Origin of the sequence: Thiothrix lacustris DSM 21227 (genome assembly GCF_000621325.1) — a bacterium.
Taxonomy (GTDB): domain Bacteria; phylum Pseudomonadota; class Gammaproteobacteria; order Thiotrichales; family Thiotrichaceae; genus Thiothrix; species Thiothrix lacustris.
Window position 1 is genome coordinate 1 of record NZ_JHYQ01000003.1, and the last position, 115,343, is coordinate 115,343.

Below are 115,343 nucleotides of genomic sequence, written 5' to 3' on the forward strand. Positions count from 1 at the left end.
CACTTGCTTTTGGCGTTCCAAATCGTCTTTTTGGTCGTGGCTGGATACGCGGGCGTAGGCAAGCGTCTTACGGCTATCTTCTGTGGCACGGAATAGCTCCGGCTTGAGTTTCAACATATCGTAACGGCGGTGGTTACCGGAGGTGTGTTCTGGGATTAACCGACCTTCCGCTTCCCAGCGGCGCAGGGTGGGAACTGACACACCAAGGAGTTTTGAGGCTTCACTGATCGGGACTAATCTATTCATATTGATTAGTATAGAGTAGATTTAATTAGATTTTAATCGAACTGTTCAAACCCGCGCATGATGATCGTCTGGATGTTCAAGCCTTGGCACAAGCCGCCGTGCTTGCCAGTGATGCCCGCTTGTTAGAGCAAGACGGCGAGTGGCTAGCACGGGGTGATACTTTGGAGGCTGCGCTGTTGGTGATGGCGCATAAATGCGGTGTCGACCCAGCGCAAATTCGGGAAAAATTCGTGCGTCAGGCGAGCATCCCGTTCAACCGTACCTACCGTTACATGGCGACCCTCAGCAATGCAGCGGATCATCGTCAATATTTGAGTGTCAAAGGTGCACCGGAATCGTTACTGCCGCGCTGTTCCCACGTTCTGACTGATCAGGGGCTGGAGCCTATCGAAATAGCCGTCTGGGAAGAAAAGGTACGCAAGTTGGCAGAGCGGGGAATGCAGACCCTAGTTATTGCCAGTAAACCCGTTAATCAACTCATGACCAGCTTGGCACATGAAGATGTCAGTTACGGCCTGACCTTACTGGGTATTGTCGGTATCAGCGACCCGCCGCGAGAAGAAGCCGCTGAAGCGGTGAAACTGTGTCAACAAGCCGGTATCCGCGTAAAAATGATCACTGGCGATCATGCCCAGACAGCCTGCGCTCTGGCAAAACGGGTGGGCATTGGCGACGGTGAAACTGTGCTGACCGGTGCCGAACTGGACGAGATGGATGAAGCAACACTGGTTGAACAACTCAGGGAAGTCGAGGTATTCGCCCGTACCAGCCCAGAGCAAAAACTGCGACTGGTGAAAATTTTGCAAACACAGGGCGAACGGGTAGCGATGGTTGGCGGCGGTCTCAATGACGCGCCCGCGCTAAAACAGGCCGATGTCGGCGTGGCAATGGGTATTCGTGGGACAGAAGCCGCTCGCCAGTCAGCAGAAATTGTGCTGATACAAGATCATTTCCCTAGTCTGGTGGATGCTATCCGTGAAGGTCGCTTGCTCTACCAGAATTTCTACAAGATCGTGCAGTTTATGCTCCCCAGTAATGGCTCGCAGGCTGTCGCGGTCATGGTTGCAGTGCTATTTGGACTGGCCTTGCCGTTTACACCGGCACAAGTGCTGTGGGTCAATCTGGTGACAGCGGGCATCCTCGGTCTGACTTTGGCATTTGAGAAAGCCGAACCGGATACAACCCTGCGCGGCTTTGCGTTCAAACCCGTGCAATCCTTATTCAGTGGTTTTTTGCTGTGGCGACTGTTATTGGTTTCCGCAGTATTACTGGTCAGCGTGTTGTCAATTTTCATGTGGGAGCTACATCGGGGTGAAACACTGGAAGCCGCTCATACCGCAGCCATTAATACCTTGGTGATCGCGCAGATTTTCTACCTGTTAAGTGTGCGCCACTCAGTCGCACCCAGTTGGCGGCTTGCCAACCTCTTCGACAATCGCTGGGTATGGATGGCGATTGGTGGCGTTTTGCTACTACAAGTCCTGTTTACCTACTGGACGCCGTTTAATACCTTGTTCGGCACTAGTGCGATTGATTTTTATGCTTGGAGCTGGATTTTGCTGGTCGGCTCCCTAGTTTTCATCATTGTGGAGTTTGAAAAAGCCATGCAACGTAATACCAAAGGCTGGGCACAGTCCGTTTTGAAACGGGCAGTCGACTATTTTAATCCGAGAGTTTGGAAAGAGAAAGGCTTACGCTGGACGCTACAATTCTTCGCCGTACTCTTCCTGCTAGGGCAACTGACGTTGCTGTTTCTCTGGAGCCGCGAACCGGATACCTTTAATGTGGAAGCAACAGCGCGGGAAATGGTTCAAGCACAAGCGGGGGAAACGCTACGTCCCGGTGTTGTGACAACGGCGACGCTGGCGCGTATTTCCCAAACACTGCTGGACAAGCCCGGTGGCTATACCAGCAATGATATGTTTTTGCCGGGTATGGTTATTGAGGATATGCTGGTCGTGCCCGATATTCCCAACTGGGAGATGGGGGTGTTGACTCAGGTGAGGGATACGACGCTAGCGATGCGTGATGACCTCAGTCGCTCGCAGTCCCAATCTTCTGCCGACCCCGATCTGATCACGGCGCAAATTCGGTTTAACACGGATAGTCAGTTGTGGTTGTTCCCGCCTGCTGAAACACAGTACCGAGAGGGTGTGGAGTCTCTCGAAAATTACTTACAGCGCTTGCAAAATGGTCAGGCTCAGTTCTACGCCCGCGCTGACAGCCTCAATAACTGGCTCAACAAAGTACAACGGCAAATGGGGTCACTATCCATTGCGCTGAGTGCCAGTGTCGGCGTCCGCCAAATCAGTCAGGAAGGTGCTAAAACGAGTATTCAAGATGGCTCTATTCAGGCTACAGGCGTTGAGTTGGGATCGGAAGTGATAACGGCAGAAGATGATCCATCCGTTGTTATTATCAAAACTCCGCGCCTGAAAGTGGATGATGTATTCTATCAGGCACGGGGTCAGACTTGGGCGCTCCTGCATATGCTCAAAGCTATCGAAGTCGACTTCGAGGATATCTTGCGCCAGAAAAATGCCTTGCTCAGTTTGAGGCAAATTATCAATAAACTGGAAGACACGCAGAAAGATGTCTGGAGCCCGATCATTCTCAATGGCAGCGGTTACAGTTTTGTCGCCAACCATTCCTTGGTATTAGCGTCACAAATTTCGCGTGCCAACGCTGCCTTGATCGATTTGGGTACTCTGATGCGTGAGGGATGATGACTGACTAGCTAGTATCAGCCACTCATTTGCTGGCTGTCAGGTGTAAGTTGTCCTTATGTGCTTTATCCGCCTCTTCATCGACTGCCACTGCGTGTAAGTGGCAGCCAAAATGCTTGGCACGTTCGATGACTTGCACCGCCCAATGGTGATGGGTTGCGGGTTCGCACATTGCGCCTTCAAACTGGAAAACTGCTGGCATGGTGTCATCCAGAATCCGCAGGGCTGCTTCGTAATCATGGCTGTTTACTTTCAGCGCTTGATGGATGACCGTAATCTGGCTGGGGTGGATCACGGTTTTACCGACTAGCCCGTGTAGCAAATCCCGCTGAAATTCTGCCTGTAAGACGGTGTGATCCTGAAAATATTCAAACACGGGCGCGGTGAGGTGAAAACCTGCCGGAACAAAGTGCGTCACCAACATCGCGACCACATACCCCAACGGGCCATCGTATAAGGTGTGGGCATGGTGAGTACGCAAGCGCAAACAAGACAGCAAGTCATTACCCCCAATGCGTAAGGCCAATATCCGCGATTTAATACCCTCATCCTGCAAGCGTGCGCACAATTCGCGTACTGCCAGTGCATCCAACATTTGGGCAGTTTCCAGCGTTGGCATAAACAGCATGTGTGGCGGGGAGGCTTGCACTACTGCATACCAAGCGGCAAACGAGTGGTTATCAAACTTGGGTAAGACGAAGCCGTCAATGGCTTCAATTCCGGTCATGGCTAACAATTCCAACGCCATCATGGGGTGGCGTGGGCGGATGAAAACCAATGGGCTTGCACCGCGATCTTGTTGACGCAGGGTGTGCAAACACTGTTGCAGGTTTGCCAGTCCTGCTGCCACTTCATCCTCACGTACCGCATCTTCTAGGCAGACCACCATCGAGCGTAAATCAGGAATTTTCTGATGCAAAATAACGTCGAGCAAGTCCGGGCGGGTGGCGGGCATGTACAAGGTTGCGCCTAACTGATACGGGGAAATACGTGTGGTCATGAGGTCTTCTTGATGATGGTAATGGCACGGTAGGGTGCAAGCGTCTCGCCGACCGCTTGCAGGGGAATTTCTCGCGATTCGGCGAGGTGGCGTAACAGGCGGATATTTGGGTCATCCAGCCGCTGCACCAGAATGTGTTCCGGTACGCGGCGCATGACCGCGCGGGTGGCTTCCGCAATGCCCGGTTTGAGGCGGTTAAGGTTGGTAATAGCATAGGTATTGCGCAATTGCGCAATCGTGGCTTGTGACTGGATAAGCAGTGGGTGACGCATCGCATCTGCCCAATCTGCTGCGATAACGCCTTGTTGATGGCGACGACAAGCATCCACTGTCTCGACAAACCATTGGCTCACATCGTGTTCTGCCAAGTGCGTATAATTCACACAAGCATGCCAGCCGCCATCCTCACGTAAGATAGAACGAGATACCAAGCCAGATACAGTAGAACCTAAAATCCCAAAGGGAATTAACCAGTCCTCTCCTGAGGCTGCCAACCACGCTCTGCCAGTCGGGTCTGCTAAAACCACCAAGGGAATTTCACTATCAGGGTAACGATTGCCAAGTGAGCGTTGCAATTCACCATGAATAGCGCCTTTGCCGACCCAGCCATCGACCCAAACGATGTCAGCGAAGGCATGACGTTGTTCGATCCAAGCCACGGCGGCTTGATCGATACCTTTGTCCCGCACAATGCTGATGCCGTAATGCTCGCTTTCTACACCCAATTCGCGCAATGCACGTACCAGCAATACGCTTAGTGGTACGCCAGCCCTCACGAAACTGGCCAACACAATGGGGCGGTTGGGGCGGCGTTGCCGCAGAGCCAGTGCCAAGCTTTGTACTTCACGAGCAAGGCGCTCCAATCCCTCCGCTAGCGCTTGTTGAAATAAGGTTTGGTGCGCGTCTGACGGCGGTGATTCTAGCGTCAACATTTCCGAATAATGGCGTTGTCCACTTTGAATCAAACGTTCTTTTTCCTCCACTGGCGTGGTTTCCATCACGATTTGCCGTAGCAGAAAGGTGACATCACGAGCGGAGTACGAGCCATGAAAGCTGTGGGGAGTGTTCATGGCATGGATCTACAAATTTGTGTCTTCGGTGGGAATGCCGCAAAGTCACATAAGCGCATGAATCCCAAATCGGACACACTATCACCCATGCCAAAGACAGGCACACGCCCATGTTCAGCGAGGTGCCGCCGTAGCATTTCTGCGGCTGCTGCTTGTTTATTGACGAAATCAGGCAGCAGCGCCAAGTTGTTGCCATTCATGTGGATGTAGAAGCCTTGCAAGTTAAGGGTCTCAGATAAAATATTTCGCAGTTTCTGGAGGTCTTCCACATTGGCAGTATTGCTTTTGATGACCAGATACGCTGAGGTTTCTTCTACCGACTCCAGCCAGCCGCGTAAAGATAACCCCATGTTTTCACCTATTTGTAGTGCGGTTGTTAGCATATCTGGCAGGCGACTTTGGTACGGAGCCAGTTGCGGTTGCATGTGTGCATGCCACTCCTCATCCAAGTGACCATCAGGGGTTAAGATGGCAGCGCCATGTACACACACCGCACCCTGTTGAAAGGGCAGATGCACCCGCTTGAACGAGGCAATTCCCCGTGCTGTTACAGGAATCACGGTCATACACGCCAGCGCCCAATGGATGAAATCGTGTTGCCATGGCTGCATAAAGCTAATCGTTTCACCGTTTGCGCCATCCGCAGCGGGTATTTTGTTGACATCCGTGGGCATTTTTCGCGCCGTTTGGAAGAGGGTATCGTCAAGATCAGTGAGCAATAAGGGTTTCATGGGTAGAACTCCAGACAGATGGGGTTCAAAGCACTGATCAACGCTTTATCCAACAAATGTGCGGGCGGTTCGCTGCACAGCAGGATGCGGTCGTAATCGCCGGGAATGACGTTGTAGAGAAAGTTGGGGATACCTTGCCCGTAATTGTCGTGGAAGCAATAGCGCTGTTGGATGCTGTGCCCCAAGGCAATCGGCGAACGCGTGGTGGCGCTGAAATGCACGTTCGCACCGTGCTGTTCGAGGTATTCCGCTAGTAAATAGGGCGGCCAGACGAATTCACCCGTGCCGAGGACGAGGATGCGTTCACCCGGTGTGACAGTGAGATGTTGAGCCAGTGGGGTTACGGGGTGTTGGCTCACACCTAAGCGCCCCCAGTCATCGGCAGGCTTGGCGTGCCATTCCCCCGTTCCCAGTACATCGACTTGTGGCATGTCCGGCGGGGGCGCGTCGTTGGCTTGCCAGTCCCAATGCCCGGCGAGCAGCGAAACGGCGCGGGCGCGTTCGCCTAGACGTTCGGCGGCAGCACCACCCGACCAGTCGGTGAGGGTGGCGGCAATAATGTGTTCAAACTGATCCAGCCCCGCTTGTTGCAAGGCTTCCAGCAGGTTGGAAAAGGTTTTGCCGGTGGAGGCTTCGTCATCGACCAATACCAATGTCCGGGCGGTGCGTAGCAGTTCAATATCAGCCGGGTGTTGCGGCCAATGCAACACTTGTTGGGTGGCGTGGCTGTGTTCTTCGCGGAATTCGACCAAGACTGGCACATCCAGCGGGTGGCGAGTCGTGCACAGATACAGCGTGTCGTCACGGCTGCGGCTGAGCGCTTGCTGGACACCTGCGCCCAGCGCAATGGCGGTTTCTGCCATGCCAATCACGACCATTGGCTCCGGTAAATCGGCGGGGATTTGAGCGGCAAGCGTATCGGTGGCCTTGCGCATGACGGCAGGCGAGACGGGAATGTGCCTGCCCAATACTTTGGATACAAACAGGAAGGCGCGTTTAGGGTTGCGACGTTGCGCAAAGCCGAAGAGTTCGTCGGGCGAGTGTGTGCCAGACTCGATGGTGAGGTTGAGCGTACCCTGTTCAAGGTTAACGGTTAAGGTCATGCAGGGAGTATTCCTTGTTGTTTAGCGAGTGTTATCCAGCCGGGGTATTCGCTCATCATGAGGTCGTACAGGGTTTCATCACTGTGTTCATTGGGTGATGCGACGGAGAAATAGTTGGCATTGTCCAGCAGTCGCCCCGATAGCTCGTCCAGCTTTTCCAGAAATGGAAAATCCGAATCAGCGAAAGCCAGCAGCAGCTTAGAGAGGGATTTTCGTCCTTTGCCTATGCCCATGAATTGCCAGAAAATAGGCTCATAGCTTGACCAGCGTAGCTGTTTTTCGGTCAAGCCCTTGTCGGAAGTCCCGCCGTCGGTGACAAACATAACGTAGACCGGCATCGCTGCCTGTAATGGCGTCGTGCGTTCGCCACCGGCAGTATCGGGGAAGTAGTGTTGGCGGATAGCTTGCATGGCACGCCCGTAACGGGTATCGCCTTCCAACGGGTGTTGTTGGATGGTCTGAGCAATGTAGCTTGCGTAATTGCCAATGCCCATCGGGGCGGGTTGATGGACATCCTTGCCAAACAGGAATACGTCGATTTCGCCATCGTCGTCGAAGCGGCAACCCAGAGCCAAAATCCGTTCTGAAAATGCTTGAATCAAGCCATCCCGGTACAAGCGGCTCATGGAACCAGAAATATCCAGACACAAGCACACTTTGGCACGATGGCTTTCCAGCCCAACCTTTGCCAAGGAAATGGCTGATTTCTTGGCGAGGCTGAGTAATTGCGGTGCTTCTTTTTCCAGCCGCTTTTCCAAGGAAATGCGCGAGGGGTTGGCAACCGGCGGTGGGGGTGTGACCGGGGCAGAGGGTTCGGCGACACTGGCACCAAAATGTTTGACCAAGGCATCCAACCCACCATTAAAGCCTTGTGCGGTGGCACTGAGTCGCCAAATGCCTGCTTTGCGGTACAGTTCCACCAGCATCACCGCACGTTCTTGCTGAAAGTCGCTGCCGGTAAAGCTGAATTGTGCCACGGTTTTGCCCTGCACCTGCACACTGAGTGCGCCACTGTGAAGAGCGCTCAGTGTCGCTTGAGCATCAATCGTTACCGTCAGTACCAATCGTTCAAGCGTGTCAGGCAGTGTCTTGAGGTTAAACTCGAAGGTTGCTGTATTGGCGGTGCTATTTTGCAGTGTTACGCTGCCGCACGGGGTACTGGGTTGATTGAAAAAGGTCATGTAGCGATCATCAGAGAGTAATCCAGCGCTATCTAAACCAAAACAGGCAAAGTCTAAGGTTAGATTTGCACTACTACAGGTACTTTGTAGTAAAAAAGGGCTGTTATTAGGGATGATCTCATCTAGTTTCAGGCGTTGCCCTTTTTTTATGTGCATATATTACCTCTTTATTTAACCCGCGCATTCTACTCGCCAGATGGCATTTTGCGTTTGTTGCACCATTTGTGCGGCTGATAGTGTTTGGGTGTTGGTTTGTTGAAGGTATTGAATATTAGCGGCTTCCATCAAGGCAATGGCTAATACATGACGGATGGCAAAATTCATGTTCTGCGCATGGGTGAAGGTGGAAGATACGACCCCCAATACTGCGCCGGTTTCATCCAGTAACGGGCTACCGCTCGAACCGGGTTGGATGGGCGCGGTAAATTGCAATAAACGAATGTCGTTATGCGCCCCAAACAAGCCGGAAATCACCCCTTGAGTGACTTGAATGCCATTCCCCATCAAACCTGCCAGCGGATAACCTAACGTGGTAATCGCTTGCGCCAAACCAATATTACTGCTCCGAAACGGGAGGGGTTGCAGTTGAGCGGGCGTTGTGACCCGTAACAAGGCGAGGTCGTTGGTGCTGTCGCTGATAATGGGTTCAGCATCCAGCTTGCCTTGCAGGGAATTCAAACGAATGTGGTTAGCACCATCTACCACGTGTGCATTGCTCATGAAAACATTGGGGGCAACCAGAAAAGCGGTGCCTGTCCAGTTACCGGGGCGTTGTTCGGTATTGCCGGGGGTTGCGAATGGTGAGCGATCATCTATGTCCATACCCATTCTACGCCCAAGCGCTGCCAATCCATACGCGGAGGTTTCTGCTAGAGCGCGGACTTTCCATTGCCCTCCTCGCAAGTAGAATTCAGCAACCATTAGCGCTGAGGCCGGGATTTCCTGCAAAGCAATGTGATGGTTGAATACCTCATCCATCTGTAGGGCAACGTGCTTGCCAACATCGATGGGGCCGCGTGCGCCGTAACGGTATAGCACTAAGTAGAGGTGGGTAATCGTGGCATCGGAGAGCTGGGCTACATCCAGCGTCAACGCGTAGCGGGTGCCTGCTTCATTTAGGGTTGCGCTTGCCCATGTTGGAGCCTTGGCATGAGCCAAATAAGGTTGGCTAACTAATTGTTTCGCTTCATTGACGGGCAAAATAGCTAACCCTAAATCGTGGCGAATGTCCTGCGGGAAAGTGATCGTCGTTGCCCAGCGTGTGCCAGTCAGCGGCAGGTTTGCGCCTACGGGTAAATTCATCATAATTATTGTTACCGAGCTGTATTGTTATGGTCAGCATGATAGCAAGAATGGTGTTAAAAATGCCTGAAATTTTTACCGTAGATCGGGCATACTAGCGCTTGTCATCATTATTAAAATTTTTAGACAGGGCATACCATGCGTATTTGGTTTAACAAGACATTTTCCAGCATCAGTTCCGTGTTTCACAACCTGCGCCAAGCGCGTATCGCAGGTGGAGTGACTGTTATTTATACCCATACTAACCCGGCTGCTTCGGCATTTCTGGCAGCGGATGAAGCAATGGTTGAGCCCGCTGGTTTGGTAGGGGCAGCGTATCTGGATTGGTGTTTGGGCTTTTGCCAGCAACACCGGATTGATTACTTCTGGCCTGCCAAAGAGTCTGTGTTGATTGTGCAGCATCAAGCTGATTTTGCGCGGGTGGGGACGCAGCTCATTGCGGTTGCGACGCCGGAAACGCTGGCGCTGTTAAACCACAAAGGTGATTTTTACCGCACGTTGCCGCCTGAGGTGGCTCAGGCAATGGCTTGTATTGCGGTCACTGATACAGCAGGCTTTGATCGGGCGGTGGCAGAACTGTCGCAACATTATGCGGCACTGTGTGTTAAACCAGCGGTCTCGGTATTTGGCTTAGGGTTCCGCATTCTGGATACGCAACGCGACAGTATTACGCACTTGCTAAAAGGCGTGGAATACGAAATTCCACTGACCGAATTGCGGGCAGGTATGGAACACACGTCAACGTTTCCTGAGCTACTGGTGATGGAGCATTTGTCTGGCGCAGAATGGAGCGTGGATTGTGCTGGGCGTAACGGTGAGCTGTTATGCGGCATCCAGCGTAAAAAACATCCGTTGGCAGGCTACGGGCAGGAAATCGATAATAATGCCGCTATTCAGGGCATGGTGGAGCGTTTAACCGCACATTATGGCTTGAATGGTTTGTTCAATATCCAGTTCAAAGCGCGGGCAGATGGTGAGCCGAGTTTGCTGGAAATCAATCCGCGTCCCGCTGGTGGCTTCGGGATGGCGTGTTTGGCGGGGGTGAATCTGGCGGAGGTTTTCCTGCAAAGTCTGGTGGGTGAGACGGTAGTAATACCCCCTATTCGCTATGGCTTGCGGGTTGGTGAAGTCAGTACGCCAGTAGTGTTGCCCTCATTGGTCTGAAATAACCTGACAATTCTAGGTGAGTGTTGCTTGCATTTAGGCGACTCTCTAAGATGTTGGTAGTCAATAATACAAATAGGATACATATTCATGGCTGTTAGTTTAAGCAAAGGACAACGCATTTCTTTAGAAAAAAGCAATGGCGCTGGCTTGAGTAAAGTTCGCATGGGTTTGGGCTGGGATCCGGTACAAGCACCTAAGAAAAGTGGTTTCTTCGGTAGCATGTTTGGCGGCGGTGGTGGTGCTGAAGACATTGACCTTGATGCTTCTTGCTTGCTGCTGGATGCACAAAAAAACCTGCTGGATGTGGTGTGGTTCCGCCAATTGCAAAGCCGCGATGGTTCGATCAAGCATTCCGGCGACAACCTGACGGGCGAAGGTTCTGGCGATGATGAAGTCATTTTCGTTGACCTGAGCAGCTTGCCGGGCAATGTTGCACATTTGGCCTTTACGGTGTGTTCTTTCCGTGGGCAAACCTTTAATGAAGTTGAAGGCGCGTTTTGCCGCTTGGTCGACGACACCAATAATAGCGAAATGGCGAAATTCAACCTGTCCGAAAAAGGTGTCCACACGGGTGTAGTCATGGCGATTATCAGCCGTGACGGCGCAGGTTGGCAGATGAAAGCAGTCGGTACACCCACGGCTGGTGCTGTTGCGAACGATATGATGCCAGCGATTTTGGCTGCTATCTAGGAGTACTGCAATGTCAGTGACACAATTGGTTGCTGGGGCAAATTGCCCAGTACCGTCTGAAAAACTTCAGGTTGAGGTCACGTTGTCGCCTGCACAAATCAGCGGGGCGGAGGTGGATATTTCCGCCTTTGCCTTGACTGGCAGTGGCAAAGTGCGTGGCGATGATGACATGGTATTTTATGGTCAGCCGCGCCCCGGTAATGGCAGCGTGGCGTTTCTGGCGAATAGTGCCGGGCGTGCTGAGTTCAGCGTCGACATCCCGAAACTGCTGGCCAGCACCGAAAAAATTGCATTTACCGCGACAATTCACGAAAACCGCAAGACTTTTGGCGCGTTCACCAGCTTGCAAGTCACGGTGAAAAATGCAGCGGGACAGGCGGTACTTGTTGCCACTTTGCCAGCTACTGGCATGGTGGAGTCGGCGCTGATTTTGGGTGAATTGTATTTACGCCAAGGGCAGTGGAAATTCCGTGCCGTAGGGCAAGGCTTCGCTGGTGGCTTGAAACCATTGGCCGAGCATTTTGGGGTGGATATTAGTGATGCGCCAGCTCCAGCCGCCGCGCCGCCACCACCCGCACCCAGCCCCGCGAAGAAGCCCATTTCCCTGAGCAAAGTCACGCTGGATAAGGGAAAGCCGCGCGTTAGTCTGGAAAAGAAATCCGAAGGCTTCGGCGAAATTCGCATCAACCTGAACTGGAATCGTGAGACAGCCCCCGCCGCCAAAAGTGGTGGTTTGTTGGGTGGCTTGTTCGGTGGTGGCAACAAAGGCATGGATCTGGATGTTGGCTGTTTATACGAACAGCGCGACGGTACAATCAGCGCGATTCAAGCCTTGGGCAACCGTTTTGGCTCATTCCGCAGCGACCCGTTTATCGAGCTGAAAGGCGATGACCGCACCGGCGCGATCAGTGAGGGCGAATGGCTGCATATCAATGGGCAGCAATGGCAAACCTTCAAGCGTGTGCTGGTGTATGCCTTTATCTACGAAGGTGCACCAAACTGGGCGAAAACCGATGGTGTCGTGACCATTTACGTGCCGAACGAACCCCCGTTGGAAATTCGCATGACCGAAGGCGGCAATTCGCTCGGCATGTGCGCCGTGGTCTTGCTGGAAAACATCAATGGTACGTTACAGGTGAACCGCGAAGTACGTTACTTCAAGGGGCATCAGGAAATGGATCAAGCCTATCGCTGGGGATTAAACTGGCGAGCAGGTTCAAAATAAGTGATGAAATCAAAGGAGAAGAGACGTGGCTTTAAGTTTACAAAAAGGTGGTAACCTTTCATTAAGCAAAACTGACCCCAGTTTAACTAAAATCCTGATTGGTTTAGGCTGGGATGAACGCAGCACAGATGGGGCAGGTTTTGACCTTGATGCCAGTGCCTTTCTGCTGACTGCCAGCGGTAAAGTGCGTGGTGATGCAGATTTTATTTTCTACAACCAATTGAAATCGACCGATGGTTCCGTGGAACACACGGGCGATAACCGCACCGGGCAAGGCGATGGCGACGATGAGTCGATGAAAGTGGACTTGAGCAAAGTGCCTGCCGAGGTTACGAAAGTTGCCTTCACGGTGACGATTCATGATGCAGAAGCGCGTCGCCAAAACTTTGGGCAAGTCGCCAATGCGTTCATTCGTGTGGTGAATGATGCGACGGGCACTGAAGTCGTGCGTTACGATTTGGCAGAAGATTATTCTACCGAAACCGCGATGGTGTTCGGTGAATTATACCGCAATAACGAGGAATGGAAATTCCGTGCCGTGGGGCAAGGTTATGCGGGTGGTTTAAAAGCAATGTGTGACCAGTTTGGTATTCAAATTGGTTAATGTGATGACTCAATGACGAAAAGAATGGAGTTTTATAATGGCTGTTAGTTTACAAAAAGGCGGCAACGTCTCTTTATCGAAAGAAGCACCTGGTTTGGCTGCTATTACTGTTGGCTTGGGTTGGGATACCCGTGCTACCGATGGTACTGATTTTGACTTGGATGCATCCGTTTTCATGCTGGGCGAAGATGGCAAAGTGTTGTCAGATGATTCTTTCATCTTTTACAACAACAAGAAATCTTCTTGCGGTAATGTCGAACATCTAGGTGACAACAAGACCGGTGCTGGCGATGGCGATGATGAGCAAGTCAGCGTGAATCTGGCGGGTTTGGCTGAAACCGCCAAGAAACTGGTGTTCTCGGTCACGATTCATGACGCAGAAGCGCGTAAGCAAAACTTTGGTCAAGTCAGCAACGCTTACATCCGTTTGGTGAATAGCGCTGATGGCAAAGAAATTGCCCGGTACGACCTGTCTGAAGATGCCAGCGTCGAAACAGCGATGTTGTTTGGTGAGATTTATCGCCATAACGCCGAGTGGAAATTCAAGGCGGTTGGTCAAGGCTTTGCCGGTGGTTTAGGGCCAATGGCTGCATCCATGGGCGTCAATCTTGGTTAAAGCATTGTAAACAATGCGCTTGGTTTACCACAGGCATCTTATTCAGGATGCCTGTTTTGTTTGTTCATCAGGTAAAGTTAGAAGTTCTATGTTCCAAGATTTTAAATATTCGTTTTTAGTGACTTTCCTCTGTGTGGGGGTGGCTATTTGGTGGGGGGCAACCACCTCGATGGGCATCGCCACTGCCATTTTTTTGGTGTTGGTATTGGGTATCATGGAAGTCAGCTTGTCGTTTGACAATGCTGTCGTGAATGCCTCTGTCCTCAAAGAAATGGATGAGTACTGGCAGAAGATGTTTCTGACGGTCGGTATTCTGATTGCCGTTTTTGGGATGCGTTTAGTGTTCCCGATTGTGATCGTTGCCATTGCGACCGGGTTGGGTACATTCGATGTCATGCAGATGGCCTTGAATAATCCTCAAGAATACTCACGGCATTTGATGGAAAGCCACGCGGGGATTGCGGCGTTCGGCGGCATGTTCCTATTATTGGTCTTCCTGAGCTTCATGTTTGATAATGAAAAGGAAGTGCATTGGCTTGAAGTGATTGAGCATAAAATGAGTGAGTTGGGTAAGTTGGATGTGATCAGTATTTTGATTGCGCTGGCTACCTTGTTTGCTTTGCAAGCCTTGTTGCCGATAGATGATGCTACGCGCTTGACTATATTGATCGCGGGTTTGGGTGGGGTTGTCCTGTATATTGCGGTCAGCAGTCTGGATGTCTTTTTTGAAGATAAGGAAGAAGGCGACGCCGCCGTAAAAGTGGTGACTCGTAATGGTCTGGCCGGTTTCCTGTATCTGGAAGTGTTGGATGCATCCTTCTCGTTTGATGGGGTGATTGGCGCCTTTGCCATTACCAAAGACGTGGTGATTATCATGTTGGGTCTGGCGATTGGTGCGATGTTTGTGCGTTCCCTGACCGTACATTTAGTGCATAAAGGCACGCTGGATGAATACATTTATCTGGAGCATGGCGCACATTATGGTATCGGTGCGTTGGCTGTCATTATGCTATTCAGTATTCATTACCACATACCTGAAGTGATTACCGGATTAATTGGTGTAACGTTTATTGTGTTGTCGATTGTGTCATCACTGCGTTACAAAAAGAAACAGTTGGCTGAAGCCTAAGTGGAATAAGGAGATTATACATGTCATTTTTTGATACATTGAAAGAGAAAGCTGGGGAAGCCCGCGCTAAATTGACAACAGAAATCGGTAAATTCAAGAACCGTGAGTTCATGGAAGCCTGTGTGGCCGGTTGTGGTTTGGTGGCGGCTGCCGATGGCAATATTGATTCGTCTGAAAAGCAGAAGATGATGAAGTTCATCCAGCAATCAGAAGAATTGAAAGTCTTTGACACCAAAGATGTGATTGCTGTTTTTAACAAAGTCACCGAAAACTTTGAGTTTGATAACGAAATCGGTAAAGCAGAAGCCCTGAAAATGATCGGTAAACTGCGTAGCAAGCCAGATGCTGCCCGTTTAATGGTTCGGGTTTGCATGGCCATCGGCAGTGCTGACGGTGACTTTGATGACAAAGAAAAGCAAATGGTGCGCGAAATGTGCCGTGACTTGAACATCCCGACGGACGATTTCGGCTTGTAATTAGAGCTTTGTCTGTAGCCAATCCTGCGCGTGTTTGGTGATTGCCAACACCGCAGGGTGGCTTATACGCCGTTCCACTGAAATGGCAAAAAACTGTTCCACTACATCGCTCGCTTGCCCGATGCAATGCATATTGGGTTCTTGGGTGAAGGTCGTTTCCTGCACGGAAGGCGCAACAAATATCCCCGAGCCTGCCAGACCGAATGCGCGCATTAGGGCACTATCATCAAACTCACCAATGATTTTCGGTGTCAGCTTTTGCTGATGAAACCACTGTTCCAATTCATTACGTACTGAAGTCCCTTCGCTGGGGATTAGCAGCGGCGCGTCATTCAGGCAGAGTGGAAATTCACCTTGTAGCTGCTCCTTGACCGAGGTATGCGCAAAAAAGCTGATGCAACTAGAACCCAGCCGATGGGAAAAGCCCTTGATGGGCATATTATTGGGCATTGGGCGGTCAGCAATCACTAATTCAATGCGATGCATCGCAAGTTCCCCTAGCAGGTCTGATAAAGGCCCTTCGGTACACACAATATGGATTTGTGGTGTCAGTTTCATCGCAGGTTCAAGAAGTTTGTAAGCAATGGTTTTGGGCACAACATCCACGACCCCGACCCTAAACAGTCGCGCCCGCTGCGAAGGGTGACTGCGTAAGGCTTGTTCCATGCTGCTACCCAATTGGAAAATCTCATCCGCATAACGACGGGCAACTTGTCCAGCTTCGGTCAGCTCCAGATTCCTGCCTTGTTTACGCAACAATTTTACACCCAGTGATTCTTCCAGCAGTTGCAATTGTCCGCTGATGGTTTGCGGGGTCAGGTTGAGGCTATCACAGGCACGGGCAATGCTCCCCAGCGTGGCAACTTCGCGAAAATAGTACAAGTGTTTGTAATTCAACATGGTTTAGTTATCCCGAATCTTGTGTAACTCTTGTTCGCACAGGATTTTTAACATGGCCAGCGCGTCATTCAGCAGCAGAGTACGCACGCGCTGAAGTTCCTGGTGCAGGTAGGCACGTCCTTGGGCAAGTTCATTATCCCAGTACTCCTGATGGCGATTATCCCACCATGTTGTCATGTTTTCAGGGCGATAAGCCAGTTTGTCTATTTTGAGAAGGTCGTAAATATTCACCCAGTTGTTTTCGACCAGTAGCATCAGGGTTGGGTTGAAGGTGTAATGCCCTTGGCGCAGGCGGTAAAACAGTTTGCGGTTATAGCGGTCAAGTCGGGACATTTCGTTTTTGGACAAAATACTCGACAGGTAAGCACGTTGTTTACGCTGCGGAGCCAGTACATTGTTGGGGAAGTGTTCTACTGCGTCGATGATAGCTTGGGTAGTGAACGCGCCTTTTTTGACCAAAGTGGTGGGTATTACCCGGTAAAACAACGCAATCAGTAGGTTGAGCAGGAAAAATTCCATGCTGCTTTTGTCGAGCTTCAGCAAGCGCCCGTCAATCTGGATGCTGAGGCTGTCTGGTTCCAGTTGTTGGTAAATGCTGCCCAAGTGTTGCCGGGCGTATTTTTCATCCTTGCTGGCTTGTTGTAAGGCAATCTGGAAGGCGGTGAAGCCATTATTGTCGACTAGGGCAGTATTGGCGTCACGTTCGGTGAGTTCCTGCACTAGCGCAGAGTTGCCAAGCCAAGCGGCGACCATGAGTGGGGTCTGGTTGAAAGGGTTGCGAAAATCCACCCCGAATTTGTTGAGCTGGTTGCGCAGGGCGACCGGGTTTTTGGCCTGATAGGGCAGGTAGTATTTCTGCTGAAGTTGTTTGATGCCATTGTCCGGGTGGCGGGCGGGTTTGAATTCGGCTAACAGCAAGTCGTGCAGGAACTGACGGTCTTCGTAGACTAGCGCGATTTCAAACAGGGCAAGGCGGGCTTTTTTGTCGTTAGATTGGATGGCTTGATGGTGCAACGCATCGAGGGTTGCGCCGCTGTAAACCTCCCAATCCGGTACTTGTTGTTGGAGGATTTCGCGGCGGATGCGTTCGGCCTGTTCCTGTTTGCCCTGTAGTTCGAGCTTGTGGGCTTCACGTTGCCAGTCGGCGTGGCTGGAACCCTGATTGTCGAGGTTCAGGGTATCGAGCGCATTGTCCAGCCCCAGTAAATCGAGCAGGCGTTGCTTGGCGTCGGCTTCGATCCAGTACAGGTTGCGGACGGCGCGGGTGAGGGCAACGTACAAGGCGTTTATGTAAAACTTGTAGGTTTCCAACGACTTGTCGGTTTTGTCTTTGGCGCGGGCGTAACTCAGGCCTTGCTGTAAATCGGCGTGGCTGACACCTTTGCTGATCTCGTGGAAGCGTTTGGCTTCGCTGCTGAGGAAGTTGTAGAGGATGATATTGTCGTATTCCAGCCCCTTGGCTTCCTGAATCGAAAATACCAGTGGGGTGTTGAAATGTTGCTGGGCTTCGGCCTTTTGTTCGGCGTGCATCACCACTACGGCGAAGCGGGTGGAGGTGCGGGTTTTGGCGTCGAGTTCGCGGCGAATAGTGTCGCGGTCTTGCAGGAATACCACGTCGCCTTGCACATGCCCGTTGCTGTGTACCAGATAGTTGCTTTCGCGGTCGATGGCGCCAAAGCGGGCATTTTTCAGCAACAGAATGCGGTTTGCCAGCGCGGTGACTTGCGGCGAATTGCGGTAATTGGTGCTGAGGATACGGATCAGGTCAGTGTCACCCTGTAATTCCCCGTGGGTGTAGAACAAGCTTTTGAGCTTGCTCCACGAAAAGAAGTTGGGGTGAACAATCTGGTTGGAATCGCCACACAGCAGGAAACCCGTCGGGTCTCGCAGCGCTTTGAGGATCAGGAAAAGCTGGATATTGGTCAGGTCTTGCACTTCATCCACCACCACGAAGTCGTAGCGGGGTTCGACCCTTTTTAGGTAACGGTGGCTGAGGAGGTTGCTGTCGTAACGGTTGGTTTCCTGCAAAAACGTCAGGTAACGGCTGAAAATGTCGTAGACGGCGGCGCGTTCGTCTTCCAGAAAAATGGATTGCTTGATGCCGAGGTTGAGGTATTCCTCGCGGCTGAGGTATGCCGTTTCTACGGAAGGGCCGGTGAGGACACCTTTGAATTCCTCAAACAGTTTGTGCGCATCCTTGATGGCGGGGCGCGGCAAGCGGCTGAACCAGTCGGCAAATTCACGGAAGTTGATGGGCTTGCCTACGGGAATCTGGATGCTTTCCAGAAATTCCTGAAATGATAGGAAATCAACGTGTTGCTGCGGGTTGTCGTAGCCGTGGGCGTAATACAGGTCGCGGGAATTTTTCACCAGATAAGACGATAAGGTGACGTAGAGCACGTCGCCGGGGCAGGCTTTGAGCTTTTCCAGTGTTAGAGCGGTTTTACCGCTGCCTGCTGAACCAATAATCACCATCGGTGGTCGTAGATTAAATACGGCTTGCTGGGTCTCATCGAACGAGATGATTTTATCCAACAGGTTGAAACGCCCGTGCTGCGGGTTGATGTAAGCCAGTGAGGGTGAGTCTTCGGGGAGGTATTCCAGCGGCGGGATTTTGTCTTCGTCTACCACCACGCCGTGATTCAGGAAGCGCGAGCCTTGGTAATCGTGGCTTTTCAGGTATTCCAGCACCAGCGCGTAACGTTCCCCCTGATAGTGGTAAAACGCCAGCAGTAGGCGGTCGCTGCGGTTGAGGCGGGCGCGGTAGAGGTTGTCGCCAATCTTTTTGACATCTGCCGATTTGAGGTCATCGGCTTCCATGAACGAGCGCCACTTGGCGAAGCCGGTGATGGCAGCGGGATTGAGTTCGTTGTAGAGCAAGATTTGCATAGGCTAATGTTACGTATGGGGTCAGATGTTGGCTAATGCAGCTAAAAATTCAGGGCTGTTCTATAGTAGTTCACCATGATTTAACGCATTTGACAGCGTGAGGGAAATGATATGTCTAAAATTTCAACGTTCTGGTTGGCCTGTTTGGCTGTTCTATTGGCATCAAATGGCATGGCAGCGAGTTCTGCAGCACGGAGCAATTTATTGGGGGCGGCTGACCCCAAAGCCAGTGGTGAATATGCATTTTCACAATGCCGTGCCTTGCAGGGCAAGCCTTTTGACAGTAACACCCAGAAGAAAAAAGCCCTGATCGTCGGTGATAGCTATGGTTGCGATTTCCTCAATAGTGTTTTGGAAAACGGTTATCTGAAAGACTACCAAATCCGGGTACGTTTTATCCCCTATAGCTGCCAGACGGTGTTAGGTGAAGGATCAGAGCACTTTATTGACGCTAAAGATCGTGCCTTTTGCGCCAAACCGGAGCGGGCGGATAGCCTGGAACGTGCCAAGGCGCAGATACAGGAAGCCGATCTGGTGATTTTTTCTGCCCGTTGGAAACCTGAGATTGCCGAGGAATTGCCCGACACGCTGGCGAATTTGGGGTTGAAACCGCAACAGAAAGTTGTGGTGGTAGGCAATAAGTTTTTCGGCAAAATTTCGGTGCGTGAATACCTGCGGATGTCGGATGCCGAGTTGAAGGCATTGCAGAATGAGGTGGATATTGCCGAAGCCAAAACCATCAATGCGACACTGGCGAAAAATCTGGGCAACAAGGCGGCGTTTGTCGACCCTCATGCGTTGTTGTGCGGTAATGATGCCCTTTGCCCTTTGTTTACCGATGACTTGAATCTGATTTCGTATGACGGCAGGCATTTGACCAAGGATGGGGCGCGTTATGTGGGTAAGGTGTTGTTCGAGCATTCGGCATTAGGGCAAATGTGATGCTGAATCCACATTTCCTGCATGACCTTTGCACGTGATTCGGGCAAAATCGCGGCTTCATTTATGGAAACCATCCTGAACTATGAGCCGTTTATTGCGTTCCAGTGCTGTTATCAGCGCCATGACCATGATTTCCCGCGTGCTGGGCTTGCTGCGCGACATGATTGTTGCCCGCTATTTTCCGGTGGATGGCGCAACTGATGCGTTTTACGTCGCGTTCAGGATACCCAACCTGTTGCGCCGTTTGTTTGCTGAAGGGGCTTTTTCGCTGGCTTTTGTGCCGGTGTTATCGGAATACAAGACCAAGCAAGATCAGGCGACGCTTAAAGACTTGGTTGACCATGTGGCGGGGTATCTGGCGCTGATCTTGCTGGTGATTACGGTCATCGGGGTGGTGGCTGCACCCGTGGTGATGTGGGTGTTTGCGCCGGGGTTTGGCGATAAGCCGAATGCTCGGCCGGATCTGGCGGTGGAGATGTTGCGGATTACCTTCCCCTACATCTTGTTTATTTCGTTGACGGCGTTTGTCAGCGGTATCCTCAATACCTTCCACAAGTTTGCGATTCCCGCGTTGACGCCTGCTTTGTTGAATGTGGTGATGATTGCGGCGGTAGTGTGGGGTGCTCCTTATTTTAAAGAGCCAGTTCTGGCGTTGGCGTGGGGGGTGTTTTTTGCGGGGATTGCGCAATTGGTGTTTCAGTTGCCGACACTGACTCGTCTGGGTTTGTTACCGCGTTTCCGTATCCGCCGCAAACATGAGGGTGTCAGCCGTATTATGAAGCTGATGCTGCCGACCTTGTTTGGCTCGTCGATTGCGCAGTTGAATTTGCTGATTAATACCTTGCTGGCCTCGTTTTTGGCGGTGGGCAGTATTTCGTGGTTGTATTATTCTGACCGTTTTGTGGAGCTGCCCTTGGCGATTGTCGGGGTGGCATTGGGGACGGTGATCTTGCCTAAATTGTCGAGTGACCATGCCAAGGCCGATGCTGCGCAATTCCGGCATACAATGGATTGGGCGTTGCGGATGGGTTTGCTGATTTCATTGCCAGCCACGCTGGGGTTAGTCTTGCTGGCAAAACCGATTCTGGCGACGGTGATGATGCACGGTGCATTCGAGTGGAAAGATGTACAAATGTCATCCCTGAGTCTGATGACTTACGCAGTGGGATTGAGTGGTTTCATTTTAGTGAAAGTGCTGGCTCCTGGTTTTTATTCGCGTCAGGATACTAAAACGCCGGTCAAAATCGGTATCATCTCGATCTTGGCAAATATGGCCTTGAATGTGGTGATTGTGCTGCCGTGGTATTTTTCGGGTACGCCGGGGGCGCACGCGGGTTTGGCCTTGGCGACGGCATTGGCGGGGTATGTGAATGCCGGGTTGCTGTTCTATAACCTGCATAAGCAACAGATTTTTGACCCGGAGAAGGGTTGGGGCGTATTTTTAAGCAAAATCGGCCTGGCTTGTGTGGTCATGGGCGGGTTGGTTGGGTTGGTATCACCGAACGATCTGTGGTGGCAAACCTCGGCAGTATCACTGAAGGTGAGCTGGCTGACGGGTTTGATGGTATTGGCACTGGGCAGTTATTTCGCAACCCTGCGTTTGTTGGGAATGCCGTTCAGGCAAATGCTGGGGCGCTGAAACTTTTTTCTCTGTTACACTCGTGCGAGTGTCAGAATACTTAAAATACAGGACTTTATAATGAAAAAATTAGCGACGTTGTTATCTGTCCCAGTGGTTTTACTGGTGGCATGGGGCGGCTCCAGTTGGTATGTCGGGCAGCAAACCGAAGCCTCTTTGAAGCAGTTTATTGAACAGCAAAATGAGGCATCAGCACAAAGCGGTATCAAGCAAGAGCTGGTCAGCTACGAAAAAACGGCATTTGGTGCGAAGGCAGTGACCAAGTTGATCGCTGGCGGTGAATTTGGCGAGATTCAGTTCATCAATGACATCAGTAATGGACCGTTATTATTGGGTGGTAGTAGTGCTGTGCAATTGGGTAGCGCTCGTATCGATACTCAGTTGGATATGGCAGCACTGGATGAGGCAAAACGTCAGTGGCTGACCACCGCGTTTGAAGGCAAGGCACCGCTAGAAGGGCATACGGTTATCGGGTTTGGTGGTGGGGTCAGCTATGATTTCAGCACCAATCCATTGAAGTTGGACGAGGACGGCACGACGGCTGTGGTGGAGAGTGTCACGCTTTCCGGTACTTCTGCTGCTGATATGACTGGTGATATCAGCTTGCGGGCGGGCAAAATTGAGGTCAAAGAAGCGACAACGCAATTTACCATGCCTTCCCTGCAACTGGATGGTGATATTACCGGTATGATTGGTGGGCAAGCCCTAGGCAAGTTTGATATGAAAGCGCCGGGTGTGTCGATTCTTGCTGAAGGTACAACGGTTCCCATGAGTTTCGACTTGGCTTTACAAAGTGATAGTAGTATTGCTGATAATGCCGTGTCCGGCAAAGTAGCGATACAGGCTGCCAATATTCAGGGTGTGAACGATGCCGTGAGTAAAGTGGATTACACGATGGACATCCACGATATGGATGTGGCAGGTCTTGAGGAAATCGGCAAGCTTCAGGCCGAGTTACAAAGCGCCCAAAACCAGATGGTCTGGAGTGCCGATGCCACCGAAACCCCAGAAGGCCAGCAAAAACAACAGGAATTGATGACTAAGCTGACGGAAACCGGCGGTAAAATAGTCGATACCCTGTTTGGAAAAGTGCTAAAAACGGATAAAAGCCGTGTACATACCACGCTGTTGGCAGAAAGCCCCAAGGGTAAGCTCAACGCCGACATCGACCTAACATACGTTGGCAAAGAAGCGCCTGATATGATGGCTTTGGCGAGTTATAACGCGAATGACTGGGCAAAAATGTTAAAAGGTAAAATCATGTTGGATGCTGATAAAGGCTTATTGCCTGCTGGCACTGAGATGATGCTGACACCTTTGGCCGAACAAGGTTTGATCAAATTGGAGGGTGAGAAAATCAAAAGTAACATCGACTTGGCGGGTGACAATGTTACCCTCAATGGCAAGCAAATGTCTTTCGATGAACTGTTGAAAATGCTAGTACCACCGGGTATAGATGACGCAATGACAGACGGATCTGAAGATATGGGTATTCCTGAAGACTTAATGAAGAAAATTGAGGTTGAGGGCATTACCCCGGAAATCATTCAATTACTGGAAGAAAGTGATGATGTTCCTAAGGAAACGGTCGAGCTTATGAAACAGTTGCAACAAATGCAGCAGCAAATGGATGACGGCAAGACGCCCGCAACCGAGCCAGCAGCAGCCCCCGCCCCAGAGGGCACCAAGGAGTAAATGACAATGGCTGATTCCCCTTATATTTTTGATGCTACCCCGCAGAACTTCCAGCAAATCATGGAAAGTTCTTATCAAGTGCCGATTCTGGTGGATTTCTGGGCTGACTGGTGTCAGCCGTGTAAAACGCTGATGCCGATTCTGGCAAAGCTGGCGAATGAGTATCAGGGTGCTTTCATTCTGGTCAAAGTCAACAGTGACCAGCAACAGCAACTCGCGGCACAATTTGGCGTGCGTAATTTGCCGACCGTCAAAGTCATCAAGGATGGCAAGATTGTCGATGAATTCACGGGGGTTCAGCCGGAGTCCGAAATTCGTAAGCTGATCGACCGCCACCGGTCACGCAAGACCGAGCCGTACCGTCAGCAAGCGCTGGAAATGTACAACAACGGTGATTTGCCAGGGGCGACCCAGCTGATGGAACAGGTCGTGCAACACGAGCCTGACTTCTACGAAGCTGTGATTGAGCTGGCGGGAATGTTGATTCAGCAAGAGCGGGCGGAAGAGGCCGAAGTCATGCTGCAAGGTATTCCCCCAGATGCCATCGACAATCAGGTTATCAGTCAGTTATTGGCTGAGGTGAAACGTGCCAAGTTGCAGGCGCAAGTGGTGGGTGTGGATACCTCGGCACTGGAACAGCGTCTGGCAGAAAACCCTGACGACCTTGCCACCATGCTGGAGTTAGCCAATATCCGCGTGGGAATGGATGAAATTGAAGCCGGTCTGGAGCTGTATTTCGCGGTTCACAAAAAAGACAGCAATTTTCAAGATGGCGCAGGCAAGAAGGGCTTGTTCAGTACGTTTGAGCTGATCGGTTCTGGCAATCCTCTGGTGAAAAAATACCGCAACAAACTATTTGCCTTGTTGTATTGATATTTAGCGCGGTATTCGCAGCATTTCTCTTGTGCTGCCCTTGAAATCCTCAAACTAAACCTTACTTTCCACGGCGAAATGATTTTTATCGCCGTGGAGTAGTAACAATGAATGATCCAAAAGACAACCTGCAAGACGCAGCGACAAACGATATAGAAGACGCTGTGGTTGATGTGATGGATGTTGAGCCATTAAACACCGAAGAATTACAAGCTGAGCTGGATAAAGCCAAGGCTGAAGCTGCTAATAATTATGAACAATTACTGCGTTCCCAAGCAGAGCTAGCTAATCAGCGTCGCCGTGCTGAGAAACAGGTTGAGGACGCTCATAAATTTGCTGCCCAGAAATTTCTCGAATCCATTATTCCTGTCATCGACAGTCTGGAAATGGGTGTTCAAGCTGAAGGCGACATCGCACAAATCCGTGAAGGAATGCAACTTACCCTCAAACAATTTGAGACGGTGATGGAAAAGTTCAATATCGCATCGATTGGCAAGCCGGGCGATGCCTTTAATCCTGAACATCACCAAGCCATGTCGATGCAGCCACACCCTGATTTTGCTAACAATACCGTGTCAATGGTTATGCAAAAAGGCTATCTGCTCAACGGTCGTGTGGTGCGTCCCGCGATGGTCATGGTCAGCAAAAAGTAAAAATTCTATCGCACTGGCTCTTGAAAACGGGCATCTAACCCCACATAAACAAGCCAATTGTGAAACATTACCGCATACCGAAACAAAAGAATTCTGGAGATAGATTATGGGAAAGATTATTGGTATTGACCTTGGTACAACCAACTCTTGTGTGGCTGTTATGGATGGCGACAAGCCACGGGTCATCGAAAACTCAGAAGGTGACCGCACTACCCCTTCCATCATCGCCTTTATGGATGATGAAGTACTGGTTGGCCAAACTGCTAAACGTCAGGCTGTTACCAACCCGGAAAATACCCTGTACGCGATCAAACGTCTGATCGGACGGCGTTTCAAAGAAGATGCGGTACAGAAAGACATCAAGTTGGTGCCTTACAAAATCGTCGAAGCGGACAATGGCGATGCGTGGGTAGACGTGCGCGGTAGAAAAATGGCTCCGCCAGAAATTTCCGCCCGTGTACTGATGAAAATGAAGAAAACCGCTGAAGACTATCTCGGTGAACCTGTCACTGAAGCGGTCATCACCGTTCCGGCTTACTTCAACGATTCCCAGCGTCAAGCGACCAAAGACGCAGGTAAAATCGCCGGTCTGGAAGTCAAGCGCATCATCAACGAGCCAACCGCTGCGGCACTGGCTTACGGGATGGACAAATCCAAAGGCGATAGCAAAATCGCTGTATACGACTTGGGCGGTGGTACATTTGACGTCTCCATTATCGAAATCGCTGACGTTGATGGTGAAATGCAGTTTGAAGTACTGTCCACCAACGGTGACACTTTCCTCGGTGGTGAAGACTTCGATATGCGTCTGATCGACTATCTGGCAGACGAATTCCGCAAAACCAGCGGTATCGACCTCAAAGGTGATGCACTGGCGATGCAGCGTCTGAAAGATGCCGCTGAAAAAGCCAAGATCGAACTGTCGACCAGCCAACAGTCTGACATCAACTTGCCGTACATTACCGCTGATGCTTCTGGCCCGAAACACTTGAACATCAAAGTGAGCCGCGCCAAGCTGGAATCACTGGTGGATGACCTGATCGAGCGCACTATGGCGCCGTGTAAAATTGCTCTGAAAGATGCTGGCTTGTCCGCAGCCCAGATCAATGACGTGATCATGGTTGGTGGTCAAACCCGTATGCCGAAAGTACAGGAAGCGGTTAAAAACTTCTTCGGTAAAGAGCCACGCAAAGACGTGAACCCTGACGAAGCGGTTGCTGTGGGTGCTGCGATTCAAGGCGGCGTATTGGGCGGCGGCGTAAAAGACATCCTGCTGCTGGACGTTACCCCACTGTCGTTGGGTATTGAAACCCTCGGCGGCGTTATGACCAAGCTGATCCAGAAGAACACCACGATTCCAACCAAGGCATCACAAGTGTTCTCCACAGCAGAAGACAACCAGACCGCTGTTACCGTGCATGTACTGCAAGGCGAACGCGAAATGGCGCGTGACAACAAGTCACTGGGGCGTTTTGACCTGCAAGACATCCCGCCAGCACCACGTGGTATGCCACAGGTTGAAGTCACCTTCGACATCGACGCCAACGGCATCCTGAATGTGGGCGCGAAAGACAAGTCTACTGGGAAGCAGCAAACCATCGTCATCAAGGCTTCTTCTGGTCTGTCTGACAAAGAAGTTGAGCAAATGGTCAAAGATGCTGAAGCTCATGCGGAAGACGACCGCAAGCAACGCGAACTGGTCGATGCACGTAATCAAGCTGACAGCATGATTCACGGCACTGAAAAGTCGTTGAAAGAATACGGCGAGAAAGTGGATAGCGCGACCCGTGCTAACATTGAATCCTTGGTCAGCGAACTGCGTGACGCGATCAAAGGCGACAACAAAGACGTGATCGAGCGCAAGTCCGAAGCGTTGATGGAAGCCTCTGGCAAACTGATGCAAGCAATGGCTGGCGGCGCAGAAGGCGGCGCAGCACCGGGTGCAGATGCTCAACAAGCGGGTGGCGGCAAGCCGGGCGATGACGACATCGTTGATGCCGAGTTTGAAGAAGTAGATGGCAAAAAGTAAGCTCGCCATTCTCTAAAAATACAGGCGCAGCAGGATCTTTCTGCTGTGCCTGCTTGCGTTTAAGTGGGAATTGAATTTATGTCCAAGCGGGATTATTACGAAGTCCTTGGTGTACAAAAGAATGTCAGCGAAGATGACTTGAAAAAGGCATTTCGCCGTTTGGCGATGAAGCACCATCCTGACCGCAACCCTGATAACGCGGAATCCGAAGCCAAGTTCAAAGAAGCGAAAGAGGCTTATGAAATCCTCAACGACCCGCAAAAGCGGGCGGCTTATGATCAGTTTGGTCATGCTGGGGTCGATCAGTCAGGCGGTGGGTTTGGCGGCGGCGGCGGTGGACAGGGTGGCTTCGGTGACGTTTTTGAAGATATTTTCGGCGACATCTTTGGTGGTGGACGCGGTGGTCGGGGCGGTGGTGGCGGTGCAAACCGTGCCTATCGGGGCAGCGACCTGCAATACAATCTGGAGTTGACGCTGGAAGAGGCTGTTTTTGGCTCGACCACCGACATTCGCGTGCCTTCTATGCAGACCTGCGATACTTGTAGTGGTAGTGGTGCCAAACCGGGCACGCATCCGCAAACCTGCCCAACCTGTCACGGCAATGGTCAGGTGCGTATCCAGCAAGGCTTTTTCGCCATCCAGCAAACCTGTCCGCATTGCCACGGCAAGGGCAAAATCATTAGTGACCCTTGCAATGATTGCCACGGGCAAGGCCGCAAGGAAAAGCAGAAAACCCTGTCAGTACGTATTCCAGCGGGTGTCGACAATGGCGACCGGGTACGTTTAGCGGGCGAGGGTGAAGCAGGTGTCAATGGTGGGCCAGCCGGTGATTTATATGTACAGGTTTTCGTTAAGCCCCATGCGCTATTCCAGCGTGAAGGTGACAACCTGCATTGTGAAGTGCCTATCCGTTTCAGCACGGCAGCCTTGGGCGGTGATTTTGAAGTGCCGACCCTTGATGGCAATAAGATGAACCTGAAGGTTCCGGCCGAAACCCAGACGGGTAAGCAATTCCGTTTGCGTGGCAAGGGTGTGAAATCGGTACGCAGTTCCTCAGTCGGTGACCTGATTTGTCGAGTAGTGGTGGAAACGCCTGTTAACTTGACTAAGCGTCAGCGTGAGTTACTCGAGGAGTTGGATGCTTCCATGCATGAAGGCGGCAAGAAACACAGCCCGCAAGAGCACGGTTGGACAGACAAAGCCAAAAGCTTCTTTAAAGATCTGTTTGAGGGTGATAAGTGATGACTAGGATTGCAGTCGTAGGCGCCGGTGGGCGGATGGGCAAGGCGCTGATTGAAGCTTGTGCCCAAACAGAAGGGCTGGAACTGTCAGTGGCGACGGAACACCCCGCCAGCTCTTTGATAGGCGCTGATGCAGGCGAAGTTGCTGGTATTGGCAAAAGTGGCGTCATCATTTCTCCAACACTGGATGAGGCTGCCAACGATTTCGATGTCTTGATCGACTTTACCCGCCCCGAACCTTGTTTGCTGCACCTCAACTGGTGCGTGGCCAAGGGCAAGAAAATCGTGATTGGTACGACCGGCTTTGACGACAACGGCAAGGCCGCGATTGCCAAGGCTGCCGAGCAAATTGCGGTGGTCTTTGCGCCCAATATGAGCGTTGGCGTTAACCTGTGCCTGAAGCTGCTGGATATGGCAGCGCGGGTACTGGGCGATACGGTGGATATTGAAATCACTGAAGCACACCATCGTCATAAGATTGATGCGCCTTCCGGCACGGCGTTACGCATGGGTGAAGTGGTGGCCGAGGCTTTGGGGCGTGACTTGAAAGAATGCGCTGTCTACGGGCGTGAAGGCGTGACTGGCGAACGTGACCGCAAGACGATTGGTTTTGCCACGGTGCGTGCCGGTGATGTGGTCGGCGATCATACGGTGCTGTTTGCTGATATTGGCGAACGGGTGGAAATTACTCATAAGGCTTCCAGCCGTATGACCTTTGCGAAAGGTGCGGTACGTGCTGCGGGTTGGTTGGGTGACAAGCCATCCGGTCTGTTTGATATGCAGGATGTGTTGGGATTTAAGTGATGCAAACGACGCCTGTACGCCTGTGGGATTTGCCGACACGTTTGTTCCACTGGTCATTGGTCGCTGGCATTGGTTTCTCGTGGTTTTGCGCAGAAACGGGTGGCAACTGGATGGTGTGGCACGAGCGTAGTGGGGTTTTCCTGCTGTCTTTGGTGTTGTTCCGTGTGGTGTGGGGGGTTATTGGTAGCGATACTGCGCGATTTTCCCGTTTTATGACGTCGCCACGCCATGCTTTCCAGCATTTACGTGAACTAATGGGGCAGGGTACGGCATTTCATGCAGGACATAACCCTTTAGGTGCATGGATGGTGGTGGCCTTGTTGTTGATAGTGGTGTTTCAGGGCGTAACAGGCTTGTTCGCGACGGACGACATCATGACCGAAGGGCCGTTGATCGGTTTGGTGTCAGGCAGTACGGCTGAAACGCTGACCACTATCCATCATTTAACCTTTAATATCATTCTGTTGCTGGTGGCTGTTCATGTTGCGGCGGTGTTGTATTATCGCGTGGTGAAGCGCACCAATTTGATTAAGGCGATGGTGGTCGGGCAGGCTGATTGGCCTGTTACGCAATCACCGCCGCCTGCATTGGCTTTCAAGCCTGCATGGTTGGGGTTGGTGGTGTTCGCGGTGATTTACGCGGGTGTGTATTTTGGGATTAAATTTCTGGCGGGTTGATTGCGTTTATCTTGATACAGATCATTAGCGTTTAATTATATACTGAATAAAATGCTCTCCATTAAATATGGCATGACTTCTGCGTGATGTTCTCACGGGGAAGGGAGAGTGAAATGAATGTTGAAGCAGTGTTTGGGCAACTCAGTACCGGAGAAATCTCCGCCATCATCGGGCTAGCCGTGGGTTTGACCTTCGGCGTTTTCGCTCAGCAAAGCCGTTTTTGTTTGCGTGCCGCCTGTGTGGAATTCTGGCGCGGGCAGACCGGCAAGAAATTTGCTATTTGGTTGCTGGCTTTTGGTGCGGCCATGATTGGCACGCAATATTTTATCGAGACGGGTGCGATTGATACCGGGCAAATTCGGCAGTTGACGAATGCCGGGTCAATGTCAGGGGCAATTGTGGGTGGCTTGCTGTTTGGTGGTGGCATGGTGTTGGCCGGTGGCTGCGCTAGTCGCTTACTGGTGTTATCCGCGACGGGTAATATGCGCACCATGGTCGCTGGGCTGGTGGTTACTATTGTTGCTCAGGCATCGTTGCGCGGTGGCTTGTCGCCGTTACGTGAAAATATTTCTTCGTGGTGGATGGTGGATGGCAGTGCGCGTGGTTTTGCACACTGGCTACCGCCACACGGTGGTTTGATGCTGGGTGTTGCTTTCCTGCTGTTTGCCCTGTGGTTCGCGAAGCGTCATGAGGTGAATAAATGGTGGGGCTTTGCTGCCATTATTACGGGCTTCAGTATTGCGCTGGGCTGGTTGCTGACCAGTTGGCATGCGGCTAATTCGTTCGATATTGTGACGGTCAAAAGCGTCAGTTTTACTGGGCCTTCTGCGGATACCTTGATGGGGTTGATCAATCAACCTGATCTGCCACTGAGTTTTGATGTCGGCCTTATTCCGGGCGTATTTCTCGGTTCTTTGGTGGCGGCATTGGTGACTCGTGAATTCAAGTGGCAGCAGTTTACGCAGGAGAGTGGTTTTTCCCGGTTTTTCATTGGTGCGGTGCTGATGGGCTTCGGCAGTATGTTGGCGGGTGGTTGCGCAGTAGGGGCTGGTGTAACCGGCGGTGCGGTACTGGTCATTACGGCTTGGGTAGCGCTGTTCAGTATGTGGATCGGCGCGGGTATTGCGGATTGGCTGGTAGACAGGAAGGCCGATGAAGCCAAAGCGGCAAGGGTGTCTACCAATGCCGCTATCGAAAGCATACCTCTGTTTGCCAAAGCACCGGTGTTGGTGCAGGTGGCAAACTAAGAGGCAGGAATCGGGAAGCGTTTAGTCTTCCTTGTATTCCTTGTGGCAGGCTTTGCAGGACTCACCTACTTTGCCAAATTGTGGCTTGATGGCTGCCATGTCGCCACCTTTGGCAACTTCAGCCAATGTTGCCGCTTCTACTTGGAAGGTTTCCATTTTCTTTTTGAAGTCTTCCGCATTCAATTCAATGTCAGCTTTGGCTTCAGTTTCGCCACTGTAGCTGCCTGCAACGAAGCCATTGATTGGGAATTTGCTTAATGCTGCGACGGCTTCGGCATTCTTAGTAAATTCTGCGGCATTGAATTCGACATCACCTTTGACCATAGCAGCCATTGGGCCGAAGTGGTGTTTGATCATGGTGAAAGCGCCTTGACGGTAGCTAATCGCCTGTTCTTCCGGTGATTTTTCTTCATCTGCCATTGCGCTGGATGCAGCAGTAAAGCTGGCGGTTGCCAGTACGATAGTCAGTAGTTGTTGAAAACGGTTCATGCTAGTTAGCTCCTTGTTAGTGAAGTTTGTAATTCTCGCAGCTTTTTACGTGCTAGTTCAATAAAAGCGTATGCAGGCGAGTAATAGTTGTAAATTGGAACTTTTTGACCATTAAAAGTGCGCTTGAAGCGATTGATGCCTTGCATGATCGGGTCGTCAGTATTTTCTACGTATCCCCCCCAGTCGTAAGTATGAAAGCCTGCTTGTTTGAAATAGCGCATTCCTTGCCAATGCAGGCAGCGATTAGCAAAACCCATCGCACGCCGCATGTCGGTATCATGGTGATAGGCTTGTGAGCTGGCTGATATGAGTAAGTTGGTGCAGCGGCTGGTAGCGGAGTATAAATAGAAGTGACAAATAATCGGTTTGCCTGCGTGATCAATGCTGAAAATACGGTAGTTTTCTTGCCCCATGTTAATAGCATCTGCTTTTGTAAATAGAGATAAGCCGCGTGTCTGTGCAAATGCATTGTATAAGGGAATGAAGTGTTCCAGCGGGGTATTCAAGTTAAGGGTAAAACATTGTTCTTGCTCGCAGCGGCGGATCTGATTTCGGGTATCTTTGGGGAAATTTTGGAAAATACTGGTTTCATCAGGGGTTAGATCAGTCAATAGTGTGTGGCGATATTCTGTGCTAAACAGATAGGGCTTTTCCGGGGTATAGCAATCCATGTAGGCCGTGGGAAGGAGTAAATCTAGCCAGCTTGATCGCTGTGGTGTGGCAAAGTAATACTTCTGAATGGGAATGCCATAATGTTTATTCTTGACTTTCATAGCTTCTGTTGATTAGTGATTTTTCAGGTATTCTAAACGGCTACTAAGGATTTTCGTGCTGAAAATTGATGAATGGACGCTTTTTGCCTTTCTGTCATGTATTAGTGTTTGTTAATGTTGTAATATTCGGAGCCTTCATTAAGGTTTTCAGGATGTAGTCGTCGATGAAACAATTTTTCCTCCCCTTTCTAGTTTGGTTTGGGATGATTAATCGCCAGACACTTAAAGCAGATTTCTTTGCAGGATTAACTGGAGCTGTGGTGGTATTGCCACAAGGCGTTGCGTTTGCTGCTATTGCCGGGTTGCCGCCAGAATACGGTTTGTATACTGCGATGGTGACGCCGATCATCGCTGGATTATTTGGATCCTCGTTACACCTTATCTCTGGCCCGACCACCGCTATTTCATTGGTGGTTTTCTCTACTATTAGCCGTTATGCAGAACCAGGGTCAGCTGAGTTTATTCAGATGGTGCTGACTTTGACCTTCCTTGCGGGGGTATATCAGTTGGTATTCGGCCTGATGCGCATGGGGATGCTGGTTAACTTTGTTTCACATACCGTGGTGATTGGTTTTACCGCTGGAGCCGCCATCCTGATTGCGACGAGTCAGATGAAATACGTGTTGGGCATTCCTATCCCTAAGGGCGAGTCTTTCATGCATACTTGGATTGATGTTGCGTATGGAATCGGCGAGATAAACGTTTACATCCTTTCGGTAGCTGTCTTTACGATGTTATCCGCTTTATTGATGAAACGTTATTTTCCAAGAATGCCGCACTTATTATTTGGGATGGTAATGGGAAGTGCTGCCAGTTTTGTTGTGGGTGGTGAAGCGCACGGACTCAAGTACATTGGTGAAATTCCGGGACATTTGCCGCCTTTTTCTGTGCCAGAATTATCCTTTGCAGCATTACGTGAACTGGCATCTGGAGCATTTGCGGTGGCATTGCTGGGTTTAATCGAAGCCGTGTCAATTGCTCGCTCGATTGCTACTAAATCCCAGCAGCGACTGGATGGTAATCAGGAGTTTGTTGGTCAGGGCTTATCGAATATTGTTGGTAGCTTTTTCTCCAGTTATGCGGGTTCTGGGTCGTTTACCCGTTCAGGTATCAATTATTCAGCGGGTGGGCAAACACCATTAGCAGCCGTATTTGCGGCGATTTTGCTGGCACTCATTGTGTTGCTGGTTGCGCCTTATGCTACTTACCTGCCTGTGGCTGCGATGGGGGGAATTATCCTGTTGGTAGCGTACAACCTGATCGATATGCACCATATCAAGCACATTATTGAGAGTAGTCGTTCCGAAACCTCAATTTTGGCGACAACGTTTTTCGCGACCTTGTTTATGGAGCTGGAGTTCGCCATTTACATGGGTGTTATCTTGTCCTTGATGATTTTCCTTATGCGCACATCCATGCCCAGTATTGTCAGTTTGGCGCCTAACCCTGAAGAAGTTCACCATAAGCTCGCTGAAGTTGCTGAATATAACCTGAAAGAATGTCCCCAGTTGAAAATGATACGGATTGATATGTCGATCTATTTCGGCTCACTGGATAAGGTACAGCGTGAATTGGGTAAAATTGTAGAAAAACAGCATATTAAACATATCTTAATCATTGGTGAAAGTATCAACTTCATCGATCTTGCGGGTGCAGAAATGTTGGTGCAGGAAGCCAAACGTTTCAAGTCTTTGGGAGGTGGTTTGTACCTGCAAGGCGCAAAAGGTAAAGTTTATGACTTTATGGATCGTATCGACTTTTTGGCTGATTTTGGTGAAGGCAATGTCTTTGGTAGTAAGGAAGCAGCGATCAAATCCCTGAGTAGGCGTTTAGATCGCGATATTTGCGCCCAGTGCCACAAACGTATTTTTCGTGAATGTGCGGGTTTGCCGAGTCCGAAGACTTGAGGACTTGCGTAAACTAAGGCTGTACTGTCTAAAGGGGCGGGTGTATAATTCGCCCCTTTTTAGCAACCTTAAATCTGGAGCCTAGGCGAATATGTCTCTGAGTGCAGAAGTAAAGGCTGGTGTTGTTGCACAATACCGCCAATCAGACACAGATACCGGGTCCCCGGAAGTGCAAGTTGCGCTGTTAACAGCGCGAATTCAGCATCTGACGGACCATTTTGCAAACCACAAGCATGACCACCATTCCCGTCGCGGATTGTTGGCAATGGTTAGCCAGCGTCGTAAGCTGCTGGATTACCTCAAGCGCAAGGATCTGGGCCGTTATCAAGCCCTGATTTCTAGCTTGGGTCTGCGCCGCTAAGTAGGTGCAGCACGACAAAACACCGCCTTTGTGCGGTGTTTTGTTATCTACTCACTCATCGTTTACTATCATTTGTCACGCAGGAAGGTTGTTGAAAAGGCTTTGTACAACCCACCGAATCTTTTTCAACAGCCTGCCCGTGACACCTCTCTCCCTATAAAATCGCTCAAAAGGACATCCCAACGTCATGGCAAAAATCACCAAGACTTTCCAATACGGTAATAATACCGTCACTATCGAAACTGGCGAAATCGCCAAGCAAGCTACCGCCGCCGTCATGATTACCATGGACGACACCAGTGTTCTAGTTACCGTCGTTGGCAGCAAAGAAACCGTTCCGGGTCGTGATTTCTTCCCCATGACGGTGGATTATCAAGAAAAATTCTACGCAGCAGGCCGCATTCCTGGTGGTTTCTTCAAGCGCGAAGCGCGTGCCACTGAAGATGAAACATTGGTTGCCCGTCTGATCGACCGCCCTTTGCGCCCACTGTTCCCAGAAGGCTTCACGCACGAAGTGCAATTGATTGCGACGGTGGTTTCCATGAACCCGGCGGTCAGCGCTGATATTCCAGCATTGCTGGGTGCTTCTGCGGTGATGGCGTTGTCTGGTATGCCATTCCAAGGCCCTATCGGTGCAGCACGGGTTGGCTACTGTGATGGTGGCTATTTGCTTAACCCATCCAAAGAAGAGCTGCTCACGTCTGATTTGGATCTGGTGATTGCGGGTACTGAATCTGCGGTGCTGATGGTTGAATCTGAAGCGAAAGAGCTGAGCGAAGAGGTGATGCTGGGCGCGGTCATGTTCGGTCACGAACAAATGCAAGTTGCTATCAATGCTATTAAAGAACTGGCGGCAGAAGTCGCCACTCCGGCGTGGGACTGGTCTGCTCCTGTCACGAACGTTGCATTGGCAGATGCGGTTGAAGCGGCTTGTTCTGCTGATCTGGTTGAAGCTTTCCAGATTGCTGACAAGCAAGCGCGTTATGCCCGTATTCATGAAGTGCAGAGTGCACTGGTTGAAAAGCTGGCAGCGAAAGAAGGCGCAGAAGGTTTCAGCGCTGACGAGATCAAAGGCGAATTCAAAAACGCTGAGAAGAAAGTCGTGCGCGGTACTATCCTTGATGGTAAGCCACGTATTGATGGCCGTGCCCTTGACGCAGTACGTCAAATTACTGTTCGCGTTGGCGTATTGCCACGTGCACACGGTTCCGCACTGTTCACCCGTGGTGAAACACAGGCACTGGTTGTCACCACGCTGGGTACAGAACGTGATGCACAGGTCATTGACGCGATTACGGGTGAATACAAGGATAACTTCCTGTTCAACTACAACTTCCCGCCGTACAGCGTAGGCGAAACCGGGCGTTTTGGTTCACCGAAGCGTCGTGAAATCGGTCATGGTCGTTTGGCTAAACGTGGTGTGAAGGCGATGGTGCCAAGCACTGACGATTTCCCTTACACCATCCGTTGCGTGTCTGAAATCACTGAATCCAATGGTTCCAGCTCCATGGCGAGTGTGTGCGGCAGTTCATTGGCAATGATGGATGCAGGCGTACCGTTGAAAGCACCGGTTGCGGGTATCGCGATGGGTCTGATCAAGGAAGGCGAGCGCTTTGCTGTTCTGTCCGACATCCTTGGTGATGAAGATCACCTCGGTGATATGGACTTTAAAGTAGCCGGTTCTTCCGACGGTATTACCGCGCTGCAAATGGACATCAAGATCACGGGTATTACCAAGGACATCATGCAGCAAGCTCTGGTACAAGCCAAAGCAGGCCGTTTGTATATCCTCGGTGAAATGGCTAAAGGTCTGGAAGCGCCACGTGACGAAGTGTCCGAATTTGCACCACGTTACGTCACCATGAAGATCAACCCGGACAAAATCCGCGAAGTTATCGGTAAAGGTGGCGAAACCATCCGTGGCATTACTGCTGCAACGGGCGCAAGTGTTGACATCAATGACGAAGGTTTCATCAAAATCGCAGCCATTGACGCGAAAGCAGCCTATGAAGCGCGTAGCATGATCGAGGCGATCACTGCTGAAGTCGAGCTGGACAAAGTTTACACGGGTAAAGTGGTGCGTTTGATGGACTTCGGTGCATTCGTGACCATCCTGCCGGGTAAAGACGGTCTGTTGCACATTTCCCAGATCAGCAATGACCGTGTGGAAAAAGTTACGGATTTCGTGAATGAAGGCGATATCGTCAAAGTTAAAGTCATCGAAATCGACCGTCAGGGTCGGATGCGTTTGAGCATGAAAGCAGTGGGCGAAGGCGAGTAAGCTTTCCTCCTTCTTTGATACCAAACAAAAGACCCTGAGGGGTCTTTTGTTTTTGGTGTCGACAAAAGATTCCCTGTATACTTTTATCCGCACATTAAGCGTGCAGATAAGCGCGTAATGTCGACAATGTGAACCATATCAGGTTGACCTTAGCCATAAAAAACCCTATAATGTCGACAATTCATAAGATCATCAAAGGAAGCATCTAATCAGGTGCTGATTGAGACAATACCAAGAGAGGATGTGTGCAGATGAGCAGTGAGATTCTGACCCCGGTACTACCGGAATCCGTCGCTGATGCTACCGTGGTGACATGGAGCAAGCAGGTCGGTGATAGCGTCAAGCAGGACGAAGTTCTGGTTGAAATTGAAACCGATAAAGTAGTATTGGAAGTGCCTGCTCCTGCTGATGGCGTCCTCACTGAAATTGTCCAACAAGCCGGAGCAACTGTCATCAGCAGCCAATTGCTGGGTCGTATGACAGTAGGTGCAGTAGCCGCCGCTCCTAAAGCCGCCGAAGCAGCACCTGCTGCTGCCGCTCCAGCCGCTAATGCTGAACCTCAAACAGCTCCCGCTGCCCGCAAGCTGATGGCTGAAAATAATCTTTCTGCTGCCGATGTTGAAGGTTCCGGCAAGCAAGGCCGCATCCTCAAGGAAGACGTACAAGCTGCGGTTGCCAGCAAACCTGCTGCTGCGCCAGCCACTGTTGCTAGTGCACCTGCGCCAACGGTTGCTGTTGCCGCTTCTGGTGCTCGTATGGAACAGCGCGTCCCTATGACCCGCCTGCGTGCCCGCATCGCCGAACGTCTGATGTACGCCAAGCAATCCACCGCGATGTTGACTACCTTCAACGAAATCGACATGAAGCCGTTGATGGATATGCGTGCCGAATACAAAGACGCCTTCGAGAAAAAACACAAAGCGAAATTGGGCTTTATGTCCCTGTTCGTCAAAGCGGCCGCTGTAGCGCTGCAACGCTTCCCTGAAGTCAATGCCTCCATTGATGGCAATGACATTGTTTACCACGGCTTCTGCGATATTGGGATTGCCGTGTCATCTGATCGCGGTTTGGTCGTGCCTATCCTGCGCAACACCGAAAACATGGGTCTGGCAGACATCGAATCCGGCATTGCCGGGTACGCAGCCAAAGCCCGTGAAGGCAAGCTGGATATGGGCGACCTGACTGGTGGTACGTTCACTATAACCAACGGGGGCGTTTTTGGGTCGTTGCTATCAACCCCAATTCTCAACCCTCCTCAAAGCGCGATCCTGGGGATGCACTCGATCCAGAAGCGCCCTGTCGTTGTCAATGATCAGATTGTTATTCGCCCGATGATGTATGTGGCTCTGTCGTATGACCACCGCATCGTTGACGGTCAAGGTGCTGTTACCTTCCTGAAAACTATCAAGGAATTGGTCGAAAACCCGGTTCGCTTGGTATTGGATGTTTGAGGTAACACGTCATGACTGATAAATATGATGTCATCGTCATCGGGGCAGGCCCCGGTGGCTACGTGGCAGCCATTCGCTGCGCCCAGCTCGGCCTGAAAACCGCGTGTGTGGAAGAGTGGATCAACAAACAGCAAAAGCCAGCCTTGGGCGGCACTTGCCTGAATGTCGGTTGTATTCCTTCCAAAGCCTTGCTGGAAAGCTCCGAGCGTTTTGAGGAAATCGCCAAACACAATGCTGATCATGGCATTACGGTTGACGGTTTGCAGATTGACGTTGCCAAAATGGTTGCCCGCAAGGATAAAATCGTCAACCAATTGACGGGGGGCATTGAGCAATTGTTCAAGGCCAACGGCATCACTTGGTTGCAAGGCCGTGGCAAGTTGCTGGCAGGCAAGCAAGTAGAAGTCACTGCGCATGATGGCACGGTTGCGACTCACGCTGCTGACAACGTGATCATTGCGGTTGGTTCTACCCCGATTGAACTGCCGATTGCCAAATGGCTGGATACGCGCATTGTCGATTCTGCGGGTGCGTTGGATTGGGAAACCGTTCCTGAAAAACTCGGCGTGATCGGCGCAGGTGTTATCGGTCTGGAAATGGGCAGCGTCTGGCGTCGCCTCGGCTCTGAAGTGGTTGTCATCGAAGCGATGGACGATTTCCTCGGCGCGGCTGACCGTGATGTGGCCAAATCAGCGCAAATGCAATTCAAGAAGCAGGGACTGGACATCCGCCTCAGCTCGAAAGTTGCTAAGGTTGAAGCAGGCGATAACGGCATCACCGTGACCTACAACGACCCTAAAGGCGAGCAAACCTTGCTGGTTGACCGTTTGATCGTTGCCGTCGGGCGCAAGTCCAACACGGCGGGTGTTCTGGCTGATGATTGTGGCGTGCAACTCGATGAGCGTGGGCGCGTAGTGATTGACGGCCACCTGCAAACAGCCGTACCGGGCGTGTACGCCATCGGTGACTGCGTGGTTGGCCCGATGCTTGCACACAAAGCCTCGGAAGAGGGTGTGCTGGTTGCCGAACAGATCGTAGGCCAAAAGCCACATATCAACTATGACGCTATTCCGTGGGTTATTTATACTCACCCGGAAATTGCGTGGGTAGGCAAAACCGAAGCCGAACTCAAAGCGGCAGGTGTTGAATACAACGTTGGCAGCTTCCCGTTTGCTGCTAATGGTCGCGCTAAAGCGATGGATCAAGCTGATGGTCTGGTGAAAGTACTGGCAGATGCCAACACTGACCGGATTCTAGGCGTGCATTTTGTTGGGCCATTGGCCTCTGAACTGGTGGGACAAGCCGTGATTGCGATCGAAACCGAATGTTCGGCGGAAGATCTTGCACGCATGACCTTTGCTCACCCCACTGTTTCAGAAGCGATTCACGAAGCCATGTTGGCAGTAGATGGGCGGGCACTTCATGCCGTTGGCAAAAAGCGTAAGTAAGCCATCTTTCTAATAGAATACGCTTAACGCCACGGTCTGCTGTATGCAGATACGTGGCGTTTGTACGAATATAACCCGCGTTTTAGCGGTGAATTACCAAAGGAACTGAGGATGAATCTACACGAATATCAGGCCAAATCTGTATTTAGCCAATACGGGATGCCTGTGCCTAATGGCAAAGTTGCGTCTACTGCGGCTGAAGCAGAAGCAGCGGCAGCCTCGTTGTCGACAGCGACTGTTGTCGTTAAGGCGCAAGTCCATGCTGGTGGTCGCGGTAAAGCAGGTGGCGTGAAACTGGTTAAGACACCAGCAGAAGCCGGTACGTTTGCTGCTAGCCTGTTAGGCACAAATTTGGTGACTTACCAAACTGACAAAAACGGTCAGCCGGTAAATACCATTCTGGTGGAAGAAACGTGCAATATCGCCCGTGAACTGTACCTCGGTGCTGTTCTCGATCGTGCTACACGTCGTATCGTCATCATGGCTTCTACTGAAGGTGGCATGGAAATCGAAACGGTTGCCCATGAAACCCCAGAAAAAATCCTTAAAGCAATGGTTGATCCATTGGTCGGTGTGATGCCTTACCAAGGGCGCGATCTGGCGTTTGGTTTGGGTCTGGAAGGCGCACAAATTGGACAATTCACCAAATTGCTGGTCGGCTTGGGCAAAATGTTCAAGGAAAAAGACCTGTCTTTGGTAGAAATCAATCCATTGGTCGTAACGGCTGAAGGCAACTTGCTGTGTCTCGATGGCAAAGTAAATGTGGACAGCAATGCTCTTTACCGTCAGCCAGCCTTGGTCGCAATGCGTGACAAATCCCAAGAAGATGCGCGTGAAATCGAAGCAGACGAATGGGAACTGAACTACGTTGCACTCGAAGGCAATATCGGCTGCATGGTTAACGGCGCAGGCTTGGCAATGGCGACTATGGACATCATCAAGCTGTCCGGTGGTCAACCTGCCAACTTCCTCGACGTGGGCGGTGGCGCAACGGCTGAACGCGTCGCGGCAGCTTTCAAAATCATTCTGTCAGACTCTGCTGTTAAAGGCATTCTGATCAATATCTTCGGCGGTATCGTGCGTTGCGACCTGATTGCTGAAGGGATTATCAAAGCGGTTCAAGAAGTGAATGTTTCTGTCCCTGTTGTAGTGCGTTTGGAAGGCAATAATGCAGAAAAAGGTGCTGAATTGCTGACTAGTAGTGGCTTGGCTGTGATTGCTGCGAGCGATCTTGGTGATGCTGCCCTGAAAATTGTCGCTGCCGTAGGAGAAGCCGCATGAGCGTATTAATCAATAAAGACACTAAAGTTATTTGCCAAGGTTTCACTGGCAAGCAAGGTACTTTCCATTCCGAACAAGCGATTGCTTACGGCACTAAAATGGTTGGCGGGATCACGCCGGGCAAAGGTGGCACAACGCATTTGGGTTTGCCGGTATTCAATACCGTGCGTGAAGCGGTCGAAGCCACTGGTGCAGAAGCTAGCGTTATTTATGTACCCGCCGCATTTTGCAAAGATTCCATCATTGAAGCGGCCTATGCCGGTATCAAGCTGATCGTGTGCATTACTGAAGGCATTCCGGCGCTGGATATGCTGGATGCTAAAGTCGTGGTCGACAGCCTTGGCGTGCGTCTGATCGGGCCAAACTGCCCTGGTATCATCACACCGGGTGAATGTAAAATCGGCATCATGCCGGGTCACATTCATAAACCAGGTACCGTAGGTATCGTATCACGTTCTGGTACATTGACTTATGAAGCAGTCAAGCAAACCAATGAATGGGGTCAAAGCACTTGTATCGGTATCGGTGGTGACCCTATTCCAGGCACCAGTTTTATCGATGCACTGACTCTATTCCAAGCCGACCCGCAAACGGAAGTGATCCTGATGTGTGGCGAAATCGGTGGTTCAGCAGAGGAAGAAGCAGCTGAGTTCATTAAGGCGCATGTGACTAAGCCAGTGGTTTCCTATATTGCAGGCGTTACTGCACCCAAGGGTAAGCGCATGGGTCACGCTGGTGCGATTATTGCAGGCGGAAAAGGTACTGCGCAGGAAAAGTATGCTGCACTGCAAAACGCGGGTGTGTATACTGTTCAGTCTCCGGCTGAACTAGGGAAGGGTGTTGCCGCTGCTTTCGCCAGCCTGGCCAAGTAAGATTGGATTAGGTCTCTGCTTGCCATAGACTATTGGTTTTCTTATTGATTTTTTGCTTTGGAGTGCCCCATGACCAAACAGACCGTAACCCTTACGGATAACGCCACGGGTAAACAGATTGAACTGGATGTCCTGGAACCCAGTGTGGGTGTCAAAACCATTGACATCCGCAAGCTCTATAAAGAGTTGGGTTATTTCACTTATGACCCCGGTTTTATGTCAACCGCTAGTTGTTCCAGTGAGATCACTTATCTGGATGGTGATGAGGGCACGTTGCTCTATCGTGGTTATCCGATTGCGCAACTGGCAGAACACAGCACCTTTCTGGAAGTGTGCTACCTGTTGTTGAATAAGGCATTGCCAACCAAGACTGAACTGGCAGAGTTTGAGTACATGATTACCCGCCACACCATGTTGCATGATCAGGTGCAGTATTTCTTCCGGGGTTTCCGGCGGGATGCGCATCCGATGGCAACGATGGTTGGGGTGGTCGGTGCTTTGTCAGCGTTTTACCACGATGACATGAATATTCATGACCAAGAACAGCGCAAGCGTTCTGCGCACCGTTTGATTGCGAAAATGCCGACGATTGCAGCATGGAGCTACCGTTATTCGGTTGGTTTGCCATTCGTTTACCCACGTAATGATTTATCCTATGCGGAAGATTTCCTGCATTTGATGTTCTCTGTGCCGACCGAACCGTACAAGGTTGACCCGTTACATGCCAAGGCGTTGGAAGTCATTATGATTTTGCACGCTGATCATGAGCAGAATGCTTCAACATCCACAGTACGTTTGGCAGGCAGTTCGGAAGCGAACCCGTTTGCGGCCGTTGCGGCAGGGATTGCATCTCTGTGGGGGCCTGCGCACGGTGGTGCGAACGAGGCAGTCATTACCATGTTACGTGAAATCGAGAAATCCGGTTTGCCACTGTCACATTGGGTAGATCGTGCCAAAGACAAGAATGACCGCTTCCGTTTGATGGGCTTTGGGCATCGGGTTTACAAGAACTACGACCCACGCGCCAAAATCATCCGTGAGTTGGCCAATGAAATTCTGGATCGTTTGCCAGCCAATGACCCGAACCAGAAGCTGTTCGCGATTGCGCGTGAGCTGGAACAGGTGGCATTGAACGACGAGTATTTCAAGGCACGTAACCTGTACCCGAATGTCGATTTCTATTCCGGTGTTATTTTCCTGAGCATGGGGATTCCAGTCAGTATGTTTACGGTCATGTTCGCGCTGGCTCGTACCATTGGCTGGATTACGCAATGGGATGAAATGATGGGTGATGAAGAGTCACGTATCGGGCGTCCACGTCAGTTGTACGTCGGTGCAACGGCTCGTGACTATGTTCCAGTAGATGAAAGATAAGATTTGTTTGTTCTGAGGAGACTATTGAATGTTGCAAGAATATCGCCAACACGTTGCGGAACGCGCCGCTCAAGGCATTCCACCCAAGCCTCTGGATGCTGCACAAACTGCCGCACTGGTGGATTTGCTGAAGAACCCACCAAAGGGTGAAGAAGCGTTTCTGGTTGACCTACTGGAAAACCGCGTACCTGCGGGTGTGGATGAGGCAGCTTATGTGAAAGCGGGTTTCCTCGCTGCGGTTGCCAGCGGTGAAGTGAAATGCGCACTGATCAGTCAGGTTCGTGCGGTTGAAGTGTTGGGTATGATGCTGGGTGGCTACAATGTGCAGCCATTGATTGCAGCACTCGATAGTGAAGTCACCGCAGCGGTAGCAGCAACAGCGTTGTCACACACCTTGCTAGTGTTTGATGCGTTCCATGATGTGGAAGAAAAAGCCAAAGCGGGCAATGCTGCTGCCAAGCAGGTTATGGCATCGTGGGCGGCGGGTGAATGGTTCACTTCCAAGCCTGAAGTGGCTAAGAAAATCACCGTTACCGTTTTCAAAGTAACCGGCGAAACCAACACTGACGATTTGTCGCCTGCACCGGATGCATGGTCACGCCCTGACATCCCACTCCATGCTAACGCGATGCTGAAAATGGCGCGCGACGGTATCGAGCCAGAAGTGCCCGGTTCCGTTGGCCCGTTGAAGCAGATCGAAGCAATGAAGGCGCAAGGCTTCCCAGTGGCTTACGTCGGTGACGTGGTAGGTACAGGTTCTTCACGTAAATCAGCAACCAACTCCGTGCTGTGGTTCTTTGGCGATGATATGCCGGGGATTCCGAACAAGCGTGTGGGCGGTTACTGTTTTGGTAGCAAAATTGCACCAATCTTCTTCAATACCATGGAAGATTCCGGGTCGCTGCCGATCGAAATGGATGTTGCCCAAATGAACATGGGCGATGTGGTTGATGTGTATCCGTATGAAGGCGTTGCCAAGCGTCACGGTACAGATGAAGTCATTTCCACCTTCGGCCTGAAAACCCAAGTGTTGTTGGACGAAGCCCGTGCGGGTGGTCGTATCAACCTGATTATCGGGCGTGGCTTGACTGCCAAAGCGCGTGAATCACTAGGTCTTCCGCCGGTTGACCTGTTCCGTACCCCTGAGCAGCCTGCTGACACTGGCAAAGGTTTCACGCTGGCACAGAAAATGGTCGGTAAGGCTTGCGGCATGACGGGTGTACGCCCCGGCATGTACTGCGAACCGAAAATGACTACCGTGGGTTCTCAGGATACTACTGGCCCGATGACTCGTGATGAGCTGAAAGATCTGGCTTGTCTGGGTTTCTCGGCGGATCTGGTTATGCAGTCTTTCTGTCATACAGCGGCTTACCCTAAGCCGGTTGACGTAACGACGCATCACACGCTGCCTGATTTCATCATGACCCGTGGCGGTGTTTCTTTGCGCCCTGGTGATGGCATTATCCACTCGTGGTTGAACCGCATGTTGTTGCCAGATACCGTTGGTACCGGTGGTGACTCGCATACCCGTTTCCCGATGGGGATTTCCTTCCCGGCAGGTTCTGGTCTGGTGGCATTTGCGGCGGCGACGGGCGTTATGCCGCTGGATATGCCGGAATCCGTGCTGGTACGTTTCACGGGTAAAATGCAGCCGGGTATTACTCTGCGTGACCTCGTTCATGCCATTCCACACAAAGCGATCCAGATGGGTCTGCTGACCGTGGAAAAGAAAGGCAAGAAGAACGTGTTCAATGGCACCGTTGTTGAAATCGAAGGTCTGGATCACCTGACCGTCGAACAAGCCTTTGAGCTGTCGGATGCGTCTGCGGAACGTTCTGCGGCGGGCTGTACGGTTGCGCTGTCTGAAGCCTCTGTGGCGGAATACCTGCGTTCCAATATCGTCATGCTGAAGTGGATGCTGTCCGAAGGTTACGGCGATGTACGTACCATCGAACGCCGCATTGGCAAGATGGAAGAATGGCTGGCTAACCCAAGCCTGCTGCGTGCGGATGCGGATGCAGAATACGCGGCTGTGATCGAAATCAATATGGATGAGATCAAAGAGCCTATCCTGTGCGCACCGAATGACCCAGATGATGCACGTCTGTTGTCTGAAGTGGCTGGTCGCAAGATTGATGAAGTCTTCATCGGTTCTTGCATGACCAACATCGGTCACTTCCGTGCTGCGGGTAAATTGCTGGATGCTGCCAACACGCAAATCCCCACCCGTATGTGGATTGCACCACCGACCAAGATGGATGCAGCCCAGTTGAGTGACGAAGGTTACTACAACATCTACGGCCGTGCCGGTGCGCGGATGGAAATGCCGGGCTGTTCACTGTGTATGGGTAATCAGGCGCGTATCGCTGAGAAATCCACAGCAGTGTCTACCTCTACGCGTAACTTCCCGAACCGTTTGGGTACAGGCGCTGACGTGTTCCTGGCTTCTGCTGAACTGGCATCCGTGGCTGCGGTCATGGGTAAACTGCCAACAGTTGCCGAGTACATGGAATACGCCAACAAGCTGGATAGCATGTCGGCTGACATCTACCGCTACCTGAACTTCGACAAGATGGAAAGCTACCAACATGCGGCGGCGAAAGTTGTGCCGATTCCGGTAGTTGCTGGGTAATAGTCCCACTTCTCTAAAAAGCCCCGCATTGCGGGGCTTTTTTTTGTATTCAGAATGGTTAGTGCTAGTGTTGGACTAAATCACCAAGGGAGTTGTAGAGATGCTTAACTGGAACGACGTTCTCCGCTTTGCCGACGCGGGTAATCCGACGCCCGACCGCGTTGTCAGGAAATCCGAAGAAGAATGGAAGGCGCAACTGAGCGATGAGCAATACCACGTTACCCGGCGCAAAGGTACCGAGCGCCCGTTCAGTTCAGGCATGTGCAGCCTGTTTGAGCCGGGGCTGTATGGCTGTGTTTGCTGCGGCACTTTACTGTTTGACGCCAACGAAAAATTTGAGTCGGGCACAGGCTGGCCTTCCTTTACCCAGCCGGTCAAGGCTAACGCGATTGCTTACCATGCCGACCGTTCACACGGCATGACACGGGTGGAAACCACTTGCAATACCTGCGGAGCGCATTTGGGTCATGTCTTCCCAGATGGCCCAGCGCCTAGCGGCCTGCGTTACTGCATGAATGCGGTTGCTCTAAAAAAACAGGCGGCGAGTCTGGAAAAAGCCACGTTCGGCGGCGGCTGTTTTTGGTGTACTGAAGCTATTTTCCGTGAACTGGATGGCGTGCATTCCGTGGAAAGTGGTTATAGCGGCGGGGCTGTCGACAACGCCAATTACCGGCAGGTATGCAGTGGTTCCACCGGTCACGCAGAAGTCATCCAGATACTGTTTGACCCAGCTATCATCAGCTACCGGGAACTGCTGGAAATCCACATGCTGACCCATGACCCAACCACGCTAAACCAGCAAGGTGCAGACAGGGGAACCCAGTACCGCAGCATTATTTTTACTCATAATAATGAGCAGCGGCAAATAGCAGAAGACTTGCTGGCATCCCTGAAGGATGGTTTTCGTGACGCCATCGTGACGCAAGTTGCCCCGCTGGAAACCTTCTACAAAGCAGAAGACTACCATCAGGACTATTACAACCTGAATGGTGGCGCGGGCTATTGTCAGGCGGTGATTAGCCCGAAACTGCGCAAATTCCGCGAGAAGTTCAAGGCGAAGCTGGCCTCCTAGCCCTTTAAAAAAGTCCCGCAAAGCGGGGCTTTTTTCTGCTTAATCGTACAGCATAATGTCGCCAATGGATTGCGCCCATTGTCCGAAAGCCGGAACGCTAAACATCTCATCACCAATCGCCCGCAGCATATCAGACACCAGCATCACGCCCATTTCCTTCAACGGGAAAGCTTTCGCGTAGTTGAGGATATGCCCGTAAACCTCTGCCGCTTGCGGTGTACCTTTGGCTCGAATCGCCCGCCCGACCAGTGACGACGCCACCGCGTATTGCAAATCGACTTCCTTGGGCGCTTTGATGTCTTCACCGCGCAAAATCGCATCCAGATCCGGCATTTGGTCAAGGCTGTCGACAAAGGCTTTCAGCTCGATGCCTGCTGCTGGCCCCACACAGGCTTGCAATGTACCCAGCAACAGGGCAGGGGAGTCGCCAAATTTCTGCAAGGCACGGTGGGCAAATTCCCACGAACGCGGCGTCGGGAAAGCGACCGGATTATGCGCGGGGTCAAAGTTAAACAGTTGTTCCGGGCGGAAGCGCAGGAAACCGATAATGCGTTCGTCGATATTATTTTTGTACGCCCACGCTACCCAGTCATCCAGATTCAGGTCGACTTCAAAGTGCGAAAAGCGGTTCGCCAATGGTGCGGGCATGGTGTAGGTCACGCCCCGGTCGCCTTGACGGTTGCCTGCTGCGAAAATCGCCCAGCCATCCGGTACGCGGTAATCGCCCAAGCGCCGGTCAAGGATCAACTGATACGCCGCTGCCGATACGCTGGGCACGGCGGAGGTGATTTCATCCAGAAACAGGATGCCCATCGGCCCGTGACGTTCCTCATCCGGCAGCATGGAGGGGATCGCCCATTCCACCAGTTCCTTGTCGCGGAAAGGGATGCCGCGCAAATCGCTGGGTTCCATCTGTGACAGACGCACGTCAATCACTGGCGTACCGTGGCGCACGCCGACCTGTGCGACGATTTGCGACTTGCCTACGCCCGGCGGCCCCCATAGCATGACTGGGGTATGATGACCTTCTAAAGTACCGAGAAACTCTTTATCGAGGATGGAACTGAGCGATGCTGGGCGCATAGGAAATCCTTATTCTGTCGTCACAAAGCATCCGATAATACGGCTTGCTGACAAAGGTGTGCAAATTGGCGTAAAACCCGCGTATCATTTACCGTTTTCGTCACCTTTAACAAGATCATGGCAAAGACACCCAAAAAGAAAAGTACTCCCGGTCAGAAAACCATTGCCCTGAATAAACAGGCACGCCACGAATTTTACATTGAACAAACCTACGAGGCTGGCATGGTCTTGCAGGGTTGGGAAATCAAAAGCCTGCGCGAAGGGCGGGTGCAACTCAAAGAAAGCTACGTGATTCTGGAAAAGGGTGAAGTGTTCCTGTTTGGCGCACATATCAGCGCTCTGCTATCCGCTTCGACCCACATCATCCCCGAATCCACTCGTACCCGTAAGTTATTGCTGCACGGCAATGAAATTTTCAAAATCAACGTCGCGGTTGACCGCAAAGGCTATGCTGTTGTGCCATTGGCGATGTATTGGAAAAATAACCGCGTCAAACTCGAAATCGGCTTGGGTAAGGGTAAACAACAACACGACAAACGCGATACTGAGAAAGCCCGCGATTGGGGTCGTGAAAAAGATCGCATCATGAAGCGTCATTAATGACGCTATTAATCTAGCATAGTAATATCAGGAAACTTTGACTAAGCTCAAAGAACTCAGATAAATCAAGGAGAAAGATAGATGAAATCAACGTTACTTGCATTGAGTGTTGCCATGGCTGTTGGCCTTGGCGTTTCCGCTTGTGGTGAGAAAAAAACCGAAGCGGCTGCCGGTGAGAATGGTGCTGTTACGGTCAAAATTGGCCAGTCTTCTCCGCTGACAGGCCCACAGGCTCATATCGGTAAGGATAACGACAATGGTGTGCGCTTAGCGATTGATGAAATCAACGCCAGTAAACCTGTGATCGACGGCAAACCCGTTACCTTTGAAGTGATGAGCGAAGACGATCAGGCTGACCCGAAAACGGCCACCATCGTGGCTCAGCGCATGATTGATGAAGGCATCGTCGGTGTCATCGGGCATTTGAACTCTGGTGCGACTATTCCTGCTTCTAAGGTTTATTCTGACAACAATATCCCGCAAATTTCCCCTTCTGCGACTGCCATCAAATACACTGACCAGGGTTTTAAAACCGCTTTCCGTGTCATGACCAACGATGCACAGCAAGGCAAAGTACTGGGTGCTTACGCGGCGAAGCTGGGCAAGAAAGTGGCGATCATCGACGACCAAACTGCTTACGGGCAAGGTCTGGCCGCTGAAGTTGAGAAAGCTGCCAAGGCGGCTGGTGCAGAAGTGGTTGCGGTAGAACACACCAATGACAAGGCATCTGATTTCACCGCAATCCTCACCTCCATCAAGGGTAAAGCGCCGGATGTGGTGTTCTTCGGTGGTATGGATCCACAAGCCGCACCGATTGCAAAACAAATGCACCAACTCGGCATGACGGCACAATTGCTCGGCGGTGACGGGATGCAAACCCCGAAATTCATCGAATTGGCAGCGGCAGATGCGGAAGGCGCGATTGCTTCCATCCCCGGTTTACCGATTGATAAAATGCCGAAGGGTGCAGATTTCAAGCAAAAGTTTGAAGCCAAATACGGGCAAATCCAGTTGTATTCGCCGTATGCCTATGATGCTGCTTACGTGATGGTGGATGCGATGAAACGCGCCAATTCCACCGATCCTGCCAAATACCTGCCTGAGCTGGGCAAAACCAGTTTTGAAGGTGTAACAGGCAAAATTAGCTTTGATGCTAAGGGCGACCTGACTTCCGGGCCGATTACGCTGTACAAGGTGCAGGCTGGTCAGTGGACAACACTGGAAACCATTCTGCCCCAATAACTTTCACGTATAAGGTACAGCATTTCGTATGGATATTTTCGCACAGCAGCTTGTCAACGGGTTGGTGCTGGGCAGTGTGTATGCGCTAGTAGCGTTAGGTTACACACTGGTTTACGGCATTCTGGAACTGATTAATTTTGCCCACGGTGAAACCACTATGATGGGCTCGATGATTGCTCTGGCTGTTATCGGGGCATTGTTTGGGGTAGCGCCAGATTTACCCGGTATTTTAATTGTGTTGGCAGGTTTGCTGGTGGCGATTCCAGCGTGCATGTTGCTGGGGTACTCGATTGAGCGGGTGGCTTACCGCCCGCTGCGTCATGCGCCCCGGCTTGCACCCTTGATTACTGCCATTGGTATGTCGATTGTGTTACAGAATGTGGCGATGCTGATCTGGGGCAAGCAATACATTGCTTTTCCGACGACCTTGTTGCCACAGGGGCGGCATGATGTGTTCGGAGCCTCCATTACCGATGTGCAGATTGCCATTCTGGTATTGACGGTGACGATCATGGCAGGTCTGGTGACGTTGGTAAATCGTACCCGCTTGGGGCGTGCGATGCGTGCCACGGCACAAGCACCGGCAGTTGCTCAATTGATGGGAGTCAATGTCAATCGAGTGATTTCTGCCACGTTTGTTATCGGGGCGGCACTTGCAGCGATTGCAGGTGTGATGGTCAGCGCAAATTACGGACAAGCCCATTATTACATGGGCTTTTTATTGGGTTTGAAAGCCTTTTCTGCTGCTGTATTGGGTGGTATCGGCAACCTCGCGGGCGCTATGCTCGGCGGTTTATTGCTGGGTGTAATCGAAGCTTTGGGCGCAGGTTACATCGGCGATTTGACTGGCGGCTTCCTGGGCAGTAATTATCAGGATATTTTTGCATTTCTGGTGTTGATTCTGGTGTTGACGCTGAAACCGTCTGGCCTGTTGGGGAGTAGAAGCGTTGAACGTGCTTGAAATCTTGAGAGGTAAGGCGTGGCTAACCGCCGGATTGTTGTTAGTGGGCTTAATCCTGCTGCCGTTTTTGGTGGAAGCTAGCCTAGGTAAATCGTGGTTGCGGATCATCGACTTTGCCTTGCTGTACATCATGCTGGCCTTGGGGCTGAACATCGTGGTCGGCTACGCAGGCTTGCTGGATTTAGGTTACGTCGCGTTTTATGCGGTGGGCGCGTATTGCTGGGCATTACTGGCTTCACCGCATTTCGGTTTGAATTTACCGTTCTGGGTGATTTTGCCTGTCGGGGCAGCGGTTGCAGCGCTGTTTGGCGTATTGTTGGGAACACCGACGCTGCGGCTACGCGGCGATTATCTGGCTATTGTCACGCTAGGGTTTGGCGAAATCATCCGTATTTTCATCAATAACCTCAACGCACCGGTTAACATCACCAACGGGCCACAAGGCATTACGTCGATTGAGCCGATTAGCATTGGCGGGTTTTCACTGGGCAAAACTCAAGAGGTGCTGGGTTTAACGCTGTCATCGCCGCACCTGTATTACTACCTGTTCCTGTTGTGCGTGGCGTTGGTGGTGTTTGTGTGTATGCGGCTGGAAAATTCGCGTATCGGGCGGGCATGGGTAGCGATCCGTGAGGATGAAATGGCTGCGGCGGCAGCGGGCATCAATACCCGTAATATCAAGCTGTTGGCATTTGCGATGGGTGCAACGTTTGGTGGTTTGAGCGGCGGGCTGTTCGCCAGTTTTCAAGGCTTTGTTAGCCCGGAAAGCTTCAATTTGATGGAATCCATCATGATCCTCAGCATGATCGTGCTGGGTGGCATGGGCAATATTGTGGGCGTCATTGTGGGCGCAATTCTGGTGACGGTTATCCCCGAAGCCTTGCGCTACACCGGTGACTTACAGCAAGCCGTATTTGGCAAAGTGTTTGTTGATCCGGCAGATTTACGCATGTTGTTGTTCGGGATGGCGCTGGTGTTAATGATGTTGTTGCGTCCTTCCGGTTTGCTGCCTTCCAAACAGCGGCGGCAAGAGCTGGCGGAGGATGCTGCATGAGTGACTTACTGCAAGTGACTACCGTATCCAAGCATTTTGGCGGTATCAAAGCGCTCACCGACGTCAGTTTCACGGTGCGTAAGGGTGAAATCTTCGGCGTAATTGGTCCCAATGGCGCGGGCAAAACTACGCTTTTCAATGCATTGACCGGGCTTTACCAGCCGGATACCGGTGCGATTGACCTGGCGGGCGTGTCGCTGTATCGGCGCAAACCGCATGAGATTCTCAAGGCCGGTTTTGCCCGCACGTTCCAGAATATCCGCCTGTTCCACAATATGACCGCGCAGGAAAACGTGATGGTGGGGCGGCACACGCGCACCACCTCTGGGGTGCTCGCGGCTTTATTGCATACTCAACACAACCGTCGGGAAGAGCGTGATTGCGCGGCCTTTGCCCAGCAATTGCTCGACCGCGTGGGTATTGGGCAGCATACCCACACGCTGGCAAAAAACCTGTCGTATGGCGACCAGCGTCGTCTGGAAATTGCCCGTGCTTTGGCCAGCGAACCCAAATTGCTGGCGCTCGATGAACCTGCCGCAGGCATGAACCCCAACGAGAAAAACGCCCTGCGTGACCTGATGGTGAGCTTGCGTGAGGAAGGTTTGACCCTGATGTTGATCGAACATGATGTGAAACTGGTGATGGGTATTTGTGACCGCTTGGTGGTGCTGGATTACGGCGAAAAAATTGCCGAAGGCACGCCTGACATTGTACGCCACGACCCCAAAGTGATTGCCGCCTATTTGGGTGGGGAGGTCGCTGCATGAGCCTGCTTTCCGTGCAAAACCTGAGCGTCAATTACGACAGTATTCGCGCCGTCAAAGGCATTAGCTTCGAGGTGCAGCAAGGTGAAACCGTGTGCCTGATCGGTGCGAATGGTGCGGGTAAAACTACCACACTCAAGACGTTGAGTGGCTTGTTGCCTGCTTCAGCGGGTGAGATGACGTTTGATGGGCACAAGCTGAACGGTATGCCTGCTTACCAGATTGCCACGCTGAATCTGGCGTTGGTACCTGAAGGACGCGGTATTTTTACCCGGATGACGGTGTTGGAAAACCTGCTGATGGGGGCGTACAACCGCACTGACCGCGCCGCCGTACACCGCGAAATCGACGAAATCTACGCCTTGTTACCGCGCTTGCAAGAACGTCATCAGCAACAGGCGGGGTTACTGTCCGGCGGTGAACAGCAAATGCTGGCACTGGCACGCGCCATGCTTTCCAAACCGAAATTGCTGATGCTCGACGAACCCAGCATGGGGCTTGCGCCGATCATGGTGCAGACCATTTACGGCATTATCCAGACCATTGCCAAACAAGGCATTACCATTTTGTTGGTGGAACAGAACGTGCGCTTGGCTCTCGGTATCAGCCAGCGCGGTTACGTAATGGAACACGGCGAAATTACCTTGAGCGGGGAATCCCGCGCCCTCGCCGATGACCCCGCTGTCCAAGCCGCTTATCTTGGTGAACTGTGAGCAAACTTATGTACACTCCTGCTTTGGAAAACCTACGCATCGTCATGGTGGAAACTTCTCACCCCGGCAATATCGGCTCGGCAGCACGTGCCATGAAAGTCATGGGAATTAAGGATCTGCGTCTGGTCTCGCCACGCAAACCTTTTTCACAGGAAACCTTTGCACTGGCTTCTGGCGCAAACGATATTATTGAGCAAGCAAAAATCGTCCCGACCTTGCAGGATGCCGTGGCGGATTGCCAGATCGTGATTGGGGCAAGTGCGCGTTCCGAACGTACCCTGCAATGGCCGCAGATGGATGCGCGGGAATGCGGCACTTTCGTCGCCGAGCAGTTGCCGCAGCAGCAGAAAATTGCGTTGGTGTTTGGGCGTGAGCGCACTGGCTTGACCAACGAAGAGCTGGATCATTGCAATACGTTGGTGCATATCCCGATGGCGTTTGATTTCCTGTCGCTGAATATTGCGATGGCGATTCAGGTGCTAACTTACGAATGTGCCACGGCCGTCAGAATGGCAACGCCTGTGCCACCAGTAGCAACTGACCCGGATGAGGTGTTGGCGAGTGCGGGGGCGTTAGAAGGGTTCTATACGCATCTGGAACAGTCGATGATTGAGACGCGCTTTCTTGACCCGGAAAACCCGCGCTTGTTGATGCGGCGGATGCGGCGGCTGTTCGGAAGAGCGGGTGTGACGGTGAGCGAGATGAATATTTTGCGGGGGATGTTGGCGGCGTTTGCGGGGCGGAAGTTTCAGAATCGTGGATGAAAGTGTGTTGTGTTAGATTTTGACGATGCAGTAAATATTAACATTTAATAATATACTGGATTTGCGTTAGAATACTGGTATGACAAGACTTTTCATCTCCGCAACCCACAAATCCTCCGGCAAGACCACGGTTTCGATTGGCCTGTGTGCCGCTTTGCGTGCGCAAGGCTCGATCGTGCAGCCGTTCAAGAAAGGCCCTGATTACATCGACCCGTTGTGGCTCGGTGCTGCTAGCGGTCGCGCTTGCCACAATCTCGATTTCAACACGATGACGCCGGATGAAATCATCCAGACTGTGCAGCGTTATTCCCTGAATACCGACATTGCTCTGATCGAAGCCAACAAGGGTTTGTACGATGGCATGGCGTTGGATGGTTCCGACAGCAATGCCGCCATCGCCAAACTGACCCGTTCCCCGGTGGTGCTGGTGGTGGATACACGCGGCATGACGCGCGGTATTGCCCCGCTGCTGCTCGGCTATCAAGCATTTGACCACGACATCAATATTGCTGGAATCATCTTCAATCGCGTCGGTGGCGCACGCCACGCAGCCAAGTTGCGCGAATCGGTGGAATACCATACCGACATCAACGTGTTAGGCGCGGTGCAAAACAACCCGGAGATGGAAATCGAAGAGCGCCATCTGGGGTTGATGCCCAGCAACGAGAGCGGTGAGGCGGAGGCGCAAATCGCGCGGATTCGCGATCTGGTGGCAGAGCAGGTGGATTTGGGTTTATTGCGTGGGATTGCGGCAACGGCGGAAGAGGGCGTATGCAATACGCCCCTACGATCAGAGGGTAGGGGCGTATTGCATACGCCCTCTTCACATTCCCTCCTTCGTATCGGTATCTGCCAAGACCCCGCCTTCGGCTTCTACTACCCCGGCGACCTCGAAGCTTTGCAACAAGCTGGCGCGGAACTCGTCCCCGTCAATACCCTGACCGATACGGCATTGCCCGACATCGACGGCCTGTTCATCGGCGGCGGTTTCCCCGAAACCCACATGCAGCAACTGGCGGCGAATGTTGCCATGCGCGAATCCATCCGCACCGCCATCGACAACGGCCTGCCAACGTATGCAGAATGTGGCGGGCTGATGTACCTTTCCCGCAGCCTTGTCTGGAACGGGCAGCAGGCGGCAATGGTGGGCATTATTCCCGGCGATGCAGTGATGCACCCCAAACCGCAGGGCAGGGGTTATGTGAAATTGCAGGAAACCGCTGATATGCCCTGGCCAGGTGGTAATATGACCCACACCATCAATGCCCACGAGTTTCATTATTCGCGGCTTGAAAATTTGACCGCGACGGGTAAATTCGCCTACCGTATGCAACGCGGAACCGGCATCGACGGTCAACACGATGGCTGGATTTACCGCCATTTATTGGCTTCTTACACGCACATGCGCGACACTTCCCAATTTCACTGGGCGCAGCGTTTTGTAGCATTTATTCGACAAACCACTAGGAAAACAACTGCATGATCACAGTCACCCCTGCTGCTGCTACTCAAGTTCTTACTGCTTCGGTACAAGGTAATGCCATTGGCCTGCCGTTACGCATTGCTGTCCAGAAAAAGCCGGATGGCGGTTTCCATTACCTGATGGGTTTCGATGACCAAGCGCAGGCTGGCGACCAAACCATCGCATCCGAAGGTGTCAGTCTGGTGGTTGCAGCAGAATCCCAGCCTTTGGTTGATGGCATGACGCTGGATTATGTTGAAATCGATGGCAAATTAGAGTTCGTATTCATCAACCCTAACGACCCTAACTATCGCCCACCGCAGGTATAAGCCCATGCAAGAAACCGTCGTCAAGTTACCGATTCCCACCACGCTGAAGCAGCAAGCGGAGGTTGATGACGAGCTTGCGTCGGCTTCTCGCAACACTTACTGGGCGAGTCAAGAAGGCCGCCCGGTGATTGATCTGCCGTGGCAAGCACAAATCAGTTTGCTGATTCTGTTTTTTGTGTTCACGGTGATTGGAGCGGTGTATTTCTGGACAACCAGCAGTAGCAGTCAGGATAGTTGGGTTGCGCCCGTGATGACCGGGTTATGGGGCATATCAGGTGTGGGTGTGTTGCTGCTGTTGTACTGGCTCTGGCGGGAATTTTCGCGATTTGGTACAGAGTTGTCACGCTGGGCGATTCGCTTACGCAAAGGCGATCTCAGTGCACGGATGCACATTTCAGGCAAAAGCTGCCCCTCCCGCAAGATACGCGAGCAAATCAACGCCATTACCGAGGATTACCACGCCCTGTCGCGGATGCAGCAAAAGCGCATGAGCCGTCAGGAAAAACACCTTGCCCAGAAAAAACGCCATCTGAGCGTATTGTACGAAGTGGCCAGTTGCGTCAACCGTTCCGATAGTTTGGAAAATTTATTCAAGCGTTTTTTAGACACGCTCAAGGATGTGATCAAGGCGGAAGCCGCGACGGTGCGTTTGCTGGATCGTGAAGGCAAGCTGCGGCTGGTTTCCAGTATCGGCCTGAATGCCGAAGCGGTGAAACTGGAGGAAACCTTGCCCTCCCCAAGCTGCTTGTGTGGACACGCGGCGCTTGACCGCGACATCAAGGTACGTAGCGATGTGGCAGAGTGTAACCTGATCATCGGCCAGCCCTTGTGTGCCGGGTCGCAAGATCTGGAGATGCTGGCGATTCCGTTGCAATACCGTGACAAGGTGCTGGGCGTTTACAACCTGTTCATTCGTAAAGGGCGTTACGACAAGCTGGAAGATGATGAACTGTTGCTGAGTATCGGGCAACACTTGGGCATGGCTATCGAGAAGTCTAATAGTGACGAGGACATGCGTACCCTGTCGATTATGGAAGAACGTACCCGCATGGCGCACGAACTGCACGACTCCCTCGCGCAAACACTTGCCAGCTTGCGCTTCAAGGTGCGTTTGCTGGATGACTCCTTTAACCGGGGGCATGAAGCTGATATGTGGCACGAGTTGGAGGTGCTGGAAAATACCATCGACGAAGCCTACGCCGAGCTACGCAGCCTGATTACCGATTTCCGTGCACCGATTGATGGCAAAGGCATCCTGCGGGCGGTCGAGCGCCTGACCGAACGTTTCCGCCAAGAGACGGGGATGGAAGTGTTTTTCTACCATAACTGGGCGTTGAAAGACTTGTCCCGCGAGGCGGAAGTGGAAGTGATCCGCATTGTGCAGGAGGCGCTCACCAATATCCGCAAGCACAGCCAGGCTTCCACCGTGCGTTTGTTATTGTTCAGTAATGAAGAGGGACGTTGCAGCATTCTGGTGGAAGATGATGGCGTTGGTCTGCCTGATCCGCTGCCTGAGCCAAACCCGACGACGGGTGAACACATTGGTTTACGCATTATGCAGGAACGTTCCGAGAAGATTGGCGGCGAGATACAGTTTGAAAGTGAACCGGGTGAGGGTACACTGATACAATTGAATTTCGACGCACCACCGACCAAGAAGCTGTCTGACCTCTTTGGAGCTCAGCCAGTTGCCTGATGATCACCCTATAATAAGCGACCCCACATGAACGAAAAAGTATTGCTGATTGACGACCACACCCTGTTCCGTGCAGGTCTGGAAGATTTGCTCACCCGGCGGGGTATCCGCGTGGTGGCTGCTGTCGGCAGTGGCGATGAGGGGCTGATCGCTGCCGCTAACCTTGCCCCCGACATCGTATTGCTGGATATGCGGATGCCGCAAATGGACGGCCTCAGTGTCTTGCGCCAGTTGCGTAAAAACAGCCCCGATCTGCGCGTTGTGATGCTGACGACCAGCAGCAATGAAAACGATTTGGTGGAAGCCTTACGCAGTGGTGCGCGGGGTTATTTGCTCAAGGACATTGAGCCGGATGATTTAGTGGTGGCCTTGCGCGAAATCGTTGCGGGCAAGACGGTGGTTGCGCCAGAACTTGCGCCGGTCTTGGCGAGGGTAGTGCAGGGTGGTGATGCACGTTCCAACGAAAACAAGATTCCCAACCCGTTTTCAGAGTTGACCCCGCGTGAATACGAGATCCTCACCCTGTTGGCGGAAGGCCAAAGTAATAAGGTGATTGCGCGTAACCTCGGCATTTCCGACGGCACGGTCAAGCTGCATGTGAAAGCCATTTTACGCAAACTGAACGTCAGTTCGCGAATTACAGCAGCGGTTATGGCAGTGGAACACGGTATCCGTGTAGAAGCGGCCAACGCCGATCACTGATTTAGTCTTGCCATTTGATAGATGATTAGCATGTCTCAGAAAACATTTGCAGCGCTGGTCGCTGATGCCTTGCCCCATATCCGTGAATTGATGCCTTGGGATGTGGATGAAATGCGTGCCACCCACCCGGAAATGCTGGTCGTCGATATCCGTGAAGCGGATGAGTATAACGCCGGGCATATTCAGGATTCCTTGCATGTACCGCGAGGAATCTTGGAGGCATCGTGTGATTGGGGGTATTCCGACACTATTCCGGCCTTGGTACAAGCGCGTGCCAAGCCAGTGGTATTGGTGTGTCGTTCTGGGAACCGCACCGCTTTGGCTGCCTTGACGCTGAGCCTGATGGGATATCAGCAAGTTTATTCGATGAAAACCGGTGTACGTGGTTGGAATGACTACGAATTACCGTTGTTTAATGCCAGCGGTGCACCAGTGGATATTGACTTGGCAGAAGAGGAGTTGAGTCCACCAGTACGGCCGGAGCAACTTGAATCTTAAGCCTATTGTCGTTGCAGCCTTTCATGGTGTATGTATTTTGCAACGTTTCTAGAAAACTAACGGTTTTTTTGTATCTTTACTGCTACACTCGTAAAAATTTGTGTATAAATAGCCCTATTTAAACAGTAAAGTCAGGAGAACTAGCATGAAACAACATACCTACAAGGCACTATTGAGTACGGTGGTATTATCAATGGGTGTATTTTTATCGGGTTGTTCCAATATTTCTGATAGCCTATCTGATTCTGTTTCTGGGCTGAATCCATTTCAGCAAACCACAGAAAGCCCCGCTAATGTGACTACACCTACGCCTACGCCAAGCCATAAAGAAGCGCCGGACTCATCATCCGCAGCGGGTCTTTGGGTTCAATCCAAACCAGCTGCTCCACCCAAGCAGCCGGAGGGAGTGGATGTGAATGTGGGGAATAACAAACAGTGCACTACTTTCTGTGCATTACCATTACGTAAACCACCTGCTGCGGCTAAATAATTGAAATGGCTTGGACTCTACGAACTGCACGATAGCATCGAACATCCTGCTTTATGCCGTGCCCATTCCGGGCGTTTTTCGGCAAAAATTGCTTTTGCAGGCTGCTCATCATAAGGGCGGCGTAACACTTCCAACAATTCCTGCAACATGCCGTTATCGCCATTGGCGGCTTGGTCTATCGCTTGCTGGGCGAGGTAATTACGCAGCACAAAACGTGGATTAACCGCATTCATGCGGGCGCGGCGCTCGGCTGCTGGCAGCTCATCCTGTTGTAAACGCTGGCAATATTGCACCAACCAGCTTTCCCATGCCTGTTGGTGTTCTTGTCGCCAGTCATCACGGTAAAACGCGGGGTGCAGTGGTTCCAGCGTGGGGTTTTGCAGGTCAATATCGGCGAGGTGGCGGAAGAATAGCGTCATGTCCACTTCTGCCTTGTGTAGCAATTCAAACGCACCGTTGATCCACGGCGCATCCTCATCCGACAACTCGCGGATGCCGAATTTGGCGGCGAGCATTTCCCCGAAGGTTGCGCTGTAAGTGTCGGCGTAAAGCTGTGAACCCGCTTCCAACACGCTGGCATCGCTGATCACTGGCTTCAGGGCATCGCGCAGGCGGGCAAGGTTCCAATGACCAATGTAGGGTTGTTGCCCGTAGCAGTAGCGTTTGCCTTGGGCATCGGTGGTGTTGGGTGTCCACATCGGGTCGTAATCTTCCAGCCAGCCGTAAGGGCCATAGTCGATAGTCAGGCCGAGGATCGACATATTGTCAGTGTTCATCACACCATGCACGAAGCCGACCCGCATCCAGTGCGCAATCATCACCGCTGTTCGACGGCAGATTTCGAGGAACCATTGCCCGCGTTTGGCTTGGGTATCGCCTTGCAGTTCGGGGTAGTCACGGTCGATGGTGAAATCCACCAGTTGTTCCAGCAAGCCGATGTCACCGCGTGAAGCAGGTAGTTCAAAGTTGCCGAAACGGATGAACGACGGGGCAACACGGCAGACGATAGCGCCCGGTTCGATGGCTGCATTGCCGTCGTAGAACATGTCACGCAGCACGCCATCGCCGGTTGCCACCAGACTCAAGGCGCGGGTGGTGGGAATGCCGAGGTGGTGCATGGCTTCGCTGCACAGGAACTCACGTACCGAGGAACGCAGCACGGCACGCCCATCAGCGCGGCGCGAATAGGGCGTGGGGCCTGCGCCTTTGAGTTGCAGTTCCCAGCGTTCGCCGTTGGCATTGACAGTTTCGCCGAGGCTCATGGCACGCCCATCACCCAATTGGCCTGCCCAGCCGCCGAACTGGTGTCCGCCGTAGCAGGCTGCGTAGGGTTGCATCCCCTCCAGCAGTTGGTTGCCACCGAAAATTTGCGCAAAATCAGGGTGCTTAATGTCGGCCTCTGTCCAGCCTAGCAGGGTGGCGACTTCCGGTGAATGTATCAGCAGGTGCGGGTCGGCGACTGGCGTAGGTTGCACCTCTGACCAAAGCGCATTGTGGACTTGGCGCGGGAGTTTGAAGCCGTCGGTATCACCGGGCAGTTCACGCACGAAACGGTTGTCGAAGTTCAAGGGATGCATGGAAAATCCTGTTGGTGTCAGGCTTCCAAGCAGAACAGATGGAAGCGGACGTGTCGAGAAGCCGTAATGGGCGGGGTGGATTGTGTTTGCGCCATAAAAAAGGGAGCACTGCTGTGCTCCCTTAACGCCATCATTGGCAATGTTATTGTCGGCGAGGAGGATACTTATTATTTCAGTTCGTCAGCCGCCAGTGGTTTGAGTTCAGCCGCTGCACTGGCGACGGTTTTACGCATGTCTTCCGGCATGGGGATTAGACCTTTGTCTGCCAGATAGCCATCATCGCCCCAAGCTGCATCGCTGGTGAATTCAGCGAGGAATTCTTTGATATTTTTTACTTGTTCAGCATGTGAGTTTTTCACGTACATGAACAAGGGGCGGGAAACCGGGTAGCTGCCATCAGAAATGCTGTCGAAGGTAGGCGCTACGCTGTCGACTTTTGAACCTTTCACTTTGTCTTCGTTCTGTTCGAGGAAGCTGTAGCCGAAGATGCCCAGTGCATTCGGGTTAGCAGACAGTTTTTGCACGATCAGGTTGTCGTTTTCGCCTGCTTCGATGTAAGCGCCATCTTCACGAATCGTGGTACAAGCTGCTTTATGGTCTTTTTCCTTGGCTTTGGCTTCATCTTCCTTGCCAGCTTCTTTCAGCTTTTTGGACTCATCCTTGATGGCGTCCAGAGGTGCAATGCCTTTACAGCCGCCTTCCATGACCATTTCGGAGAAAGCGTCGCGTGTGCCGGAGGTGGGGGGCGGACCCAGTACTTCGATTTTCGTATCTGGCAGGGCAGCGTTGACTTCTTTCCAGGTTTTGTAAGGGTTGGCAACCATTTCGCCTTTGTCGTTTGGAACATTTTTCGCCAAAGCCATGAACATGTCTTTCATGCTCAGGTCGTAATCTGCTGCGCTTTTCGCGTTTGCAATGGCGATGCCATCGAAGCCGACTTGTACTTCAGTGACTTTATCAACGCCATTTTTGATGCAATCATCCAGTTCGCTTTGTTTCATGCGGCGTGAAGCGTTGGTGATGTCGGGGGTATCGATGCCCGCGCCAGAACAGAACAGTTTGAAGCCGCCGCCAGTGCCAGTTGATTCAACTTTAGGCGCAGCACTGCCGGTTTTCTTGGCAAATGTTTCAGCAACACTTGTTGAAAAAGGGTAAACAGTGGAAGAACCCACGATTTCGATGTTGTCACGGGCTTGTGCAGCGGTAGCAGACAGTGCCAGAGCAGCAGCAATCGTAAGAGCAAGTTTCTTCATTTGAAAGTCTCCAAAGTTTAAGTCAATATTGGGTCAATCCGTAGAAAGACTGAACTGCTGCGTACTCTAAGCGTTTAATATGACAGCTTTGTGACAAGCTTAAAAAAAGGAAAATTAGGATGAAGCTATTGCGGCGGTCAGTGCGCCTGACCCGGTTGGTATTGCATGTTTTGAAGGGGCTGGTGCTCACCCTGTTGGTGGCAGGCGTTTGGCGGATGTCGGCGGATGCGCCATTCTATCAGCGCATGGTGAGTGGGTGGTTGCGGAAAACCGGGCAAATCTTGGGCGTGCGGGTGAGGGTCATCGGCGAACCTGTTGGGCAGATGGCACTCATGGTGTCCAATCACATTTCATGGCTGGATATTGCGCTGTTGGGTGGCGCGGCTAACGTGCGTTTCCTGTCCAAGCAGGAAGTGCGCCATTGGCCAATCATTGGTTGGTTGGCGGAAAAGTCGGGTACTTTATTTATTACGCGCGGTAAAGCGGGCGCGGCGGCGGCGGCATCAGCCACCATTTTGCAAGCCTTGCAGGCGGGGCGGGTCGTGTTATTGTTCCCGGAAGGCACGACGACGACAGGTAATGATGTACGCACGTTCCATGCACGCTTACTCGCGCCAGCCTTTGAGGCGAATGTGCCGGTGCAGCCGGTGGCGTTGCGGTATCCCGGCGCTGATGGTTTGACGCACCCGCTGGTTCCGTATGTTGAGCAGCAATCGCTGTGGGATAACCTGAAAAGTTTGCTGGATGAAGCAGAAATTCAGGCCGAAATCCACTTCTTGCCATTGCTGCAAACGACTGGGGTCGACCGTAAAACCTTGGCGGCAGCGTGTGAGCAACACGTCCGGGCGTTGGTAAAACGGCCTGCGTGACTGGATTTTTGTGCGTTGCAACCGTAAGCTCTGGAAATTGTTTTGACAGGAGCGCGACATGGCACAGTGGGTACGTTTTACAGCCGAGGGTGAAACCCGTTTTGGTACATTGGCACACGGCATCATTACCGAATATACCGGGGATATGTTTGCTGGCAGTACCCTGAGTGGGCGCGAATTTGCGCTGGCGGCGGTCAAGCTGTTGCGCCCGTGTGAGCCTTCCAAGCTGATTGGCTTGTGGAACAATTTTCAGGAAAGGGCGGTGGTGGAAAATCTGCATAAACCCGATCACCCGCTGTATTTTCTCAAGGCCGCCAACAGTTTTGCCGCTGATGGCGAGCTGATTCCACGCCCGGCAGGTTACAGTGGCATGGTGGTTTTCGAGGGTGAACTGGGGATTGTGATCGGCAAGCGTTGCAAAGGCATTGCGCTGGAACAGGCTCCCGAATATATTTTCGGTTATACCTGCGTGAACGATGTGACCGCGCGTGAGTTGCTGAAACTTGACCCAGCCTTTGTACATTGGACGCGTGCCAAGAGTTTTGATCAGTTTGGAGTGTTTGGCCCTAGTATCGCTACCGGGCTTGATCCGGCAACGCTACGCGTGCGGGTGGAATTGAATGGTGTGGAAAAACAGAACTATCCGGTTGCCGATATGTTCTTTTCCCCCTATGAGATCGTTAGCCGCATTTCACATGACATGACGCTGGAAGCGGGCGATGTGATTGCTTGTGGTACATCCGTTGGCGTGTGTGGCATGGCTGATGGTGATACCGTGGTGGTCAGCATCGCCGGAGTAGGTGAGCTGACCAACCGTTTCGGGTAGGCGTTTAGGCCATTATTTGCGGTTTAGGCGATCCGTCAGCGCATACAGTACGCCGGAAATGACGAAGGTTATGTGGATGCCGACCATCCAAGCCATGTCCTCATTCGAGGGGGCGTGGATTGAGCCTAATGCCATAAAGTTTTTGAGCAGGTCAACACCGGAAATAGCAACGATAGAGCCGATAAGCTTCAATTTCAGGTCACTGAAGCCGATATGCCCCATCCAGTCGGGGCGGTCTGCATGTTCGTGCAGGTCATCCATTTTGGAGACGAAGTTTTCGTAGCCGCTGAAAATGATAATGATCAATAAGTTCATGATCAGTGAAATGTCGACGAGAGACAGTACGCCGATGATAATGTCGTCATCACTGGCGGTCATTATGGTAGTGGTTAATACCCATAACACTTTCCCCGACTTCACCAGCAATACACCCAAGGCTACGACCAAAGCTAAATACACAGGCGCGAGCAACCAGCGACTGGTAAACAGGAAATGTTCAAAGAGATGTTCTATTTTTTTCGCGGCGCTTTTCATGATATCCCGGTTTATTGTGTTGGTAAAAAAAGGCTGTAATCATAGGTTGAGTTGTGTACTTCGGCAATAACCCATAGCGGCCTGTCACGAAATGCGGGATGATACGCGGCTTACCCCTGATTTACTGACCTGCGATGACTATGGATTTCGATCATTCTGAACTGTTGACCATTAAAGATTATATCCGCTGGGGCGCAAGCCGCTTTGCTGATGCCGAATTGAGCTTTTCACACGGGATGTCTTCCCCGTTTGATGAGGCGGCTTATCTAGTGTTGCATACCCTGTATTTGCCGGTGGATACCCCCGATCTGTATTTTGATAGCCGTTTGACCCGTAGCGAACGCGATGCGGTGGCTGAGATTATTCAGCAGCGGGTGGAAACCCGCAAGCCAGCGGCGTACATCACCCATGAAGGCTGGTTCCTTGGCTTACCTTTCTATGTGGATGAAAACGTGCTGATCCCGCGTTCGCCGATTGCGGAATACATCGAAAAGCAATTCGCGCCGTGGATTGAGCCGCATCAAGTGCATCATATTCTGGATTTGTGTACCGGTAGTGGCTGTATCGGCATTGCTTGTGCCTACGCTTTCCCCCATGCACGGGTTGATTTGGGTGATATTTCGGCGGAAGCGTTGGAAGTGGCGCGGATCAATATCGAGCGCCACAACCTTGCTGGTCAGGTAGAAGCGCTTGAGTCTGATTTGTTCGACCATCTGCAAGGTCGCCAGTACGACATTATCGTCAGCAACCCGCCGTATGTGGATGCGCAGGACATGGCGGCTTTGACCCCAGAATTCTTGCATGAACCCGCCGCTTTGGCGCTAGCATCAGGGGATGATGGGCTGGATCATACTCGCCGCATCCTGCGTGATGCCGCCAAGCATTTGACGGATCACGGCATTTTGGTGGTGGAAGTGGGCAATAGCCAATACGCACTGCAAGCCGCTTACCCGGATGTGCTGTTCCATTGGCTGGAATTCGAGCGCGGCGGTGATGGCGTCTTCCTGCTCACCGCCGATCAGGTGCGTGAATTGGCGAACTAAGGTTTCAAGCGGTAGGTGTAGTAAGACGCATCACCGCTCGTGCCTGCATAAGGGTATGGGTAGGTGGTGGTGTTGCCTGTATTACTGACGTTGTTGCTGCTGTAACAATTGATCCTTTGCGCATCGGGCAGGTTATTCAGTGGCGTGAAGCCTTGTGATAAGGCAGCGTTCATTGAATTGCTGGTCACGGTGAAAATATTGATCTTGCCGTCCGCACCACCACAGAAGGCCGGGTACATGCGCCCGTCCATCCCGCAACTGCTGCTGGTGACGACTGCACCACCGGCTTGCAATTGACGCTGCATTTCTTCTAGCGGTACACCACCGTTTTCACATTGGCGTGAGCCTTGGTATTTGTAGATGTCCACGTAGGTAATCGGCATGGGTGTTGCGGCGGGATACGTTGGTGTTGCCACGCCCCACGGACTCCACGGGTTGACGTAAGCACCTGTCGGAACACAGGCGCTGAGGAACAAGCTGCTGGTAAGCAAGGCAATACCGCCAAAGCGAATAGGGGACATACTAAACTCCTTTAAGAGCATGATTGGATACCTGAATTGGACTGGCAAGTGCCTGATTCAGTTCCCGCTAGATGAAATTGATGGGTGTATAGTTATGCCCTGGCAATAAGCTTGCGAGATTCGTGTCACGCAAGTGCTTGCTAGCGATTTCCCCGAAAATATCACGAAAATCGACTGAATGTGCCAGATAGCGCCCTTTGTAGAGTTGTGCCGTTTCCAGCCCTGGCCACTGCCCATACACGCCACTGCGCACCCCACCACCGATAGCGAACCAGCAAGCAGCATTGCCGTGATCAGTGCCTTGGCTGCCGTTTTCTTCAGCGGTACGCCCGAATTCAGTCATGGTCAGGATCATCACATCCTGCATGGCAGTGCCTAAATCGGCGTACAAAGCAGCAATGCCATCCGCGAAGATTTTCAGCATATTGGCTTGATAGCCTACTTGGTTGCCTTGCCCTGTGTGCGTGTCCCAGCCACCGAGATTCACCGTGGCGAGTTCAAGTCCCACGCCTGCTTTGATCAATTGTGCCGCTTGCCGCAATTGCATGCCATAGCTATTGGCAGGATACACTGCCCCATTCGCAGGCTGATAGCCTGTCACATCCAGTTGTTGCACTAGCCCAAGATCAGAGAACAAGGTACGCCCAGCATTCTGAATGCGTACCCCGTTATTGCCGCCCAGATGTGGATTTTGCGCGTAAATCTTTTGCAAACGAGCGGTCATGCGTGGTTCAGCGCTGACTGCCATATCCAAATCGAAGGCGGCGAGATCGTTAAAGGAAGATACTGGCACACTGCCCCGCAAGGATTGTGCAATCTCGGTGCCGAAGCTCACCCCGCGCATTCCGCTGCTATTGCTGGAAGTGTCCAGATGGCGATTCAGCCAGCCATTGCTGCTTTTGCTGATCATGCCGCTTTCAATGAATTGCTCACTATCAAAGTGCGACAGGCTGGCGTTGGGGTAATGGGTTGCCGGAAAGACGGCGACATTACCTTGCTGATACAGCTTGTGTAACGCTGACATGGCGGGGTGTAGTCCGATGAAGCCGTTCAAGTCCAAGGCTCCACCTGCTTGCCCCGCGCGTGGAATGGCAATGGTGGGGCGTAAGCGGTAATACGCTGCCTCCCCGTAAGGCACTGCGACGTTCAAGCCATCGCAGCCGCCGCGCTGGAAAATCACGATCAGGCTTTTCGGCGCTGTTGCTGCCTGAGCGCTGGCAATACCCGGCATTCCATTGGCGAACCACGCGCTACCGGCGACAGTGGATGACAACATATACTTCAAAAAATCACGACGTTGCATAATGTTTTCCCGTCTTATTGGTAGTTGAATTCCGGGTAACTCAGCACCGTACCGATGGTTTCGCGGGTACGCGCCTCGGCATTGCTGGCATTCGGGTTGAAAGCACCTTCCGCATTGAGCACTTCCAGTGCGGTTTGCCATTCTAACTCGGCGTAATAACCGCCAATCGTCCAGTTGAGCAAGTCGCTGGCAATGCTTTCCGCTGTCACTGCCCCGCGTGTGTTGAACAGGTTGGTGGTATCCACGTAAGTGGCACCGCTGCGGGTACTCGTCAACAGGTTGACGAAGCGGACTCGCTCTTGTAATGCGGCGGAACTTACCCAGTCATCACCGGTATCGGAGTAGCCGGTGGGGGCAGGGTATTGATACAAATCCATGCCCATGCGCTTCAGCGCGGCGGGTAGATCGGTGTAAGTGCCTTGCGCGTGGGTAGCTCGCACGCTGGCAGTGACAAACTCCAGCGGTGTTTTGACCTTGCTGTTGATGTTGTCCGCTGCGTAAAACTCTGGCGACGTCAGGATCACCCGCAACACTTGCGCGATTTGATCGGGGGCGCTGGCTTGTGCCAAAAACATGTCTGCACAACGTGCTTGCAGGCTGTTGACCGGCTGATCGCTCACAAACTGCGTAATCAGTTTGGAGCATAGGTAGTTGGCTGTAGCTGGGTGATGCGCCAGAATATCTATCACCCGTTCACCTTCATCCACACCACCTGCGGGAATCGTATTGCCCCAGAACACTTTGGCAACACTGTTGTGTTGTGCTGCATTGAAGAAGAAGCGGTCATTTTGTACTTGCCAGCCGGTGAACACTTCCGCCAGCGTTTCGACTTCTTTCTGGGTGTAACCACCATCCACACCAACGGTATGCAATTCCAGCAATTCACGGGCGTAGTTTTCGTTGGCATTGGCTTTGACGTTTTTCACACTGTCGAGGTAATACAGCATGGCGGGGCTTTTGGCGCTCACTTCCAGCAAGTTGCGGAAGTTACCCAAGGCATTGGCGCGGAAAGCATCATTTTCCGCGAGTTCATACAGCAGCTTGTTGCCGGTTTTACGGAAGTCGGTGTTGAAGTGGTTATCCCAAAACCACGTCATCACTTCCTGTAACTGGCGACGGCTGCCGATCATGCGCTGCAAGGTGGCGGTTTGGAATTCCGCCAGCGTGACAGGGTTAGCATTGGTGATTAAGGTGCTGTCGTCAAGCGCGGTGGGATTCAGTTGTTGCTCCAGAAAAGCGCTAGTACCTTCTTGGGTGACTTCCTGTAACAGTGAATCCGTAATACCAAACGTGGTGCGGCTGAGTAACTGGCGGTTTTCTTCGTGTGCGCCTGCTACATTGAGTGGCAGTGTGTTGGTGCTTTGTTTGCCGCTGGTGTCGGTAGCAAGCAGGGTGACAGTAATTTTGCTGTCTTGGCTGAGAATACCGTTGGGTAAGGCATAAGCCCAGTTGCCTGCCGGTGTTAGTGTCAGGTTTTTCGGGGCTACCAGCACTTTGCCGTTATCTTGTGTGACCGACAGTTGCAAGTTGCTGACATCGGTATCGTCGGTGACGCTGCCTTGCAGTAGGAAGCCGGTTTTTAATACTGTTTCATCGGCGAGGTGCGAACTGATGGTGATGCTGGGGGCTTCCTTGTCGGTGAGTACTTGGTAGCTGCGGGTGATATGGGTGGTATTGCCCGTCGCATCAATTGCCGTGGCGGTAACGGTTAGGGTTTGCCCCGTTTTTAATACGCTGCTGCTAATCGGTAATTTCCAGTTGCCAGTGAGGTTATCCACGGTCGCGGTTTGAGTGGAGGTGAGGCTGCCACTCACGAGATTAATCTCAACCTTATCCAGCTTTTTGTCATCGCTAGCGTTGCCACTGAGTTCAAAGCCGACAGTACCAATATTGGTTTTGCTGGGAGACAGAATTTCAATCATAGGTGGCTTGAGATCCAGCTCGCCTTTGTCGGTGCGACCGATGGCAAAGGTGACTGCGCCTGCGCTGGTGATAATACGGCTGTACAAGTATTGGTTATTGGCAAACGGGTTGAACGCCTTGAATACGTGGCGTGTGCCGTTGTGTAAAGTTTCCAGATCAAAAATGGCTTGCCCGTTGCTATCGGTTATGCCGTTTTTGCGCCAAGTCAGCTTGCCGTCGGGAGAAATTTCATAGGCATCAATACGCTGGTTCGGCATTGCTGCATTGCCGTTATCACGGTCAAGCAGGGTAACGGGTATGGAGCCAACAGGGAAATCAACGCTGTAGGTTTGTGCCGGGAACGGTGCTGTCATGGTTCTGCCGGTGTTATAAGGCGTGGCTGTCAGTACAAAGTTCAAACCCGCTTGTGACAACAGCTCGGAGTCGATGACCGCATTACCTTTGGCATCCGTTTTGGCGGAACTGCGCCAGATGTACGGCCAACTACTGGTATCACCGGCTTTCACTTCGTATAGGGTTATATCTTTGTCCGCTAAGGGGGCTGAGGTAATAGCATTGTAGAGTGTTGCGTCCATGAGGCGTGTGCCTACCATGAAGGTGTATGACCCGGCTTTGTTGATGGTTTGGCTGCTTTTGTAGCGTTGCGTGACTGGGTGCATGGCTTGCAGGAAGAATGTGCGCCCTTTATCCAAGCCCGGCAGGTCGATTTTAAGATTACCTTGCGCATCGGTAGTGGCTTTGTTGAACCAGGTGGTCGTGCCATCTGCCAGGTTTTCGCGGATATGCACGTCTAGGTTGGGCAGTATTGTGCCATTAGCTTGTGTGCCATCCTTGATGCTGATTTGCAAACTGCCTACGCCGAATTCAAACGCGGCACTGTTGGTAATGTCTTTGCTCCATGCGCCAAAGTTGTTGAAGGCGGTGGCTTGCAGGCGGATAGTGCCGCCATTCGCCAATTCCGGTAGGTCGAAGCTGGTGAGTCCGTTGGCATTCGTGGTTTGGCGGGTAATCCATTCCAGTTTGCCGTCTGCCACTACGCGGTAAGCTGTGATGGGGATATTCGCCAGTGTTTTGCCGGTGCTGACATCTTTGAGTGTGACGGGTAACGGTGTGCTGCCGACGACGAAGGTGTAGTCGCCCGCCTGTTGGATGAGCTGGCTGGTTTTCCAACTTTGGTTGAACAGGCTTTTGGCTTTCAGTATGTAGTCATGTTTATCATTTAACTCAAATAAGCTGAGACGTAACAGACCGCTGGCATCGGTGGTGGCTGTATTACGCCAGACTTCTTTGCCATCGGCTGTTTTCTCCGCAAGGGTCACGTTTTGGTTGGCAAACGGTGCGGCAGGCGTTTTTGTGCCATCCATTACCTTGATGCGGACGTTGCCAAGTAAGAAATTTACCGCGCCGGGTGTGCTGAAAACAGGGCTGGCGGCACGAAAGCCGCTGTAAAAACTTGTAAACAGTTGCGTCTTTTCGCCACTGGATAATTCTGGTATGTCAAACGTGGCTTGCCCCTTGGCATCAGTGGTCAGTTCGCTGTGCCATGCTGAAGTACCGTCTTGCTTGATGCGGTAAGCAGTGACTTTTGCATTGGTAAGTACGGCTTTGGTGGCGGCGTCTTTCAAGCTGACTTGCAACAAGGGTGTGCCTACGGTGAACGTGTTTTGTGTGGCTGCTTTAAGTGGTTGACTGTTTTTGTATTTATTATTGAAAGTACTTTTGGCATCGAGGCGGAATTGGCGTTTTGGCGGTAGGTTCAAACGCAATTGACCCCTGCTATCGGTTGTAGCGTTGGCAAACCAAGTCGTACTGCCATCGGTTAGGATTTCGCGCAGTTGCACGGGGTAGTTTGCTAAGGGAGGCAAGGTTGGCTTAACGCCATTCAGCACTTTAACGCTGGTATCACCAACAGCAAACGTGGCATTACCCGGCTTGTCGTAGGTCTGATTCGCGGTGAAATCGTTGAAGACTTTGGCAGATAAGCTAATCGGGTTGGTTTGGCTCAAGTTATCAATATCGAATACTGCCAAGCCGGTGCTGCTGGTTTGTACGTTGTCGACCCAAATGGCTTTGCCTGCTTCTTGGCGGTAGGCTGTCACGCTGACATTGACCAAAGCTTGTTTGGTGAGCGCATCTGTCACTGTAACGTTTAACAGCGGGTTGCCGACGCGAAACGTGAATGTGCCCGTTTTTTCAATGGCCGCACTTTGTTTGGTCTTGCCCGTTTGGGTGTTTTTGGCTTGCAGCACATAACGTTTGCCGCTGCCCAAGCCATCTAGGGCAAAGGCTACTTGCCCGCTGGCATTGGTTTTGGCGACGGTGCGCCACACACTGCTGCCATCTGCCAGAATTTCACGTACATGAACATCACTATTCACCATGGGGACATCGGCTTGGGAACCGTCGATAACCTGCACAGTTAGATTAGGTGTGGTAGCGGTATAGCCGAAGGTAGGCAATAAAGTCGCTAACAACAGCAAGAGCAGGCTTAATCCCTTAGAAAGGCAAGAGCGGTTGGTCATGGTTTATTCTCGCGTTAGTAGGCTGGCATACTATTGGGATCAAGTGCGGTTTTGGTGTCGTCAGCTTGATGCAGTTCGGCGTTCAAGCGTTCGATTTCTTGTTGTTGGGTCGCCAGTTGTTGTTCTAAAGCGGCGACTGAGCTGCTTTGGGTGGCAACTTGTTTGGCGTTTGTGTCTTGGTTGAGAGCATCCAGTTGCTGGGTTTTTTCGGCAAGCTGTTGCTGGCTTTGCTGCAAGCGCTGTTCTGCGTCATTGAGTTTGGCTTGCAAGGTTTCCAGCGCCAGTTGCTGTTGCTGGAGTTGCGCTGGCAGTTGACTGGTCGCGGTATCGTTGGTGACTGGCGGAACAGGTGGGCAAGTGCTTTCGCTGGTGCTGGGGGTGTTGCAGCCAGTTAAGCTTAGGAATATACCAAAGGTTATCAATAGCCGAGGTTTGTAAATTTCCATTAGTTTTTTATATGTTGTTGAAGTCTTTGCTATTAGAGCAAACTTGCAAGGGGATGGGAATAGCTTAAGCTGACATTCATTAGTTTTTCTTATTTATCATCATTTGCTCAAAAAAAAGCCCCAAGGCTGGGGCTTTTTTCTTAGAGGAAGGCTTAACTCATCGCCAGCATCAGCTTGTTCAAGCGATTGACGAAGCCCGCCGGATCATCCAATTGCCCGCCTTCGGCCAGAATCGCCTGATCCAGCAGGATGCTTGACCATTCGCTGAAACGTTCGTCGTCGGTTTCAGCTTCCATGCGTTGGAGCAGGGGATGCGTCGGGTTGATTTCCAACGCAGGTTTGGTATCGGGCATTTCATGGCCAGCCTGCTTCATCAGTTGCTGCATGTAGAGTGCCATATCTTGGTCATTCAACACGATGCAGGATGGGGAAGTGGTCAAACGGTGGGAAACACGTACTTCACCGACCTTTTCGCCCAGTGCTGTTTTAATGTGTTCGACCATATTTTTGGCTTCGGCTTCGACTTTTTCCTGTGCCTTTTTGTCTTCCTCGGTTTCGAGGGCGGACAGGTCAAGCTGGCCTTTGGCGACAGATTGCAGCGATTTGCCTTCAAACTCCATCAAATGCTGTACCAGCCACTCGTCTACGCGGTCAGACAGCAGCAGCACTTCGATGCCTTTTTTGCGGAAGACTTCCAGATGCGGGCTGTTCTTCGCGGCAGTGTGGCTGTCGGCGGTGATGTAGTAGATTTTGTCCTGACCTTCCTTCATGCGGGCGATGTAGTCGGGCAGGGAAACGCTTTGCTCAGCACTGTCATCCAGCGTGGAGGAGAAACGCAGCAGCTTGGCGATTTGCTCGCGGTTGCTGAAGTCTTCGCCGGGGCCTTCTTTCAGCACTTTGCCGAACTCTTTCCAGAATTTCTGGTACTTGTCGGGTTCGTTGGCAATCATGTTTTCCAGCAAGCCGATGACTTTTTTCACCGAGGCATTTTTCATGTTCTCGATGACTTTGTTGCCTTGCAGGATTTCACGCGACACGTTCAGCGGCAGGTCGTTGGAATCCAGCACACCGCGCACGAAACGCAGGTAGCGTGGCATCAGCTTGAATTCCTTGTCTTCCATGATGAAGACGCGCTGCACGTACAGTTTCAGGCCGTGGGTGTTATCGCGGTCAAACAGGTCGAACGGTGCTTTGGCAGGCAGGTAGAGCAGCGAGGTGTATTCGTATTTGCCTTCGACGCGGTTGTGGCTCCACGCCAGCGCGTCTTCCCAGTCGTGGGAAACGTGCTTGTAGAATTCCTGGTATTCCTCTGTCGTGACTTCGGACTTGGGGCGAGTCCACAGTGCGTTGGCTTTGTTGACGGTTTCCCACTCATCCTTGGTTTCACCGGCTTCGGTTTTGTACATGTTCACCGGCAGCGGGATGTGGTCGGAATATTGGCGGATGATATTGCGCAAACGCCAGTCGTCTGCCAGCAGCTTTTCGTCTTCCTTGAGGTGCAGGACGATTTCAGTGCCACGGCTCGCTTTTTCGACTTGTTCCAGTGAGTAACCGGATTGCGCGTCGGATTCCCAGCGTACACCTTCGGAAGCCGCAGCACCGGCACGGCGAGTTGTCAGGGTGACTTTATCCGCAACGATGAAGGAGGCATAAAAACCGACCCCGAACTGCCCGATCATGTGTGAGTCTTTTTTCTCATCGCCGGTCAGTTTGCTGAGGAATTCCTTGGTGCCGGATTTGGCAATTGTACCGATATTGGTGACAACTTCATCGCGGCTCATGCCGATGCCGTTGTCTCGCACGGTGATAGTGCCTTCTTTGCTGTCGAACTCGACTTCTACACGCAGTTCGCTGTCGGTTTCGTAGAGGCTGTCATTGCCAATCGCTTCAAAACGCAGCTTGTCGCAGGCATCCGAACCGTTGGAGATGAGTTCGCGTAGGAAAATTTCCTTATTGGAGTACAGCGAGTGAATCATCAGGTGCAGAAGCTGGTTCACTTCGGTCTGAAATTGCATGTTTTCTTTGTTGGTCGTTGCCGTCATGGGTTGTTATTCCTCACATCTATGTTCATTCAATGTCGGCAAGATGGGGGAGGTATGGCGGGATTTCAAGGGCAATGTGAGGAGCTTATTCAGTTTGTCCCGATTTTTGCTCACATCGTCATGTAATCGATATAAGTGTTGTCAATATTTGGATATTTTTACGTTATTGTTCGACTTTGTTTATGATTGTTGCATAAATTGATCAATGAATATTACGGTAATTTTTGTTTTTAAAATTCATGTTGATTGATTAAAAAAATAGGCATTTTTTTGTTTTTTGTAATACAATCATATGTAGTTTTTATGGGCAAATGGTTTTTTTATTTGATGGCTTTTCGCCAGTAATGGAGTTTTTATGTCTATTAAAGTTATGATGTCCGTCGTTGGTTGCGTGGCTTTCTTGTCAATGTCTGGTTGTGCTTCGGTTGCAGTTGGTAATGCGCCAGATAAAACTCCCCCGAAGTTAATGAAGTCTGAGAATGCGCGTGGTTTGCTTCAAGGTAAGTCTGCTGGTGTGTTGTGGGATAAACCGAGTGCGTTTGGCCCCGTGCCCGCTAATCTTCAAACGGTAGGCAATGCAGCATGTCAGGCGATTGGTTTTGCTAAAGCTTCTGGATACCATCCTTCAGCGCTAGATGTAGAGGGTAAAGCCATTGCGGGTGGTGGCTTCTTCTGCTCTGCTGGCGCAAAACAGTAATATTTTCTTAGACCTAAAGCCCACATCTAAGCATTAGACGCGGGCTTTAGGTTGTTAGTTAGTCATTTGCTCATAAAATAAATCACCTTCCCCTTGGTCACGGAACCATTTGGTGATGATTATTTTTTCACCTTCTTCAACGGGCATACCTTGATGCAGTGTATGACGATTAGGTAGGCCATCTGGATAAATATTGTTCCAAATGACAGCTTGTCCTTGCTTTGGATAAAGGGTGTAATCAAGATAGGGAAAATGAGTTCCCCCTCCCTTCGCTACATCATTTAAGTAAATCATGAACGTCCATGTTCTTTGCCCTTTTTGTGAGGTGAAGGCATAGTGTTCTGGGGCATCTTTTACAAAATAGTCATGGTGTGCTTTTAGTTCTTTTCCTAACGCATAGCGTTGAGCCTGAATGTCTTCTGAGTAAGGCAGGCATATACCTAAAGTACGTGCTATTTTTTCATCAATATAATCAACGAAAGGGTCATCACTCTTGCGTAGGTGGCAAGTCATACTGGTACGAAAGGTTTTGTCGCCATCATCGTGTGATACTTGTGATGGGGCAAGATTTTCAGCTGTTAGTGCAATAACCCGTTCGCATTCTGCAACGGTAAAAAAATTATCGAGCGTGTACAGTTGTATGATATCGGTGTTGAGACGTTGTGCCCCTAATGCTGCACCACGTGCCTCCATTACTTGGGAAAGTGTTTGATAATCAATGTTTGTATTGGCTTGGATGGGTTGTGTTTCAATACCTTTTGGGTAGGCACTCCCCATCATCTGTTGCAGTGTTTCGGCATCAAAGCCATTCTCACGCATCTTTTTGTATAAATCGTTTGGACTGACTTTCCGTGACAGATTGGTATCTAACCAATCTTGCCATTCTTGATCCTTTATAGTAAACATAACGACTCCATTTTTAGCCCATCAATAAAGAATTAGGATTTTAATGGCTTAAGTAACTATTTTCTATGGCATACATCAATATATTGTTATATTAATCAGGCATGACAATAAAGGTATTCTCGCCTTGTGGAAAAACTTGTGTCTGGATCACTCTTTTTGTGGGTGATTTTGTTTGAGAGGGTGCAGAGCCTACAACGAAAGTATTTTCATTAAGCGGAATAACAGTAGCAGTAGCAGGCTGCCGAAGGCTCGGTTGAATAATAGTTGGTGATATCACCTGTATTGGCATTGTTGGTTTTTGGGGTGGATTATTAGACTTATTGTTATGCCTCCTTTCTTTCTGAATATTCAGGGATGTATCGGTCTGGATAACTAAGTCAGCTGATCGTTGGTTGATATTGCGTGGGTAAGATGATGATGTTGTTTCAACCAATTGATTTTCTTCTGTTGATCTAACAGCTACTGGTAAATTTGCTGGTTGTGTAGCAAATGGTGGTTTACTGATTTGCTGATTTATTTTCTGACGAATAGGTTCTTCTGCTGATTTTTTGGCAGTGATTTGTTTTTTTATTGATTGCGTTGGTGGTGTCTGCATAACGTTGAGTGAAGGTGCCACTACACTAGGTTTGATGGTATTTTTTGCTTCTAAATGGTGGGTTTGTGTGGTGTCAGTCTTCGTGCTGTTTTCTGCTTGGTTATGAAATTTATAGATACCAATGAGTAAAACTAGCAGTGTTAGTGATGAAGCAATGTTTCTAAAACTAATAGGGGTAGTTTTATCGTTATTAGTAATGGGATTTTGGCTGTCTGTCGGAATGCTAGTGAATGCATGAACGAGTTCATAGGGAGACATCTGACGTTTCTGCCATTCCAATGATAAGCCGCGCTGCAAACTTATTTGTGATTCTGAATTTAAGTTGGCAGGTACGGATGGCTTTTTTTTCTGGTGGTAGGCTTCTAATGTACTTAGCGTCGTAAAAGGAGGTCGGCCATAAAGAATATGATAAGCAATACAGGCGATTGCGAAGGTATCATCTTGAGGGGTTGGGATATTTCCCATGGATACCTGAGGGCTGCAATACGCAGAATTTAACTGAAGTTCATGTTTGATCAGATCATTGTTTTTAAAAAGAATAATGAGGGACATGACCACAGGAGCATTTAAGATTTTATAGTGGTCTTCTTGACATAAAATGGCACCTGGTTCAATGAAGCCAAAACCGCCTTTAGGGCAGATATCCTTAACCGCTTGTAAAATATTGATTAATGATGGTTGTACAGTGTCGGTGCTCGGTTGGCTATTGCTTGCATGTCTCTGATTTATGTTATTTATTAGCAGTTCCCCGCAAGGTTCATCCAACACAATCCAGTATACCCCTTGATATTCGTGGGCATCAGCAATATTGAGAGGGGCGTTTTCCTGAGCAAATCTCGCCATGACGCTTGTAATGACATCAGAAAATCCGGGATAAGCAAAGATCTTCGGTTCTACTGCGAATATTAGTACCTGTCGTGGGGCTTCATCCTCAACCTCACTGATGAAGTCATGGGCACGGAACAATTTCCCCAGCGTGGTGGTCGACAACAAATCACCGAGTTCGTAGCGATCTGCAATCATGAGATTAGGCTTGGTTGTCATGTGTAGTAATGGTTCCAAGTATATTATTCACAGAATAAAATGTGGTGTAAGGCATAGGTGCTTATAGAAATTATATAGAAACAAAAGCTTTTTTTTATGGGAGAATCACACTATAATATTAATTTATTATGATAGTGATTATCTACATAGTAAACGGTTTATTTTTTCCGATTAAAATGATCTAAAGAGGCTTCAATATGAACGTGATCAAGAAACTTTCCATGTCTGCAATGGTTGCAGTAGCACTGGCCGGTGGGGTATCTACCTCAGCTTTTGCTGAGTTATCGGGTACTGAACTGAGCAGTGCGAATAATGTCGTACTGAATGCTGCTAAAGTGGCTGCACAAAATGCTGCTTCGGCAAATCTCGCGGGGGAGGCTGCGGCTTCTGCTATTTCTCAAGCGGCATATAGTGCTGCGGCAACTATTCCTGGTTTGACTGGTAGCCAGTTGGCTTCACTGGTTGCTTCATCAACGTTGCAAGCAGCAGCAGCAGCGAATATTGCTGGCGTAACTGCTACAATGGCAGCCGCACAAGCAGCGACTGTTACTGGTGTTGCGGCTGGTACTGCTATTTCCGTGATTCCAGCGGTTGCAGCAGCAGGTGGTTCTATTCTTGCTGGTGGTAGCTTTAGCGTGTTAGCAATTGCTGGTGCTGGTTTAGCAGCGGCAGTTGTTGCTTCTAAGAGTGATAGTTCTAGCACAACAACACCAACTCCTACAGGTGGTACAACTACAGGTGGTACAACTACAGGTGGTACAACTACAGGTGGTACAACTACAGGTGGTACAACTACAGGTGGTACAACTACAGGTGGTACAACTGCAGGTGGTACAACTACAGGTGGTACACCATCACCATCACCAACACCATCACCAACACCAACACCAACTCCGGTTAGTGGTGGTTAATCCTCAGTTCTTCGTGAACTGAAGCAAAAAGCCCTCATTTTGAGGGCTTTTTGTTGGATTGATATAAAAATATACCACCTAGAAATGCGAAGAAGATGCTGTTAGCAGGCGTATGAAAGTTAAAATCTGTCAAGCCATGCAAAGCCAATAATAAAATACTAATACCGGCGGAGATTTGCATGAAGTAAAAATATCCCCAAGCATCCCTGCTTTTGCGTTGTTGATAGAGTTTGAACCAACCAACGGCATACAAGGCTAAAAACAGCACCATGATAATCCCACCCAATAGCCCTGTTTCTAGCAGAAACTCTAAGTAATCGTTATGAGCATGATTAATAAATACTGGCATTTCCGGTGGTTGGAATGCCATAAAAACTGACTGGAATGTACCAGGCCCGCTGCCGAAAGGAAAAAAATGCTTGGTAGCTTGCCAAGTTTGATCGAAAATTTCCCATCTTAAATCTTCAACAGGATCCACAGCAAACCGATTTAGCACAGGTATTAGCCCAATATTGGAAGCAATGCCTATTGCAATCACCGTGATGCTGGCACCGAATCCTAACGCACGTTTACCACCAATGTGCCGAGCAAATAAGAAGGAACAAAGTAATAGTGCCAACATCACCAGTGCAACGCCTGTTCTTGAGCGGGCAAAAATCCCCCCCAGAATCAACACTAAACTCACCGTGAAAAAAATCAAGGTTTGGTTAAAATGTTGCTGATTATCATGATCTTCGTGTTTTTTGTGACGAAAACTATAAGCCGTTAAACCCAAAGCAATCGGAATAGCCATCTCCAATAACCCAGAGAAATGGTCACGATTAGGGTAGGTACCTGTTGCAACATTTTTACTGGCTGTGAGCTCCCACCAAAAAGCCCATTCAGCACCACTACCGTACTGGATCAAGCCTAATGACGCTTGAAAAGTCGCTACCCCCAGAAAGACATATACCAGTCGTATCACATAATGTTTCGGGAGTAACAACGTGGCCATGAAAATCCCGATGACCGGCAGCAGGGCAAGTAATGCGGTTAAGGTTCGTGAAGGTATCAGCGATAGTGGTAGGTAATTGACAGCCATGCCTGCATCAGTGAGTACGGCTACACTTTCTAGATACAAGGATCGCCCCGGCAATTGTAACGACAAACCAGTCGGTAATGGCATTAAGTAAAGCAGCGGCAGTAATAAGCCACTGATGATTAACGCCCATGCCAAGGCCGGTATAGACTTTTTCGGGTGCGGATACCACAGGGACACTATCAGTAAGATCACACCTAATATTTCTAAGATCATTAACGCGGATGCCATCCTACCGCCCCGCATTAATGGCGCAAAGCACAGGATGGCAACACTTAGCGTGAAGAGCACTTGTTGATGAAGTGAGGCAGAATTGTTTGAAGAATCGCTACGCATAACTTTATGGCTTATCACTAGCTAGTGGGTGGATTTGAATGGCATCAAGCCAAATAGCACCCGCAAACACTTGATCATGCGCATAGGTGCTAGCAGCTTCCAAACGCAATAATTGTGTTTCACAGTTGCTGGGGGGGATGTCGAAGGCAACGCTTTGTGCAATCCAAGGCGTACTTTCCTTCAATACAGGGGATTCCGCTATAATCTGATTGTCTTCTGCACAGCGCATCCGCCATTGCAAGCCACCATCGGTACGGAATTGGTCTGCACGAACGCGTAAACTTAATTCATAGTGAGCCGGTTTTAACAGCAAACGTTGCCATAAGTGTTGAAACTTCACATGTTTGGAGTTGTTGAAACTGATTTTTAACGCCCGTTGGCCTTCCATGCCGAACGTCATATCCTGTTTCAGTTTGATTTGCGCATGGCGTTCAAAAAACCAGTCGAATCCAGTGTTATGTATTGCTCCTTCAAACCCACCATCATAAACCAGTTCCTGATAAGCGCTGGTTTCTTTGGGTAAACTACTTAGCCAAACCTTATGAGCCTCTACCCAACGTTTATCTTTCACCAGTCGGTTAATGTAGGCTGTCATTTCTCCCTGATTAATAGGGGTTGGAGAGGTTATGCGTAAGCTATACAAGTGCTCGAGTAAGCTAGGTGCAGTTTGTGCATCTCTTGCTAGGTAGTTAAAAAAGGCTCCCCACCATACAGGCGGTTTGCTTGCAAAGGCATCCACAAGCGAAGCAGTGGATGGATTGATAGCCATTGCCCGCATATGTGGAAACAAGGTGTTGCGTAATGATGGTTCGCGGATAAAAAGCATATCCCAAGCTTTCACCATTTCTGCGTTGTTACCAACCTTTGCCCAAAAAAAGGCTAATGGCAGATGTGTCTCAATTTCAGCAGTAACCAGTTGTGCTGCCAGCTGTGCCAACTGTTTAGCTTGGGCTTGTTGACCTTGTTGGAGGCGTATATCGGCCAGTCGCGCCATGGCTCTGCCACTGGTGATGTTGGCCGCTAACGCTTGTAAGGTATAAGTCTGATCTAGCGTTGAATCACCTAATTCTTGCGCTTGTTCAGCTAACTGAAACCAGTCATCACTGTCTAATGCTGCCCAGCTATCAGGGTGAATATCAATAATGAGCCGTCGAGTATCAATGAAATCACCAGCGCCCACATGTCCAATACCATAGCTGGTAATGAGGTATAAGGTTGGTACTGCCAGTAGCACTAACCCTAGGCGTCTGATGATCATCTGCATAGCGCTACCCTTATGCCTTGGTGTCTAAGGCTTTCTTATCGCCATAGCTGTAGTAGTAGTCATAGTTATAGTATGCACCGCCTGTATTACCTTTGGCTTTGGTCATGACAACACCAATGACATTGTTACGTGCCTGCCGCAAGCGTTGGAATGCAGCTTGGATAGGTCGTTTCCGAGACTGATTCCACGCAGCGACCAATAGAGTCGTATGGGTGCGATTACCAATAACCAAGGCATCCGCCAGACCTAAAACCGGTGGTGAATCGAGCATAATAATATCAAAGGTGCATTCTGGGCTATTAGCAAACGCTACAAGTTCAGCTAAGCGCTCACTGGAAAGCAGCTCAACAGGGTTCGGGGTAATAGGCCCGGAGGTAACGACATAGACTTCAGGAATAAAAGACGCTTGTGTAATACCCTCCAGATTTTCTTGCCCAATTAAATAATGGGATAGTCCTTTAGAATTATCCAGTTTGAAATGTTTGTGCAAGGTCGGCTTACGTAAATCTGCATCGATAAGCAAAACACGCTTACCCGCTTGTGCAAATGCTGTCGCTAAGTTTATCGTTGTACTGGTTTTGCCTTCGCTGGCATCGGTACTGGTCACATTTAAAACTTTAGGTGCACCATCACGTGTGGCAAACATTAAATTCGTGCGCAGTGAACGGAAAGCTTCTGCGACGGCTGACGTGGGTTTTTCAACGGTCAACAAGGCATAATTGTGTTGTTTAATTTCTTTGCCTGGAGTGGGAGCTACGCCCAATACAGGCATAGACAGGGCTTTTTCCAAGTCTTCAGAACTCTTGATGCGATCATCAATGAACTCCAACATAAAGGCGATGACCATACCAAGAAATAATCCTAACACTGCTCCAAGCGCCAAATTAAGGCGGACGTTTGGCTTTTGGACCGCATAAGGTACCAGTGCGCTATCAACAATCGAAATATTGTTGGTATTGGCTAATCCCGCAACATTAACCTGTTTTACACGTTGTAATAAGCCTTCGTATAATTGGCGGTTGGTTTCCACTTCACGTTGTAAAGTATTGTAACCAATGCTTTTATCTTGGCTATTGAGTAATTCAGCCTTGTATTTTTCGACCTCCGCAGACAGTTGTGTTTCTTTCTGTTTAGCTGCAAGGTAATCTGACTGTAATGCGCTTGAAGCAGTAGTGTTTTCTAAAGAAGATTCGCGGCGTATTTCCTGATCCAACTCGCCGATTTGTTCGCGTAATTGCTGCATCAATGGATAGTCAGGCTTGTAAATTTGCAGTTTTTCTTGATAGTCACCTTGCAGTTTGGCCTTGGTGGTTTTAAGTTGCTGTATGACAGCACTGCCTTGAACACGCCCGAGGCTTTTGCTGGATTGCGCTTGTTTGAAATCACTTTCTGCGGCAATACGATTCTTTTCTGCTTCTGTTAGTGCTTCACTTAACCCTTGAAGTTTTTGTGCCACTAAGCTGGCTTTGTCACTGCTGGTATTGTAAATCGATTTATCCTTAGCATATTGGACTAAGTTACCTTCTGATTCTTCTAGTTTGCTTTTGGTCTGCGCTAGCTGTTCTTCCAAGAACTTTCTGGCGTATTCTGTTGAGTTTGAACGGCGTTCCAAATTCATTTGAATAAAATTTTCTGCCAACGAGTTAGCAATCAATGCTGCCATCTCAGGGTCAGCATCATCATATTGAACCGTGACAATTTTGGAGTTTTTGACAGGTGAAACGGTTACATTATTCAAGAATAACTGCGACAAAGGAACCGTGCCACGTTTTGAGGCCATAGTAACCTCACTATCTTCTGCATTTGTTTCATCAGGTGCTGCATCATTGCTCGCTGGCTTAAACCAGTTTTTAATAGAGTGTAATGTATCAGTATAAAAAGGTGCTTTAAGTTCTTCACCCTTTAGCCTTGATTCTAAGCCAGCTTTATTGATAACCCTATCCGCTAAGTTACGGCTCTTTAGAATCTCATATTGTGTTTGGTAAAAGTCTTTATTATCAACCGGACGTTGAGAGCCAGCCTCGACGTCATAGTCCAGTACGCGCTGCTCCTCCGTGTTGATTTCTAAGGTCACAGCAGCGCGGTAAATAGGGGTCATACTCAGCGTTACCAGTAAGGATAACAATGACACTACCATGAAAATCAATAGAATAGTGCCCTTACGGCGCTTGATGACTGACCATAGTTCACGTAGGTCAATTTCGTCATCGTTACCATCATCCTGCCGAGGATGGTTATCAAACTGTGTTGTGACTAGCGCTCGCTGTTGTACAGGAACAAGCCCTCTATTGTGTTGTAGCTCTTCTGGCTCAGAATAAATATTTCTATGTGTCATGGTAAAATCCGGCTATTTTATCTTGTTATCTAAGGATAGTGTTGAGGGTAGATAATGGACTTAATAAGGTTGCCGTTTCACGTAACCAATAACGACTATCGGAGCGATGCACGATGACCCTGTCATCACCACGCAAATAAGGGTCACGCATTGTACCCGCACGAATTGCATTTAAATCTAAGTGATATGCTTTGGTTTTTTCGCCAATGCGACGAAATAAGACAATTTTTTTGTCATCCGCTAATGAAGATAAGCCCTCACCTAATGCGACCGATTGCAATAAGGTGACAGAGCCTGTAATGGGGTATACGCCCGGTTTTTTGACTTCACCTTCAATCGTAATGCGTTGATTGGTGAAGTTTTCCATGAACACGGTTATTTGTGGGTTTTGCAGGTATTTTTGGCCTAATAACACTTTAAGTTGATTTTCAACTTCAATCGGGCTTGATCCAGCAACGGTTAAAGCGCCAATGAGCGGTAGTGAGATTTGTCCATTGGTGTCCACGCGTACCTTGCCGGAGAGTTCATCGGCCTGAAAGACTTTAATATCCAACATATCGCCAGCGGCAATGGTGGCTTGTTCTAGTGATGCACTGTAATCAAGTTCATTCACGTTGGCGAATATACTGCTATCACTCAGCGTTGTTGCGCCGGTACTATTTGGGGCAGTGCCGGTTGTACTACAAGCGGATATTCCTGCTACACCTGACAATGTAACGACGGATAGGAACGTTTTCATTATGTATTTATGTGCGTTCATTAGCTCTCTTTAACCCTTTATCTGTGTTGTATCAAGGCTCAGCGTTTTAATTTTCCCTGTTCTTCAGTGAAACAGGCGATTAAGCCAACTTTTCTTAACCGATGTCCGTGTGACTGGAGCCGCTGGTTCTTTGTTTAATCCACTGGGTATTGGCAAAGCATCAGGTGCGGCATTGTCCAATATGGCTTGTGGGCGGTCTTGTACCATGCGCATCACTTCTGTTTCATCACCCAAAAGCTGAATCGCTGCTGTTACGCCATGCGACATCGTCGGCGGGCGATGCTCGATACTGTGCGCATCCGATGCAATCAGGTGTACGACACCGTCTAAGAGCAGACGTTCAGCTCTTTTTTTGGCAGATGGCCCAAAGTTGCCGGTGATTGCCCCGGCGGTAATTTGAATCCAAGCACCCATACGAGCCGCTTGAATGAAGTCTTCATAATGCTCATCTAACCAGCGCAGCCGTTCAGGGTGCGTGATGACGGGTACATAGCCCGCATTCAAAAAATTTTCGATTTGTTCCAGAAAATGCGGTACCGGCACATGGTGAGAAGGTTCTAATAAGAAATAACGTGAGCCATGTAGCGTTGGGATTCTGCCTTGCTTCAAGCCTTCCATGACTTCCGGCACCATGTGGACATCCGCACCCATCACCAGTGTTAACGGGATCTGATGGGTATCCAACGCTGCTTGTAATGCACTCATGGCCGGTGCAATCGTGCTGGTAGAGTTGGCGTAGACACCCGGGTATATATGTGGTGTACAGGCCAAATGGGTCGTGCCGTCCGCGACGGCCAGACGTGCCATTGCCAGCGACGTTTCCAGATCTTGGGAACCGTCGCAAAGCGCTGGTAATATATGGCTGTGTAAATCTATCATGCGCCCAGTATAAAGTATTTTTGGGCTAATGCGTGTGAGATCGGTCACACCCTTGATTTATTTATGTGCCAACTTTTTTGACAGGCAAGGGGATCACCGTGGCAGAGGGCGGTATATGCAGTGGCATTTTGTTGACATAGCCTTGCACGTTTTCACTGAGCAAGCGGTAGATCATGGGCAGATTGCGCTGTTCACAGGCTTGCCGTAGTTCATTTAAGACCGTTTCTAACTCATTCCACAGCAGGAAGTTTTCCTGAGCCTTCAAGATGCGGGGGTGAGCGGTACGTTCTGCATCACTATCGATTAATAGTTCTTCATACAATTTTTCACCGGGGCGTAGGCCAGTGAATTCGATAGCAATATCGCCTTGAGGGTTGGCGGCATCGCGTACTTGTAAGCCAGACAGGCGGATCATGCGTTTGGCAAGATCAAGAATCTTGACCGGTTCACCCATGTCTAGCAGGAATACTTCACCACCTTCTGCCATGGCACCGGCTTGTATGACGAGTTGAGCGGCCTCAGGGATCGTCATGAAATAACGGATAATATCTGGATGCGTGACGGTAATCGGCCCGCCTTCTTGAATTTGGCGGCGGAACAGGGGAACAACTGAGCCGGAAGAGCCGAGTACATTGCCAAAGCGCACCATGCAGAAGGTTGTCTTGCCTGACAGTTGGCTGAAACCTTGCAATACCAATTCACACATACGTTTGCTGGCGCCCATGACATTGGTGGGGCGCACGGCTTTGTCGGTGGAAATCAGCACGAAACGTTCTACTCCAGCATTGAGTGCTGCTTGAGCGGTGTGGAAAGTACCAAAGGTGTTGTTACGGATGCCTTCAATTGGGTTGCATTCTACCATCGGCACGTGTTTGTAAGCCGCCGCGTGGTAAAGGGTTTGAATGCGGCAGCTACGCAGGATTTCTTCTACACGTTGGCGGTCTTGCACCGAGCCGAGTACTGGAATGAGGGGGAAGTCTAGGTTTTCATGCGCCATGTATTCCTGTAATTCACGCTCAATTTGGTAGAGTGCGAATTCAGATGATTCAAACAACACCAGTTTGGTCGGTGCTAAGCGGATGATTTGACGGCATAGTTCCGAGCCGATAGAGCCGCCCGCCCCGGTTACCATCACGCTTTTATGTTGGATATTCGCATGTAGCAGGTTGGTTTCTGGCGCAATGGGGAGGCGACCTAGTAATTCTTCAATGCCAATTTCACGAAGATTGCCGATGCTGCTATTGCCTGATACCAGATCATTTAGGCTGGGGATGCTACGAACATGCACCGGCAATTTTTCCAAATGGTCAACAATAGCACGACGATGTTCAAGACTGGCTGAGGGCATTGCCAGCAGTACCTGTTGCAGGTCATATTTTTCGATTAACAAGGGCAGGGTTAGCGGTGAGTGGACTTTCATGCCATTGAGAATAGTGCCCTGAAGGGTGATCTCATCATCCAAATACAACACGGGGATATATTCTTGCCCACGGTTAAGGATGCCAGCGAGTTGTCTGCCAGATTCGCCAGCGCCATAAATGGCTACACAGATTTTATGGTGGTGTGCATCCATCAACAAGCGGTAGTAGCGGCTGGCTAGATAGCGACTGCCACCCACTAAAATAAAGGCGGTAAAACCGTAGATGGGGAAAAATGATTTAGGAATGCCTTGCCCATCGAGCAGCAGTACAACAGCGGATAGGAGTAAAGTCGAGAGCATTGCCCCGGTAAATACCGCCTGTATGGCTTGCCCGCCGATGTAGCGGACAATGGCACGGTAAAGTCCCAGTTTGATAAAGATGGGGATGCTTAAGAGGGGGGCGAGCAGTAACAACCAGATGCCATCATGTAGCTCAGGTGTCCATGTGCCTAAACGTAATGCGAATGCTGCCCAAACGGCAAAAGGTAGCAGGCACATATCAGTGGCCAGCATGACTAGACGTTTTTGCCAGCGTTCTAACCTAAAAAAATAGGTGTAAGGTGAGTTGTTTGTTTTCATGTACCACTCCGAGGGGGTATTTATCAGTACACAACAGCGAGGAGAAATGTCCTCGCGTAGTGTGCTCTCGCAAGTCTTTTTGTTGCTTTGTTCGTTGTGGGAACAAGGCATAAGACCCCTCTATCATGTCAGTATTGTTTAGTGACGGGAGTGATTATAAATCCTGTTTATTGATTGGTCAGTGATAGGTGTCACATGTATGTTGATGTTTTAAGCAATTGCTAGTTGCATGATTTCTTTCAGTGCGTCACAGGTTTGGTGGATGTGGGTATTGTTCAAGGTGGGGTGCACAAGGAACATCAAGCTGGTTTCACCCAGTTCCTTGGCGATGGGCAGGCGTTCGGCAGGTTGCCAGCTCGTGTTATCGAAAGCTTTTTCCAGATAGACTTCGGAGCAGGAGCCAGAGAAGCAGGGGATACCACGCTGATTGAGTTCCGCCATGATGCGGTCACGATTCCAGTCGGGTTTAAGAAGGGTGGGTTCGACGAAGACGTAGCATTTGTAAGCGGCGTGACCAATGTGTGAGGGTTGGGTGGGGACACGTAAACCGGGAAGTTGTTGGGCGGTTTGCCAGATGGCAGTGGCATTGTGGCGGCGTTGGGTTGTCCACTCGCTCATGCGTTTGAGTTGGATACGCCCGATGACGGCTTGCATTTCCAGCATACGCCAGTTGGTGCCGAAGCTGTCGTGTAGCCAACGGAAGCCAGGTGGGTGTTCACGTTCGTAGACGGCTTCCCAGCTTTTGCCGTGGTCTTTATAGCTCCACATGTTTGCCCAGAGTTCACGGTCGTTGGTGGTGACCATGCCGCCTTCACCGCCAGTGGTCATGATTTTGTCTTGGCAGAATGACCATGCAGCAACGTGACCAATACTGCCGAGCATCCGCCCTTTGTAGGTTGCGCCGTGGACTTGGGCACAGTCCTCGATGACATAGAGATTGTGTTGCTCTGCCAGTTGCATGATCTCGTCCATGTCGCAAGGCCAGCCCGCTAGATGCACGCAGATGATGGCGCGGGTGCGGGGGGTGATCATGGGGGTGATGGTAGCGGCAGTGATGTTCTGGCTGTCGCGGTCTACGTCGGCAAACACGGGGGTTGCCCCAGCGGTGATGATGCAAGAAACGGAGGCGAGGAAAGTACGGGAGGTGACAATGACTTCATCACCTGCATTAATGTTTAGGGCTTTTAGGGCGACATCTAGTGCTACCGTGCCGTTTGCCAGTGCTACGGCGTATTCTGTGCCACACCATGTGGCGAATTCTTTTTCAAACTCGCGGCATTCTTGACCTGTCCAATAGTTGACTTTGTTGGACAGGAGAGTTTGGGAGACAGCAGTGGCTTCTTCTTCAGTGAAGGATGGCCATGAGGGAAAAGGTGTGTTTAGCATGATGGTAAGTCAGTTTGTATTGTAGAAATATCAATGATTAGTACTTGAAAAAGCCCTGTTTTGTCTTTCGACCAAGAAAATTAGCTCTTACCATTTTTCTTAAAAGAGCATGTGGTCGATATTTAGGGTCTCCGGTTTCCTTAAATAATGTTTCCATAATTGAAAGATTCACATCATTGCCGATAAAATCTGCAAGAGCTAGGGGACCCATAGGGTGATGTGCTCCTAGTTTCATTGCCTTATCTATGTCTTCGGCACTAGCTACACCTTCAGCAAGAATAGTGATGGCCTCATTTATCATCGGAATCAGCATTCTGTTTACGATGAACCCAGGACTTTCATTAACAAGGACTGATTCTTTGCCTAGTTTTCTTGAAAATTCCAACGCTTCATTGAGTGTTTCTTTGTCTGTAGTGAATCCAACAATAATTTCATTTAGTTCCATTATTGTTGCAGGATTGAAGAAGTGTATTCCGATAACTTTGCTGGGGATTTTGTATGCAGTTGATAATTCGGTTATGCTGAGTGAGGATGTATTAGATGCGATGATTGAGTCATCATTTGTATATTCAGATATTTCAGCAAGCAGACTCTTCTTTTTTTCAATATTTTCTGTTATTGCTTCAATAATTAAATTACTATTCCTTAATAGAGTGTAGTCATATGAGAAAGTAAATCTATCATGGAAGCTATCTATTAATATGGGGGGGAGTTTTTTCTTCTTGATTTGTTTATTTAGAAAGGATTCAATTGTTGATTGTGATGCTTCAATTTTATCTTTTCGGGTGATTATCTGTATATGGTTCACTGTTTCAGTGCTTGCAAGCAGTTGAGCTATGCTAAGTCCCATTGTACCTGATCCAATTATACTAACTTTGTAGTTCATGCCTAAATCTCCTCCATGTCTTTCAGTGGTTTTGCAGGTATTCCTGCATATATTTTAAATGATGGGATATTTTTTGTTAAAACAGAACCCATTCCAAGCATAGAGCCACGGCCTATAGATACACCTTGTCTTATTGATGATCCTGTTCCTACCTCTGTAAAATCTTCAAGCGTGACATTACCTGAAATAGCAACAATCGGTGCTATTGTTGAGAAATCACCAATATTAACTTCGTGGCCCACTGTAGAGTTAATGTTGATTATGCAGTGTTTGCCTATATTTATGTTTACAGTCATAATGCAGCCTGCACATATCAATGTTCCTTCGCCAATATTTATATGACTAGATTTTATAACGCTAGGATGCACTAATGTTGCAAATTTAGGTGTGCCTGTACGCTCCATGTTTTTTATGACTTTATTGCGTGTGCGTGGCGAACCTATTGCAACTATCAGATGATTCTCTGAAAATTTTGCCCAGTTATCGACTATTCCCAATACAGGTTTTCCCAACACAGTAGTCCCTTGTTTCTCAAGTGAGTCATCTAAAAATCCAATCACTTGGTGACCGCAATCTTCCGCAAGCCATGCTGCTTCCAAAGCAAAGCCACTGGCTCCAACTATAATGATATTCATTAGATTTTTATGACCTTGACTTTTTGGATGGATTTCTTCTTTCTTTCCCTTTTTTCGGCAGTGATCACGAGTGAAAATCCATATGGTTATTGATTGATGAGTTTTTTACTAAAGTAGAAAATTTATATAGAAAACAGGGAAATTAATTTCCGATTGATCAAAAGTTTAGATGATTCTATTTATTATAGACTGTTATGTGCCTATTCAGTTAAGCGTAGCAGAGGTTGATGATCCAGTGAATTTAGGCATGGTGGCTTCACCTGCTGCGCTGATGCCTTCGCGCACGAGAACTTTTTTGGCTGTTAGTGCCAAAATTTTCATATCGAGCCAGAAGGATTGATTATCTACATACCAAGTATCAAGTTTGAATTTTTGATCCCATGAAATCGCGTTGCGTCCATTGACCTGTGCCCACCCCGTAATGCCAGGGCGTGCTTGGTGACGACGCGCCTGTTCTGTGGTGTAGCGTGGTAAATATTCCATCAGTAAAGGACGGGGACCGACTAAGCTCATATCGCCCTTGAGTACGTTCCAGAGTCCGGGAAGTTCGTCTAAGCTACTGGCACGGAGGAATTTGCCGAATTTGGTTAAGCGTATGGAGTCGGGTAGCAGTTCGCCGTTAGCGTTACGGGCATCGGTCATGGTACGGAATTTGAACATGCGAAAGGGTTTTCCGTTCAGGCCAGGGCGAATTTGGGAGAACAGAATGGGGGAGCCGAGCTTACGGCTGACCAGTAGTGCTGTTACCAACAGAATTGGACTGAGTATGATTAATAAACATAAGGCAGTGATAAAGTCGGTTGTACGTTTCATGAGAAGTTCCCCTGTTTTTTCTATAAGTCCCATTATATTATTTTTTTTGATAAAAAGTTGTGATGGGGATCACGTTTCATTTAACCCCATTATTTTTAATATTTCGGCGTTGACTTTGTGTACGTCGTACTTTTCTTCAGCTAGCTCTCGGCTACGTTTACCCATGCATTCCCATTGATCGCGGTTTTCGATAAACCAAATCATGCGTTCCGCCAGCGTTTCGGCGTCAGCTTTGGGAACTAGGTAGCCGTTTTCACCAGAGATGACAGTTTCGCGGCAGCCGGGAACATCGGTAGTGAGGATCGGACGACCTGTTGCCATGGCTTCTAGTACGGTGCGGGGCATTCCTTCGTGATAGGAGGGTAAGACGTAGATGTGGCAGTTTTGCAGGTAAGGGCGTACATCACTGGTTGAGTCGAGGTATTCCAACCAGCCTTGTTGATGCCAGTGTTGTACTTCGCTGAGGGGGATGCCATCGGGTGAGGGGTCTTCTGGCCCTAGTAGTTGGAAGGTGGTTTCTGGGTAGCGGGCTTTGACGATTTGGGCGGCTTGGGCGTATTCGCGGAAGCCTTTTTCGCCTAATAAACGCCCGATGGTGAGAAAAACAGGCGGGTTATTAGGCAAGGGGGTGTGAGTGTAGCGGCTAATGTCTACGCCCGAACCGTTGACTAACGCGCATTTGGCGGCTGGTACAATGCCACGTTGAACAAATTCGTTGAGGTTATCGGGGTTTTGAAAAATCACCCGTTCGGCACGTTTTAAGGCGGTGCGGTAGAGGAATGTGACTAGCTTCACTAGCAGTTTGCGCTTGAATGTTTCCCCTTGGAAGGCAAAGCCAAGCCCGGTGATCAGGGCGTAAAAGCGTGTATTAGAGAGAATACGGCTTGCCAGCCCACCCCAAATCACCGGTTTAATGGTGTAGGCGAGAATGACATCGGGTTGCAGTTCTTGGAATGTTTGGCGTAGGGATTGCCATGTTTTGAAATCTGCCAGTGGGTTTAGGCTATTGCGTTGTACGGGGTAAGCGCGGAAATTTGCGCCCCATGTGGCTAGTTGTTCAGTTACTTTGGATTGTGTTTCTGAAGCCATACCAGTCACTTGGTAATTGGCTTTGCGTAGGGATTGGATGAGTGAGCCACGGAAGTTGATGAGGGATTCGGGCAGCGCACCGATAATAATAAAGTTTTTCATTAATTTTTCTAGGTTTTTTGAAAGTCAATAAAGTTTTTGACGATGCGATATTTTCCACTTTTTTCTTTTGGGATTTCATCAACAGTAGCTAAATTAATTTTTATTTTATTGCCGATGCGATCAATTATGTTTTTTACGAAGGTTTCTTGGTCAAGCTCTGTGAAATTATTGTTTTTTACAATCTCTACAAAAATTTCTTCAGGTTTATATTGCTTTATTTGAAAGTACTCAATCCCGTTAACATCTTTTGTACAGTTGCTAATATTCCCTAGATTAACACGCCCTCTCTCTTGACTCCAAATGAAATCATTATTTCTACCAATAATACTTTGTACAACTGGAAAATGAGAATCACAAGGACATTGGTAATTTTCAGGTGCTAGTTTGATAGTATCTCCTACTTGGTAGCGAATGAGAGGCGTTCCATGTGTGTGAAAAGATGTCACGACTAGATTACCCTCTAATGAAGGATTATTGTTTTCGTCAAGGACTTCGAAAATACCAGTATAAGGGTGTATATGAAGATTTCCTTTTTGGCATTGTAGAATAAATGGAGCACCTTCTGATGAGGCATATTGATCTACTATTTCGCAACCCAGAACTGACTTTATTGTCGATTTTTGTTCATCTAACATGTTTTCTGCTGTAGGAAAAAAAACTTTAACATGTCCTCTATATGATAGCCCATTCTGTTTTGCGAAGTTACACAGTTCATATAAGCTGGAAGGAAATCCTACAATATACTCAGGAGAAAATTTAGTGAAGCTATTCCAATAAATAGAAAAATTCTTAGATGAAATGTAAAACGTGGAAAAGAATCTTATGTTGTTTATCCAATCATCACGATAACAATTACCATTTTTAATGTCTTTGTCTCGCACAATATTTTTTCCGCTAAACCATGCAGTTTTTTTCCCAAGTTTGTAGCCAAATCTTGCTCTGAAACTATCTAAGATGGCTTGTCTCTCTATTATATCATCATTGGTGTATATTACTTTCATGGAAGTACCAGTTGTTCCTCCTGTGAGGCTAATACTTCCTTGTTTCTCTGATATGGTTGCTATTTTATCTAAATTATTAACTATGTCAGATTTTTCAAGAAATGGAAAATTTTCTAACGGTTGATTCTTGAAATTGCCATACCAAGCAGATTTTGATGTTGCGTAGTCTAAAAAATCTGTTTTTATCTTAATAATTTCTTTATTTATTTGTTCTTTTGTTTTATTTTCGATGTTTGAATAGTGGTTGAATAGCGTCTTGTATTTCCCATTATGCCTTTTTCTATAAAGATAGTTGTTATAAATTGTTATTGCAATGTTTTGTATAAAAACGGGTGATTTTTCTAAAATAGCTTTCTTAATATTCATGATTAGCAGGGTTTATTTGAGGTTAAGGTTTTTTAATTTAATGATTTAAACGCAGTCTTTTACTCATCCGAATTGCTAGTACTACAAATATTACTAGTATCCAGAATTCACGTTTTCGAAGATGATATGTATAAGCCCAACCAACAACAAGCCCCATGATTAATGGAGTAATTGTGTATAGAAAGCTTGACCATGGATTCAGTTGTTTAAAACGAGATTCAGTATATATTCTTAGAAAAAATACACCCATAAAAAACAAATAAGCTACCGTGCCGACAATGCCACTATAAGCTAAAATCCCTAAATAAGTAGAATGTATTTCATGATTCTGATATATGTCTCTAACATTGTCTAATCCTACTCCAAGCAGTGGTTTGTCTGAAAGTGCATCAAAAGAAGAACGAATATTTTCAGCTAGAAAACCTTCTGTAAAATCTTCTACAGCATCATTGTTAAACTTGTACTCGGAGCGCCATTTCATGCCGGGAACTTCTTCCATCGCCCATTGAAATAGAAAATAACCCGGCGTTGCTATCAAAAAGAAACTTATTGTGAGTATTACAGATAACTTTTTGTCACGTGCTGAATTAGAAAAGAACATGAATAATAGCAAAAGAGCCAAGCCTGTTATAGCAGCCAAAATGCTTGCTCTTTTAAAAGTGAAGACCAAAGCAAATCCGATTATTATTAATGCTATTATATAAATGAGGTTGCGTGGAATAACCTGCCCCATAAGTAACGCTAAAATAATTGCAAAATGAACTCCGAAAAAATGACCGGCTTGACCAGTGTTGCGAAAAGGACCTTGTAGACCACCTAGGTTTCTGCTACTAATAAGACCAGGTAGAATGAGAAAATCAATAAGGCATATCAGCGCTAGAAAGCCAATTATGATCACATAACCTTGCATAAAACGCTTAAGCCATATATCAGAGAGACTTGTTAAAAGGTTGACGATTGCAATTGATCCGATAAAGCCAAAAAACACTACAGTCAACTCAAGAATAGCACGATCAGGATAGATCGCCTGAATCGAGCCGATAAGAAAAATGGTAAGTAGTGGTAATATTGCTATATGAATCCTTGAGATAACTAACTGTTTATTGGCTATAATGATTTGCAGTGATATTAAAATTATACCTGCCAACATCAAGTCAGCAGGTTTTATACGATTGCCAGATTCAGTTTCAAGAAAAGCTGTAGCAAAGATGTAAGACAGAATTAGCCCAATAATAAGAAAGTTTTTCATACCTTCTCTGTGATTCCTGGCGTAGTAACAGACATCATGGCCTCATACAACTTCATTGCCTGATGTTCGCGTGAAAATTGCAGGATTTCTGTGAGTTCAGGTGAAAACCATTTCGGTGTACCTGCAATTCGCTCTACAAGTGCAGAACTTATCTTTGTCGGATCATTTTCAGTACACATGCCTACTTTTGTTTGATCCAGCACTCGACCAATCGCCGACTCTCGGCGGCTTCCAAGGCTTAGAATAGGTATGCCAGTTGCCATATATTCAAATATTTTGCCAGTTAGAACGCCGTATGCTTCTGGTAATGGGCTTTCCAATAGAAGAAGTAAGTCAGCTTGATATTGTGCTGTAATAGCATCTTCACGCGATACATGTCCATGCAATTTAATAATATGATTAAAGCGTCCCGAAGCCATGATTGGTTCGATACCTTCAACTTGTCCTCCATATATATTTAGGTGAATAGAACCACGAGCTATGATGCTTTGATTTTCGAGACTTACAATAACTTCAAGTAACGGCGACGGATCACGATAGCCCGGATAAATTTTACCTGTGTACACTATATTCATAGGTAGGACTACGGCTTGCAGTGGCTTATTGATATTTTCACAGATGGCTTCAACATCTATATCAAAACCGTTAGCTATAGTTAGCCAAGGTTTGTTTACGAAACGACCTTGCTGCTCTGCAAGTTCTTCAGAGACACTGCATACTAGATCAGCATATGCACCAACAGTAGATAACTCATGTTTAATAGATGCTTTTTTCTTTGCTTCAGACTGAAAGGTCATATGATTGAGGCTCCACAGATCACGATAATCAGCAATCCAAACTAAATCTGGATTTATCTGTTTCATTTCGGCTGCAATCTGATGTACCATCCAAGGATCATAGGTGCTAACAATATACCCACACTCTTGTGCTAATTTTGGAATTAGTGGTTTTACCGCTTGAAGCCATCCTTCGCGAGGATTTTTTAGTCCAATTAACTTGGCATTACGAAGTTTGTTATAAATCCATCGTACCGGTGCTTTTAATGGACTTGAAAAAGTAGCCTGGGCGAGAGTGTTCATTCCATTACGGTAATCAATTTCCAAAACTTCCACTTTGGGTAGGTAGGGAAGGGTAAGGTCAAGTGGTGCATCGTAAGCATATTTTCGTGCGGTTATTACACGTACTTGTGCGCCTGCCTCGCTCCAGTACTTTGCCCAACTATAAGGGCGGTGTGCCGCAATTGAATTTCGTGGCGGCCACGCAAAACTGATGATTGTAATTCTTGGACTACTCATTGCAGAAAACCAATTATAAGTTTTCCAGTATTGCCTGACCCGTAGAGTTCAGTCCTTTCTGACTGTGCTTTAACGGCAAATGCTTGGCTAATTCGTTTAATATTAGCTCCGACGAGAGTATTCCACCCACTATCCACCAGCTCCACCCATTCCGTTTCATCTCGTGTCGTCACACATGGTTTACCAAAGAAATACGCTTCTTTCTGCAAGCCACCACTATCCGTCACCACCAGTTTGCAATGCTCCAACAACCAGACCATTTGCAGGTAGCTAATCGGTTCAAGCAGGGCAATATTGCGGGTATCGTAATTACCTTGGGCAAGCAGTTTACGAGTACGCGGATGTAGGGGGAGAATGACAGGAGTTTCTGCCGCGACTTCATTTAATGCACCGATAATATTAGATAAACGCTCCGGGTTATCGGTGTTTTCAGCACGGTGGATGGTGGAGAGGATGAAGCCGCTGTCGTGCTGGATTCCTGCTGGGCGTTGTGCCTTGTTGCGGTAGTACAGGGCTGCGTCATACATCACATCGCCGACTTGCTGCACTTTCTCGCCCGTGATGCCTTCATTGGCAAGGTTACGAGTGGCAGTGTCGGTGGGGGTGAACAGCAAGCTGCTTACATGGTCAGTGAGGATGCGGTTGAGTTCTTCCGGCATAGTGCGGTTGAAAGAGCGTAGCCCCGCTTCGACATGGGCAACTGGGATATGCAGTTTAGCGGCGGCTAATGCTCCGGCTAATGTGGAGTCAGTGTCACCATACACCAGTACCCAATCGGGTTTGTCGCCCAGCAAGACGGTTTCGATGGCTTCTAACATGCGCCCGGTGTTTTGTCCGTGTGTGCCGCCACCAATACCGAGGTGATGGTCAGGGCGGGGGATATCGAGTTCGTCAAAGAATACATCCGACATATTGGCATCGTAATGTTGCCCTGTATGGATGATGGTTTCCTGCACGTCAGGGCGATGCTCACGGAAAGCCCGTGAGACAACGGCGGCTTTGACGAATTGGGGACGTGCGCCAATGATGGTGGTGATTTTCATCTAATAAACCCTTATAAGCTTTGCTGGATTACCCGCAATAACAGAATTCTTTTGTGTAAAACTTTTCGTAACAATAGAACCAGCACCTACTATTGCGCCATCAGCCAGTTCAACGCCCGGCAAAATTACAACATTAGCTCCTAACCATACATCTGAGCCTATAATAATAGGCTTAGACTCAGCCGATTTTCCTCTGGATAAGAAGTCATGATTTGAGCTTATGATTTTAATTCCCGGAGCAAATAAAAAATTTTCGCCAATTTTGATTCCATTAACCGCCTGTATGTATATACCGCCACTTACAGCAAAAGATAGTTTAGTGCTTTTATCTGTATGTAAGGATATGTTTTTAAAAGAAACTACGCGGGATGTGAAGTTGACAGGGATTGGTATGTCACCATTAACTCTAAGTATTCTTTGAAAAATAAAGTTGATTATAGATATGCCCAAAGGAGTTCTGATGAAAGAGCTTTTTTCATAAAACTTCATAAGCACAGTGCTTTTGTTGAAGATGGGCAATAGGATTTTTTTTATTTGCTTTCTCATTTCTATAGGTTGCTCTTTGATAACTTAAAAGAGTAAATGATATATGCGATATATGTCAGGGAAAATGTTACTGAAATAAAAATAACAACGTCTTCCGCAGATTTAAAAAATATAACTGAAGCAAGAGAGCATATTAGAAATGTGAAATTCCCTAATACATTAATTTCTTGTTTTTCTTTTAAGTATAAGAAGTAGCTTAGTGGGCTGGCAATAAATCTGATGTAAAACATAGGAGCTAATATGATGGCGTATTCACCAGCGACTTGCCATTCACTTCCGAATATGAAGGAAAATAGCTCTTCGCCAATGAACATGAACAGTACTAATGGAGGTAAACCTATAGAGAACAAAAAGACAAACATTTTTTTGTAGTATCTTTTTAAATCATTTTCAGTAGTCTTCGGATCAGTTAGCTTTTGCTTATACACATCAGTTAATGACGTACTAATCAGTGATAGCGGTGCTTGTAGTACTCTCAATACCAAAAAATAGAAACCTGCACTTGATAAACCATAAAAGATGGGAAATAGTATATTCTGTATTTGGTATGAAGACACATTGGCTAATGCTGCTCCCGTATCAAATATTGGAAATTTTTTATAACGTTTTGCCAAAGAAATTTGTTTATCTTTTCTGATGTCTATGAAGCTTGATGAATCTTTTTTGAAAGTGTTTAATGCAAGAAAAGATGCTGATGTGAACTTCCCAATGAGATCGCCAAAAATCAGAAATATTCCACTGCCAGAAATAAAGCCACCACCAATGTGAGCAATCGACATAGTTGTGCTTTGATAAATTCGATTCTTTGCCAGCGTTTTATATTGCTTCTTTCTATTATTCCAGTAGTTTAGCGTTTGGTATATTCCTGTCAAAAAAATTGTTACTGGAAGTAAAAGAAGCCATGCCTCAATTTCTGGTTTTTCGAGTGCAGAAGCAATCTTGTCACTAGTGAAAAAAATTAGTAGTAAAGTTAATAAGCTGATGATAACAGTGATAGTGAGGGATAATACTACTAAGTTAGCGGCATCATCATCATCTGCTGGCAACATAATGGCTTGCTCATAACGTCCTGTCACAATAACAGAAAGAATAGCGGCTAAACCCATGTACAAAGCAAATAATCCAAATTCTTCGGGGCTATACAGTCTTGTCAAAATAGGAGATATAGCTATGGGTATAGCTTGTGCAATAACAGTGCCTGTCATAAGCGTAACTACATTACGCCCAAACTCACTTTTTGGGAGAAAACGCTTCACAGTTTTTGTAGCGTCTGGTAAACACTAAACTGCTGGGCTTGCGTCAAATCAGCCCCCATCGGCAAACTCATCACCCGCCGCGCTCTATCCTTCGCAATCGGCGTACAATCCGCACAACACAAATGCTGATAAGCAGGCTGCTCATTCAACGGCACGGGATAATGCACCGCTGTCGGAATCCCAGCCTCCTTAAACCGCGCTTCCACCTCACTACGCTGCTCCACCAGCACCGTATACTGCGCAAACACACTTGTCCGATCATCTCGCTGCTGCACCCGCTGAATCCCAGCCTCATCCATCAACTGATTATACCGCTGCCCCAGCGCAATCCGCTGCTCCACTTCCCAATCAAACCGCTCCAGTTTCGCCAGCACAATTGCACATTGCAGCGTATCCATTCGCCCACCGACACCCACACGGGTATGGTAATAACGCCGACTCTGCCCATGAATCCGAATCTCCCGACAAGCGTGGTAAATAGCGTCATCATCGGTAAAAATCGCCCCACCATCCCCATAACATCCCAACGGCTTGCTAGGGAAAAAGCTAGTACAACCAATCGTAGAAAGATGACAACTCTTCTTACCCTTATACGTCGCCCCGAAACTCTGCGCCGCATCCTCAATCACCGGCAAGTTATACTTCGCCGCAATCGCATTAATCTCATCCATATCCGCCGGTTGCCCATACAAGCTAACTGGCATAATCGCCTTAGTCCGTTCGGTAATTTTAGCTTCAATCAAACGCGCATCAATATTACAAGTATCCGGCTCAATATCCACAAACACTGGCTTTGCACCCAACAACACAATCACCTCAGCCGTCGCCACAAAGGTAAACGGTGTGGTAATCACCTCATCCCCCGCACCAATCCCCAACGCCATCAAGCTAATCAACAACGCTTCCGTGCCACTCGCCACCGTAATGCAATGCTTCGCACCTGTATAAGCGGCGAGCTTCGCCTCCAACAGATCCACTTCCTTACCCATAATGTAAGTGCCATGATGCAACACTCGATGGATATTCTGCTCCAACTGCGGTCGGATCGCGTTCTGCTGGGTTTTCAGGTCGATGAATTCAAACTTGGGCGTGCTAGGGTTTTGCAAGCTTTGCTCAATAAAGGCTTCAGGGCTAAGCGTTTTGTTTGGGTGAGCTTCCAGCAATGGCTCATCACGGGTCAATAGCTTGATTGTTCCCGGTGCGAATCGGTCTAGCGCACGGATGAGTTGCTCATCTTCAGGATCATCTGCCGCAAATACATTACCTTCGCCTGCTAATGCAGCCAACCATTGTTTGTCCGCCGCAAAGGTTGCCAACAAAGCTAAACACTTGGCGTGGAGTTGCCGTTTGCTAAGTTGAGTTTCATTAGCTTCCTGGTCACGGCGTAGCGTACTGTATAAATTGTATTCCAAGGTTTGGACAGAACCGGTATACAGCCATAGTTTACCACCTTGTTGTTGGCACAGTGCCAACGCATCGCGGGCGCTAGTGTAAAAAGGTTGCCGCTTGGCACAAATGTCCAATGCAATATTAACATCAATTAACAAATCCATAGCTTAGTTCCAGCTCCTGATCTCATCACGTAGTGAAAAAGCCTCAATGCGTTCTAATTGCTTTGCGGTGAGCGACGGCAAATCCGCATCATTAGGAAGAGGAGCATTACGTATCTGATCCAGTTTTTCCTCCATCACCAGCGCGAGTGCTAACACTTCAGGTGGTAGCTGGTAGGTAGGTTGCGGCTGGTAAGGTGTATCCTTGATGACTGCTTCATCAGGAACTTGTACCACAAGCGGGATACGCCCTGATCTTAATTTGACAGGTAAAATGAACTCTAACCTGCCCTGATGGTAAATAGCTTCAACTTGCATGGCATTATCCTTCCGTTGTGACCTGACCAGCTTTCAGCATATAGGCTTTGCCAGTATGCGGGCAAGTTGCCATCCCGTCACCTGTCAGTGGCAAATCCAGCTTTTCACCGTATTCACTCATCCACCCAATCTGTTTGGCAGGTACACCGACCATGAGCGCGTAAGCAGGCACATCTTTGTTGACCACAGTACCCGCCCCAATAAAGGCATATTCACCGACGCTGACACCACAAACGATGGTGCAATTCGCGCCCAAGGTAGCACCGCGCTTCACTACGGTATTGCGGTATTCATCCTTACGTTCCACTAATGCCCTTGGGTTATAGACATTAGTAAACACCATGCTAGGGCCGCAAAACACGCCATCTTCCAGCGTTACGTTGTCATACACCGAGACGTTGTTCTGTACTTTGCATTGATTGCCGATCACGACCTTGTTGCCGACAAAGACGTTTTGCCCCAGCGAAACCCCATTGCCAATGCGTGCGCCACTGCAAACGTGCGCCCAGTGCCACACACGGCTACCTGCGCCAATCTGTGCGCCATCATCAACAATGGCAGTGGGGTGGATGAAGATGTCAGTCATACTATCCTTTAATGTTATTGTCACAGCAGTTGTTGCTGCACTTTACGAGCGAGGGCTAGGGAAGTTGTCCACTTGCCCCCGAATACATTGATTAATTGCCCTTGGCGATCCAGTGCATATTCGCGGGTGGCTTTGCGCGGGTCTGCGGCTGAATACAACAAGGGGCGCATCCCCGCAAACGTACTGTTTATGTTCGCGGCACTGAGTGGAGCAGTGGTGTAATGGTTATAAGCCGCCAGCAAATAATCCCGTTCAGCAACTGAGCATTCTATCGGCTCGTGTGCTTGTTGACGCACTTCCGTTGTACCGACCAACGTTTTGCCCTGCCAAGGCAAGACGAAAAAGATACGACGTTCATCAGGAACTTCCAGCAAATAAGCCTGTGGGCATTCCCGCTCTAATACTAAATGGCTACCGCGCACGGTATCAAGCCGATAAGGGGAGGGGATACCACTTTGCTCCAGTAACGTCACTGCCCAAGGGCCGCCAACATTGATTACCCTGTCATGAAGATAACTGCTACCCGCAATATGAACATGACCTTGCGTATCAATAGCACTCACTTCTGACTGTTCGTGCAAGTTTGCCCCTGCCAGCCGCGCTTGATCAGCTACCCATAGTGCAAGGCGGTGATCGTCCATTTGCCCGTCAGAAAACTCATAACCACCCAACAAACCCTCTGCCTTTAATTGCGGGTCGCGCTGCAACAAGGTTTCTGCCGTTAACCACTGAGCAGGTGGAAGAATGCTTTTACCAGCGAGATGGTCATACATAAACAAACCTGCACTGACTAACCACCGCTGACGTTGTGAACCTTGATAAATCGGTAGCACTAAGCGCAATGGGCTGGTCAATTCAGGAACACGTTGCAGCCATGCATCGCGCTCCTTGAGAGCTTCACGTACTAAGCGGAACTCGTATTGCTCAAGGTAACGCAAACCACCGTGTAATAGTTTGGATGAGGCACGACTGGTTTGGCTGGCGAGGGTGTTGCGCTCATACAAGTCAACTTCATTTCCTGCTTGTGCTAATACCCATGCACAACACAAGCCATTAATGCCGCCACCAACAATGCCGATACGCACGTGCCGATCAGTATTCCAAGGGTAGAGAAACCGTCTTGCCATCACGGGCAGACAGATAAGCCGCGATCAGCATTTCCAGCGACTTCAAGCCTTCCCGCCCGTCAGTTTCTGGTTCAGCCACGCCGCGCATCACATCCACCACATTCTTGTAGTATAGCGGATGCCCAAAGCCATACACCGAGGTGGTTTCATAGTTCGCGCTCTGGGTTTGTGCATCATAATCACGGGGTTCGTCAAACTGCCACAGTTGAATGTCATTAACGGCAACCCCGCCGATGCGCACCGTGCCTTTTTCACCCAATATGGTGATTGAGCCTTCCAGATTTTGTGGGTAGGTAAGCATGGTGACACTCATCGAGCCTAATGCACCGTTGCGCCAGCGCACATTCAATACACCCGTATCTTCCACTTCAATGTCACGGGTGGTGCTCATCATCGCCTGCACTTTATCGACCGGCCCAATCAGCCAATCCAGCAAATCGACGTAATGGCTGGCTTGGTTCATGAATGCGCCACCATCAAATTCCCAAGTGCCGCGCCATTTGGCTTGATCATAATAGGCTTGTGGACGTGTCCAGAATACGTTGAGGTGAACCATGTGGATTTTACCGAAACGCTTCTCTTCAACTGCCCGTTTTAGCAATTGCAAAGTGGTATTGCGGCGGTTTTGCTTGACAACAAACAAGCGTACCCCGGCTTCATCACAGGCTTTCACCATGCGAACACCGTCAGACCAACGGGTTGCCATCGGCTTTTCAGTGATGACGTGGACACCGTGTTTAGCCGCTAGTGCTGCTTGATCGGCATGAATGCCACTTGGGGTGCAGAGTGCTACCAAATCAGGTTTGTGTTTGACCAACATGTCCGCCATGTCATTGTAGGCGGGTACGTCGTATTGACTGGCATATGGTGTTGAATTCGCTGGATTGGTGTCACATACTGCGACTAATTCAAGGTTATCAGCATGTTTTTCGATAGAACCAAAATGATTTTTAGCTATGCGTCCACAGCCAACAATGGCAATGCGCAGTTTACGGTCAGTGATAGTAGGGAACATTTTATTATCCTTATTGTTTTGGGATTAAACCGCTTGCTGGATATACCAAGGCATTGTTGTGACTAAACCTTCGCCTATGCGGTGGGTTGCTTGATAGCCCAGTAATTGCTGTGCTTTACTCATGTCAGCTAAAGAGTGCCGTACATCACCTGCCCGAAAATCCCGATAATTAGGCTCAAATCCTTGCAAATGTGCAAAGCGTGGCAATAAATTCTCATGCAAATGCCAGAACAATTCATTCAGCGTGGTGCGATCACCCACTGCCACGTTATACACCTGATTTGTTGCATCAGTATTTTCCGCAGTCGCCGCCAGCAAATTAGCTTGTACCGCATTGTCGATATAACAAAAATCACGGCTGGTCTCACCATCACCGTTAATATAGACCGGCTCATTCTTGATCATGCTAGCAATCCACTTGGGAATCACCGCCGCATACGCCCCATCCGGATCCTGGCGTTTACCAAAGATATTGAAATACCGCAACCCAATCGTATTAAACCCATACGTCCGCGCAAACACATCCGCATACAGCTCATTCACATATTTAGTGACGGCATACGGCGACAATGGTTTACCAATGTTTTCCTCAATTTTAGGCAGAGCAGGGTGATCCCCATACGTAGAGCTAGAAGCCGCATACACAAAGCGTTTCACCTGTGCATCCCGCGCCGCCACCAACATATTCAAAAAGCCATCAATATTAGTGCCATTCGTGGTGATCGGGTCTTCCAATGAACGTGGCACACTACCTAACGCCGCTTGGTGCAATACATAGTCGACACCCTCACACGCCGCTTGGCAATCACTCAGTTGCCGAATATCCCCGCGTATAAACCGGAAGTTTGCCCATTGCTCTCTATTGACAAGGCTTTGCACTTCATCCAGATTATGCTGATGCCCAGTCGCAAAGTTATCTAAGCCCACCACCCGCTGATTAAGCTTCAGCAAAGTTTCCAGCAAGTTAGAGCCAATAAACCCCGCAACACCCGTAACCAACCAAGTCTTAGGCTGTGAGGGTAGAGTGGCAAGTAAAGTTTCGTAAGCAGTCATCAGAATATCTCTTGTTCCCTCGCCCCTTGATGGAGAGGGTTAGGGTGAGGGGTTTCTTTACAATCTCAAATCCGAAGCATCGGCAGGGAACACATATTTCAAGTCATACAGCACATGCACGTTTTTCCCTAAACCACGAATGCCTTCAATGCCCATTGCCTTAAACTGCTGATGCCCAACAGCTAAGATAATCGCATTATAAGCTCCTTGTTGCGGCTCAAGTACTGGCGTGATCTGGTATTCATGTTGTGCCTCTTCCACCGACACCCACGGGTCATACACATCGGCTGCAATGCCGTATTCACACAGCTCTTTCAGCATATCGACCACACGGGTATTACGTAAATCCGGGCAATTTTCTTTAAAGGTCAAGCCCATCACCAGTACTTTCGCGCCTTCCACCTGAATACGTTTTTTCAACATCGCCTTGATCAGTTGCGATACCACATAAGCACCCATGCCGTCGTTGATACGCCGCCCTGCCAGAATCACTTCTGGGTGATAACCCAAGGATTGCGCTTTATGGGTCAAGTAATACGGGTCAACCCCAATGCAATGCCCACCCACCAAACCGGGGCGGAAGGGCAAGAAGTTCCATTTTGTACCCGCCGCTAACAACACGGATTCCGTATCAATACCCATGCGGTTAAAAATCACCGCTAACTCATTGATCAAGGCAATATTTAAATCGCGCTGAGTGTTTTCAATGACTTTGGCAGCTTCTGCAACTTTGATGCTGGTGGCTTTATGTGTGCCTGCGGTGATAATGCGTTGATAGAGTGCATCCACAAAATCAGCAATTTCAGGGGTAGAGCCAGAAGTCACTTTCTTAATGGTAGGCAAGCGATGCTCTTTATCACCGGGGTTAATCCGCTCTGGCGAATAGCCAGCAAAGAAATCCACATTGAATGTTAGCCCTGAAACCCGCTCAATCACTGGGATGCAATCTTCTTCTGTTGCACCGGGGTATACGGTGGATTCGTATATTACGACATCACCACGTTTGATTATCTTGCCAATACTTTCACTGGCTTTAATCAGGGGGGTAAGATCGGGGCGTTTGTGATCATCAATCGGGGTGGGGACTGTGACGATGAAAACATTGGCATCGCGTAAGTCTTCTAAATGGTCTGTGTATTGCAGATGTTTTGCGTCACGTAACTCTTCTTGGGTGGTTTCCAAAGTATGGTCATTACCATCTTTGAGTTCTTCTATGCGTGTCTTATTAATATCAAAACCGATTGTAGGAAGCTGTTTGCCAAACTCAACTGCTAGAGGCAGTCCTACATACCCCAGCCCGATAATAGCTAAGGTAGATTGTTCAATTTGTTTCATAATTCTTTGCCCTAATGAAATCATTGGAAAACTAAAATGGGAGTTCAATCATTCCCAAACAAGTCTCGTGTATAAACCTTGCCTACCACATCGCCCAGCTCATCCACCATCCGGTTCGCCACAATCACATCACTCATCTGCTTAAACGCTTCCACATTGCGGATCACCGCCGAACGGAAAAACGTCTCTTCCTCCAACACCGGCTCATATATCACCACATCAATTCCCTTGGCCTTGATGCGCTTCATAATGCCCTGAATCGACGATGCCCTGAAGTTATCCGACCCCGCCTTCATGATCAGCCGGTAGATACCCACCACCCGTGGATTACGCCGAATAATGTCATCCGCAATGAAATCCTTACGGGTGCGGTTCGCTGCCACAATCGCATTGATCAAGTTCTGCGGCACTTCGCTGTAGTTCGCCAGCAGTTGCTTGGTATCCTTTGGCAGGCAATAACCGCCATAGCCAAACGACGGATTGTTGTAATGGTTGCCAATGCGTGGGTCGAGGCACACTCCATCAATAATCTGCCGCGTATCCAGCCGATGCGTCGCCGCATACGTATCCAGCTCATTAAAATACGCCACCCGCATCGCCAGATAAGTATTGGCAAACAGCTTGATCGCCTCCGCCTCAGTCGAATCGGTAAACAGGGTAGGGATGTCCTGCTTGATCGCCCCTTGCTGCAACAGCTCGGCAATAGTTGCCGCTCGCTGGGAACGTTCCCCCACCACAATCCGTGAGGGGTGCAGGTTGTCATACAACGCCTTGCCTTCGCGCAAAAACTCTGGTGAGAACAAAATATTGTCACTGCCAGTCTCTTGCCGCAACCGTGCTGTATACCCCACTGGCACAGTCGACTTGATCACCATCACTGCATCTGGGTTAACTGCCATCACATCACGTACCACCGCTTCCACCGAACGGGTGTTGAAGGTATTGGTTTGCGTGTCGTAATCGGTCGGCGTGGCAATAATCACAAATGTTGCACCCCGGTAGGCATCTTCCTTATCCAGCGTAGTGCGGAACTGCAAATCCTGACGTTGCAGGAAAGCCTCGATCTCGGTGTCCGCGATGGGTGACTGCCCGGCATTCAGTTGTGCGATTTTCTCCGGCACGATGTCTAACGCCACCACTTCATGGTGTTGCGCTAACAACATAGCGTTTGAAAGGCCAACATAGCCCGTTCCTGCGATTGCGATTTTCATAAGTTATTAGTTCTAATGGAATTTTCGGTGCCAGGTACGCTACCGCCCTACCTTGTCATGCCCGGTATGGTCAGTGATGTATCATTTGTAGTGTCAGCCCGTGTTGAGCCACTACCTTAATGTTTGGTGCTCAACGTTGAATGCTTGTCTACTATTAGCAGACGAATGGATGTTACATTGTTATTCAGCTTGTGACTGTGACGACGCTCACATTTTGTTTGTTTAATGTAAGTTGATTTCAATAGTCATGAGTCTAGCCTATCACGAAAAGTCTTATTGATGAATGATGTCATGTAAATTTTTTAAGCAAATTGATCATGAGGTACACGCCTGTGCACAAAACATGACAATAGTAGTAAAAAGTGCTTGCTATCTCGTTCGGATTCTCTATAATCTGCCTCCTTCAGCGACAGGCGTATAGCTCAGTTGGTTAGAGCACCACCTTGACATGGTGGGGGTCGTTGGTTCGAGTCCAATTACGCCTACCACTTTTATATAACCATGTGATCCCTCGTATAGGTCACCACTGGAGCACAATATGCCAGTCATTACCCTCCCTGACGGAAGTCAACGTTCCTACGAATCCCCTTTATCTGTACTAGCAGTTGCTGCCGACATCGGCGCAGGTCTTGCTAAAGCTACGCTTGCAGGCAAAGTTGACGGCGAATTGGTTGATGCCAGCCACATAATCGCTCAAGATGCTTCCCTCAGTATTATTACCGCGAAAGATGCCGAAGGCTTGGATGTTATCCGACATTCCGCTGCGCATCTGATGGCACAAGCCGTGAAACAACTGTTCCCGGATGTGCAAGTCACCATCGGTCCGACGATCGAAAACGGTTTCTACTACGATTTTGCCTCCTCACGCCCCTTCGCGCCTGAAGATTTAGTGGCGATTGATGCGCGGATGCAAAATCTGATCAAACAAGACATCCCGGTCGAGCGCAGCACCCTGTCACGCGACGAAGCCATCAGCTTCTTCCTGAACATGGGTGAAAAATACAAAGCGGAAATCATCGAAAGCATTCCCGCCGACCAAACGCTGTCACTCTACCGCCAAGGCGATTTCATCGACTTGTGCCGTGGGCCACACGTCCCTAGCACCGGCAAAATTCCTTCTGTCAAAGTGATGAAAGTTGCGGGCGCTTACTGGCGCGGCAACTCCAAAAATGAAATGCTGCAACGCATTTACGGCACCGCATGGCCTAACAAGAAAGAGCTACAAGCTTATCTGACCATGTTGGAAGAGGCTGAAAAGCGCGACCACCGCAAACTGGGTCGTCAATTGGATATGTTCCATTTCGACGAACAAGCGCCCGGTGCAGTATTCTGGCATCCAAAAGGCTGGACAGTATTCCAGGAACTGATTGGTTACATGCGCCAACGTCAGCAACGTGCTGGTTACGTTGAAGTAAATACCCCGGACGTGATGGATCGCAGCCTGTGGGAAACCTCCGGTCACTGGTTCAATTACCGTGACAATATGTTCACCACGACCACCGAAGACGAGCGCGTTTTCGCCCTGAAACCGATGAACTGCCCCGGTGGCATGTTGATGTTTTCACAAGGGCTGAAAAGCTACCGCGATCTGCCGCTGCGTATGGCTGAATTTGGCAAGGTACACCGTTACGAACCCTCCGGTGCGTTGCACGGCCTGATGCGTGTGCGCCATTTCACCCAGGATGATGCCCATATTTTCTGCACCGAAGGCCAGATGGCGCAAGAGTGCAAAGACGTAGTGGCGCTGGTGCTCGACATTTACAAAGAATTTGGCTTTGAAAATATCCACATCAAACTGTCTACTCGTCCAGAGAACCGCATCGGTTCGGATGAAAGTTGGGATATTCTCGAACACGCCCTCGGTGATGCGCTGGAAAGCATGGCCTTGCCATACACACTGTTTCCGGGCGAAGGCGCGTTTTACGGCCCCAAGCTGGAATTCGTATTGCGTGATGCCATCGGGCGTGACTGGCAGTGTGGTACTTTGCAGGTTGACATGAGTTTGCCTGAGCGTTTTGACCTGACCTACGTGGCTGAAGACAATACCCGTAAACGTCCTGTTATGTTGCATCGCGCTTTGTTTGGTTCACTGGAACGCTTTACTGGCATCCTCATTGAGCATTACGAAGGCAAATTCCCGCTGTGGTTATCACCAGTGCAAGCTGTCGTGATGAATATCACTGACAAACAGGCTGATTTCGTGCAAGATACAGTCAAGCAGCTACAGCAAGCGGGTATCCGCGCCGTAGCAGACTTGAGAAATGAAAAAATTGGCTTTAAAATCCGTGAACATACTATGCAGCGTGTCCCGTACCTGTTGGTAGTCGGGGATCGCGAAGTGGAAACACAATCTGTAGCTATGCGCACACGTTCCGGTAAAGACTTGGGAACCTTCCCATTGGTGGAAGTTCAACAACGTCTGACGGCCGAAATTGCATCGCGGCGCTTATTACTATCTGAGGATTAAACTTATCGCTCTCGAAAAAGAACATCGTATTAATGACGACATCAATGTACCTAAGATTCGTCTGATTGATGCGGAAGGTGAAAATCACGGTGTCGTTTCCTTGCGTGATGCAATGGAAATGGCTTTTGAAGCTGAACTCGATCTGGTGGAAATCGTACCCAATGCGAAGCCGCCGGTTTGCCGCATTATGGATTACGGCAAATTCCGTTTCGATGAAAGCAAAAAAGCCGCAATAGCCCGTAAGAACCAGAAACAAGTGCAGGTCAAGGAAATCAAGATGCGTCCGGCGACGGATGAAGGCGATTACCAGATCAAACTGCGTAAGCTCAAAGAGTTTCTGGAAGAGGGCGATAAAGTTAAAGTCACCCTGCGCTTCAAAGGTCGTGAAATGGCCCACAAAGAGCTGGGGATGGATGTCCTCAAGCGCGTTGAGAAAGAGCTGGAAGAACTGGCGGTTGTCGAACAGTTCCCACGTCTCGAAGGCCGTCAAATGGTCATGATGCTCGGCGCGAAAAAGAAACCGGTGGTTTAGTTTTAATACAACACCGGAACACCATCCTGTTAAGGCAAGGCACTCTTGCAGGATGTTTTATCTACCTTATGAAAAGGAGACCAAGATGCCTAAGATGAAAAGTAGCCGTGCTGCGGCCAAACGTTTCAAGAAGAGCGGCAGTGGCTTGTTTAAACGCAAGCAGTCACACCTGCGTCATATCTTGACCAAGAAATCCACCAAGCGTAAGCGTCATTTGCGTTCAGGCGACAACTTTGTTGTGGCTGCGGATCACGCTAATGTGCAAAAAATGTTGCCCTACGCATAATCAGGAGGATTTGAAACATGGCAAGAGTTAAACGTGGTGTAACGGCACATGCCCGTCACAAGAAAATCCTCAAGCTGGCAAAAGGCTACTACGGTGCCCGCAGCCGGGTCTATCGGGTTGCACATCAGGCAGTCATCAAGGCTGGCCAATACGCATTCCGTGACCGCCGTCAAAAGAAACGCCAATTCCGCGCTCTGTGGATCGTGCGTATCAATGCCGGTGCTCGTCTGTTCGGTCTGTCTTACAGCCGCATGATGAATGGTCTGAAGAAAGCTAACATTAGTCTTGACCGTAAGGTTTTGGCTGATTTGGCCGTCCATGACATCGCTGCGTTTGGTGCAGTTGCAGAAAAGGCAAAAGCTGCCCTGACTGCTTAAGCTGCATTAAGATGCGCTGAAAATACCCGTAAGCGGGTGAGCAAGGCGGGGAAGGTTTTTTACCTTTCCCCGCCTTTTGCTTTTTACCGATAACCCCACAAATAAAGGAAATCGTCGTGCAAAGTTTGCTGGAACTGATGGGCCAAGCCCATGAGCAGATTTCGCAAGCCGTCAGCCTCGCCGCGTTGGATCAGGTGCGTGTGCAGTATCTAGGCAAGACAGGTTTGTTGACCGAGCAACTCAAGCAACTGGGTAAGTTACCGCATGAAGAGCGCAAAGCAGCGGGTGCCGAGATCAACACGGCCAAACAAGCCCTGACGCTGGCACTGGATGACCGCAAGCAAAGTCTGCAAGCTGAAGCCTTGAATGCCCGTTTGCAAGCCGAAAAAGTCGACGTGACTTTGCCGGGGCGACGCATGGATACCGGCAGCCTTCATCCCGTTACCCTGACTATTCAACGCATTAGCGAGATTTTCGCACAATTGGGTTTCAGTCAGGCAGAAGGCCCGGAAATTGAAGACGATTTTCACAATTTTACCGCCTTGAATATCCCGGAGTCGCATCCGGCGCGTGCGATGCACGACACTTTTTACATGGATAGTGGTTTGCTGTTACGCACGCATACCTCATCCGTGCAAGTCCGTTACATGGAAAACAACCCGCCACCGCTGCGTATTATCTCGCCGGGTCGAGTTTACCGTTGTGACTCGGATATGACCCACAGCCCCATGTTCCATCAGGTGGAAGGCTTGATGGTCGATGAAGATGTGACCTTTGCTGACTTGAAGGGCATTCTCGAAGCCTTCTTCAAAGCATTCTTTGAAGTGGATGAATTGCCGACCCGTTTCCGGGCGACTTTCTTCCCGTTCACCGAACCTTCGGCGGAAACTGACATCCAGTGCGTGCATTGCGGTGGCGCAGGTTGCCGGGTGTGCAAAGGCACAGGTTGGTTGGAAGTCATGGGCTGCGGCATGGTTCACCCCAATGTGCTGAAAAACGTCGGCATCGACAGCGAAAAATACACAGGCTTCGCCTTCGGTTTCGGTGTCGAACGTCTGGCGATGCTGCGCTATGAGATCAATGATTTACGCGTGATGTTTGATAACGACGTGCGTTTCTTAAAGCAATTCGGCTAAACGGAGTAACCTTATGAAAGTCAGTGAAAAATGGCTGCGTGAGTGGATTAATACGCCGCAGACGCTGGATGCCATTGCCGACAAACTCACCATGTCTGGCTGTGAAGTGGAATCCCGCGACCCGGTAGCGACCGCTTTTACCAGCATCGTGGTTGGCCATGTGCTGGAGCGTGAAAAACACCCCGACGCCGACAAACTGAGCGTGTGCAAAGTGGATGGCGGGCAGGGCGAAATCCTGCAAATCGTTTGTGGTGCTAGCAATGTACGGGCTGGCCTGAAAGTGCCGTTGGCATTAATCGGCGCAGTGCTGCCATTACCCGACGGTGCGGATCTGAAGATCAAAAAGGGCAAGCTGCGTGGGATAGAATCCTTCGGCATGTTGTGTTCTTCCACCGAACTGGGTATGTCTGACAAGTCCGATGGCTTGCTGGAATTGCCGGAAGATGCGCCTGTCGGTGCAGATATCCGCGATTACCTCAAGCTCAACGATGAAGTCATCGAGTTGGCCATCACCGCCAATCGTGGCGATTGCATGAGCATGATTGGCGTGGCGCGTGAAACCGCGTTGGTGATGGATGTGCCGTTGAACGTGCCGGAAATCCCCGCACAGGCGACCCAACATACCGATACCTTCCCGGTTGATTTGCAGGCGACAGATGCTTGCCCACGTTACGTCGGGCGCATTATCCGCAATATCAACCCGCAAGCTACCACGCCGATCTGGATGCAGGAAAAGCTGCGCCGCGCGGGTATCCGCAGCATTTCCGCGACGGTGGATGTGACCAACTACGTGTTGCTGGAACTCGGTCAGCCGATGCACGCTTTCGACCTCGATACGCTGCAATCCGGCATTGTGGTGCGCTACGCCAAGGCTGGCGAAACCCTGAAAATGCTCGATGGACAAACGGTCACCTTGCGTGACGACACGCTGGTGATTGCCGATGCTGAAAAAGCCGTAGCAATGGCAGGCATTATGGGTGGCGAGCCGACTTCGGTGACGGATGCTACCCGCAATGTGTTTCTGGAAAGTGCTCATTTCCGCCCGCACAAAATCATGGGCAAGGCGCGAAGCTATGGCCTGCAAACCGATTCTGCCGCCCGTTTCGAGCGTGGGGTTGACCCGGATATGCCGGTCAAGGCGATGGAACGTGCTACCCAACTGATCGTGGATATCTGTGGTGGGGAAGTGGGAACCGTGGTGGATACCCTTGCCGACCCCAGCTTGCTGCACCGCAAAGCCATTTTGCTGCGCCCTGAGCGCATCCGCCGCGTACTCGGTGTGACGATGGATGCAGCGACAGTCGAAGGCGTGCTGACGCGTCTGAACTGCGAATTCAGCCAGAGCGAAGCCGGTTGGCAGGTACAAGCACCTTTGGCACGTTTCGATCTGAATATCGAAGAAGATTTGATCGAAGAGCTGGCGCGGGTACGTGGCTACGATGCGATCCCGGCGGAATTGCGTCCGCGTGCGCCGCGTATTACCCAACCGAGCGAAACGGCTGTCAAGCGTGAACATTTGCGGCAGTTATTGGTGGCGCGTGGTTATCAGGAAGCAGTGACCTTCAGTTTCGTTGACCCCAAAATGGAAGCGACGCTGGCGCCAACGACCGAGAGTATTGCGTTGGCTAACCCAATTTCAGCCGATTTGGGCGTCATGCGTAGTACCTTGTGGTCAGGTTTATTGCGTTCGGTGGCTTATAACCTGAACCGCCAGCAAAACCGGGTGCGTTTGTTTGAGATCGGCCCAGCGTTTTTCCAAGGCGAAGATGGCAAGCCGCAGCAAAAAACCATGCTTTCTGGGGTATTGACCGGAAATCTTTACCCGGAACAGTGGGGACAGGTGAACCGATCCGTCGATTTTTACGACTTGAAAGGGGATGTGGAAACCTTGCTGGCACAAGTGAGCGGCACGCGCTTCCATTTTGCCCCGGTTGCCCATGCGGCATTGCACCCCGGTCAGTCAGCGGAAATCATGACGGATAATGCGGTGGTTGGCTGGATGGGTATGTTACACCCTCAGATTGAGGAACAGCTTGGTCTGGAACAACCGACTTACCTGTTTGAACTGGATATGGCGCTGTTGATGCAGCGGACGCTGCCAAAGTATCAGGCGGTTTCCAAATTCCCGGCAATTCGTCGTGATCTGGCTTTGCTGGTCAGGGAAGATACGTTGGCGGTTGCTTTGGAAAATGCTGTGAAAAAAGCAGCAATTCCACAGCTAATGTCTTATTATTTATTCGATGTCTATACGGGTAAAGGCATACAAGAAGGTCAGAAAAGCGTGGCTTTGAGCTTGATTTTGCAAGATTTTTCACGCACGCTTGAAGACGCAGAAATCAATCGGATCGTCAACGCAGTGGTTACCTCGCTTCAGGAAGAAGTCGGTGCTGTATTGCGATAAACAGGGAGAAAATGCATGACAACAACATTAACCAAAGCAGACATGGTTGAACATCTGTTTGAAGAATTAGGCTTGAATAAACGTGAAGCCAAAGATTTGGTCGAGATGTTTTTCGAAGAAGTCCGTGATGCCTTGGAAACAGGTAAAAATGTAAAATTATCCGGGTTTGGTAATTTTATGCTGCGTGACAAAACGCAGCGTCCGGGACGTAACCCGAAAACGGGTGAGGAAATTCCGGTAACAGCACGGCGTGTGGTTACTTTCCGTCCGGGGCAGAAGCTCAAACAACGGGTAGAGGAATATGGAAGCAACAACGCCCAATAGCCAACTGCCACCCATTCCGAGCAAGCGTTACTTCACCATTGGTGAGGTTAGCGACTTGTGCGGGGTGAAAACGCACGTATTGCGCTATTGGGAACAGGAGTTTCCTTCCCTCAAGCCGATGAAACGGCGGGGTAACCGCCGTTATTATCAGCGTGAAGATGTGTTGCTGATTCGTCAGATTCGCGCCTTGCTGTATGAGCAGGGTTATACCATCAGTGGTGCGCGTCAGAAATTGCTGGACGAGGTGCATACACCACCAGCAGCAGTATTGCCATTGGAGCCTATTGTGGTCAACGGACACGACGTTGCACCTTTGGTAGAAGAGCTGGAACGTATTTTGTATATCCTTAAATGTTGATTTAAGCTTGAGCTTACCAGACGATTAATGTATGCTCTCTTCCCTTCGGTCGGGGCGTAGCGCAGCCTGGTAGCGCACCACACTGGGGGTGTGGGGGTCGTAGGTTCGAATCCTATCGTCCCGACCAACTATTCTTTTCAAATCAATGTTATTGATTTTGCCAAACAAGTCCCACATTCATTTCTTCCTACCCGGTTTATTTCAGCCGCTCGCACTTTGGCGTAAAGATTTTGCCTTTCAGCCTGTCGCTGAAAACCTGTTGCGTTTGTGTGCTGGTGCCACTGTCGAGACCTTGCCTGTGCAAGGGCTAGAAAATACCTTGTTCCACCAAGCCGGGCATCCCGCTGATACCGAACTTCCCTTTGCCTATTACCGCTACCTGCTGGACTTTGGCGTGCCACCACCGCAAGCCTTGCTGTGTGCTGACCCGGTATTGTTAAAAAGTGGGCAGGACAGCGTAGTCATGCAGCCTAGCTTGCCGCACCTCACTGAGCAGGAAATGGCAACCTTACTGACCTTGCTGAACAGCCATCTCGCAGAAGATGGTCTGCAACTGGTGGCAAAACACCCGCAACGCTGGTATTTGCTAGGTGACAGGGTGCAGGGCACAACACCCTTGCGCACTGTGCCGCTCTCGCAAGCCCTCGGACAAAGTATCTTTGCGCTATTACCCCAAGGCGACAAACGCTACTGGCATCGCTTGCTGAATGAAATCCAGATGCTGCTGCACACCAGTGAAATCCCCGCCGTCAACGCCCTATGGCTGTGGGGGGCATCCAGTTC

The 115,343-nt window shown here is 49.8% G+C and carries 102 protein-coding genes and 2 tRNA genes (1 of these 104 running past the window's edge); 57 read left to right on the plus strand and 47 right to left on the minus strand.

The features are described from left to right. The coding region (locus Q394_RS0102705; protein ID WP_038140313.1) for a MerR family DNA-binding transcriptional regulator at positions 1-246 on the minus strand (246 nt) is incomplete at its 3' end. Positions 247-329: 83 nt separating this feature from the next. On the opposite strand from Q394_RS0102705, the gene Q394_RS21240 reads away from it, so the two are divergent. Beyond that, on the plus strand, positions 330-2,972 hold the full coding sequence (locus Q394_RS21240) for an HAD-IC family P-type ATPase (RefSeq protein ID WP_051542663.1): 2,643 nt from the start codon (positions 330-332) through the stop codon (positions 2,970-2,972). Between the two features lie 25 nt (positions 2,973-2,997). Here the strand turns inward: Q394_RS21240 and Q394_RS0102715 are convergent, their stop codons facing one another. From Q394_RS0102715 to Q394_RS18885, 6 genes are read right to left on the minus strand one after another with little or no spacing between them, the layout of a single operon-like run. After that, on the minus strand, positions 2,998-3,972 hold the full coding sequence (locus tag Q394_RS0102715; protein ID WP_028487921.1) for an HpcH/HpaI aldolase/citrate lyase family protein: 975 nt from the start codon (positions 3,970-3,972) through the stop codon (positions 2,998-3,000). Beyond that, positions 3,969-5,042, minus strand: a complete 1,074-nt coding sequence (locus Q394_RS0102720) for a cysteine protease StiP domain-containing protein (RefSeq protein ID WP_028487922.1) — start codon at positions 5,040-5,042, stop codon at positions 3,969-3,971. The genes Q394_RS0102715 and Q394_RS0102720 overlap by 4 nt, the downstream gene beginning before the upstream one ends. Then, positions 5,039-5,773 (minus strand): HAD family hydrolase, encoded by a 735-nt coding sequence (locus Q394_RS0102725; protein WP_038140316.1) that lies wholly within the window; start codon positions 5,771-5,773, stop codon positions 5,039-5,041. The genes Q394_RS0102720 and Q394_RS0102725 overlap by 4 nt, the downstream gene beginning before the upstream one ends. Beyond that, positions 5,770-6,876: a phosphoribosyltransferase domain-containing protein gene (locus Q394_RS0102730; RefSeq protein ID WP_028487924.1), complete on the minus strand. Its 1,107-nt coding sequence runs from the start codon at positions 6,874-6,876 to the stop codon at positions 5,770-5,772. Before Q394_RS0102730 ends, Q394_RS0102725 begins: the two co-directional genes overlap by 4 nt. Continuing rightward, entirely contained in the window at positions 6,873-8,213 is a 1,341-nt protein-coding gene (locus tag Q394_RS0102735; protein ID WP_028487925.1) for a VWA domain-containing protein, read from the minus strand. Before Q394_RS0102735 ends, Q394_RS0102730 begins: the two co-directional genes overlap by 4 nt. A gap of 15 nt (positions 8,214-8,228) precedes the next feature. Then, positions 8,229-9,362 (minus strand): trypsin-like peptidase domain-containing protein, encoded by a 1,134-nt coding sequence (locus Q394_RS18885; RefSeq protein ID WP_051542665.1) that lies wholly within the window; start codon positions 9,360-9,362, stop codon positions 8,229-8,231. A 135-nt stretch (positions 9,363-9,497) separates the two neighbouring features. On the opposite strand from Q394_RS18885, the gene Q394_RS0102745 reads away from it, so the two are divergent. The 7 genes from Q394_RS0102745 (at position 9,498) to Q394_RS0102775 (ending at position 15,266) form a co-directional block, all read left to right on the plus strand. After that, positions 9,498-10,523: an ATP-grasp domain-containing protein gene (locus tag Q394_RS0102745; protein WP_028487926.1), complete on the plus strand. Its 1,026-nt coding sequence runs from the start codon at positions 9,498-9,500 to the stop codon at positions 10,521-10,523. A 90-nt stretch (positions 10,524-10,613) separates the two neighbouring features. Continuing rightward, positions 10,614-11,216, plus strand: a complete 603-nt coding sequence (locus tag Q394_RS0102750; protein WP_028487927.1) for a TerD family protein — start codon at positions 10,614-10,616, stop codon at positions 11,214-11,216. Positions 11,217-11,226: 10 nt separating this feature from the next. After that, complete coding sequence (locus Q394_RS0102755) at positions 11,227-12,441, plus strand: TerD family protein (protein WP_084260324.1); 1,215 nt, start codon at positions 11,227-11,229, stop codon at positions 12,439-12,441. A 25-nt stretch (positions 12,442-12,466) separates the two neighbouring features. Continuing rightward, complete coding sequence (locus tag Q394_RS0102760) at positions 12,467-13,045, plus strand: TerD family protein (protein WP_028487929.1); 579 nt, start codon at positions 12,467-12,469, stop codon at positions 13,043-13,045. 37 nt (positions 13,046-13,082) lie between these two features. Continuing rightward, positions 13,083-13,661, plus strand: coding sequence for a TerD family protein (locus tag Q394_RS0102765; RefSeq protein WP_028487930.1), 579 nt, complete (start codon positions 13,083-13,085; stop codon positions 13,659-13,661). An 88-nt stretch (positions 13,662-13,749) separates the two neighbouring features. After that, on the plus strand, positions 13,750-14,790 hold the full coding sequence (locus Q394_RS0102770) for a DUF475 domain-containing protein (protein WP_028487931.1): 1,041 nt from the start codon (positions 13,750-13,752) through the stop codon (positions 14,788-14,790). Between the two features lie 20 nt (positions 14,791-14,810). Then, positions 14,811-15,266 carry a tellurite resistance TerB family protein gene (locus Q394_RS0102775; protein ID WP_028487932.1) on the plus strand — a complete coding sequence of 152 codons (456 nt, stop codon included), beginning with the start codon at positions 14,811-14,813 and terminating at the stop codon, positions 15,264-15,266. Here the strand turns inward: Q394_RS0102775 and nhaR are convergent, their stop codons facing one another. Further along, positions 15,267-16,166: a transcriptional activator NhaR gene (nhaR, locus tag Q394_RS0102780; protein WP_028487933.1), complete on the minus strand. Its 900-nt coding sequence runs from the start codon at positions 16,164-16,166 to the stop codon at positions 15,267-15,269. 3 nt (positions 16,167-16,169) lie between these two features. Further along, on the minus strand, positions 16,170-19,055 hold the full coding sequence (locus tag Q394_RS0102785) for a UvrD-helicase domain-containing protein (protein ID WP_028487934.1): 2,886 nt from the start codon (positions 19,053-19,055) through the stop codon (positions 16,170-16,172). 111 nt (positions 19,056-19,166) lie between these two features. On the opposite strand from Q394_RS0102785, the gene Q394_RS0102790 reads away from it, so the two are divergent. The 10 genes from Q394_RS0102790 to Q394_RS0102835 all read left to right on the plus strand — a co-directional run bounded on the left by Q394_RS0102790 (position 19,167) and on the right by Q394_RS0102835 (position 30,855). Continuing rightward, on the plus strand, positions 19,167-19,997 hold the full coding sequence (locus tag Q394_RS0102790; RefSeq protein WP_028487935.1) for an SGNH hydrolase domain-containing protein: 831 nt from the start codon (positions 19,167-19,169) through the stop codon (positions 19,995-19,997). Positions 19,998-20,079: 82 nt separating this feature from the next. Next, positions 20,080-21,636: a murein biosynthesis integral membrane protein MurJ gene (murJ, locus tag Q394_RS0102795; protein ID WP_028487936.1), complete on the plus strand. Its 1,557-nt coding sequence runs from the start codon at positions 20,080-20,082 to the stop codon at positions 21,634-21,636. Positions 21,637-21,696: 60 nt separating this feature from the next. Further along, positions 21,697-23,331 (plus strand): DUF945 family protein, encoded by a 1,635-nt coding sequence (locus Q394_RS0102800; protein ID WP_028487937.1) that lies wholly within the window; start codon positions 21,697-21,699, stop codon positions 23,329-23,331. Positions 23,332-23,337: 6 nt separating this feature from the next. Beyond that, positions 23,338-24,204 carry a thioredoxin gene (gene trxA, locus Q394_RS0102805; RefSeq protein WP_028487938.1) on the plus strand — a complete coding sequence of 289 codons (867 nt, stop codon included), beginning with the start codon at positions 23,338-23,340 and terminating at the stop codon, positions 24,202-24,204. A gap of 107 nt (positions 24,205-24,311) precedes the next feature. Continuing rightward, complete coding sequence (gene grpE, locus Q394_RS0102810; protein WP_028487939.1) at positions 24,312-24,857, plus strand: nucleotide exchange factor GrpE; 546 nt, start codon at positions 24,312-24,314, stop codon at positions 24,855-24,857. A gap of 106 nt (positions 24,858-24,963) precedes the next feature. Continuing rightward, positions 24,964-26,886 carry a molecular chaperone DnaK gene (gene dnaK, locus Q394_RS0102815; protein ID WP_028487940.1) on the plus strand — a complete coding sequence of 641 codons (1,923 nt, stop codon included), beginning with the start codon at positions 24,964-24,966 and terminating at the stop codon, positions 26,884-26,886. Positions 26,887-26,964: 78 nt separating this feature from the next. Next, positions 26,965-28,128: a molecular chaperone DnaJ gene (gene dnaJ, locus Q394_RS0102820; protein ID WP_028487941.1), complete on the plus strand. Its 1,164-nt coding sequence runs from the start codon at positions 26,965-26,967 to the stop codon at positions 28,126-28,128. Continuing rightward, a complete protein-coding gene (dapB, locus tag Q394_RS0102825) occupies positions 28,128-28,931 on the plus strand; it encodes a 4-hydroxy-tetrahydrodipicolinate reductase (RefSeq protein ID WP_028487942.1) in 804 nt (267 codons plus the stop codon). Before dnaJ ends, dapB begins: the two co-directional genes overlap by 1 nt. Beyond that, the gene (locus tag Q394_RS0102830) at positions 28,931-29,608 is read left to right on the plus strand and encodes a cytochrome b/b6 domain-containing protein (RefSeq protein ID WP_028487943.1); all 678 of its coding nucleotides are present in this window, start codon (positions 28,931-28,933) and stop codon (positions 29,606-29,608) included. The genes dapB and Q394_RS0102830 overlap by 1 nt, the downstream gene beginning before the upstream one ends. 113 nt (positions 29,609-29,721) lie before the next feature. Continuing rightward, positions 29,722-30,855: a YeeE/YedE family protein gene (locus Q394_RS0102835; protein ID WP_028487944.1), complete on the plus strand. Its 1,134-nt coding sequence runs from the start codon at positions 29,722-29,724 to the stop codon at positions 30,853-30,855. 21 nt (positions 30,856-30,876) lie between these two features. Here Q394_RS0102835 and Q394_RS0102840 read toward each other — a convergent pair whose 3' ends face one another. Both Q394_RS0102840 and Q394_RS0102845 read right to left on the minus strand, forming a co-directional pair. Then, on the minus strand, positions 30,877-31,344 hold the full coding sequence (locus Q394_RS0102840; protein WP_028487945.1) for a c-type cytochrome: 468 nt from the start codon (positions 31,342-31,344) through the stop codon (positions 30,877-30,879). 5 nt (positions 31,345-31,349) lie between these two features. Further along, complete coding sequence (locus tag Q394_RS0102845) at positions 31,350-32,117, minus strand: hypothetical protein (RefSeq protein WP_038140322.1); 768 nt, start codon at positions 32,115-32,117, stop codon at positions 31,350-31,352. A 164-nt stretch (positions 32,118-32,281) separates the two neighbouring features. Here Q394_RS0102845 and Q394_RS0102850 point away from each other — a divergent pair, with 164 nt between their 5' ends. The 10 genes from Q394_RS0102850 to Q394_RS0102895 all read left to right on the plus strand — a co-directional run bounded on the left by Q394_RS0102850 (position 32,282) and on the right by Q394_RS0102895 (position 46,796). Continuing rightward, positions 32,282-34,024 (plus strand): SulP family inorganic anion transporter, encoded by a 1,743-nt coding sequence (locus tag Q394_RS0102850; RefSeq protein WP_028487947.1) that lies wholly within the window; start codon positions 32,282-32,284, stop codon positions 34,022-34,024. A gap of 91 nt (positions 34,025-34,115) precedes the next feature. Continuing rightward, a complete protein-coding gene (gene rpsO / locus Q394_RS0102855) occupies positions 34,116-34,385 on the plus strand; it encodes a 30S ribosomal protein S15 (protein ID WP_028487948.1) in 270 nt (89 codons plus the stop codon). 187 nt (positions 34,386-34,572) lie between these two features. Beyond that, on the plus strand, positions 34,573-36,666 hold the full coding sequence (gene pnp / locus Q394_RS0102860) for a polyribonucleotide nucleotidyltransferase (protein WP_028487949.1): 2,094 nt from the start codon (positions 34,573-34,575) through the stop codon (positions 36,664-36,666). Between the two features lie 251 nt (positions 36,667-36,917). After that, entirely contained in the window at positions 36,918-38,117 is a 1,200-nt protein-coding gene (odhB, locus tag Q394_RS0102865; protein ID WP_028487950.1) for a 2-oxoglutarate dehydrogenase complex dihydrolipoyllysine-residue succinyltransferase, read from the plus strand. Positions 38,118-38,128: 11 nt separating this feature from the next. Continuing rightward, complete coding sequence (gene lpdA, locus Q394_RS0102870) at positions 38,129-39,565, plus strand: dihydrolipoyl dehydrogenase (protein WP_028487951.1); 1,437 nt, start codon at positions 38,129-38,131, stop codon at positions 39,563-39,565. 111 nt (positions 39,566-39,676) lie between these two features. After that, entirely contained in the window at positions 39,677-40,846 is a 1,170-nt protein-coding gene (gene sucC, locus Q394_RS0102875; protein WP_028487952.1) for an ADP-forming succinate--CoA ligase subunit beta, read from the plus strand. Then, entirely contained in the window at positions 40,843-41,718 is an 876-nt protein-coding gene (gene sucD, locus Q394_RS0102880; protein WP_028487953.1) for a succinate--CoA ligase subunit alpha, read from the plus strand. Before sucC ends, sucD begins: the two co-directional genes overlap by 4 nt. Before the next feature lie 69 nt (positions 41,719-41,787). Continuing rightward, complete coding sequence (locus Q394_RS0102885; protein ID WP_028487954.1) at positions 41,788-43,092, plus strand: citrate synthase; 1,305 nt, start codon at positions 41,788-41,790, stop codon at positions 43,090-43,092. A gap of 28 nt (positions 43,093-43,120) precedes the next feature. Continuing rightward, positions 43,121-45,724, plus strand: a complete 2,604-nt coding sequence (gene acnB / locus Q394_RS0102890) for a bifunctional aconitate hydratase 2/2-methylisocitrate dehydratase (RefSeq protein WP_028487955.1) — start codon at positions 43,121-43,123, stop codon at positions 45,722-45,724. 100 nt (positions 45,725-45,824) lie between these two features. After that, positions 45,825-46,796, plus strand: a complete 972-nt coding sequence (locus Q394_RS0102895; RefSeq protein ID WP_028487956.1) for a bifunctional methionine sulfoxide reductase B/A protein — start codon at positions 45,825-45,827, stop codon at positions 46,794-46,796. A gap of 39 nt (positions 46,797-46,835) precedes the next feature. Here Q394_RS0102895 and Q394_RS0102900 read toward each other — a convergent pair whose 3' ends face one another. Next, positions 46,836-47,879, minus strand: coding sequence for an AAA family ATPase (locus Q394_RS0102900; protein WP_028487957.1), 1,044 nt, complete (start codon positions 47,877-47,879; stop codon positions 46,836-46,838). A 117-nt stretch (positions 47,880-47,996) separates the two neighbouring features. Here Q394_RS0102900 and smpB point away from each other — a divergent pair, with 117 nt between their 5' ends. The 13 genes from smpB (at position 47,997) to Q394_RS0102965 (ending at position 59,154) form a co-directional block, all read left to right on the plus strand. Further along, on the plus strand, positions 47,997-48,479 hold the full coding sequence (gene smpB / locus Q394_RS0102905; protein ID WP_028487958.1) for an SsrA-binding protein SmpB: 483 nt from the start codon (positions 47,997-47,999) through the stop codon (positions 48,477-48,479). Between the two features lie 81 nt (positions 48,480-48,560). Further along, positions 48,561-49,721, plus strand: coding sequence for a branched-chain amino acid ABC transporter substrate-binding protein (locus tag Q394_RS0102910; protein ID WP_028487959.1), 1,161 nt, complete (start codon positions 48,561-48,563; stop codon positions 49,719-49,721). Positions 49,722-49,749: 28 nt separating this feature from the next. Then, entirely contained in the window at positions 49,750-50,682 is a 933-nt protein-coding gene (locus Q394_RS0102915; protein ID WP_028487960.1) for a branched-chain amino acid ABC transporter permease, read from the plus strand. Then, positions 50,675-51,736, plus strand: a complete 1,062-nt coding sequence (locus Q394_RS0102920) for an ABC transporter permease subunit (protein WP_245606727.1) — start codon at positions 50,675-50,677, stop codon at positions 51,734-51,736. Before Q394_RS0102915 ends, Q394_RS0102920 begins: the two co-directional genes overlap by 8 nt. After that, positions 51,733-52,503, plus strand: a complete 771-nt coding sequence (locus Q394_RS0102925) for an ABC transporter ATP-binding protein (RefSeq protein ID WP_028487962.1) — start codon at positions 51,733-51,735, stop codon at positions 52,501-52,503. Before Q394_RS0102920 ends, Q394_RS0102925 begins: the two co-directional genes overlap by 4 nt. After that, complete coding sequence (locus Q394_RS0102930; protein WP_038140325.1) at positions 52,500-53,213, plus strand: ABC transporter ATP-binding protein; 714 nt, start codon at positions 52,500-52,502, stop codon at positions 53,211-53,213. The genes Q394_RS0102925 and Q394_RS0102930 overlap by 4 nt, the downstream gene beginning before the upstream one ends. Before the next feature lie 8 nt (positions 53,214-53,221). Next, positions 53,222-53,977 carry an RNA methyltransferase gene (locus Q394_RS0102935; RefSeq protein WP_028487964.1) on the plus strand — a complete coding sequence of 252 codons (756 nt, stop codon included), beginning with the start codon at positions 53,222-53,224 and terminating at the stop codon, positions 53,975-53,977. A gap of 79 nt (positions 53,978-54,056) precedes the next feature. Beyond that, positions 54,057-55,460, plus strand: coding sequence for a cobyrinic acid a,c-diamide synthase CobB (locus Q394_RS0102940; protein WP_028487965.1), 1,404 nt, complete (start codon positions 54,057-54,059; stop codon positions 55,458-55,460). Next, positions 55,457-55,768: a HesB/IscA family protein gene (locus Q394_RS0102945; protein WP_028487966.1), complete on the plus strand. Its 312-nt coding sequence runs from the start codon at positions 55,457-55,459 to the stop codon at positions 55,766-55,768. The genes Q394_RS0102940 and Q394_RS0102945 overlap by 4 nt, the downstream gene beginning before the upstream one ends. 4 nt (positions 55,769-55,772) lie before the next feature. Next, positions 55,773-57,464, plus strand: coding sequence for an ATP-binding protein (locus Q394_RS0102950; protein WP_028487967.1), 1,692 nt, complete (start codon positions 55,773-55,775; stop codon positions 57,462-57,464). A gap of 27 nt (positions 57,465-57,491) precedes the next feature. Further along, positions 57,492-58,166 carry a response regulator gene (locus tag Q394_RS0102955; RefSeq protein WP_028487968.1) on the plus strand — a complete coding sequence of 225 codons (675 nt, stop codon included), beginning with the start codon at positions 57,492-57,494 and terminating at the stop codon, positions 58,164-58,166. A 30-nt stretch (positions 58,167-58,196) separates the two neighbouring features. After that, a complete protein-coding gene (locus Q394_RS0102960; RefSeq protein WP_028487969.1) occupies positions 58,197-58,664 on the plus strand; it encodes a rhodanese-like domain-containing protein in 468 nt (155 codons plus the stop codon). 145 nt (positions 58,665-58,809) lie between these two features. Beyond that, positions 58,810-59,154, plus strand: a complete 345-nt coding sequence (locus Q394_RS0102965) for a hypothetical protein (protein ID WP_028487970.1) — start codon at positions 58,810-58,812, stop codon at positions 59,152-59,154. Between the two features lie 17 nt (positions 59,155-59,171). On the opposite strand, the gene Q394_RS0102970 is transcribed toward Q394_RS0102965, so the two are convergent. Next, positions 59,172-60,731 carry a protein adenylyltransferase SelO gene (locus tag Q394_RS0102970; protein WP_028487971.1) on the minus strand — a complete coding sequence of 520 codons (1,560 nt, stop codon included), beginning with the start codon at positions 60,729-60,731 and terminating at the stop codon, positions 59,172-59,174. 167 nt (positions 60,732-60,898) lie between these two features. Continuing rightward, positions 60,899-61,984 (minus strand): substrate-binding domain-containing protein, encoded by a 1,086-nt coding sequence (locus Q394_RS0102975; RefSeq protein ID WP_028487972.1) that lies wholly within the window; start codon positions 61,982-61,984, stop codon positions 60,899-60,901. 119 nt (positions 61,985-62,103) lie between these two features. Between Q394_RS0102975 and Q394_RS0102980 the strand changes: the two genes are divergently transcribed. Beyond that, a complete protein-coding gene (locus Q394_RS0102980; RefSeq protein ID WP_028487973.1) occupies positions 62,104-62,853 on the plus strand; it encodes a lysophospholipid acyltransferase family protein in 750 nt (249 codons plus the stop codon). A gap of 58 nt (positions 62,854-62,911) precedes the next feature. Continuing rightward, positions 62,912-63,679 carry a fumarylacetoacetate hydrolase family protein gene (locus tag Q394_RS0102985; RefSeq protein WP_028487974.1) on the plus strand — a complete coding sequence of 256 codons (768 nt, stop codon included), beginning with the start codon at positions 62,912-62,914 and terminating at the stop codon, positions 63,677-63,679. A gap of 12 nt (positions 63,680-63,691) precedes the next feature. Here Q394_RS0102985 and Q394_RS0102990 read toward each other — a convergent pair whose 3' ends face one another. After that, complete coding sequence (locus tag Q394_RS0102990) at positions 63,692-64,213, minus strand: TIGR00645 family protein (RefSeq protein ID WP_028487975.1); 522 nt, start codon at positions 64,211-64,213, stop codon at positions 63,692-63,694. A gap of 140 nt (positions 64,214-64,353) precedes the next feature. Between Q394_RS0102990 and prmB the strand changes: the two genes are divergently transcribed. Then, the gene (gene prmB, locus Q394_RS0102995; RefSeq protein ID WP_028487976.1) at positions 64,354-65,256 is read left to right on the plus strand and encodes a 50S ribosomal protein L3 N(5)-glutamine methyltransferase; all 903 of its coding nucleotides are present in this window, start codon (positions 64,354-64,356) and stop codon (positions 65,254-65,256) included. Here the strand turns inward: prmB and Q394_RS21245 are convergent. The 5 genes from Q394_RS21245 to htpG all read right to left on the minus strand — a co-directional run bounded on the left by Q394_RS21245 (position 65,253) and on the right by htpG (position 74,013). Continuing rightward, positions 65,253-65,777: an HU family DNA-binding protein gene (locus tag Q394_RS21245; protein ID WP_051542668.1), complete on the minus strand. Its 525-nt coding sequence runs from the start codon at positions 65,775-65,777 to the stop codon at positions 65,253-65,255. The two genes, prmB and Q394_RS21245, sit on opposite strands and share 4 nt — an antisense overlap. A gap of 67 nt (positions 65,778-65,844) precedes the next feature. Then, positions 65,845-67,080, minus strand: a complete 1,236-nt coding sequence (locus Q394_RS18895; RefSeq protein ID WP_051542671.1) for a DUF1501 domain-containing protein — start codon at positions 67,078-67,080, stop codon at positions 65,845-65,847. A 14-nt stretch (positions 67,081-67,094) separates the two neighbouring features. After that, positions 67,095-71,525, minus strand: a complete 4,431-nt coding sequence (locus Q394_RS21250; RefSeq protein ID WP_084260325.1) for a DUF1800 family protein — start codon at positions 71,523-71,525, stop codon at positions 67,095-67,097. Between the two features lie 14 nt (positions 71,526-71,539). Continuing rightward, positions 71,540-71,971 (minus strand): hypothetical protein, encoded by a 432-nt coding sequence (locus tag Q394_RS0103015; RefSeq protein ID WP_028487977.1) that lies wholly within the window; start codon positions 71,969-71,971, stop codon positions 71,540-71,542. Positions 71,972-72,123: 152 nt separating this feature from the next. Beyond that, a complete protein-coding gene (htpG, locus tag Q394_RS0103020; protein WP_028487978.1) occupies positions 72,124-74,013 on the minus strand; it encodes a molecular chaperone HtpG in 1,890 nt (629 codons plus the stop codon). 355 nt (positions 74,014-74,368) lie between these two features. On the opposite strand from htpG, the gene Q394_RS0103025 reads away from it, so the two are divergent. Further along, on the plus strand, positions 74,369-74,710 hold the full coding sequence (locus Q394_RS0103025) for a hypothetical protein (RefSeq protein WP_028487979.1): 342 nt from the start codon (positions 74,369-74,371) through the stop codon (positions 74,708-74,710). 54 nt (positions 74,711-74,764) lie between these two features. Here the strand turns inward: Q394_RS0103025 and Q394_RS18905 are convergent, their stop codons facing one another. Further along, positions 74,765-75,616, minus strand: a complete 852-nt coding sequence (locus tag Q394_RS18905; RefSeq protein ID WP_051542677.1) for a prolyl hydroxylase family protein — start codon at positions 75,614-75,616, stop codon at positions 74,765-74,767. Between the two features lie 91 nt (positions 75,617-75,707). Beyond that, positions 75,708-77,255, minus strand: a complete 1,548-nt coding sequence (locus Q394_RS0103035) for a serine/threonine-protein kinase (RefSeq protein ID WP_028487980.1) — start codon at positions 77,253-77,255, stop codon at positions 75,708-75,710. A 197-nt stretch (positions 77,256-77,452) separates the two neighbouring features. Here Q394_RS0103035 and Q394_RS22245 point away from each other — a divergent pair, with 197 nt between their 5' ends. Continuing rightward, positions 77,453-78,166 carry a hypothetical protein gene (locus Q394_RS22245; RefSeq protein ID WP_051542679.1) on the plus strand — a complete coding sequence of 238 codons (714 nt, stop codon included), beginning with the start codon at positions 77,453-77,455 and terminating at the stop codon, positions 78,164-78,166. Between the two features lie 34 nt (positions 78,167-78,200). Here the strand turns inward: Q394_RS22245 and Q394_RS0103045 are convergent, their stop codons facing one another. From Q394_RS0103045 to Q394_RS0103165, 25 genes are all read right to left on the minus strand, one after another. Then, positions 78,201-79,580, minus strand: a complete 1,380-nt coding sequence (locus Q394_RS0103045) for an O-antigen ligase family protein (RefSeq protein WP_084260326.1) — start codon at positions 79,578-79,580, stop codon at positions 78,201-78,203. A gap of 4 nt (positions 79,581-79,584) precedes the next feature. Continuing rightward, positions 79,585-80,844 carry a hypothetical protein gene (locus tag Q394_RS0103050; protein ID WP_028487982.1) on the minus strand — a complete coding sequence of 420 codons (1,260 nt, stop codon included), beginning with the start codon at positions 80,842-80,844 and terminating at the stop codon, positions 79,585-79,587. 10 nt (positions 80,845-80,854) lie between these two features. Next, positions 80,855-83,179: a GumC family protein gene (locus Q394_RS18915; RefSeq protein WP_051542682.1), complete on the minus strand. Its 2,325-nt coding sequence runs from the start codon at positions 83,177-83,179 to the stop codon at positions 80,855-80,857. Between the two features lie 25 nt (positions 83,180-83,204). Continuing rightward, positions 83,205-83,939 (minus strand): polysaccharide biosynthesis/export family protein, encoded by a 735-nt coding sequence (locus tag Q394_RS0103060; protein ID WP_028487983.1) that lies wholly within the window; start codon positions 83,937-83,939, stop codon positions 83,205-83,207. Positions 83,940-84,002: 63 nt separating this feature from the next. After that, positions 84,003-84,818, minus strand: coding sequence for a tyrosine-protein phosphatase (locus Q394_RS0103065; RefSeq protein ID WP_028487984.1), 816 nt, complete (start codon positions 84,816-84,818; stop codon positions 84,003-84,005). A gap of 61 nt (positions 84,819-84,879) precedes the next feature. Next, a complete protein-coding gene (locus tag Q394_RS18920) occupies positions 84,880-86,817 on the minus strand; it encodes a polysaccharide biosynthesis protein (protein ID WP_051542685.1) in 1,938 nt (645 codons plus the stop codon). A gap of 210 nt (positions 86,818-87,027) precedes the next feature. Then, complete coding sequence (locus Q394_RS0103075; RefSeq protein WP_028487985.1) at positions 87,028-88,203, minus strand: DegT/DnrJ/EryC1/StrS family aminotransferase; 1,176 nt, start codon at positions 88,201-88,203, stop codon at positions 87,028-87,030. A gap of 37 nt (positions 88,204-88,240) precedes the next feature. Then, positions 88,241-89,089, minus strand: coding sequence for a 3-hydroxyacyl-CoA dehydrogenase family protein (locus tag Q394_RS0103080; protein WP_028487986.1), 849 nt, complete (start codon positions 89,087-89,089; stop codon positions 88,241-88,243). A gap of 2 nt (positions 89,090-89,091) precedes the next feature. Then, positions 89,092-89,724 carry an acetyltransferase gene (locus Q394_RS0103085; protein ID WP_028487987.1) on the minus strand — a complete coding sequence of 211 codons (633 nt, stop codon included), beginning with the start codon at positions 89,722-89,724 and terminating at the stop codon, positions 89,092-89,094. Between the two features lie 204 nt (positions 89,725-89,928). Beyond that, the gene (locus tag Q394_RS0103090; protein WP_028487988.1) at positions 89,929-90,537 is read right to left on the minus strand and encodes a sugar transferase; all 609 of its coding nucleotides are present in this window, start codon (positions 90,535-90,537) and stop codon (positions 89,929-89,931) included. A 69-nt stretch (positions 90,538-90,606) separates the two neighbouring features. Beyond that, positions 90,607-91,728 (minus strand): glycosyltransferase family 4 protein, encoded by a 1,122-nt coding sequence (locus Q394_RS0103095; protein ID WP_028487989.1) that lies wholly within the window; start codon positions 91,726-91,728, stop codon positions 90,607-90,609. Positions 91,729-91,736: 8 nt separating this feature from the next. After that, the gene (locus Q394_RS0103100) at positions 91,737-93,095 is read right to left on the minus strand and encodes a phenylacetate--CoA ligase family protein (RefSeq protein WP_028487990.1); all 1,359 of its coding nucleotides are present in this window, start codon (positions 93,093-93,095) and stop codon (positions 91,737-91,739) included. A gap of 37 nt (positions 93,096-93,132) precedes the next feature. Then, the gene (locus tag Q394_RS0103105) at positions 93,133-94,344 is read right to left on the minus strand and encodes an O-antigen ligase family protein (RefSeq protein WP_028487991.1); all 1,212 of its coding nucleotides are present in this window, start codon (positions 94,342-94,344) and stop codon (positions 93,133-93,135) included. Then, on the minus strand, positions 94,341-95,639 hold the full coding sequence (locus Q394_RS0103110) for a glycosyltransferase family protein (protein ID WP_028487992.1): 1,299 nt from the start codon (positions 95,637-95,639) through the stop codon (positions 94,341-94,343). The genes Q394_RS0103105 and Q394_RS0103110 overlap by 4 nt, the downstream gene beginning before the upstream one ends. Continuing rightward, positions 95,636-96,682 (minus strand): non-hydrolyzing UDP-N-acetylglucosamine 2-epimerase, encoded by a 1,047-nt coding sequence (gene wecB, locus Q394_RS0103115; RefSeq protein WP_028487993.1) that lies wholly within the window; start codon positions 96,680-96,682, stop codon positions 95,636-95,638. Before wecB ends, Q394_RS0103110 begins: the two co-directional genes overlap by 4 nt. Next, entirely contained in the window at positions 96,683-97,228 is a 546-nt protein-coding gene (locus Q394_RS0103120; RefSeq protein WP_084260327.1) for a DapH/DapD/GlmU-related protein, read from the minus strand. It abuts the gene before it with no gap. A 2-nt stretch (positions 97,229-97,230) separates the two neighbouring features. After that, entirely contained in the window at positions 97,231-98,484 is a 1,254-nt protein-coding gene (locus Q394_RS0103125; protein ID WP_028487995.1) for a lipopolysaccharide biosynthesis protein, read from the minus strand. After that, on the minus strand, positions 98,481-100,037 hold the full coding sequence (locus Q394_RS0103130) for a DegT/DnrJ/EryC1/StrS family aminotransferase (protein ID WP_084260328.1): 1,557 nt from the start codon (positions 100,035-100,037) through the stop codon (positions 98,481-98,483). Before Q394_RS0103130 ends, Q394_RS0103125 begins: the two co-directional genes overlap by 4 nt. A 3-nt stretch (positions 100,038-100,040) precedes the next feature. Continuing rightward, positions 100,041-100,352: a hypothetical protein gene (locus Q394_RS0103135; protein ID WP_028487997.1), complete on the minus strand. Its 312-nt coding sequence runs from the start codon at positions 100,350-100,352 to the stop codon at positions 100,041-100,043. Positions 100,353-100,356: 4 nt separating this feature from the next. Continuing rightward, positions 100,357-100,938 carry an acyltransferase gene (locus Q394_RS0103140; RefSeq protein WP_028487998.1) on the minus strand — a complete coding sequence of 194 codons (582 nt, stop codon included), beginning with the start codon at positions 100,936-100,938 and terminating at the stop codon, positions 100,357-100,359. A gap of 20 nt (positions 100,939-100,958) precedes the next feature. After that, positions 100,959-102,065, minus strand: a complete 1,107-nt coding sequence (locus Q394_RS0103145) for a glycerol-3-phosphate dehydrogenase/oxidase (RefSeq protein ID WP_211248779.1) — start codon at positions 102,063-102,065, stop codon at positions 100,959-100,961. Beyond that, a complete protein-coding gene (locus tag Q394_RS0103150) occupies positions 102,031-103,080 on the minus strand; it encodes a Gfo/Idh/MocA family protein (protein ID WP_028488000.1) in 1,050 nt (349 codons plus the stop codon). Before Q394_RS0103150 ends, Q394_RS0103145 begins: the two co-directional genes overlap by 35 nt. Positions 103,081-103,104: 24 nt before the next feature. Beyond that, on the minus strand, positions 103,105-104,133 hold the full coding sequence (locus tag Q394_RS0103155) for an NAD-dependent epimerase/dehydratase family protein (protein ID WP_028488001.1): 1,029 nt from the start codon (positions 104,131-104,133) through the stop codon (positions 103,105-103,107). Positions 104,134-104,190: 57 nt separating this feature from the next. Further along, positions 104,191-105,468 carry a Vi polysaccharide biosynthesis UDP-N-acetylglucosamine C-6 dehydrogenase TviB gene (tviB, locus tag Q394_RS0103160; protein WP_028488002.1) on the minus strand — a complete coding sequence of 426 codons (1,278 nt, stop codon included), beginning with the start codon at positions 105,466-105,468 and terminating at the stop codon, positions 104,191-104,193. Positions 105,469-105,512: 44 nt separating this feature from the next. Beyond that, positions 105,513-106,679, minus strand: coding sequence for a nucleotide sugar dehydrogenase (locus tag Q394_RS0103165; RefSeq protein ID WP_028488003.1), 1,167 nt, complete (start codon positions 106,677-106,679; stop codon positions 105,513-105,515). A gap of 411 nt (positions 106,680-107,090) precedes the next feature. Between Q394_RS0103165 and Q394_RS0103170 the strand changes: the two genes are divergently transcribed. The 11 genes from Q394_RS0103170 to Q394_RS21260 all read left to right on the plus strand — a co-directional run. Then, positions 107,091-107,167 (plus strand) — tRNA-Val (locus Q394_RS0103170). 50 nt (positions 107,168-107,217) lie between these two features. Next, positions 107,218-109,146 carry a threonine--tRNA ligase gene (gene thrS / locus Q394_RS0103175; protein WP_028488004.1) on the plus strand — a complete coding sequence of 643 codons (1,929 nt, stop codon included), beginning with the start codon at positions 107,218-107,220 and terminating at the stop codon, positions 109,144-109,146. Next, positions 109,112-109,678, plus strand: a complete 567-nt coding sequence (gene infC / locus Q394_RS0103180) for a translation initiation factor IF-3 (protein ID WP_245606722.1) — start codon at positions 109,112-109,114, stop codon at positions 109,676-109,678. The genes thrS and infC overlap by 35 nt, the downstream gene beginning before the upstream one ends. 85 nt (positions 109,679-109,763) lie before the next feature. Continuing rightward, entirely contained in the window at positions 109,764-109,964 is a 201-nt protein-coding gene (gene rpmI, locus Q394_RS0103185) for a 50S ribosomal protein L35 (RefSeq protein WP_028488006.1), read from the plus strand. A 17-nt stretch (positions 109,965-109,981) separates the two neighbouring features. Continuing rightward, positions 109,982-110,341, plus strand: coding sequence for a 50S ribosomal protein L20 (gene rplT / locus Q394_RS0103190; protein WP_028488007.1), 360 nt, complete (start codon positions 109,982-109,984; stop codon positions 110,339-110,341). A gap of 116 nt (positions 110,342-110,457) precedes the next feature. Then, complete coding sequence (gene pheS / locus Q394_RS0103195) at positions 110,458-111,477, plus strand: phenylalanine--tRNA ligase subunit alpha (RefSeq protein ID WP_028488008.1); 1,020 nt, start codon at positions 110,458-110,460, stop codon at positions 111,475-111,477. 13 nt (positions 111,478-111,490) lie between these two features. Beyond that, entirely contained in the window at positions 111,491-113,878 is a 2,388-nt protein-coding gene (pheT, locus tag Q394_RS0103200; protein WP_028488009.1) for a phenylalanine--tRNA ligase subunit beta, read from the plus strand. 15 nt (positions 113,879-113,893) lie between these two features. After that, entirely contained in the window at positions 113,894-114,202 is a 309-nt protein-coding gene (locus Q394_RS0103205) for an integration host factor subunit alpha (RefSeq protein ID WP_028488010.1), read from the plus strand. Next, on the plus strand, positions 114,180-114,560 hold the full coding sequence (locus Q394_RS0103210; protein ID WP_028488011.1) for a MerR family transcriptional regulator: 381 nt from the start codon (positions 114,180-114,182) through the stop codon (positions 114,558-114,560). Before Q394_RS0103205 ends, Q394_RS0103210 begins: the two co-directional genes overlap by 23 nt. 50 nt (positions 114,561-114,610) lie before the next feature. Further along, a tRNA-Pro gene (locus Q394_RS0103215) sits at positions 114,611-114,687 on the plus strand. 30 nt (positions 114,688-114,717) lie between these two features. Continuing rightward, on the plus strand, positions 114,718-115,343 hold the 5' portion of the coding sequence (locus Q394_RS21260) for a hypothetical protein (RefSeq protein WP_156946722.1). It continues 376 nt past the right edge of the window; only the first 626 of its 1,002 coding nucleotides appear in the window; the start codon lies at positions 114,718-114,720; the stop codon falls past the right edge of the window.

What these genes read in the sequence shown, in the direction of transcription:
- Q394_RS0102715 (WP_028487921.1), bottom strand. Translation starts at nt 3,972, where the DNA reads ATGACCACACGTATTTCCCCGTATCAGTTAGGCGCAACCTTGTACATG.
- Q394_RS0102720 (WP_028487922.1), bottom strand. Translation starts at nt 5,042, where the DNA reads ATGAACACTCCCCACAGCTTTCATGGCTCGTACTCCGCTCGTGATGTC.
- Q394_RS0102725 (WP_038140316.1), bottom strand. Translation starts at nt 5,773, where the DNA reads ATGAAACCCTTATTGCTCACTGATCTTGACGATACCCTCTTCCAAACG.
- Q394_RS0102730 (WP_028487924.1), bottom strand. Translation starts at nt 6,876, where the DNA reads ATGACCTTAACCGTTAACCTTGAACAGGGTACGCTCAACCTCACCATC.
- Q394_RS0102735 (WP_028487925.1), bottom strand. Translation starts at nt 8,213, where the DNA reads ATGCACATAAAAAAAGGGCAACGCCTGAAACTAGATGAGATCATCCCT.
- Q394_RS18885 (WP_051542665.1), bottom strand. Translation starts at nt 9,362, where the DNA reads ATGATGAATTTACCCGTAGGCGCAAACCTGCCGCTGACTGGCACACGC.
- Q394_RS0102745 (WP_028487926.1), top strand. Translation starts at nt 9,498, where the DNA reads ATGCGTATTTGGTTTAACAAGACATTTTCCAGCATCAGTTCCGTGTTT.
- Q394_RS0102750 (WP_028487927.1), top strand. Translation starts at nt 10,614, where the DNA reads ATGGCTGTTAGTTTAAGCAAAGGACAACGCATTTCTTTAGAAAAAAGC.
- Q394_RS0102755 (WP_084260324.1), top strand. Translation starts at nt 11,227, where the DNA reads ATGTCAGTGACACAATTGGTTGCTGGGGCAAATTGCCCAGTACCGTCT.
- Q394_RS0102765 (WP_028487930.1), top strand. Translation starts at nt 13,083, where the DNA reads ATGGCTGTTAGTTTACAAAAAGGCGGCAACGTCTCTTTATCGAAAGAA.
- Q394_RS0102770 (WP_028487931.1), top strand. Translation starts at nt 13,750, where the DNA reads ATGTTCCAAGATTTTAAATATTCGTTTTTAGTGACTTTCCTCTGTGTG.
- Q394_RS0102775 (WP_028487932.1), top strand. Translation starts at nt 14,811, where the DNA reads ATGTCATTTTTTGATACATTGAAAGAGAAAGCTGGGGAAGCCCGCGCT.
- nhaR (WP_028487933.1), bottom strand. Translation starts at nt 16,166, where the DNA reads ATGTTGAATTACAAACACTTGTACTATTTTCGCGAAGTTGCCACGCTG.
- Q394_RS0102785 (WP_028487934.1), bottom strand. Translation starts at nt 19,055, where the DNA reads ATGCAAATCTTGCTCTACAACGAACTCAATCCCGCTGCCATCACCGGC.
- Q394_RS0102790 (WP_028487935.1), top strand. Translation starts at nt 19,167, where the DNA reads ATGTCTAAAATTTCAACGTTCTGGTTGGCCTGTTTGGCTGTTCTATTG.
- murJ (WP_028487936.1), top strand. Translation starts at nt 20,080, where the DNA reads ATGAGCCGTTTATTGCGTTCCAGTGCTGTTATCAGCGCCATGACCATG.
- Q394_RS0102800 (WP_028487937.1), top strand. Translation starts at nt 21,697, where the DNA reads ATGAAAAAATTAGCGACGTTGTTATCTGTCCCAGTGGTTTTACTGGTG.
- trxA (WP_028487938.1), top strand. Translation starts at nt 23,338, where the DNA reads ATGGCTGATTCCCCTTATATTTTTGATGCTACCCCGCAGAACTTCCAG.
- grpE (WP_028487939.1), top strand. Translation starts at nt 24,312, where the DNA reads ATGAATGATCCAAAAGACAACCTGCAAGACGCAGCGACAAACGATATA.
- dnaK (WP_028487940.1), top strand. Translation starts at nt 24,964, where the DNA reads ATGGGAAAGATTATTGGTATTGACCTTGGTACAACCAACTCTTGTGTG.
- dnaJ (WP_028487941.1), top strand. Translation starts at nt 26,965, where the DNA reads ATGTCCAAGCGGGATTATTACGAAGTCCTTGGTGTACAAAAGAATGTC.
- dapB (WP_028487942.1), top strand. Translation starts at nt 28,128, where the DNA reads ATGACTAGGATTGCAGTCGTAGGCGCCGGTGGGCGGATGGGCAAGGCG.
- Q394_RS0102830 (WP_028487943.1), top strand. Translation starts at nt 28,931, where the DNA reads ATGCAAACGACGCCTGTACGCCTGTGGGATTTGCCGACACGTTTGTTC.
- Q394_RS0102835 (WP_028487944.1), top strand. Translation starts at nt 29,722, where the DNA reads ATGAATGTTGAAGCAGTGTTTGGGCAACTCAGTACCGGAGAAATCTCC.
- Q394_RS0102840 (WP_028487945.1), bottom strand. Translation starts at nt 31,344, where the DNA reads ATGAACCGTTTTCAACAACTACTGACTATCGTACTGGCAACCGCCAGC.
- Q394_RS0102845 (WP_038140322.1), bottom strand. Translation starts at nt 32,117, where the DNA reads ATGAAAGTCAAGAATAAACATTATGGCATTCCCATTCAGAAGTATTAC.
- Q394_RS0102850 (WP_028487947.1), top strand. Translation starts at nt 32,282, where the DNA reads ATGAAACAATTTTTCCTCCCCTTTCTAGTTTGGTTTGGGATGATTAAT.
- rpsO (WP_028487948.1), top strand. Translation starts at nt 34,116, where the DNA reads ATGTCTCTGAGTGCAGAAGTAAAGGCTGGTGTTGTTGCACAATACCGC.
- pnp (WP_028487949.1), top strand. Translation starts at nt 34,573, where the DNA reads ATGGCAAAAATCACCAAGACTTTCCAATACGGTAATAATACCGTCACT.
- odhB (WP_028487950.1), top strand. Translation starts at nt 36,918, where the DNA reads ATGAGCAGTGAGATTCTGACCCCGGTACTACCGGAATCCGTCGCTGAT.
- lpdA (WP_028487951.1), top strand. Translation starts at nt 38,129, where the DNA reads ATGACTGATAAATATGATGTCATCGTCATCGGGGCAGGCCCCGGTGGC.
- sucC (WP_028487952.1), top strand. Translation starts at nt 39,677, where the DNA reads ATGAATCTACACGAATATCAGGCCAAATCTGTATTTAGCCAATACGGG.
- sucD (WP_028487953.1), top strand. Translation starts at nt 40,843, where the DNA reads ATGAGCGTATTAATCAATAAAGACACTAAAGTTATTTGCCAAGGTTTC.
- Q394_RS0102885 (WP_028487954.1), top strand. Translation starts at nt 41,788, where the DNA reads ATGACCAAACAGACCGTAACCCTTACGGATAACGCCACGGGTAAACAG.
- acnB (WP_028487955.1), top strand. Translation starts at nt 43,121, where the DNA reads ATGTTGCAAGAATATCGCCAACACGTTGCGGAACGCGCCGCTCAAGGC.
- Q394_RS0102895 (WP_028487956.1), top strand. Translation starts at nt 45,825, where the DNA reads ATGCTTAACTGGAACGACGTTCTCCGCTTTGCCGACGCGGGTAATCCG.
- Q394_RS0102900 (WP_028487957.1), bottom strand. Translation starts at nt 47,879, where the DNA reads ATGCGCCCAGCATCGCTCAGTTCCATCCTCGATAAAGAGTTTCTCGGT.
- smpB (WP_028487958.1), top strand. Translation starts at nt 47,997, where the DNA reads ATGGCAAAGACACCCAAAAAGAAAAGTACTCCCGGTCAGAAAACCATT.
- Q394_RS0102910 (WP_028487959.1), top strand. Translation starts at nt 48,561, where the DNA reads ATGAAATCAACGTTACTTGCATTGAGTGTTGCCATGGCTGTTGGCCTT.
- Q394_RS0102915 (WP_028487960.1), top strand. Translation starts at nt 49,750, where the DNA reads ATGGATATTTTCGCACAGCAGCTTGTCAACGGGTTGGTGCTGGGCAGT.
- Q394_RS0102925 (WP_028487962.1), top strand. Translation starts at nt 51,733, where the DNA reads ATGAGTGACTTACTGCAAGTGACTACCGTATCCAAGCATTTTGGCGGT.
- Q394_RS0102930 (WP_038140325.1), top strand. Translation starts at nt 52,500, where the DNA reads ATGAGCCTGCTTTCCGTGCAAAACCTGAGCGTCAATTACGACAGTATT.
- Q394_RS0102935 (WP_028487964.1), top strand. Translation starts at nt 53,222, where the DNA reads ATGTACACTCCTGCTTTGGAAAACCTACGCATCGTCATGGTGGAAACT.
- Q394_RS0102940 (WP_028487965.1), top strand. Translation starts at nt 54,057, where the DNA reads ATGACAAGACTTTTCATCTCCGCAACCCACAAATCCTCCGGCAAGACC.
- Q394_RS0102945 (WP_028487966.1), top strand. Translation starts at nt 55,457, where the DNA reads ATGATCACAGTCACCCCTGCTGCTGCTACTCAAGTTCTTACTGCTTCG.
- Q394_RS0102950 (WP_028487967.1), top strand. Translation starts at nt 55,773, where the DNA reads ATGCAAGAAACCGTCGTCAAGTTACCGATTCCCACCACGCTGAAGCAG.
- Q394_RS0102955 (WP_028487968.1), top strand. Translation starts at nt 57,492, where the DNA reads ATGAACGAAAAAGTATTGCTGATTGACGACCACACCCTGTTCCGTGCA.
- Q394_RS0102960 (WP_028487969.1), top strand. Translation starts at nt 58,197, where the DNA reads ATGTCTCAGAAAACATTTGCAGCGCTGGTCGCTGATGCCTTGCCCCAT.
- Q394_RS0102965 (WP_028487970.1), top strand. Translation starts at nt 58,810, where the DNA reads ATGAAACAACATACCTACAAGGCACTATTGAGTACGGTGGTATTATCA.
- Q394_RS0102970 (WP_028487971.1), bottom strand. Translation starts at nt 60,731, where the DNA reads ATGCATCCCTTGAACTTCGACAACCGTTTCGTGCGTGAACTGCCCGGT.
- Q394_RS0102975 (WP_028487972.1), bottom strand. Translation starts at nt 61,984, where the DNA reads ATGAAGAAACTTGCTCTTACGATTGCTGCTGCTCTGGCACTGTCTGCT.
- Q394_RS0102980 (WP_028487973.1), top strand. Translation starts at nt 62,104, where the DNA reads ATGAAGCTATTGCGGCGGTCAGTGCGCCTGACCCGGTTGGTATTGCAT.
- Q394_RS0102985 (WP_028487974.1), top strand. Translation starts at nt 62,912, where the DNA reads ATGGCACAGTGGGTACGTTTTACAGCCGAGGGTGAAACCCGTTTTGGT.
- Q394_RS0102990 (WP_028487975.1), bottom strand. Translation starts at nt 64,213, where the DNA reads ATGAAAAGCGCCGCGAAAAAAATAGAACATCTCTTTGAACATTTCCTG.
- prmB (WP_028487976.1), top strand. Translation starts at nt 64,354, where the DNA reads ATGGATTTCGATCATTCTGAACTGTTGACCATTAAAGATTATATCCGC.
- Q394_RS21245 (WP_051542668.1), bottom strand. Translation starts at nt 65,777, where the DNA reads ATGTCCCCTATTCGCTTTGGCGGTATTGCCTTGCTTACCAGCAGCTTG.
- Q394_RS18895 (WP_051542671.1), bottom strand. Translation starts at nt 67,080, where the DNA reads ATGCAACGTCGTGATTTTTTGAAGTATATGTTGTCATCCACTGTCGCC.
- Q394_RS21250 (WP_084260325.1), bottom strand. Translation starts at nt 71,525, where the DNA reads ATGACCAACCGCTCTTGCCTTTCTAAGGGATTAAGCCTGCTCTTGCTG.
- Q394_RS0103015 (WP_028487977.1), bottom strand. Translation starts at nt 71,971, where the DNA reads ATGGAAATTTACAAACCTCGGCTATTGATAACCTTTGGTATATTCCTA.
- htpG (WP_028487978.1), bottom strand. Translation starts at nt 74,013, where the DNA reads ATGACGGCAACGACCAACAAAGAAAACATGCAATTTCAGACCGAAGTG.
- Q394_RS0103025 (WP_028487979.1), top strand. Translation starts at nt 74,369, where the DNA reads ATGTCTATTAAAGTTATGATGTCCGTCGTTGGTTGCGTGGCTTTCTTG.
- Q394_RS18905 (WP_051542677.1), bottom strand. Translation starts at nt 75,616, where the DNA reads ATGTTTACTATAAAGGATCAAGAATGGCAAGATTGGTTAGATACCAAT.
- Q394_RS0103035 (WP_028487980.1), bottom strand. Translation starts at nt 77,255, where the DNA reads ATGACAACCAAGCCTAATCTCATGATTGCAGATCGCTACGAACTCGGT.
- Q394_RS22245 (WP_051542679.1), top strand. Translation starts at nt 77,453, where the DNA reads ATGAACGTGATCAAGAAACTTTCCATGTCTGCAATGGTTGCAGTAGCA.
- Q394_RS0103045 (WP_084260326.1), bottom strand. Translation starts at nt 79,580, where the DNA reads ATGCGTAGCGATTCTTCAAACAATTCTGCCTCACTTCATCAACAAGTG.
- Q394_RS0103050 (WP_028487982.1), bottom strand. Translation starts at nt 80,844, where the DNA reads ATGCAGATGATCATCAGACGCCTAGGGTTAGTGCTACTGGCAGTACCA.
- Q394_RS18915 (WP_051542682.1), bottom strand. Translation starts at nt 83,179, where the DNA reads ATGACACATAGAAATATTTATTCTGAGCCAGAAGAGCTACAACACAAT.
- Q394_RS0103060 (WP_028487983.1), bottom strand. Translation starts at nt 83,939, where the DNA reads ATGAACGCACATAAATACATAATGAAAACGTTCCTATCCGTCGTTACA.
- Q394_RS0103065 (WP_028487984.1), bottom strand. Translation starts at nt 84,818, where the DNA reads ATGATAGATTTACACAGCCATATATTACCAGCGCTTTGCGACGGTTCC.
- Q394_RS18920 (WP_051542685.1), bottom strand. Translation starts at nt 86,817, where the DNA reads ATGAAAACAAACAACTCACCTTACACCTATTTTTTTAGGTTAGAACGC.
- Q394_RS0103075 (WP_028487985.1), bottom strand. Translation starts at nt 88,203, where the DNA reads ATGCTAAACACACCTTTTCCCTCATGGCCATCCTTCACTGAAGAAGAA.
- Q394_RS0103080 (WP_028487986.1), bottom strand. Translation starts at nt 89,089, where the DNA reads ATGAACTACAAAGTTAGTATAATTGGATCAGGTACAATGGGACTTAGC.
- Q394_RS0103085 (WP_028487987.1), bottom strand. Translation starts at nt 89,724, where the DNA reads ATGAATATCATTATAGTTGGAGCCAGTGGCTTTGCTTTGGAAGCAGCA.
- Q394_RS0103090 (WP_028487988.1), bottom strand. Translation starts at nt 90,537, where the DNA reads ATGAAACGTACAACCGACTTTATCACTGCCTTATGTTTATTAATCATA.
- Q394_RS0103095 (WP_028487989.1), bottom strand. Translation starts at nt 91,728, where the DNA reads ATGAAAAACTTTATTATTATCGGTGCGCTGCCCGAATCCCTCATCAAC.
- Q394_RS0103100 (WP_028487990.1), bottom strand. Translation starts at nt 93,095, where the DNA reads ATGAATATTAAGAAAGCTATTTTAGAAAAATCACCCGTTTTTATACAA.
- Q394_RS0103105 (WP_028487991.1), bottom strand. Translation starts at nt 94,344, where the DNA reads ATGAAAAACTTTCTTATTATTGGGCTAATTCTGTCTTACATCTTTGCT.
- Q394_RS0103110 (WP_028487992.1), bottom strand. Translation starts at nt 95,639, where the DNA reads ATGAGTAGTCCAAGAATTACAATCATCAGTTTTGCGTGGCCGCCACGA.
- wecB (WP_028487993.1), bottom strand. Translation starts at nt 96,682, where the DNA reads ATGAAAATCACCACCATCATTGGCGCACGTCCCCAATTCGTCAAAGCC.
- Q394_RS0103120 (WP_084260327.1), bottom strand. Translation starts at nt 97,228, where the DNA reads ATGAGAAAGCAAATAAAAAAAATCCTATTGCCCATCTTCAACAAAAGC.
- Q394_RS0103130 (WP_084260328.1), bottom strand. Translation starts at nt 100,037, where the DNA reads ATGGATTTGTTAATTGATGTTAATATTGCATTGGACATTTGTGCCAAG.
- Q394_RS0103135 (WP_028487997.1), bottom strand. Translation starts at nt 100,352, where the DNA reads ATGCAAGTTGAAGCTATTTACCATCAGGGCAGGTTAGAGTTCATTTTA.
- Q394_RS0103140 (WP_028487998.1), bottom strand. Translation starts at nt 100,938, where the DNA reads ATGACTGACATCTTCATCCACCCCACTGCCATTGTTGATGATGGCGCA.
- Q394_RS0103145 (WP_211248779.1), bottom strand. Translation starts at nt 102,065, where the DNA reads ATGGCAAGACGGTTTCTCTACCCTTGGAATACTGATCGGCACGTGCGT.
- Q394_RS0103150 (WP_028488000.1), bottom strand. Translation starts at nt 103,080, where the DNA reads ATGTTCCCTACTATCACTGACCGTAAACTGCGCATTGCCATTGTTGGC.
- Q394_RS0103155 (WP_028488001.1), bottom strand. Translation starts at nt 104,133, where the DNA reads ATGACTGCTTACGAAACTTTACTTGCCACTCTACCCTCACAGCCTAAG.
- tviB (WP_028488002.1), bottom strand. Translation starts at nt 105,468, where the DNA reads ATGAAACAAATTGAACAATCTACCTTAGCTATTATCGGGCTGGGGTAT.
- Q394_RS0103165 (WP_028488003.1), bottom strand. Translation starts at nt 106,679, where the DNA reads ATGAAAATCGCAATCGCAGGAACGGGCTATGTTGGCCTTTCAAACGCT.
- thrS (WP_028488004.1), top strand. Translation starts at nt 107,218, where the DNA reads ATGCCAGTCATTACCCTCCCTGACGGAAGTCAACGTTCCTACGAATCC.
- rpmI (WP_028488006.1), top strand. Translation starts at nt 109,764, where the DNA reads ATGCCTAAGATGAAAAGTAGCCGTGCTGCGGCCAAACGTTTCAAGAAG.
- rplT (WP_028488007.1), top strand. Translation starts at nt 109,982, where the DNA reads ATGGCAAGAGTTAAACGTGGTGTAACGGCACATGCCCGTCACAAGAAA.
- pheT (WP_028488009.1), top strand. Translation starts at nt 111,491, where the DNA reads ATGAAAGTCAGTGAAAAATGGCTGCGTGAGTGGATTAATACGCCGCAG.
- Q394_RS0103205 (WP_028488010.1), top strand. Translation starts at nt 113,894, where the DNA reads ATGACAACAACATTAACCAAAGCAGACATGGTTGAACATCTGTTTGAA.
- Q394_RS0103210 (WP_028488011.1), top strand. Translation starts at nt 114,180, where the DNA reads ATGGAAGCAACAACGCCCAATAGCCAACTGCCACCCATTCCGAGCAAG.